At 57.9% G+C, this 115,343-nt stretch carries 103 protein-coding genes (2 of these 103 only partly in view); 58 read left to right on the forward strand and 45 right to left on the reverse strand.

Translation table 11 applies throughout. The annotated features are described in order from the left end of the window. The 6 genes from CFT68_RS05110 to xerD form a co-directional block, all read right to left on the reverse strand. A protein-coding gene (locus CFT68_RS05110) for a NeuD/PglB/VioB family sugar acetyltransferase (protein ID WP_088842323.1) crosses the window boundary here: on the reverse strand, nt 1–438 show its 5' portion. The gene continues 195 nt to the left of window position 1, outside the view; only the first 438 of its 633 coding nucleotides appear in the window; its start codon is at nt 436–438; its stop codon lies beyond the left edge, outside the window. A 71-nt stretch (nt 439–509) separates the two neighbouring features. Beyond that, the gene (locus CFT68_RS05115; RefSeq protein WP_088842324.1) at nt 510–1,799 is read right to left on the reverse strand and encodes a hypothetical protein; all 1,290 of its coding nucleotides are present in this window, start codon (nt 1,797–1,799) and stop codon (nt 510–512) included. Then, nucleotides 1,796–3,097, reverse strand: coding sequence for a DUF2851 family protein (locus CFT68_RS05120; protein WP_088842325.1), 1,302 nt, complete (start codon nt 3,095–3,097; stop codon nt 1,796–1,798). The genes CFT68_RS05115 and CFT68_RS05120 overlap by 4 nt, the downstream gene beginning before the upstream one ends. A gap of 128 nt (nt 3,098–3,225) precedes the next feature. After that, the gene (locus tag CFT68_RS05125; protein WP_088842326.1) at nt 3,226–3,870 is read right to left on the reverse strand and encodes a LolA family protein; all 645 of its coding nucleotides are present in this window, start codon (nt 3,868–3,870) and stop codon (nt 3,226–3,228) included. A 106-nt stretch (nt 3,871–3,976) separates the two neighbouring features. After that, entirely contained in the window at nt 3,977–6,988 is a 3,012-nt protein-coding gene (locus CFT68_RS05130) for an FtsK/SpoIIIE family DNA translocase (protein ID WP_088842327.1), read from the reverse strand. 300 nt (nt 6,989–7,288) lie between these two features. Then, nucleotides 7,289–8,191 carry a site-specific tyrosine recombinase XerD gene (gene xerD / locus CFT68_RS05135; RefSeq protein WP_088842328.1) on the reverse strand — a complete coding sequence of 301 codons (903 nt, stop codon included), beginning with the start codon at nt 8,189–8,191 and terminating at the stop codon, nt 7,289–7,291. Nucleotides 8,192–8,411: 220 nt separating this feature from the next. Here xerD and aroQ point away from each other — a divergent pair, with 220 nt between their 5' ends. The 6 genes from aroQ to CFT68_RS05165 all read left to right on the forward strand — a co-directional run bounded on the left by aroQ (nt 8,412) and on the right by CFT68_RS05165 (nt 13,177). After that, nucleotides 8,412–8,861, forward strand: coding sequence for a type II 3-dehydroquinate dehydratase (gene aroQ / locus CFT68_RS05140; RefSeq protein WP_088842329.1), 450 nt, complete (start codon nt 8,412–8,414; stop codon nt 8,859–8,861). Between the two features lie 155 nt (nt 8,862–9,016). Continuing rightward, the gene (locus tag CFT68_RS05145; RefSeq protein ID WP_088842330.1) at nt 9,017–10,084 is read left to right on the forward strand and encodes an aminotransferase class V-fold PLP-dependent enzyme; all 1,068 of its coding nucleotides are present in this window, start codon (nt 9,017–9,019) and stop codon (nt 10,082–10,084) included. A gap of 114 nt (nt 10,085–10,198) precedes the next feature. Continuing rightward, entirely contained in the window at nt 10,199–10,759 is a 561-nt protein-coding gene (locus CFT68_RS05150; protein WP_088842331.1) for a MarC family protein, read from the forward strand. 93 nt (nt 10,760–10,852) lie between these two features. Then, nucleotides 10,853–11,311, forward strand: coding sequence for a ribonuclease HI (gene rnhA / locus CFT68_RS05155; protein WP_088842332.1), 459 nt, complete (start codon nt 10,853–10,855; stop codon nt 11,309–11,311). Between the two features lie 37 nt (nt 11,312–11,348). Continuing rightward, nucleotides 11,349–12,410 (forward strand): acyltransferase family protein, encoded by a 1,062-nt coding sequence (locus CFT68_RS05160; protein WP_170934700.1) that lies wholly within the window; start codon nt 11,349–11,351, stop codon nt 12,408–12,410. Between the two features lie 44 nt (nt 12,411–12,454). Further along, nucleotides 12,455–13,177 carry a tRNA1(Val) (adenine(37)-N6)-methyltransferase gene (locus CFT68_RS05165; RefSeq protein WP_245815281.1) on the forward strand — a complete coding sequence of 241 codons (723 nt, stop codon included), beginning with the start codon at nt 12,455–12,457 and terminating at the stop codon, nt 13,175–13,177. 455 nt (nt 13,178–13,632) lie between these two features. On the opposite strand, the gene CFT68_RS05170 is transcribed toward CFT68_RS05165, so the two are convergent. Beyond that, nucleotides 13,633–15,006 (reverse strand): saccharopine dehydrogenase family protein, encoded by a 1,374-nt coding sequence (locus tag CFT68_RS05170; RefSeq protein ID WP_088842334.1) that lies wholly within the window; start codon nt 15,004–15,006, stop codon nt 13,633–13,635. A 227-nt stretch (nt 15,007–15,233) separates the two neighbouring features. Here CFT68_RS05170 and cdd point away from each other — a divergent pair, with 227 nt between their 5' ends. Both cdd and CFT68_RS05180 read left to right on the forward strand, forming a co-directional pair. Then, a complete protein-coding gene (cdd, locus tag CFT68_RS05175) occupies nt 15,234–15,725 on the forward strand; it encodes a cytidine deaminase (RefSeq protein WP_088843681.1) in 492 nt (163 codons plus the stop codon). Nucleotides 15,726–15,857: 132 nt separating this feature from the next. Next, on the forward strand, nt 15,858–16,520 hold the full coding sequence (locus CFT68_RS05180; RefSeq protein ID WP_088842335.1) for an alpha/beta hydrolase: 663 nt from the start codon (nt 15,858–15,860) through the stop codon (nt 16,518–16,520). Nucleotides 16,521–16,622: 102 nt separating this feature from the next. On the opposite strand, the gene CFT68_RS05185 is transcribed toward CFT68_RS05180, so the two are convergent. The 4 genes from CFT68_RS05185 to CFT68_RS05200 form a co-directional block, all read right to left on the reverse strand. Beyond that, nucleotides 16,623–17,378 (reverse strand): SDR family NAD(P)-dependent oxidoreductase, encoded by a 756-nt coding sequence (locus CFT68_RS05185; protein WP_088842336.1) that lies wholly within the window; start codon nt 17,376–17,378, stop codon nt 16,623–16,625. A gap of 10 nt (nt 17,379–17,388) precedes the next feature. Then, nucleotides 17,389–18,222, reverse strand: a complete 834-nt coding sequence (porT, locus tag CFT68_RS05190; RefSeq protein WP_088842337.1) for a type IX secretion/gliding motility protein PorT/SprT — start codon at nt 18,220–18,222, stop codon at nt 17,389–17,391. Beyond that, on the reverse strand, nt 18,171–18,899 hold the full coding sequence (gene ubiE / locus CFT68_RS05195; protein ID WP_088842338.1) for a bifunctional demethylmenaquinone methyltransferase/2-methoxy-6-polyprenyl-1,4-benzoquinol methylase UbiE: 729 nt from the start codon (nt 18,897–18,899) through the stop codon (nt 18,171–18,173). The genes porT and ubiE overlap by 52 nt, the downstream gene beginning before the upstream one ends. 129 nt (nt 18,900–19,028) lie before the next feature. Then, entirely contained in the window at nt 19,029–21,290 is a 2,262-nt protein-coding gene (locus CFT68_RS05200) for an OmpA family protein (protein WP_170934701.1), read from the reverse strand. Between the two features lie 442 nt (nt 21,291–21,732). Between CFT68_RS05200 and yihA the strand changes: the two genes are divergently transcribed. The 3 genes from yihA to CFT68_RS05215 all read left to right on the forward strand — a co-directional run bounded on the left by yihA (nt 21,733) and on the right by CFT68_RS05215 (nt 23,485). Continuing rightward, nucleotides 21,733–22,350, forward strand: a complete 618-nt coding sequence (gene yihA, locus CFT68_RS05205) for a ribosome biogenesis GTP-binding protein YihA/YsxC (RefSeq protein WP_088842339.1) — start codon at nt 21,733–21,735, stop codon at nt 22,348–22,350. Between the two features lie 69 nt (nt 22,351–22,419). Beyond that, nucleotides 22,420–22,845 carry an energy transducer TonB gene (locus tag CFT68_RS05210; RefSeq protein ID WP_088842340.1) on the forward strand — a complete coding sequence of 142 codons (426 nt, stop codon included), beginning with the start codon at nt 22,420–22,422 and terminating at the stop codon, nt 22,843–22,845. 28 nt (nt 22,846–22,873) lie between these two features. After that, nucleotides 22,874–23,485 carry a DUF5606 family protein gene (locus CFT68_RS05215; protein ID WP_088842341.1) on the forward strand — a complete coding sequence of 204 codons (612 nt, stop codon included), beginning with the start codon at nt 22,874–22,876 and terminating at the stop codon, nt 23,483–23,485. 85 nt (nt 23,486–23,570) lie between these two features. Here the strand turns inward: CFT68_RS05215 and fbp are convergent, their stop codons facing one another. Then, complete coding sequence (fbp, locus tag CFT68_RS05220; protein WP_088842342.1) at nt 23,571–24,599, reverse strand: class 1 fructose-bisphosphatase; 1,029 nt, start codon at nt 24,597–24,599, stop codon at nt 23,571–23,573. 229 nt (nt 24,600–24,828) lie between these two features. Here fbp and CFT68_RS05225 point away from each other — a divergent pair, with 229 nt between their 5' ends. From CFT68_RS05225 to CFT68_RS05255, 7 genes are all read left to right on the forward strand, one after another. Then, the gene (locus tag CFT68_RS05225; RefSeq protein ID WP_088842343.1) at nt 24,829–26,106 is read left to right on the forward strand and encodes an aspartate kinase; all 1,278 of its coding nucleotides are present in this window, start codon (nt 24,829–24,831) and stop codon (nt 26,104–26,106) included. Nucleotides 26,107–26,240: 134 nt separating this feature from the next. Beyond that, a complete protein-coding gene (locus CFT68_RS05230) occupies nt 26,241–26,702 on the forward strand; it encodes a Fur family transcriptional regulator (protein WP_170934702.1) in 462 nt (153 codons plus the stop codon). A gap of 95 nt (nt 26,703–26,797) precedes the next feature. Then, nucleotides 26,798–27,436, forward strand: a complete 639-nt coding sequence (locus tag CFT68_RS05235; RefSeq protein ID WP_088842345.1) for a peroxiredoxin — start codon at nt 26,798–26,800, stop codon at nt 27,434–27,436. A gap of 114 nt (nt 27,437–27,550) precedes the next feature. Further along, the gene (locus CFT68_RS05240) at nt 27,551–28,045 is read left to right on the forward strand and encodes a GNAT family N-acetyltransferase (protein WP_088842346.1); all 495 of its coding nucleotides are present in this window, start codon (nt 27,551–27,553) and stop codon (nt 28,043–28,045) included. 27 nt (nt 28,046–28,072) lie between these two features. Further along, nucleotides 28,073–29,299, forward strand: coding sequence for a 3-deoxy-D-manno-octulosonic acid transferase (locus CFT68_RS05245; RefSeq protein ID WP_245815282.1), 1,227 nt, complete (start codon nt 28,073–28,075; stop codon nt 29,297–29,299). A gap of 119 nt (nt 29,300–29,418) precedes the next feature. Next, nucleotides 29,419–30,345, forward strand: coding sequence for a ribosome small subunit-dependent GTPase A (rsgA, locus tag CFT68_RS05250; protein ID WP_088842348.1), 927 nt, complete (start codon nt 29,419–29,421; stop codon nt 30,343–30,345). Between the two features lie 219 nt (nt 30,346–30,564). After that, on the forward strand, nt 30,565–31,449 hold the full coding sequence (locus CFT68_RS05255; RefSeq protein WP_088842349.1) for an NAD(P)-dependent oxidoreductase: 885 nt from the start codon (nt 30,565–30,567) through the stop codon (nt 31,447–31,449). Nucleotides 31,450–31,696: 247 nt separating this feature from the next. Here the strand turns inward: CFT68_RS05255 and CFT68_RS05260 are convergent, their stop codons facing one another. Beyond that, a complete protein-coding gene (locus CFT68_RS05260; RefSeq protein WP_088842350.1) occupies nt 31,697–32,335 on the reverse strand; it encodes a fasciclin domain-containing protein in 639 nt (212 codons plus the stop codon). Between the two features lie 201 nt (nt 32,336–32,536). On the opposite strand from CFT68_RS05260, the gene CFT68_RS05265 reads away from it, so the two are divergent. Continuing rightward, complete coding sequence (locus CFT68_RS05265) at nt 32,537–32,998, forward strand: peptidylprolyl isomerase (RefSeq protein WP_088842351.1); 462 nt, start codon at nt 32,537–32,539, stop codon at nt 32,996–32,998. 163 nt (nt 32,999–33,161) lie between these two features. On the opposite strand, the gene CFT68_RS05270 is transcribed toward CFT68_RS05265, so the two are convergent. Continuing rightward, complete coding sequence (locus CFT68_RS05270) at nt 33,162–34,688, reverse strand: sigma 54-interacting transcriptional regulator (RefSeq protein ID WP_088842352.1); 1,527 nt, start codon at nt 34,686–34,688, stop codon at nt 33,162–33,164. Between the two features lie 190 nt (nt 34,689–34,878). On the opposite strand from CFT68_RS05270, the gene CFT68_RS05275 reads away from it, so the two are divergent. Continuing rightward, nucleotides 34,879–35,850 carry a c-type cytochrome gene (locus CFT68_RS05275; RefSeq protein WP_088842353.1) on the forward strand — a complete coding sequence of 324 codons (972 nt, stop codon included), beginning with the start codon at nt 34,879–34,881 and terminating at the stop codon, nt 35,848–35,850. A 66-nt stretch (nt 35,851–35,916) separates the two neighbouring features. Here CFT68_RS05275 and CFT68_RS05280 read toward each other — a convergent pair whose 3' ends face one another. Then, nucleotides 35,917–37,023, reverse strand: a complete 1,107-nt coding sequence (locus CFT68_RS05280) for a vWA domain-containing protein (protein WP_088842354.1) — start codon at nt 37,021–37,023, stop codon at nt 35,917–35,919. Between the two features lie 156 nt (nt 37,024–37,179). On the opposite strand from CFT68_RS05280, the gene CFT68_RS05285 reads away from it, so the two are divergent. The 3 genes from CFT68_RS05285 (at nt 37,180) to CFT68_RS05295 (ending at nt 39,165) form a co-directional block, all read left to right on the forward strand. Continuing rightward, the gene (locus CFT68_RS05285; protein WP_088842355.1) at nt 37,180–37,461 is read left to right on the forward strand and encodes a DUF427 domain-containing protein; all 282 of its coding nucleotides are present in this window, start codon (nt 37,180–37,182) and stop codon (nt 37,459–37,461) included. A 49-nt stretch (nt 37,462–37,510) separates the two neighbouring features. Beyond that, a complete protein-coding gene (locus CFT68_RS05290; RefSeq protein WP_088842356.1) occupies nt 37,511–38,155 on the forward strand; it encodes a hypothetical protein in 645 nt (214 codons plus the stop codon). A gap of 368 nt (nt 38,156–38,523) precedes the next feature. Then, entirely contained in the window at nt 38,524–39,165 is a 642-nt protein-coding gene (locus CFT68_RS05295; RefSeq protein WP_088842357.1) for a hypothetical protein, read from the forward strand. Between the two features lie 85 nt (nt 39,166–39,250). Here the strand turns inward: CFT68_RS05295 and CFT68_RS05300 are convergent, their stop codons facing one another. Continuing rightward, nucleotides 39,251–40,237 carry an acyl-ACP desaturase gene (locus CFT68_RS05300; RefSeq protein WP_088842358.1) on the reverse strand — a complete coding sequence of 329 codons (987 nt, stop codon included), beginning with the start codon at nt 40,235–40,237 and terminating at the stop codon, nt 39,251–39,253. Between the two features lie 110 nt (nt 40,238–40,347). Next, a complete protein-coding gene (locus tag CFT68_RS05305) occupies nt 40,348–41,967 on the reverse strand; it encodes a hypothetical protein (RefSeq protein ID WP_088842359.1) in 1,620 nt (539 codons plus the stop codon). 50 nt (nt 41,968–42,017) lie between these two features. On the opposite strand from CFT68_RS05305, the gene CFT68_RS05310 reads away from it, so the two are divergent. Next, nucleotides 42,018–43,652 carry an ArnT family glycosyltransferase gene (locus CFT68_RS05310; protein WP_088842360.1) on the forward strand — a complete coding sequence of 545 codons (1,635 nt, stop codon included), beginning with the start codon at nt 42,018–42,020 and terminating at the stop codon, nt 43,650–43,652. A 62-nt stretch (nt 43,653–43,714) separates the two neighbouring features. On the opposite strand, the gene CFT68_RS05315 is transcribed toward CFT68_RS05310, so the two are convergent. The 3 genes from CFT68_RS05315 to CFT68_RS05325 all read right to left on the reverse strand — a co-directional run bounded on the left by CFT68_RS05315 (nt 43,715) and on the right by CFT68_RS05325 (nt 47,131). Beyond that, nucleotides 43,715–44,626 (reverse strand): glycosyltransferase family 2 protein, encoded by a 912-nt coding sequence (locus CFT68_RS05315; RefSeq protein WP_088842361.1) that lies wholly within the window; start codon nt 44,624–44,626, stop codon nt 43,715–43,717. Nucleotides 44,627–44,773: 147 nt separating this feature from the next. Continuing rightward, complete coding sequence (locus CFT68_RS05320) at nt 44,774–46,066, reverse strand: MATE family efflux transporter (protein ID WP_088842362.1); 1,293 nt, start codon at nt 46,064–46,066, stop codon at nt 44,774–44,776. 57 nt (nt 46,067–46,123) lie between these two features. Continuing rightward, nucleotides 46,124–47,131, reverse strand: coding sequence for a GNAT family N-acetyltransferase (locus tag CFT68_RS05325; protein WP_088842363.1), 1,008 nt, complete (start codon nt 47,129–47,131; stop codon nt 46,124–46,126). A 267-nt stretch (nt 47,132–47,398) separates the two neighbouring features. On the opposite strand from CFT68_RS05325, the gene corA reads away from it, so the two are divergent. Beyond that, entirely contained in the window at nt 47,399–48,604 is a 1,206-nt protein-coding gene (corA, locus tag CFT68_RS05330; RefSeq protein ID WP_088842364.1) for a magnesium/cobalt transporter CorA, read from the forward strand. Between the two features lie 278 nt (nt 48,605–48,882). On the opposite strand, the gene CFT68_RS05335 is transcribed toward corA, so the two are convergent. Further along, nucleotides 48,883–51,612 carry a hypothetical protein gene (locus tag CFT68_RS05335; RefSeq protein ID WP_088842365.1) on the reverse strand — a complete coding sequence of 910 codons (2,730 nt, stop codon included), beginning with the start codon at nt 51,610–51,612 and terminating at the stop codon, nt 48,883–48,885. A gap of 212 nt (nt 51,613–51,824) precedes the next feature. Here CFT68_RS05335 and CFT68_RS05340 point away from each other — a divergent pair, with 212 nt between their 5' ends. Next, nucleotides 51,825–53,294, forward strand: coding sequence for an APC family permease (locus tag CFT68_RS05340; RefSeq protein WP_088842366.1), 1,470 nt, complete (start codon nt 51,825–51,827; stop codon nt 53,292–53,294). Between the two features lie 98 nt (nt 53,295–53,392). Here the strand turns inward: CFT68_RS05340 and CFT68_RS05345 are convergent, their stop codons facing one another. Further along, nucleotides 53,393–54,115, reverse strand: a complete 723-nt coding sequence (locus tag CFT68_RS05345; protein ID WP_088842367.1) for a carboxypeptidase-like regulatory domain-containing protein — start codon at nt 54,113–54,115, stop codon at nt 53,393–53,395. A gap of 245 nt (nt 54,116–54,360) precedes the next feature. After that, nucleotides 54,361–54,780: a hypothetical protein gene (locus CFT68_RS05350; protein ID WP_088842368.1), complete on the reverse strand. Its 420-nt coding sequence runs from the start codon at nt 54,778–54,780 to the stop codon at nt 54,361–54,363. 213 nt (nt 54,781–54,993) lie between these two features. On the opposite strand from CFT68_RS05350, the gene CFT68_RS05355 reads away from it, so the two are divergent. From CFT68_RS05355 to CFT68_RS05370, 4 genes are all read left to right on the forward strand, one after another. Next, the gene (locus tag CFT68_RS05355; protein ID WP_088843683.1) at nt 54,994–56,328 is read left to right on the forward strand and encodes an NAD(P)/FAD-dependent oxidoreductase; all 1,335 of its coding nucleotides are present in this window, start codon (nt 54,994–54,996) and stop codon (nt 56,326–56,328) included. A 98-nt stretch (nt 56,329–56,426) separates the two neighbouring features. Then, the gene (locus CFT68_RS05360) at nt 56,427–56,657 is read left to right on the forward strand and encodes a hypothetical protein (RefSeq protein ID WP_088842369.1); all 231 of its coding nucleotides are present in this window, start codon (nt 56,427–56,429) and stop codon (nt 56,655–56,657) included. 97 nt (nt 56,658–56,754) lie between these two features. Further along, nucleotides 56,755–58,170 (forward strand): 4Fe-4S binding protein, encoded by a 1,416-nt coding sequence (locus CFT68_RS05365; protein ID WP_088842370.1) that lies wholly within the window; start codon nt 56,755–56,757, stop codon nt 58,168–58,170. 208 nt (nt 58,171–58,378) lie between these two features. After that, nucleotides 58,379–59,290, forward strand: coding sequence for a formylglycine-generating enzyme family protein (locus tag CFT68_RS05370; RefSeq protein WP_170934703.1), 912 nt, complete (start codon nt 58,379–58,381; stop codon nt 59,288–59,290). Between the two features lies 1 nt (nt 59,291). Here CFT68_RS05370 and CFT68_RS05375 read toward each other — a convergent pair whose 3' ends face one another. From CFT68_RS05375 to CFT68_RS05385, 3 genes are all read right to left on the reverse strand, one after another. Continuing rightward, nucleotides 59,292–60,281, reverse strand: a complete 990-nt coding sequence (locus CFT68_RS05375) for an alpha/beta fold hydrolase (protein ID WP_088842372.1) — start codon at nt 60,279–60,281, stop codon at nt 59,292–59,294. An 89-nt stretch (nt 60,282–60,370) separates the two neighbouring features. Further along, entirely contained in the window at nt 60,371–60,931 is a 561-nt protein-coding gene (locus CFT68_RS05380) for a hypothetical protein (protein WP_141106458.1), read from the reverse strand. Between the two features lie 121 nt (nt 60,932–61,052). Beyond that, entirely contained in the window at nt 61,053–61,550 is a 498-nt protein-coding gene (locus tag CFT68_RS05385) for a peroxiredoxin (protein WP_317044096.1), read from the reverse strand. A 152-nt stretch (nt 61,551–61,702) separates the two neighbouring features. Here CFT68_RS05385 and CFT68_RS05390 point away from each other — a divergent pair, with 152 nt between their 5' ends. From CFT68_RS05390 to CFT68_RS05400, 3 genes are all read left to right on the forward strand, one after another. Continuing rightward, the gene (locus CFT68_RS05390; RefSeq protein ID WP_088842375.1) at nt 61,703–62,407 is read left to right on the forward strand and encodes a glycosyltransferase family 2 protein; all 705 of its coding nucleotides are present in this window, start codon (nt 61,703–61,705) and stop codon (nt 62,405–62,407) included. Nucleotides 62,408–62,485: 78 nt separating this feature from the next. Next, a complete protein-coding gene (locus CFT68_RS05395; protein ID WP_317044097.1) occupies nt 62,486–64,003 on the forward strand; it encodes a cellulose synthase family protein in 1,518 nt (505 codons plus the stop codon). A 12-nt stretch (nt 64,004–64,015) separates the two neighbouring features. Next, a complete protein-coding gene (locus CFT68_RS05400; protein WP_088842377.1) occupies nt 64,016–65,437 on the forward strand; it encodes a glycosyltransferase 87 family protein in 1,422 nt (473 codons plus the stop codon). Here CFT68_RS05400 and CFT68_RS05405 read toward each other — a convergent pair. From CFT68_RS05405 to CFT68_RS05435, 7 genes are all read right to left on the reverse strand, one after another. Next, nucleotides 65,406–66,353 (reverse strand): hypothetical protein, encoded by a 948-nt coding sequence (locus CFT68_RS05405; protein WP_141106459.1) that lies wholly within the window; start codon nt 66,351–66,353, stop codon nt 65,406–65,408. The genes CFT68_RS05400 and CFT68_RS05405 overlap by 32 nt on opposite strands. A gap of 55 nt (nt 66,354–66,408) precedes the next feature. Continuing rightward, nucleotides 66,409–67,032, reverse strand: a complete 624-nt coding sequence (locus tag CFT68_RS05410) for a TIGR04282 family arsenosugar biosynthesis glycosyltransferase (RefSeq protein ID WP_088842379.1) — start codon at nt 67,030–67,032, stop codon at nt 66,409–66,411. Between the two features lie 80 nt (nt 67,033–67,112). Beyond that, complete coding sequence (locus tag CFT68_RS05415) at nt 67,113–67,769, reverse strand: rhodanese-like domain-containing protein (RefSeq protein WP_088842380.1); 657 nt, start codon at nt 67,767–67,769, stop codon at nt 67,113–67,115. Nucleotides 67,770–67,897: 128 nt separating this feature from the next. After that, on the reverse strand, nt 67,898–68,236 hold the full coding sequence (locus CFT68_RS05420) for an arsenosugar biosynthesis-associated peroxidase-like protein (protein WP_088842381.1): 339 nt from the start codon (nt 68,234–68,236) through the stop codon (nt 67,898–67,900). 66 nt (nt 68,237–68,302) lie between these two features. Further along, entirely contained in the window at nt 68,303–68,848 is a 546-nt protein-coding gene (locus CFT68_RS05425; RefSeq protein WP_212590364.1) for a heme NO-binding domain-containing protein, read from the reverse strand. Between the two features lie 133 nt (nt 68,849–68,981). Beyond that, nucleotides 68,982–69,875, reverse strand: a complete 894-nt coding sequence (locus CFT68_RS05430) for an anti-sigma factor (RefSeq protein ID WP_088842383.1) — start codon at nt 69,873–69,875, stop codon at nt 68,982–68,984. Between the two features lie 2 nt (nt 69,876–69,877). Continuing rightward, nucleotides 69,878–70,435, reverse strand: coding sequence for an RNA polymerase sigma factor (locus CFT68_RS05435; RefSeq protein ID WP_245815283.1), 558 nt, complete (start codon nt 70,433–70,435; stop codon nt 69,878–69,880). Nucleotides 70,436–70,678: 243 nt separating this feature from the next. Between CFT68_RS05435 and CFT68_RS05440 the strand changes: the two genes are divergently transcribed. Further along, entirely contained in the window at nt 70,679–72,094 is a 1,416-nt protein-coding gene (locus CFT68_RS05440) for an NAD-dependent succinate-semialdehyde dehydrogenase (protein ID WP_088842384.1), read from the forward strand. Between the two features lie 84 nt (nt 72,095–72,178). Here the strand turns inward: CFT68_RS05440 and CFT68_RS05445 are convergent, their stop codons facing one another. Further along, on the reverse strand, nt 72,179–72,556 hold the full coding sequence (locus CFT68_RS05445) for a ribosomal maturation YjgA family protein (protein WP_088842385.1): 378 nt from the start codon (nt 72,554–72,556) through the stop codon (nt 72,179–72,181). A 225-nt stretch (nt 72,557–72,781) separates the two neighbouring features. On the opposite strand from CFT68_RS05445, the gene CFT68_RS05450 reads away from it, so the two are divergent. After that, nucleotides 72,782–73,561, forward strand: a complete 780-nt coding sequence (locus tag CFT68_RS05450) for an oxygenase MpaB family protein (protein ID WP_088842386.1) — start codon at nt 72,782–72,784, stop codon at nt 73,559–73,561. Between the two features lie 94 nt (nt 73,562–73,655). Here CFT68_RS05450 and CFT68_RS05455 read toward each other — a convergent pair whose 3' ends face one another. Beyond that, on the reverse strand, nt 73,656–74,702 hold the full coding sequence (locus CFT68_RS05455) for an LLM class flavin-dependent oxidoreductase (protein WP_088842387.1): 1,047 nt from the start codon (nt 74,700–74,702) through the stop codon (nt 73,656–73,658). 327 nt (nt 74,703–75,029) lie between these two features. Here CFT68_RS05455 and CFT68_RS05460 point away from each other — a divergent pair, with 327 nt between their 5' ends. From CFT68_RS05460 to CFT68_RS05470, 3 genes are all read left to right on the forward strand, one after another. Continuing rightward, nucleotides 75,030–75,671, forward strand: coding sequence for a sulfite oxidase-like oxidoreductase (locus tag CFT68_RS05460; protein WP_088842388.1), 642 nt, complete (start codon nt 75,030–75,032; stop codon nt 75,669–75,671). Continuing rightward, the gene (locus CFT68_RS05465; RefSeq protein ID WP_088842389.1) at nt 75,668–76,426 is read left to right on the forward strand and encodes a ferredoxin reductase; all 759 of its coding nucleotides are present in this window, start codon (nt 75,668–75,670) and stop codon (nt 76,424–76,426) included. Before CFT68_RS05460 ends, CFT68_RS05465 begins: the two co-directional genes overlap by 4 nt. An 87-nt stretch (nt 76,427–76,513) precedes the next feature. Then, the gene (locus CFT68_RS05470; RefSeq protein ID WP_088842390.1) at nt 76,514–76,696 is read left to right on the forward strand and encodes a hypothetical protein; all 183 of its coding nucleotides are present in this window, start codon (nt 76,514–76,516) and stop codon (nt 76,694–76,696) included. Nucleotides 76,697–76,766: 70 nt separating this feature from the next. Here CFT68_RS05470 and CFT68_RS05475 read toward each other — a convergent pair whose 3' ends face one another. The 3 genes from CFT68_RS05475 to CFT68_RS05485 form a co-directional block, all read right to left on the reverse strand. Continuing rightward, nucleotides 76,767–77,537, reverse strand: a complete 771-nt coding sequence (locus CFT68_RS05475) for a YdcF family protein (RefSeq protein WP_088842391.1) — start codon at nt 77,535–77,537, stop codon at nt 76,767–76,769. Between the two features lie 218 nt (nt 77,538–77,755). Then, nucleotides 77,756–78,097 carry a thioredoxin family protein gene (locus CFT68_RS05480; RefSeq protein WP_088842392.1) on the reverse strand — a complete coding sequence of 114 codons (342 nt, stop codon included), beginning with the start codon at nt 78,095–78,097 and terminating at the stop codon, nt 77,756–77,758. 232 nt (nt 78,098–78,329) lie between these two features. Then, nucleotides 78,330–80,114, reverse strand: coding sequence for a DUF885 domain-containing protein (locus tag CFT68_RS05485; protein ID WP_088842393.1), 1,785 nt, complete (start codon nt 80,112–80,114; stop codon nt 78,330–78,332). Between the two features lie 314 nt (nt 80,115–80,428). Here CFT68_RS05485 and CFT68_RS05490 point away from each other — a divergent pair, with 314 nt between their 5' ends. Further along, nucleotides 80,429–81,628, forward strand: a complete 1,200-nt coding sequence (locus CFT68_RS05490; RefSeq protein WP_088842394.1) for a lactonase family protein — start codon at nt 80,429–80,431, stop codon at nt 81,626–81,628. A 472-nt stretch (nt 81,629–82,100) separates the two neighbouring features. Continuing rightward, nucleotides 82,101–82,598: a hypothetical protein gene (locus CFT68_RS05495; protein ID WP_088842395.1), complete on the forward strand. Its 498-nt coding sequence runs from the start codon at nt 82,101–82,103 to the stop codon at nt 82,596–82,598. 127 nt (nt 82,599–82,725) lie between these two features. Here the strand turns inward: CFT68_RS05495 and CFT68_RS05500 are convergent, their stop codons facing one another. Further along, the gene (locus tag CFT68_RS05500) at nt 82,726–86,337 is read right to left on the reverse strand and encodes an ATP-dependent DNA helicase (RefSeq protein WP_088842396.1); all 3,612 of its coding nucleotides are present in this window, start codon (nt 86,335–86,337) and stop codon (nt 82,726–82,728) included. A gap of 251 nt (nt 86,338–86,588) precedes the next feature. Here CFT68_RS05500 and CFT68_RS22040 point away from each other — a divergent pair, with 251 nt between their 5' ends. After that, nucleotides 86,589–88,079 carry a DNA/RNA non-specific endonuclease gene (locus CFT68_RS22040; RefSeq protein ID WP_170934704.1) on the forward strand — a complete coding sequence of 497 codons (1,491 nt, stop codon included), beginning with the start codon at nt 86,589–86,591 and terminating at the stop codon, nt 88,077–88,079. 302 nt (nt 88,080–88,381) lie between these two features. Here CFT68_RS22040 and CFT68_RS05510 read toward each other — a convergent pair whose 3' ends face one another. After that, the gene (locus tag CFT68_RS05510; protein WP_088842398.1) at nt 88,382–89,173 is read right to left on the reverse strand and encodes an MBL fold metallo-hydrolase; all 792 of its coding nucleotides are present in this window, start codon (nt 89,171–89,173) and stop codon (nt 88,382–88,384) included. Nucleotides 89,174–89,736: 563 nt separating this feature from the next. Between CFT68_RS05510 and CFT68_RS05515 the strand changes: the two genes are divergently transcribed. Further along, on the forward strand, nt 89,737–90,900 hold the full coding sequence (locus tag CFT68_RS05515) for an MFS transporter (RefSeq protein ID WP_088842399.1): 1,164 nt from the start codon (nt 89,737–89,739) through the stop codon (nt 90,898–90,900). A 119-nt stretch (nt 90,901–91,019) separates the two neighbouring features. Continuing rightward, nucleotides 91,020–92,108, forward strand: coding sequence for an AI-2E family transporter (locus tag CFT68_RS05520; RefSeq protein WP_088842400.1), 1,089 nt, complete (start codon nt 91,020–91,022; stop codon nt 92,106–92,108). A 124-nt stretch (nt 92,109–92,232) separates the two neighbouring features. On the opposite strand, the gene CFT68_RS22315 is transcribed toward CFT68_RS05520, so the two are convergent. From CFT68_RS22315 to pucL, 3 genes are all read right to left on the reverse strand, one after another. After that, a complete protein-coding gene (locus tag CFT68_RS22315) occupies nt 92,233–93,120 on the reverse strand; it encodes a nuclease A inhibitor family protein (protein WP_141106460.1) in 888 nt (295 codons plus the stop codon). 179 nt (nt 93,121–93,299) lie between these two features. Further along, nucleotides 93,300–93,773: a transcription elongation factor GreA gene (gene greA / locus CFT68_RS05530; protein ID WP_088842402.1), complete on the reverse strand. Its 474-nt coding sequence runs from the start codon at nt 93,771–93,773 to the stop codon at nt 93,300–93,302. Between the two features lie 288 nt (nt 93,774–94,061). Then, entirely contained in the window at nt 94,062–94,901 is an 840-nt protein-coding gene (gene pucL, locus CFT68_RS05535) for a factor-independent urate hydroxylase (protein WP_088842403.1), read from the reverse strand. 59 nt (nt 94,902–94,960) lie between these two features. On the opposite strand from pucL, the gene allB reads away from it, so the two are divergent. The 8 genes from allB (at nt 94,961) to CFT68_RS05575 (ending at nt 107,393) form a co-directional block, all read left to right on the forward strand. Then, entirely contained in the window at nt 94,961–96,295 is a 1,335-nt protein-coding gene (gene allB, locus CFT68_RS05540) for an allantoinase AllB (RefSeq protein ID WP_088843685.1), read from the forward strand. Between the two features lie 4 nt (nt 96,296–96,299). Next, on the forward strand, nt 96,300–97,541 hold the full coding sequence (locus tag CFT68_RS05545) for an allantoate amidohydrolase (RefSeq protein WP_088842404.1): 1,242 nt from the start codon (nt 96,300–96,302) through the stop codon (nt 97,539–97,541). A gap of 105 nt (nt 97,542–97,646) precedes the next feature. Continuing rightward, nucleotides 97,647–98,393, forward strand: coding sequence for a (S)-ureidoglycine aminohydrolase (allE, locus tag CFT68_RS05550; protein WP_088842405.1), 747 nt, complete (start codon nt 97,647–97,649; stop codon nt 98,391–98,393). A gap of 21 nt (nt 98,394–98,414) precedes the next feature. After that, on the forward strand, nt 98,415–98,921 hold the full coding sequence (gene uraD / locus CFT68_RS05555; RefSeq protein WP_088842406.1) for a 2-oxo-4-hydroxy-4-carboxy-5-ureidoimidazoline decarboxylase: 507 nt from the start codon (nt 98,415–98,417) through the stop codon (nt 98,919–98,921). Beyond that, complete coding sequence (uraH, locus tag CFT68_RS05560) at nt 98,918–99,256, forward strand: hydroxyisourate hydrolase (RefSeq protein ID WP_088842407.1); 339 nt, start codon at nt 98,918–98,920, stop codon at nt 99,254–99,256. The genes uraD and uraH overlap by 4 nt, the downstream gene beginning before the upstream one ends. A gap of 71 nt (nt 99,257–99,327) precedes the next feature. Beyond that, the gene (locus CFT68_RS05565; RefSeq protein ID WP_088842408.1) at nt 99,328–100,764 is read left to right on the forward strand and encodes a DUF6986 family protein; all 1,437 of its coding nucleotides are present in this window, start codon (nt 99,328–99,330) and stop codon (nt 100,762–100,764) included. Between the two features lie 439 nt (nt 100,765–101,203). Further along, the gene (gene gltB, locus CFT68_RS05570) at nt 101,204–105,727 is read left to right on the forward strand and encodes a glutamate synthase large subunit (protein WP_088842409.1); all 4,524 of its coding nucleotides are present in this window, start codon (nt 101,204–101,206) and stop codon (nt 105,725–105,727) included. A 196-nt stretch (nt 105,728–105,923) separates the two neighbouring features. Next, nucleotides 105,924–107,393, forward strand: a complete 1,470-nt coding sequence (locus CFT68_RS05575) for a glutamate synthase subunit beta (RefSeq protein ID WP_088842410.1) — start codon at nt 105,924–105,926, stop codon at nt 107,391–107,393. Nucleotides 107,394–107,494: 101 nt separating this feature from the next. On the opposite strand, the gene CFT68_RS05580 is transcribed toward CFT68_RS05575, so the two are convergent. Further along, entirely contained in the window at nt 107,495–108,436 is a 942-nt protein-coding gene (locus tag CFT68_RS05580; protein ID WP_088842411.1) for an NAD(P)-dependent oxidoreductase, read from the reverse strand. A 401-nt stretch (nt 108,437–108,837) separates the two neighbouring features. Next, the gene (gene rsmA, locus CFT68_RS05585) at nt 108,838–109,626 is read right to left on the reverse strand and encodes a 16S rRNA (adenine(1518)-N(6)/adenine(1519)-N(6))-dimethyltransferase RsmA (RefSeq protein ID WP_088842412.1); all 789 of its coding nucleotides are present in this window, start codon (nt 109,624–109,626) and stop codon (nt 108,838–108,840) included. A gap of 254 nt (nt 109,627–109,880) precedes the next feature. On the opposite strand from rsmA, the gene CFT68_RS05590 reads away from it, so the two are divergent. The 7 genes from CFT68_RS05590 to CFT68_RS05620 all read left to right on the forward strand — a co-directional run. Then, entirely contained in the window at nt 109,881–111,335 is a 1,455-nt protein-coding gene (locus tag CFT68_RS05590) for a leucyl aminopeptidase family protein (protein ID WP_088842413.1), read from the forward strand. Nucleotides 111,336–111,446: 111 nt separating this feature from the next. Continuing rightward, the gene (gene pdxA, locus CFT68_RS05595; RefSeq protein ID WP_088842414.1) at nt 111,447–112,499 is read left to right on the forward strand and encodes a 4-hydroxythreonine-4-phosphate dehydrogenase PdxA; all 1,053 of its coding nucleotides are present in this window, start codon (nt 111,447–111,449) and stop codon (nt 112,497–112,499) included. A gap of 212 nt (nt 112,500–112,711) precedes the next feature. Then, complete coding sequence (locus tag CFT68_RS05600; protein ID WP_088842415.1) at nt 112,712–113,080, forward strand: helix-turn-helix domain-containing protein; 369 nt, start codon at nt 112,712–112,714, stop codon at nt 113,078–113,080. Nucleotides 113,081–113,157: 77 nt separating this feature from the next. Beyond that, nucleotides 113,158–113,691, forward strand: a complete 534-nt coding sequence (locus CFT68_RS05605) for a YceD family protein (protein WP_088842416.1) — start codon at nt 113,158–113,160, stop codon at nt 113,689–113,691. Between the two features lie 65 nt (nt 113,692–113,756). After that, nucleotides 113,757–113,981: a 50S ribosomal protein L32 gene (rpmF, locus tag CFT68_RS05610; RefSeq protein ID WP_088842417.1), complete on the forward strand. Its 225-nt coding sequence runs from the start codon at nt 113,757–113,759 to the stop codon at nt 113,979–113,981. 131 nt (nt 113,982–114,112) lie between these two features. Continuing rightward, entirely contained in the window at nt 114,113–115,057 is a 945-nt protein-coding gene (gene plsX, locus CFT68_RS05615) for a phosphate acyltransferase PlsX (protein WP_088842418.1), read from the forward strand. Nucleotides 115,058–115,115: 58 nt separating this feature from the next. Then, nucleotides 115,116–115,343, forward strand: partial view of a beta-ketoacyl-ACP synthase III gene (locus CFT68_RS05620; protein WP_088842419.1) — the start only. The gene runs 786 nt beyond the window's last position; only the first 228 of its 1,014 coding nucleotides appear in the window; its start codon is at nt 115,116–115,118; the stop codon falls past the right edge of the window.

The following is a 115,343-nucleotide window of genomic DNA, read 5'->3' on the forward strand; positions in this document are numbered from 1 at the left end:
GTCGCCTACTTCTACCTTCCCATCTACTACGGCATTAGCCCCAATGATGCAGCCGTCGCCTAGTTTGGCCGTGCTGGCTACCACCGCGTTTGGGCCCACCAGGATGCCGTGCCCCAACCACGCGTGAGGCGATACGCTGGCACGCTGATGAATGGAATTAACCGGGGCTACTTCATATTCCTCGCGCAGCATGTTGGTTAGGCTGCGGCGGCTAGCCGTATCCTCGGTGGCCACAAACACTTCGCACTTTTTGCCCAGGAGCTTGAGCAGTTCTTTATCGTCGGTGTTGCCCATCACGGGTACATCGTTCAGCTCGGTATTCTGCAGCTTGGCGTCATCGTCGAGCAGGCAGTAAATAACGACGTCGTTGCTTTGAAAGGCATCTAGTGCGGCCGTGCCAACGGCTTGCGCACCCAGAATGATTACGGGGTTTTCCATTAGAATCGAAAAACGGCCCCAAGCAGGCCGGCAGGTTATTTCAAAAAGCAAAGATACGCGTTGCCCGCTTGTTAGTGGCGGGTTGGCCAGGGTTTGTCGGGCGACAAGCGCTGCTGCAGCCGGGCCACGTAATGATTTTGCAACAGTAGCAACACCAGAAACGGCAGAAAGGACACCCGGTAGCGGCTCAGAGTTCCCAGATTGGGCGTAGTGAGGCCTAGTAAAGCGGCCAGCAGCAGGCAATACACCAGTACGCAGAGCACCACCGCAAACGGTAACGGACCGTTTCGCTGCTGCATGGCACTCAGCAAGGCTGAAACCAGAAGTACAAACAATACCACATTTTCCAGGCCGGCTACTATATACAGGAACCCTCCACCCTCCCACACCCGTGGGTAGGTGAGCACATTCACAACGGCCCCGGGAGCATTTTGCAGCACACTTTCGGTAGTGGGCGCCAGCGTAGGATATTCCAGATGGGGCCTGTTGAGGGAGGAACGAAGTAAGTCGGAGTAATTGCGTTGGAGCTGGCTGGTGAACTTGTTTAGCCGGAATGCCGGACTCACCTCACTTGCCGCCCAGGCGCCGCCGGCCAGCAGGCCTAGCAACAGCAGCACCTGCGGCAGCCAGCGTTTGGCGCCTCCCAAGTGTTGTATAACCCGAATCAGGCCTAGGCCACTCATCACCCCCAACAACAGGGCCGCTGAGAAGAAGCGCATTTTGAAATGCAGAACCGCCATGGGCAACAGCAACAGGAGCTGTGGTGCAACTCTTCGGCGCTGCCCATAGCAGAGCTCTAATACCGTGGCTACCACGGTCGCGCCACTGCCAACCAGCAGGCTTTCCTTGGTCAGTCCCGAGGTCCAATACACAACGGTAGGCCACAGCAAAAAGGCCCCAATGGCTCCCATGCCCGCCTGTTCCGACCACAAGCGCCGTAACGCCAGTACCAACTGCCAGCTACCCCAAAAGCTGAACAACGAGAAATACAGCGAATCCAGCCAAACCGAGCCTCCCGAAGCCAGATTCAGGACCGAGAGCACCTTCATGACAAAGAATGTATTTGAGAAGCCATGATACACCATTTCCCATTGCCCGAACTGGAAGCTATCCTGACCTAGCATATGCAGCCAGCTACCGGGGGCCTGCCACAATTGCGCCGTCATGCGCTGTGACCACAGCAGAAAAAGCTTTGAGTCGCCGCTGAGTAGCAGCACCGAAAGCAGCGTGGAAATGAGCTTCAGCCCGAAAGTGGGTAACAGCCAGCGGCCTACGTGCGGCTCCTGCCGTAGCCGTTGCAGCCACGGAATCAGTAGCCCTAGCAGAGCGGCATTCAGCAGAATTGCTACTAGCAGCTTCAACGGGCTACCCCGTTAGGATGCACCAAGCGGCTCCCAATGCTGCAGTGCAGGCAGCGGCGCGGCGTGCAGTAGCCCTTGCTCAGCGCCAGCAGCCCCTGCGAGTCGGCGGCGGAGCGGTGGCGAAAACCAAGGGTTTCGTAGAGGTCAGTCACGTGGTTATGTTCAGCAGGCAGGTGGTCCAGCAAAGCTACGGCAGCTTCCACCAATTCCGGATTGCCCAGGTGGCGGGCATAGGCCACCCGCAAGGGCACCACCACATTCGTAATGAGCACATGCATGCTACCGCGCCCCAGGGCGGGCACCTTGCTAGGCTTGCCAGGCCGATAATGGCTGCGCCAATACTCGGGCACGGGAGCCGCAAAGAACTGCTCCAGCGCAGGCACATCGGCGGCGGTCAGTAAGGCATCGAAGAGGGCCGGGCGCGCATGCAGGAGGCCTACGAGCTGGGCTAAGCGCACCGTCGGGAAATTGGCGGGTCGCAGCCGCAGGAAGTTCCAGTCGTGCGCTGCTAGGCCAGTACCGCCCAGGTTATACTTATGGCGCAGGAAGCTGAACTCCTGCTGCAGGCTTTGCACATAGAGGTCGTGAGCCGTATCCTCGTGCTCGGCCAAAAATCCTGCTTGGCCAAATACCAGGGCTTCCAATTGCCGGGTGTCATGGCGGTGCCGACGCAGTATGGTAAGCGGCAGACACTTCGCCAGCCGGCTTAGCGGCTCACTGTTTTTCTGGAAGCCATACGCAGCGGCCAAGGCATGCCAGGCCGTGGCCTCCCAATCCTGTCCCAGGTTTTCGTAAAGCGCAGCCAGGACATCGGCTTTTTGCTCTACCCGTTCCAGCAGCGCCCGCCCGGTCATGAGGGTAGGCAACAACTCGGGCACCTGGCCTAGCAGTGGGGCGCAGGGAACTGACTTATCCGCTGTCTGCTCCATTAGCTGTTCGTAGGCCACTAGCAGCCCCGCCGGCAGCCGTGCCGCCAACGCTAACACAGGCACTAGGGAGCCGTCTGTACGGTACACGGGCTCGTCGGCGGTGTGCACTACGTGCAGAATCACCTGGTCGTATTTTAAATCATGCTGGTGCTGATGGCGGTACCAGTCGGAGGCCTTCAGGTGAATTTCTACGGCCCCATTCCACTCTACCTCGCCAAGCTGCAGACGGGCATTCGGAAAATCCGGGCCGGCATCAGAATGGCGGAAGCCCGGCCGCAGCACGGTTACAGCTTGGCCGTCTTCGGTTTGGAGATTCGTCTTATCGAAATACTGATGCTGCCAGACATAGTGCAGAAAATCCTCTTTCATAGCAGATAAGCCACTCGTATAGAATCAATTTGCCGGTAAATATAGCCGACCAAAGCGGTCTAAACCTAGACCGGCCCGCCCCTGCAGATAGCAGAAGCGGGCCGGTAAAAAGAGCCTTATTGAGTGGCCTAGCGCAGGTCAATCACCTTTACACCTTTGTATTTTGCCTTATCGAAGGTGAAGGTGGTAGCATCAACCGGTACATTGGGCTGGAACTTGCTGATTTTGTAGGTGTAGCGGTTGCCGTTTTTCTTGAACATCTGCCAGCTTTTAACCGACTTATCGGCTTTGCTCACCTTCAAACGCACCTTGAAAACCGGATTCGAGCGGTCTTCGGGCGAGAGCTCAATGATGTCCACGGCCTCGCCACCTTCCTTAGCCTCCTGCACGTAGGAGTACTTATAGCCTTTCTTGTAAAGCGTATAAATCTGCGAAGGCGATATTTCCTGGTCCTCGGGGTCGTAGTCAGAGATGTTCACCTCGTTCTCGGCCTTCATGTATGTCCACATGGTCTGGCCATTGTTGATGACCTCCTGTCCGCTCATTTTCAGCCGGAACTTCTGGCCGCTCACCGTGATGTCGCCGCTCAGGTTTTCCTTCACCTTGGCAGCGTCATTCTCCAGCGTTTGCGTGAAAGAAGCCTTGAAGGCCTTCATGGTCTGGTATTTGGCACTCATCTGATCGAGAATCTTACCAGCTTTCGGGTCTTGTTGTGCCGAGGCAGCCGTCGAGACCGAAACCGATAATGCGAGCAGAGCGAGATAATTTTTCATCGTTGGGAGAGGTGTGATGGAGTAGTACGTGGTCAGACGTACGTCGGGATATGAGGTTTAAACAACCGGAACCCGAATAATGTCTCATTTTTCGTGCTACTACCGGCTATTTGGGCAGGCTATTCAACAACTGTTCCAAACTGTACTCGTCCGGAATTAATACTTCCCGGGCTTTGCTGCCCTCAAACGGCCCAACGATTCCGGCGTGTTCCAACTGGTCAATAAGGCGCCCGGCGCGGTTGTACCCCAGTTTCAGGCGGCGCTGCAACAGTGAAGTGCTGCCCTGCTGATGGGTGACAATTACGCGGGCGGCTTCCTCGAACATAGCGTCGCGGTTGCCGGGGTCCATGTCTTCCAGGTCGCCGTTGCCGCCGCCGCTTTCGCCCACCACTTCCGGCAGATGATATGCATCGGGGTAGCCCTGCTGCTCCCCTACGAAGTCGCAGAGGCGGTCAACCTCAGGCGTATCGATGAAGGCACACTGCACCCGAATCATGTCGGAACCCTGAGAAATAAGCATGTCGCCCTGGCCTACGAGCTGGTCGGCACCGCCCGCATCCAGAATCGTGCGCGAGTCAATTTTCGAGGTCACCTTAAAGGAGATGCGGCAGGGGAAGTTGGCCTTGATAATACCCGTAATCACGTTTACCGAGGGGCGCTGGGTGGCTACAATCAGGTGAATACCGATGGCGCGAGCCAGCTGAGCCAGACGTGCAATGGGCGTTTCCACCTCTTTGCCCGCGGTCATCATGAGGTCGGCGAGCTCGTCAATTACCAGCACGATGAAGGGCATGTAGCGGTGGCCTTTCTTGGGGTTGAGGCGGCGCTCCACAAACTTGCGGTTGTACTCTTTCAGGTTGCGGCAGCCGGCATCTTTCAGCAGATCGTAGCGCTTATCCATCTCCATACAGAGCGAGTTAAGCGTGTTTACTACTTTCTTGGTATCCGTGATGATGGGCTCCTCGGTATCGGGCAGCTTGGCCAGGAAGTGGCGCTCAATCTTGTTGAAGATGCTGAGTTCTACCTTTTTGGGGTCAACAAGCACAAACTTGAGCTGCGACGGGTGACGCTTATAAATCAGGGAAGCCAGAATGACGTTCAGGCCCACCGATTTACCCTGGCCCGTGGCACCGGCCATCAGCAAGTGAGGCATTTTGGCCAGATCGACCACAAATACCTCATTGGTAATAGTACGGCCGAAGGCAATGGGCAAGTCCATTTCGGTGTTGATGAACTTATCCGTATTGAACACCGAGCGGATGCTTACCATCTCCTTCTTGGTGTTTGGGACCTCAATACCAATGGTGCCTTTACCCGGAATTGGGGCGATAATACGGATACCCAAGGCCGCGAGGCTCAGAGCAATATCATCTTCCAGACTCTTGATTTTGGAGATACGGACACCGGCATCGGGCACAATCTCATAGAGCGTAACCGTGGGGCCAATGGTGGCCTTGATGCTGGCGATATTGATACCGTAGTGGCCTAGCGTCTCGACGATGCGGTCTTTGTTGGCCTCTAGTTCTTCCTTGGAAACCTGGGCTTTCGCTACGCCATAATCGTTGAGCAGCTCCAGCGTTGGATACTGATAACGAGGCAAATCCAGGGTTGGGTCGTATTCGCCGGTGGGCATTACTTCCGCTTCTTCCTCCTCTTCCGCAATTACGGCCATGTCGGGGCCGGCGGAGGGGTCCAGTTCATGAGAAGTGGTGTCTTCCACCTCAAACGACAGGCCCGATAAAGCGGCTGAAGGAGCCGGAGCGGCCACCACAGGTGTAGGCGGCGGCAGCGGTGTGCCGTCATCCACCAGATCAGAAAGAGAAAGTGGCGTGGGCACGCTCGAAACCAGTGCTGGTGGAGCAGGAGCAGCTTCGGCAGCTGGCGTCTCGAAGGAGAAGCTGGGGCCTGACGCTGCCGGAGCACTGGGGGCAGCAGTAGCCGCGGCAGCTACCGTCAGGGGCATAGTTACGGTCGAAACGGCTGCGCCAGCAGCGCCTAGGCCACCTGCGGCAACTGTAGCGGAAGCCGCGGCCAGCGGAGCAGCCACGGGGAAAGCGGGCCCGCCCGCGACCACTGGCCCGGTGCGTACTGGCTCCGGTTCGTAGGCCTCCTCCTCCTCTTCTTCCATTACTGGCTGAACAGGCTTGGGCGCCAGAGGACCTACTCGCTTGAGCGTGATTCCCAGCGGGTTTTCGTCTTCTACTTCTGGCTCATCATCCAGCACACCGGCTGCAGTAGTAGCAGCATAGTTGCCGTTTTGGCCGTTGCGGCCAAACGCGTTTTGGGAAGTTTCGGTAGCTAGTTCGTCGTCATCTTCCTCCTCACTACGGCGCAGATTGAGGTTGAGCGTGGTGACATTGAAGAAGAATACCACGAAGGAAATCAGGATGAACGCCAGCAGCAGCACCGTGCCCCAGCCAATGAGGCTATCCAGCCACAGGCCCGTTTCATAGCCGATGCCGCCGCACAGGAAGTCGAGGCGGTGGGCCAGCGTGGGGTCGGCGTCGGGACTTTGGATGGTCAGGACCACGTAGCCCAGCAGCACGCTCAGCCACAGCATCGTGAACAAGCTCAGGCTCAGCACATAGCTAAACGATACGCCGGCCCGTCGGAATACAATCTTGTAGCCGAGGAAAAAGACGATAGGCACTACGGCAAACGCCGCAATACCAAAGCCTTTATAAATCAGGGCCTGCGCAAACAGGGCCCCGATGAGGCCTAGCCAATTGCCGGTTTCCTGCCCTGCCTCCTTCACGGGCGTCGTGCTCACCGTTTCCACTACGCTCTGATCGGCGTGCCCCGTAAACAGGAACGACAGGAACGCAATGGTCAGATAGATAGACGAAAGCAGGAAAAAGAAGCCTAGGAAAAGCTGAAAACGCCGGTCGCGCACGAAGCCAAACAGGCCGCCCAGCTGAAAGCTAGGGAGCTTAATAGGCTTGCGCGGCGGTTTCGGGGCCGGAGCTCCTTTTGGCTCGTTCCGGCGCGCTTCGCGCACAGGCTCGGGAGCAGGCGCCGGCCGCGACTGATTACGTGGAGCACGTGCTTCAGTAGGCCGGGGCTCGTTGGTGCGGCCAGGGGCCGCGCTGGGTTGTTGCTTGTAGGTATTTTTAGCCATTCTAATGCACCAAAGCACCAAATCTAGGCAATTGCCATGAGTTATAGTTAGTGCCGAGGCTGACTAACTGAGTAACTGAGGAATAAGCCTAAAATAGGTTTATGGCTATGAATTATGTAGTTCTTCCGCGGCCCATCTGCCGGGCAATGCTTTGCGAAGAGCTGTACTGCTGTGCTTACCCGTACTCTCTAGGCCACTATGCTCCGCCTAACGCCTAAACTCACGGGCAACGTATTGTCAGCTGGGCACAAAAGGGCATTTTACCTGACGCTCCGCTCCTCCCCTATCTGCCTGACTGGGCTAGCTGCGCGGATGGAACTCCGTGATAACCTGGCGCAGGTAGTCCCTGTCGAGGTGGGTGTAGATTTCGGTGGTCGTGATGCTCTCATGGCCCAGCATTTCCTGCACGGCGCGTAAGTCGGCGCCGCCCTCAATGAGATGGGTAGCAAAGCTGTGCCGGAAAGTGTGGGGGCTAATGCTCTTTCGAATGCCGGCCAGCTCGGCAGCGGCTTTGATGACCGTAAACACCGTGATGCGGGAAAGCTTGGTGCCGCGTTTGTTCAGGAATACTACGTCCTCGTTGCCGGGCTTGATATCGAGGTGGGCCCGGATGCCCTGCAGGTAGAAGCCCAGGTGCTTCAGCGCGTCGCGGCCGATGGGCACGAGGCGCTCCTTGTTGCCCTTGCCCGTCACGCGCACGAAACCCTGGTCGGCGTAGAGGTTGGAGAGGCGCAGTTCCGTCAGCTCGCTCACGCGCAACCCGGAGCTGTAGAGCACCTCCAGAATGGCGCGGTTGCGGGTGCCTTCGGGCGTACTTAGGTCAATGGCGCTGAGGAGCTGTTCTATTTCGGGGTAGCTGAGCGTATCGGGGAGCTTGCGGCCGGTTTTGGGCGCTTCCAACGTGTCGGTGGGGTCCAGCGTCAGCATATCTTCCATAATCAGGAAGTTATAGAAAGCCTTTATGCCGGAAAGCGTGCGCGCCTGCGAGGTAGCCGACATACCCAGGCCACCCAGCCACGTCAGGAAGTCGCGCAAAATGCGGGTAGTCACCTGCTGCGGTGAGGCCGGCAGCTTTTCCAGCTCCAGGTACTGCCGCAGCTTGCCAATATCGCGCACGTATGCCTCTACGGAGTTGCCGGAAAGTGATTTTTCGAGTTGGAGGTATCCCTCAAACTGTTTGATGGCAACGGACCAGGTAGACATGAGCGCGCAGAATAGGTAGCCCGGTAAAGGTAGTAGTCGGCACACTCTATTCTCGCTTCGGCCAGCCCGCTACTGGTGTGCTGCCCCGCTTTTTCTGGTTTCTAGGCCAGTCTCTTCCGTACAAAGCTCCTTTGCTGGCTTTGCATACTATATATGCCGGCCTCAATCTTTACCTTTCCAACTTCCCTGACACCCGCTGCCTTAGCGCCTCCCCTTCTATATGCAAATCCTGCTGCTCAACGGTCCTAACTTAAACCTTCTAGGCCGGCGCGAGCCCGGCGTTTACGGCACCCGCTCATTCGAGGACTTTTTGCCGGAGCTGAAGGAAGCTTTTCCGCAGTTTGATTTGGTTTATTTCCAGAGCAACCACGAGGGCGAACTCCTGGATAAGCTGCACGAAGTGGGCTTCACGTATCACGGCATCGTGTTCAATGCCGGCGGCTACACGCACACCAGCGTGGCCCTCGCCGATGCCATTGCCGCCATTGGCACGCCCGTGGTGGAAGTTCACCTGAGCAATCTGCACGCCCGCGAAGAATTCCGTCAGAAAAGCCTGATTGGCAAGAATTGTGTTGGCAGCATCAGCGGCTTCAAACTAGATAGCTACCGCCTGGCACTCCATTATTTCGACGGACTTCGGCCCAAACGCGTAGGCTTTAAGGTATCGTAGCGGCGTTGGGAGAGAGTGGAAAATTGAGCGTAAAAGTGGCCTAGCCCGCACAAAATTCGGACTGACGGCCGTTAACTACTCTTTTCTCCTGTTATCTCCCCAGCACCGCGCTGCCTACCTTTGTCCTTCCGCCTTCCTCTAGCCTTTCCTTACCTATGTATACATTCAATCCCGGCCCTTCGCAGGTGTACCCAATGGTGCGCCAATACCTTCAGGATGCGTTTGATGAAGGGTGGCTTTCGGCCCAGCACCGCGGCGAGCGGTTTGTGCAGCTCATGCGCCAGACCATCGTCGAGATGAAAAATAAGCTCAACATTCCGCAGGACTATACCATTTTCTTCATGAGCTCGGCCACCGAGTGCTGGGAGGTGCTGGCCCAAAGCCTCACGCCCAACAAGAGCCTGCACCTCTACAACGGGGCGTTTGGCGAAAAGTGGTTTGAGTATGCCAAGGCCCTGCGCCCCGCCAGCACAGGCATCAAGTTTGGCCTTGATGAAGTGCCTGACGCCAGCAAGCTCACTGGCCTAGACGAGACAACGGACCTGGTTTGCATCACGCAAAACGAAACCAGCAACGCTACACAGTTGCGCGATGGCGTGATTCTGAACATTTATAACCGCCTGCCCGGCAACACGCTGCTCGCGGTGGATGCTACTTCCTCCTTGGCCGGTGTGCAGATGAAGTACATCAAAGCCGACATCTGGTACGCCTCTGTGCAGAAGTGCTTCGGGTTGCCAGCGGGCCTCTCCGTGATGCTGCTTTCGCCGAGGGCCGTGGAGCGCTTCCGCAAAATCAATGAGCGCAGCCACTACAATTCGCTCACGGCGCAGTACGAGAAGATGCTCAATTTCCAGACCACGCACACGCCCAACGTGCTGGGAATTTATCTCTTGAGCCGCACCATCCACGACCGGCCGCACATCAAGGTGACGCACCAGCATTTGCAGGACCGCGCCACCAAGCTCTACGACTACTTCGACCAGGCCACGCAGCTCAAGCCGCTGGTCCAGAATCCCGAAACCCGCTCGACCACCGTAATAGGCCTACAAGGCCCTGCCCCGCTTATCGATGAGGTGAAGCGCCGGGCTCTTGCTCAGGGCCTGCAGCTCGGCAGCGGCTACGGCAATTGGAAACCCACCACGCTCCGCATTGCCAACTTCCCTGCTATTCCGGACGCCGCTTTCGAGCAGTTAGTCCAGTTCTTCGCCAAAGAATTCGCCTAAGCGGTGAAATAGTGAACTGGTGGGTTGCCTGTTCCACTGGCCTAGACCGCGCCGTGTAGGCCAATCGAACAGGCAACTCACCAGTTCACCATCTCACTATTTCACTATTTGCCTATGTTCAGCCTCAAGGAAATAGCGTCCGTTACGCTCACCCTGTTTGCCATCATTGATATTCTGGGCTCTATCCCCATAATCATTCAGATTCGGCAGCGCGAAGGCAAGATTAAATCGGAGCAGGCTACGCTGGTAGCGGGTGTTCTGATGATAACCTTCCTGTTTCTAGGCCAGAGCATTCTGTCGTTGTTTGGGGTTGATTTTCAGTCGTTTGCTTTAGCTGGCGCCGTAATCATTTTCCTGATTGGGATGGAAATGATTCTGGGTGTGGAGCTATTTCGGCACAATCCACTGGCTTCTACCGGCTCTATTGTGCCGCTGGCGTTTCCCATCATTGTGGGCGCCGGCACCATGACGACGCTGCTCTCATTGCGGGCGGCCTACCAGCTGCCCAATATTCTGGCGGGTATCCTGGTAAACCTGGTATTTGTGTATCTGGTCCTGAAAAGCAGCGCCTGGATTGAGCGCAAGCTGGGCAAAGCCGGCGAAGACATTTTGCGCCGCGTGTTCGGCGTAATTCTGCTGGCCATTGCCATCAAGCTGTTTAAATCGAATTTCTGACTTCGCTAAACGTCTTGCTGGAGCCTCTTGCGCAATGGAATGTTGGCGTAAGAGGCCAACCAACATGACGCTTTAGGTATTCTCTTTCTTTCCTTGATTTACTTATTTACCGATGGCTCCTCGCGGGGCAACCCGGGTCCTGGCGGCTACGGCGCTATTTTGCGCTTCGGCCAGCACGAAAAAGAGCTAACCCAGGGCTTCCGCCTGACCACTAATAACCGTATGGAGCTGCTGGCCATCATCGTAGGCCTGGAAGCTATCAACCGCCCAGAGTTGCCCATCACCGTCGTCACCGACTCTAAATACGTGGTGGACTCCGTAGAAAAGAAGTGGGTTTTCGGCTGGCTCAACAAGCCCGACTTCGGCAAAAAAGCCAATGAGGACTTGTGGCGCCGCTTCGTGAAAGTGTACAAACAGCGTACGGTGCAGTTCCGCTGGGTGCGCGGCCACAACGGCCACCCGGAAAATGAGCGTTGCGACCAACTCGCTGTACGCAGCGCCCTAAACGGCCCCCTGCTGATTGATGAAGGTTATGAAAGCTTATGTAGCTAAGGATCATTCATCTACTTTTTTGCCTGCCCTGACAGGCATGCGTGCCTTAGCAGCCTTATTAATCTTTATTGCTCATTATCCTCCTGTATTATCGGCCCCCAATCCGTTACTGGAACGAGCAATTGATGTAGTGACGGCAGAGCTGCACATTGGCGTATCTATATTTTTTACACTGAGTGGTTATCTGCTCAGCCGACGTTATTTCAGCACCTTAGGGCGCCACAACGTTGGGGCATTTCTGTGGCGGCGGTTCGCCCGCATCTATCCGCTATATTTTCTGCTGTGCTCCATCAGCTTTCTGCGGGTATATGGGCGGCCGGGCTTCCCTGCCTCCAACTGGTGGCCAGAGTACTTACTTAATATCACGCTGCTGAAAGGGTTTTCGCAGCGCTGGTATCTTACTGGCATCCCCCCTGCCTGGTCGCTGGTGGTGGAGGAAAGCTTTTACTTGCTGTTGCCTGTTCTGGTGCTGCTGGCTCGTCGTTTTTCGCTGAAAGTATGGCTTGCAGTGCCCGTAATTCTGCTGGCCAGTGGCCTCCTGTTAAGTCTGGTTCTACGAGATACAGGCTGGATGGAATCCTACTTATTTGTGCTGCAGGCCACTTTTTTCGGAAGGGCTGGTGAATTTCTGATTGGAGCTGCCTTCGCGCAGATGTCGGCCACTCGCTTCCCGCATGCCACTAGCCTGGGGCTGGGTGGAATGCTGCTGGCCCTCGCCGCCCTCGTCGGAATACATGCCGGGTTTAATCTGTCCGTCAGCATTCATATTCTGCCAGGCCTGCTCGTGAACAACTGGGTGCTGCCACTTGCAACGGGGCTCTTCCTGCACGGACTGGCAGCGCACCAAAGTGGCCTACGCACTTTTTTGAGTAGCAAGCCCCTGCTGGTTGCGGGCTACTGCTCTTATGCTTTTTATTTGCTTCACCTAAGCTTCTTCTCCGAGTTTGTGCTGGCCCGCTTGCATAGGCATGCACCGTCGTGGCCGCCAACACCTGTTCTATTCCTGCTGACGATGGGAGCCTCCCTAGGCCTCTATTACCTCGTGGAAAAACCCATGAGACTGTGGCTACTGCATCTGTTCCCTCTTTCCGGGCGCTGAGCATTACTCTCTTCTGCTGACATCGTCTTCCTCCTACGCTTCCATTGGCAAACACCTACTTCCAGTTCAAACAGTTCCGCATAGAGCAAGGGCAGTGCGCCATGAAGGTGTGCACCGATGCCTGTGTGTTGGGTGCTGTAGCCGACATTGCCCAGGCACAGCGCATACTCGATATAGGCACAGGCACTGGCCTACTGGCGCTCATGGCGGCACAGCGCAACCCCAAGGCTCAGATTGAAGCCGTAGAGCTGGATGAGGCCGCGGCCCAGCAGGCAACAGCCAACTTTAGCACCAGCCCCTGGCCTACGCGGCTGCGGGTGCACGCACAGTCGCTAGGCCAGTACGCCTCCACGCAGCCTGAAGCTTTCGACCATATTATCTGCAATCCGCCCTTTTTCCGGCATTCGCTTCGCTCGCCCGATGCACAGCGTACTACCGCCCGGCATACGGCTGAAGACTCGCTCACTTTCGCGGAGCTCACCGAGTTCTCCGCTCAGTTCCTGACTGGCCTAGGCCAGCTCACGGTGCTGCTGCCGCCCCCCGAAATGCAGCACTTGGAGCGTGAAGCCGCCCGCGTAGGCCTGTATCCCTGCGCCCGCCTGATAATGCGCCACCGTCCCGGCAGTAAGCCCTTGCGGCATATCACTACTTTCTCCCGCCAGCCTCAGGCCCCTACCACAACAGATTTGCCCCTGCATGAAGCTACGTCGGAAGCCTATTCAACTGAGTTCAGAGAACTATTGAGGCCTTTCTATCTAGCCTTATAAGGACTTCCGGTATTACTCTGTGCCAGAAAAACCCCGTTTTAATGTCTAACCCTGTTATCAAGGTCCTTCTCCGTTGCGAAGCGCGGTGGACTTAGCAGGAGCTAACAAGAAAGAGCCGCGCCAAATGGTGCGGCTCTTATGCAATAGATGGTGAGGGCAGAATTCCTAAAAAACAGAAAAGTGGTGCTCAGAATGTATCTGCAGTAAGCGTGATGCAAACAGAGAAATCATTCAGCAAACCCGGGTTTCTGTTATGAAAGTAAAAACATTATCCGAGAACACAACTCATATTGAGAATAAACACCCTATTAAAATTCCATAATGGGAAACCAGTGTAGCTACAGTGGCACAGTGGCTCCAAATAAGCTAGTTTTCCTTGGCTAAGAGCGCAAAACCTCCCTGATTTTCATATTATATAGACTGCAATGCGCCAGCACGTCCGGAAGTGAGATTTGCTAACCTGCTAGCATGCTGCGAGTAGCCACCATTTCCTGCTCCTCGAACCGGATGCCGTAGTCAGACGCCAGCTCCGCCAAAATAGGCTCGTACAGGCTCTGGTGCGTTGGAATGACGACGCCACGTTGGACGAGCTGTCCGCTAATCAGTCGGCGTACGGCCATGCCCAGGGGCAGGCCTACCGTTTTGGCCATAGCTGTGTGCGTAGAATCATCGCCGAGTACCACTAACGAAGACGTTCGCTGATAGTGGGTTCCGTTTAGCTCGTATTCAAACAGATGCTGCATCACAATCATGTCGTGGTCGGTGGGTTCTAGCTGCCACTTCTCGGTGAGTAACCGCTCCAGCAGCTGGGCCGGGGTAGCATTGGGCAGTCCTACAGGCTTATCGGAGAACAGGCCCAGCCACACCAGCCGCTGCATTTCCGGCGAGTTGTAGGCCAGCTCCAGGTGCCGGGCGGTGAGCTCTGCAACTGACGAGCCGGGTTCGGGCACAGCTGGCAGATAAGAGCAAATCAGCTCTTTCCAGGTCATGGTGGCTGGGTTTCCGAGCGGTCCGGAATCGTCGGTTAGGCCCAGGCGCACCAGCGCCTGCCAGGCGGCGCAGTAGCCGGGGCGGCGCAAGGTACCCCGCAGAATAGTCGGAATATTCTCGAGGCCGTAGGGTACGCGGTAACTCAGGGAGTCCCGGTTGGCATAGCCCTCGAACAGGCCATATCCGGGCACCCGCAACTCCTCGGCACGAGCAAACAGCTGCTGATAGGGAATAAAGCGCAGATTTCCCTCTTCGAGGTATTTGGCCGTTCCCTGGCCAGCCAGCACCACATTGCGTGGGTTCCAGGTGAACTTGTATTTCCACGGATTTTCGCCCTCCGAGTCGGGAGCCATCAGGCCCCCACAGTACGATTTGAAGCTGCTGAGCTTGCCGCCCCGCTCCCGCACTTCGTCGATAACCTGCATGGCCGACATATGATCCAGGCCGGGGTCTAGGCCACATTCCATGAGGAGTGTAATGCCTGCCTGCTGGGCCTCGGCATCCAGCTCCCTAATGGCATCATTCACGTAGCTGGCCGTGGCCAGATGGCAGCCATTTCGCACGCACGCACGCGCTACCACCGCATGAAATAGGGCGGGCAGCATAGATATCACCGTGTCGGCCTGTGCCACCAGTTCCTCCAGTTGCTCCTCGTTCTGGATATCAAAAGCGATGGCCCGGGCATACTCGGTGTGAGCAGCCAGCACGGGAGCCAGATGGGCCGGGTTTACATCAGCTATGGTTAGCTGCCAGCCCTCCTGAGGCGCATATCGCAGTAAATACTGAATCAGGGAAGATGCCGAACGGCCGGCGCCAAGCAATAACAGACGATGAGACATGGTAAAGAATGGGTGGGTGGCAGGTGGACAAGGAGCCAGAGTGAAGGTAAAATGGCCCCCAATAATCGGAAAAACCCCGTAACCAATCTTAAAAACCCCGATGCAAGTCCCGGACACTGTCTCACCTTGCATTTAACTACTGAAACCCGAAGAATTTGTGGTACATTCACCGCCCCTTTCCACACTCCGGGGCCGCTATTCGGTACCGGAAAGCTTTCAGCCTATCGATGGCCCATCCCTTGCACCTGACCATCACCTTAGAAGTGGCTTCTGAAGCCGACCTCACCCCTGCCGAAACGGCTACCTGGCAGGCTGCCCGCGCTGCTACTGACCATGCCTACGCCCCCTATTCTCACTTTCATGTAGGAGCAGCGTTGTTGCTGGATGATGGCACCATTTTCCGGGGCACTAATCAGGAAAATGCCGCATTCCCGTCGGGTCTTTGCGCTGAGCGAACTGCTTTGTTCGGTCTAGCTTCTTCCCAGCCCGAGCGTAGGATTATCGGAATGGCGGTAGCGGCCCGTCCGGCGAATGGTGATTTTGTGGCCGTGTCGTCGTGCGGTGCCTGCCGGCAGGTAATGGCCGAGTATGAGCATCGGCAGAAACAAGCCATTCCACTGCTTCTGCCCGGTCCCGATGGCAGCATCTACCGCTTCCGCTCCCTCTCCGACCTGCTTCCGTTCGGCTTCAGCGCCGATGATCTGCCGGCGGCACAGTAGCAAAGCCTAAATCAGTGAAATGCCTCCTTGCACTGGCCTAGAGCTGGCACTTCTGCTGCTCTAGGCCAGTAAATACCGTGGTGGTGTATGCCTGCATCGGCTGACGCAGTGCTTTACTTTAGACAATTGCGAATGCCCGCGCAGGAACATCATTTGCCCGTGACGCGCACGGCGCGTTATTTCCAGTTGGGTACCCTCTCTGCGCATACTACCCAGGTGTGGATTGTCTGCCATGGCTACGGACAGCTGGCGGCCTACTTCATCCGCCACTTCGCGCACCTCACCGACGCTGATCCTACCCTTGTGGTTATTGCGCCCGAGGGCCTTTCCCGGTTCTATCTGCAGGGCACCAATGGCCGCATTGGCGCTACCTGGATGACGCGCGAAGACCGCCTAGCTGAGATTGAGGATTACGTGGCCTACCTCAACCAACTGGCTGAGTCGATTCTAGCCCATGTGCCGTCTGATGTTAGGCTGACGGTGCTCGGCTTTTCGCAGGGAGCGGCTACTGTCAGCCGGTGGTTGGCTCACTCTCCTTTTCGGCCGGCACACCTGATTCTGTGGGCAGGCGTATTCCCGCCGGATATGGACCTGACGGTGGCCAATAACCTATTGCAGCACCTACCCATTACGCTGGTCTGCGGCGATGAGGACGAGTTTATCAAGCCCACTGACCTGGCCTACCAGCGCACCTTGCTACAGCAAATGGGTGCAGAGCCCGAGGTTATCAGCTTTGCCGGTAAACACTCCCTTAATGCTGCTGTGCTGCGCCAGCTACACGGCCTAGGCCACTAAACAACCTGCGCTGTTCCGTATCAGCTGTCTTCTAACGCAACAAAGCCCAGCCTAATGGCTGGGCTTTGTTGCTTGTAAGTTGAATACCCAAAATTACACAGGCTATTTCGGATCTTTTTTGATGACAGTAGCCGCCCCTTGGGCAGCCGGCAAAATCAGGACCTCCGCAATGTTTACACGAGCCGGACGGGTAACCATGAACTGAATCACATCGGCAATGTCTTCGGCTTGCAACGGTTCAAACCCCTGATACACCGAAGCAGCGCGAGCAGTATCGCCCTTGAAGCGTACCTGCGAGAATTCTGTTTCCACTGCGCCGGGGTTTACCTCAGCCACCCGAATATTATGAGGCAATAGATCCAGGCGCATGCCTTTGCTCAAAGCAGCCACTGCGGCTTTAGAAGCGCAGTACACATTGCCATTCGCATAAGTCTCATGGCCCGCAATAGAGCCAATATTGACGATGTGGCCTACGTTTCGGCGGGTCATGCTGGGTAGCACTGCCCGGCTTACGTACAGCAAGCCTTTGACATTGCTATCCAGCATATCATCCCAGTCTTGTGGGTCGCCATCCTGAATAGAGGCCAAACCGTGGGCGTTGCCGGCATTATTGATGAGCACATCAATATCCTGGAAATCAGCCGGCAGGCTTTGCACAGCGGCTTCCACCGCTTGCCGGTCGCGTACATCAAACGTGAGCAAGTGGGTTTTTACCTGGCCTAGCTCCTGCGCCAGTTCCTCTAACCGCTCCCGACGGCGCCCGGTCAGTACCAATCGGAAACCATACTGGCCTAGCGCCAGCGCCGTAGCTCTCCCTATTCCGGAGGAAGCGCCGGTTATAAATGCAGTTTTAGTCATTTGAAGAAGGTTAGCGCCCCGACCAGATATTGAGGTATAGGGTCACTGTGTTGCTTTTCATGCTCTGCAAGCTCTGGCTGTATACATCGTTTCCTGGCTTGTGCAGGTTCGTTAAGCCATGAGAAAAGCGGAGTTCTGGAGAGAACTTGAAAAATGGATAGAACAGATCGAGGCCTACCCCATATTCCAGGGCAATGTCTTTGCTCTGAGCTTCCAGAAGGTCTACTTCAGCATCGGTTTTCCGTTTGCCAATAGTAAAGTTCGGTTTTACGCCTCCTACGATGTACACGCGGGTGTTGCGCCGCCGCTCCGATTTGAGCTTCAGCAGTACCGGCAGATCTACGTGCGTTGAGCCAATTTCCTGTGTTTGCTCCGATACCAAGCCTGTGTTGCCATCTACTTTGCCGGGCAGATTCCCGTTTCCGGTAAACTCTATGCGGCGCGTGATAAAGCTCACGCCAGGCGAAAAATTCAGGCTCAGATAATCCGTGAAGCGCACATCAGCCAGAAATCCAACCGACAAACCGGGGCTCACCAGTGAATTGGCCGATATCGACGGGTCTGGCAGGTTTGAACCCGACATAGGGGCCCGCTCAATTTTGTAACGCGAAATAAGCGGTGCTACATACAGGCCTAGGTGCAACGGCCGGCTATCGTAGCCGCGCAGGTTATCAACGGTTATGGATTTGACTTGTCCGTCGTTGCTCCGATTGGCACTGCTTCGGCTTCTTTTCTGCGCTTGAGCAGCAAAGGGAAGCGTGGCGGCAGCCAGAGCCAACACGGCCAGACGGCCTACTTTTGTGCGGTGTAAATGGAGCTGATGCCGAACGTGAGGGGTTGCCATGCAGGAGTAGTAAAGCCGACCTTACGTAGAATAGCCAAGAAATCGGGGCCATCCGGAAACGCCTGCACCGACTCGGGCAGGTAGGTATAGGCGGAGTTGTCTTTGGAAATCAGTTTGCCGAACACCGGCAGAATTTGCCGGAAATAGAAGTTGTAGGCCTGTTTTAGGGGGAAGGCCGTAGGCTTGGAGAATTCCAGCACTACCAGCTTACCACCTGGCCGCAGCACCCGCCGCATTTCCGAGAGGCCTTTTTCCAGGTTCTCGAAGTTGCGCACCCCAAACGAGGCCGTCACGGCATCGAAGTGATCGTCGGGGAACGGGAGGTTCTCCGAGTCGCCCAGTTCCAGCTGAATGCGGTTGGTGAGGCCTTTTTCCACCAGTTTGCGGCGGCCTACCTCCAGCATACCTTCCGAAATATCTACCCCAGTCACTTTAGCATCGGGTGTAGCGGCGCGTAGTGTTTCGATGGCGAAATCGGCGGTGCCGGTAGCAATGTCCAGAATGCGGGCGGGCCGCAACTGCTTGAGTTCGTTTACGGCTTTTCGCCGCCAGTAGATGTCCGTGCCCGCACTCAGGAAGTGGTTGAGGAAATCGTACTTACCAGCAATGCTGTTAAACATGTGCGCCACCTGCGACTTCTTGCCGGCGGTGTCGTCTTTGTAGGGTACTACGGCCATGGTGCTTGATGCGAAGAACGGCAAAACAAGGGCAAAATTGCCTCTTCATAACGCCAACTGCAGCATTATGTTAAAAAAAAGCGGGCCGGGCAAAGTGCCCGGCCCGCTTTCAGCTTGATTGGAAGACAATTAGTCGTTGTCGGTCTTCACTTTAGTCTTCGAACCATCGGCTTCTTTCACCTTCGAGTCGATTGTACCGTCCTTGGTTACGGTCTTGCTCTTCTCGTCGTTAGCGCCTTTGGTTTTCACTTTTACTTTGTCGCTGTCCTCGTCTACCTTGGTTTTCACCTTGGTGCCATCGGGCAACTTAGCCTTGCTCTTACCGGGAACCAGCGGAACCGTAGTACGGGTAGCGTCGCTGCTAGTGCCGGTAGTTGAGGTACCCGTTGAAGGAGTGCCTAAAGTTGCTCCGTTGTTGAGCTGCGGCATGGTCTCACCTTCTTTCACGATAACACGGAACTCTACACGACGGTTGAGTTGCATGTTATCTGGAGAATCGTTGGCAGCAGCCGGACGACGCTCGCCGTAGCTTACCGTTACCATGCGCGTCTCAGCAACACCCGACTTCTTCAGGTAGTTGTAAGCAGCATCTGCACGGTTCTGGCCCAGTACAATGTTGTACTCGTCGGTATTGCGCGAGTCGCAATGGCCTTCGATGGAGATGTTAACACCAGGATTCGCTTTCAGGATGTTGCTGATGTTGTTCAGCTCCTGAATCGACTCGGGGCGCAGCTTGTACTTATCGGTATCGAAGTAGATCTTCTTGAATTGCGCAGCCATCATCGACGTGGTGTCGATGTAGTCCACGTAGAAGTTCTTCTCTACAATCGTCGAGTCGTTGGTTGAAATCGGCACAGCAAATTCCTGCGTCTCGATGTTCTTACCATCTTTCGATACAGCTACCTGGTAAGTACGGCCCGAAAGCACGTTTACCGAGTAATCGCCGGTTTCGGGTTTGGTTACATCGCGGTAGCTCAAAGCCGTTTTATCGGCCTGGGTACCACTGAACACCAGCTCCACACCCGGAATTACCGTGCTGCTGTCGCGCTTGCTGAACACCTTACCACGAATGATGGCGTTCTTGATGTAGTTAATGGTGTAAATATCTTTCTCACCATAGCCACCAATGCGGTACGACGACAAGTAAGCATAGCTACCATCAGGGCTCAAACGATAATAGGTGTCATCGTCGGGCGTATTCACGGGGTAGCCCATGTTTTCGGCACGGCCCCACTTATTACCTACTGAATCCCAGTCAGACTTGAAGATATCGTAGCCACCCATGGTGTTGTGGCCACGCGAAGCAAAGTAAAGGCTTTTACCATCGCGGCTCAGGAAAGGACTATCGTCATCATACAGAGTATTGATAGCGCTGCCAATTGATTTGGCAGGGCCCCAGTCTCCACCCGGCTGGCGGGTAGCATAGTAGATATCCAGCGTACCATCTTCAGAATATTTACCAGTTGAGAAGTAAATAGTCTTACCATCTGGCGTGATGAAGGCGTCTGACTCAAACGCTTTGGAGTTGATGTTGCCATTCAACTTCTTCGGCTCGGTCCAGTCGCCACCTGAGCGCTCAGAATAGAAGATGTCACCGTTCTCGTCCTGACGATACATCAACATCTTAGTGTCGTTATCGAACACCTGGATGGAAGCATCGTGGCCTTTGCCGTTCAGGGCGCCGCTCAGTGAGCGTGGCTTCTCCCACTCTTCATCATTGATACGCTTGGCTTCAAAGATGTCCTCGTAGTACTCGCCGTCAGAAGCAACGTTGCCTTTGTCCTTAGAGCCCGTGCTGCCAGCACCCGTTACGTTTTCGCCACGCGAAGTGAACAGCAGGAGTTTGTCGTCGTTGGAGATAACAGGACTGTGCTCGGAGTACGGCGTGTTAATCGTCGGGCCCAGGTTTTTCACGAAGATATCCTTGGGGCTGTTGAACTGCACTTTAGCATTTTTGCTGTGCTGAATCAATTGCGCCAATTCCTTCTTGCGGGTATCCTTGCTCTTCAGGGTAGTGTTGTACGCCTGGAAGTGCGTGATGGCCTCGTCGAAGTTGTAGTTCAGGTGGTCCACACGGCCCAACCAGTACTCTACGTCCTTCGAAACCTTTGGCTTCAGCTTTTGGGCCTTATAGATATAGTCACTTGCTTTCTCCTTGTCAAAAGACATGTAAGCAATACCGGCCCGGAACAAAGCCAAAGCGTTGTTGGGGTCACTGGCTAAAACTTGCTCGTAGAAAGGGATAGAAGCCCTATAGTTCTCCTGATCAAAGTACTTATTGGCAGTCTTGAGCTGTTTGCGCGTGCTTTGGGCCAGGGCAGGTTGGGCCACAGCCACCGTCAGCGCGAGGGCGCACGAGGCTTTCAATAACCTTCTGACTAAGTTGTCCATTGGAGGAGGGGTTAGGGAAATAAGGAGTTGCAAGGGAGAAATGTAAGAATATCGGCCACTAATTCGTAGCAGCGATTTTCGTGAGTTGCCTCTTATACTGAAAATAGGTTCCAGGGTTAAGCACTCTACTGCAATTTTATGTCGGCAAACCAAGAATTCTTATGCTTGAAGCCTTCACTGACAAGAGTTACATAGCCACGGAGTAAGCCAATTTGCGGGCAAAGATAGAAATTTTATAATACGACCTTTGCCGTATCCTATTAATGCAGTCAAATCAATCGATAAAATTGAAATATTTAGACAGTTGTGCATTTACTGTTTTTGTCTTAGCAACTGCGCAAATATAGGCCTGCTTCTTAAATCACAATATTTTTCTTAAAAAATGATGCCTGGCCTATAGCCGGGTAATTGGCTACCTTTGCTTTTTCTTACGCCGACGCTTATGATTATCCGGGAAGCGAAATTTCTGATGAGTAACTCCCGAGTGGAGCAGTGCCCCGACCCTACCATGCCTGAGTATGCCTTTATTGGCCGCTCCAACGTGGGAAAGTCGTCTCTTATAAATATGCTTACTGGTCAGAAGGGATTAGCCAAAACCTCTTCTCTTCCTGGTAAAACTCAGCTTATCAACCACTTCGTAATTAATAACGAATGGTTTCTAGTGGATTTACCAGGTTATGGGTATGCAAAAGTCAGTAAGGATGCGCGGGTTCAATGGGGCCGTATGATTAATTATTATTTACATAAAAGAGAGAATTTAACATGCGTATTTGTACTGCTTGATTCGCGCCATACGCCACAAGCGGTGGACCTGGAATTTATGGAATCATTGGGCGCTGGGGGAATTCCTTTTGTTATGGTTTTCACAAAAGCCGACAAACTTTCTGGCTCCCGCGCGCACCAAAACGTAGTGGACTACCTGCGTAAGATGGAGGAAACATGGGACGAGCTGCCGCGTCATTTTGTGACTTCAGCTGAAGAAAAAACAGGGCGAGACGAAGTACTCAATTTCATTGAGGAGGTGAATCGCCAACTGGCCGAAGAGGCACAGAATGCCTAAATTGGCCCTGTAATTGCCTTACCTAGGCCAGGTCATTCTTTCTTGTATTTTCCTCTCTTTTAGCTCTTCATGAAAAAGCTTCCCCTTCTACTGGGTATAGGCCTAGCCGCTCTCACAGCTCCGGCCATGGCTCAAACCAAAGCCCCCGCTCCCGCACAGGAAGCTCCGGCACATGCGGCCAAAGTTATTCCGGTGGCCGAGTACTATCCTGGCGGCCAAGAGGCCATGTATGCCTTCATCGAAAAAGAACTGAAGTATCCGATTCTGGCTCGTCGTAACCGCATTCAGGGCCAATGCATTGTGAGCTTCACGCTCAATACCGATGGTACCATGTCGGGTATCAAGCTGGTGAAGCAAATTGGCGGTGGTTGTGGCGAAGAGGCCCTGCGGGTGGTGCGTTTGCTGAAATTCAACAAGCCTGACTATGCCGTGCTAACCAGCTTGCCTATTGTATTTAAACTGCCGGCTCCGGGCCAAGCAGCCGCTACTGAGTAACTTTGCACTTTCAACAACTGTTTTTCCTATGCCCTACGACCTGAAGGAAGTTGCCGCTATTAGCGGAATGCCCGGTCTGTACCGTCTTCTGAAGCCTACCCGTGCGGGTGTTATCATTGAAGCGCTTGACGAGCGGGGCACCCGCTCTGTGGCCTCGGCCCGCAACAAGGTATCACTGCTGCACGAAATCTCTATCTACACCCAGGATTACGACCAGACGGTTCCGCTGACGGAAGTGTTTGACCGTATTTACCAGAAGTACGGCACCGATCTGCCGTTGTCCAACAAATCGGACGACCGGGACCTGACGGCTTTCATGGGCGACATTATTCCGGATTATGACCGCGACCGGGTGTACATGTCCGATATCAAGAAGCTCGTGACCTGGTACCGCGCCGTAAGCACCCGCCTGGAGTATCAGGCTCCAACTGCGGAGGAAACGACTGAGGAAGCTTCTGCTGATACCGCTTCGGCTCCTGCCAAGGCAAAGAAAAAGGCCGGCAAGAAGGATGATGAGCCTGCCAAGGACGAGGCCATGAGCACGGCCGGCATCATTCCTGCCACCGAGGAAACCAACGCCGAAGGCAACCCGGAAGCAGCGACTTCCGCTAAGAAAAGCAGCAAGAAAAAAGCGGAGTAACGCTTTCTTCTTCCCAGAAAGAAATAAAAAGCCTCCCGAAGCATTTCGGGAGGCTTTTTATTTCTTGGGGTGGTTGGATAGTGGCCTAGCTGTTGGCTACCGCATCGTGGGAGTGTTCCTTGGCCAGCAGCTCTTCGGCTTTGTCTACCAGCTCGGGCGAGCCAATGAAAAGCGGGCACCGCTCGTGCATATCGCGGGGTTCAATTTCCATGGTGCGCTGGCGCCCGTTGCTGGCTTTTCCGCCGGCCTGTTCTACAATAAACGCCAATGGATTGCACTCATACATCAGGCGCAGCTTGCCGTTGGGAGCTTTTGCCGTGGGCGGATAAATATAGATGCCGCCTTTCAGCAGGTTCCGGTGGAAATCGGCTACAAGGGAGCCAATATAGCGCGCCGAGAAGCTGTTGTCCTTGCAGTAGGCCACAAACTCCGTTACGCCTTGTGAGAAAGACTCTGAGCTGCCTTCATTTACGGAATAAACAGCACCCGTTTTGGGAGTCAGGATATTCGGGTGCGAAAGGAAAAACTCACCCAGGGAAGGCTCATACGTGAAGCCGTTTACGCCATTGCCGGTGGTGTACACCATCATGGTGCTGGAGCCATAAATAACGTAGCCGGCAGCCACCTGGTGCGTGCCGGGCTGCAGGAAATCCTGGCTGTTGCCCTCACTGCCGGTGGGTGATACGCGGCGGTAAATGCTGAAGATTGTCCCGATGCTTACGTTAACATCAATGTTGGAGGAGCCATCTAGGGGGTCAATGGCCACTACATACTTGCCTTGGGTGTTGCCGGTCTGGATAACGTCCTCATCCTCTTCGGAGATGATGGTGCAGACTTCACCGCCATTGCGCAACGCCCTGATGAAGCGAATGTTAGCAATAACATCGAGCTTCTGCTGGTCTTCGCCCTGTACGTTCCGGTTGCCGTAGGCGCCGGCAATATCAATGAGGCCTGAACGGTTGATTTCGCGGTTCACGATTTTAGCGGCCAGCGCAATATCGCGCAGCAGCTGGGAAAGCTCGCCGGTGGCATAAGGAAAGTCCTCCTGCTTGCGCATGATGAAACGGTCCAGGGTGGTGCCAACGGGTAGCGCCAATTTGTCGTGGTGATTCATAAGAAAGTGGGATGTGCGGGTGGTGGGTGTCCAAAATTACATCTTTCTTCCGGGCTTTGAATAAGCTGAATAAGGCAGCTCCTGATCTGGTGGGCTATTTCACACCGAAGAAAAGTGGCCTAGGGAGGTTTCGGTCACCAGGAAAACGAAGTTCTGAAACAGGCCACTCCGCGTGCAAAAAGTCGCGCGTATATGGGCCCTTGTTGGTCTTCGCCCTACATTTGAGGCCATGCAAAACTCGCATCCTCTACACGTATATAAGTTTGGCGGTGCCTCGGTGAAAGATGCCGCCGCTATTCGTAACCTGCGCCACATTGTGCAAACGACGGGAGTTGGCCGGCAGTTGCTCATTGTGGTTTCGGCGATGGGCAAAACGACCAATGCGCTGGAAGATCTTTTTCAACTGGCCTACAGCGGGCAGGAATATGGTGAGAAACTAGCCCAGCTTACGGCTTTTCACCAGGGAGTAGCCCGTGAGCTGTTTGCCGGAGCTGATGACCCGCAGGTACAGGAACTGCTTGTGCAACTCCAGGACCGGCTCGCAACGCTTACGCCCCATGATGACTACGACAAACAGTACGACCAGATAGTCAGCTTCGGGGAATTGCTGGCTACGCGCATTGTGGCGCGGGCCCTGGATGCGAAGTGGCTTGATTGCCGTCCGCTGCTGCGCACCGACCATACTTGGCGGGAAGGCCGCCTCGACTGGCCTACGACGGAACGCAACCTCCGCGCGGCGCTGCCCTCCTTGTTGCAGCAGGGCTCCGTCGTGACGCAGGGTTTCCTGGGCGGTACACCCAGCGGCCATACTACCACACTCGGCCGGGAAGGATCTGACTACACTGCCGCCATACTGGCCTATTGTCTCGATGCCGCGGCGGTTACGATCTGGAAAGACGTGGCCGGGTTGCTCAATGCCGACCCTAAAGTGTTCCGCGATACTGTGCGCTACCCTGAGGTCAGCTACCAGGAAACCATTGAAATGGCTTATTACGGGGCTTCGGTTATTCACCCCAAAACCATTAAGCCGCTGGCCGTACGCCAGATTCCGCTGTTGGTAAAGTCGTTTCTGGACCCCACGGCCGAGGGCACCAAGATTCATAATTGCCGCCATAGCCTGCTGGTACCGGCCTACATCCGCAAAACCGGGCAGTGTCTGGTGTCTTTTGAGTCGAAAGACCTGACTTTTATCTCGGAGGAAAATCTGGAGGTGATTTTCGGCGCCCTAGCGCAAGTACGCCTCAAGATTCATCTGATGCAGAACTCCGCCATCAGTTTCTCCGTGTGCACCGACTTCTCGGCCTACCGACTGGAGAAATTGCTAGGCCTGTTGCGGGAGCAATTTTCCATTCATTACAACACGGGCCTCGATCTGTACACCATCAAAAACTACAACGCCGCCAGCATTCGTCGGCTTACCGAAGACCGGGAGCTTCTGCTGGAACAACGTACACGTCAGACGTTTCAGTTCGTATGTCGCACCGATACCCACGAGCACCTGCGCTGATAGGTCTAGGGCCAAAGGGCCTTTTACTGAGCAGCCGACTTTAGGCTGAAAAGCGCTTTTCTGACGCTTCTGCAAACATTACTTGCCCGCTTGAAGCGTATCTGCGTATCTTTGCGGAGAATCATTCTTATCTGGTGAGCCTTTCTTCTGATCCTGTTTTCTCGTCTGCTCTGCCCACGCATGGGCAGTTGCGTGGCCGTTTGACACAGGCAGGCCTTCGCGCCACCCGTCAGCGCCTCGTGATTCTGGAAAGCCTGCTGGTACTGCCGGGGCATCCTACAGCCGAGCAGGTTCATCGGCGGGTTGCGGCCCAGTCGCCGACTATTTCGCTGGGCACGGTGTACAAGGCGCTGGATTCCTTTGTGGCCGCCGGGCTCACGCGGCGAGTGGCTTCGGCCGAAGGCTCTTCTAGGCGCTACGATGCTGACTGCTCGGAACACCATCATTTGTTTTGCACCGCTACGCAGGAGATAATCGACTACTGCGACCCGCAGCTGGACCAGCTCATCCGGGAATTTTTCGCCGAGAGAGGCCTACAGAACTTCCAGCCCCACTCCTTTTCTCTCCACATCACGGGCGTGAAAAACCAAGGCTGAGCTTCAGCATCCAGCATCTTTCTCCTTGATGCAGCCGCGGCTCCTCTCCTTTTCAACTGACTTACTTTACCTTTTTTACTTAAAATCTGAGACTCATGGCAGTTCTTGTTGGCAAACGCGCTCCTTCTTTCAAAGCCACCGCTGTTATCGACAGCGAGTTTGAGGAGGAATTTTCTCTCGACCGTTACCTGGGCAAGAAGCACGTCATTTTCTACTTCTATCCCGCCGACTTCACGTTTGTGTGCCCAACTGAAATCATCGCGTTCCAGGATCGTCTGGCCGATTTCGAGGCAAAAGGGGTTGCTATTGTTGGCTGCTCCACTGACACGCACTTCTCGCACTTCGCCTGGCTGCAAACCGCCCGCGACAATGGCGGTATTGAAGGCGTAACGTACCCGCTGGTGGCTGATGCTACCAAGACCATTGCGGCTAACTACGACGTATTGGGCGGCCACTACGACTACAACGAGGCCGGCGAAATGACCTTCGTGGGTTCTCCCATGGCCTACCGTGGTCTGTTCCTGATCGACAAAGACGGCATTGTGCGCCACCAGGTAGTAAACGACGGTCCGCTGGGCCGCAGCATCGATGAAGCCATGCGCATGGTAGACGCGCTGCAGTACTTCGAGAAAAACGGCGAAGTATGCCCCGCAAACTGGGAAGAAGGCAAAGAGGCCATGGCCGCAACCCGCGAGGGCGTAGCCAACTACCTCGGCAAACAGGCCGCTCACTAAGCGCCCTCGGTCTTCTAGGCCACTTGTTGCTCCAGAAAAAAGCCTCAGCCTAAGCGGTTGGGGCTTTTTTGATGGGTATACCGGGAAGGAAGCAGAACCGCTTACTTTTGCACCATGATTCTTCGCCAAGCCACAGCTGCGGACGTTCCGCAGATTGGGCAGCTCTTTTACGATACCATCACGCAGGTAAACTCCCGCGACTACTCGCTGGCCCAGGTAGAGGCGTGGCGTGGAGGCTGGCAGAATACGGCCGGATGGGAAGAGAAAGTAGCGGCGCAGCATTTTCTGGTGGCCGAAGCACCTGATGGAAGCTTGTCGGGCTTTGGCTCCCTCTGCCCCACCACTGGCCTGCTCGACTTTCTGTTTGTGAGTGCCCACTGCCAGGGCCAAGGCATTGCCCGGCAGCTTGTGCAGGCATTGCTAGGCCACGCTACCGCGCTCGGCCTTACGGCCGTGCACACCGAGGCCAGCCTTACTGCACGGCCCTTTTTTGCGCACTGCGGCTTCCAGCAGGTGCAAGAGCAGCAGCCCATCATTCGGGGCGTTGCCTTAACCAATTTCCGTATGGTCAAGCCATTGGCCGTCCCTCCACTTTCTACGCCTCTATAACCGTTGCTTTTCCTTTATTCAGTTGGTGTGCGCGCCTATGCCTTGCTGCTGCAGCTAGTAGCTCCCTTTGTGCCGAAAGCAGCACGTTGGGTGGAAGGCCGGCGTGGGCTCCTAGGCTACATCCGGGAAGCGCTGCGCCACGAAACGGCGCCGCTGGCCTGGTTTCATTGCGCTTCTCTGGGCGAGTTTGAACAGGGCCGCCCCCTCATGGAGGCATACGCCGCCCAATATCCGCAGCACAAAATTGTGCTCACGTTCTTCTCGCCTTCCGGCTACGAGGTGCGCAAAAACTGGGCAGGTGCGGCTTACGTGTTCTATTTGCCTTTGGATACCGCTTACAATGCGCGCACCTTTCTGGATGCAGTGCAGCCCAGGCTGGCGGTATTCGTGAAGTATGAATTCTGGTATTACTTCCTGAGTGAGCTAAAACGCCGCCAGATCCCGACCATCAGCGTATCGGCTATTTTCCGGCCCGAGCAGAACTTCTTCAAGCCCTGGGGCGGCTTCTTCCGCCGGATTCTGGGCAATTTCACCCACATCTTCACCCAAAATGAAGAATCGGTACAGCTGCTGCGTGCGGTGGGCCTGAAACAAGCCAGCCGCGCCGGCGATACGCGCTTTGATACGGTAGTACGGACGGCTGAGGCGCAGCCCCGCTCCCTGCCCGTAGTAGAAGCATTCGTGCTGGATTTTGCGCCCGTGTTCATTATCGGCAGCAGCTGGCCCGAAGACCTGCCCACGCTCACGCCATTGCTGGAGCAATACCAGCAGCAGCTCCGCTTTATTGTGGCGCCCCACGAAATCAGCGAAACTAACCTGCGCCTTGTAGAGCAAGCGTTGCCCAACCAGGTGGTGCGCTACTCCCAGGCCGATCTGGCTACCGTAGGCCAGTTTCGGGTGCTGCTGATGGACAACGTAGGCCTGCTTAGCCAGCTCTACCGCTTTGGCGAGTACGCGTACATTGGCGGTGCCTTCGGCAAAGGCCTGCACAATACGCTTGAGGCGGCGGCCTTCGGCTTGCCCCTCTTCTTCGGACCTACCTTCGATAAATTTCAGGAAGCCAAAGACCTGGTAGAGCTCAACTGTGCTTTTCCCATCGAAAAGCCCGGCGACCTACTCCGTAGCTTCGGGTTTCTTTACAATGACGAATCGGCCAGGCTGCGGATTCTCGACGACAGCCTCGAATATGTTCACCACAGCAGCGGAGCCACGGCCCGCATCATGCGCTGGCTTGAAGGTGAAGTGGTGAGCTAGTGAAATAACGAGATGAATTTTCCATCTGTGCCACTTGCGCAGTCTAGGCCAGTAGAACCTAAATCTCACCCATTCACTAGCGCCCCATCTCACCACTTCACCATTTCACCACTTCCCTCATGACAGGTATTGTTGTTAAATCTACCGGCTCCTGGTACGTGGTGCGCGAGTTAGGAAACGGGCAGCTGCACCGCTGCCGACTGCGGGGCAAATTCAAGAACAAAGGTCTGAAAGTGAGCAATCCGCTGGCCGTTGGCGACCAGGTGGACTTCACAGTAGAAGAGCAAACCGAAGGCGCCGGCGTAATTCATCACATCGAGCCCCGCCGCAACTACATCATCCGCCGCTCGGTGCACAAGAGCGAGCACGCCCACATTGTGGCCGCCAATCTCGACGTAGCCATGCTGGTCGTGACACTGGCTTCGCCGGCTACGTCGTTTGGGTTTATTGACCGGTTTCTGGTGACGGCAGAGGCCTATCATATTCCCGTCACGCTCATCTTCAACAAAACCGACCTCTACGACGAGGACCTGACCGATTATCAGGAGCAGATTGCCAAGATGTACCTGCGCATCGGTTATCCCAGCGTGCGAAGCTCGGCTCAGACAGGCGAAGGCGTAGCGGATATCGATGCGCTGCTGGATGGAAAAGTGACGTTGCTTTCGGGCCATTCGGGCGTGGGCAAGAGCACCCTTATCAATGCACTGGTACCCGACCTCGACCTGAAAACCGCTGAAATCAGTCAGTTTTCTGATAAAGGCGTGCATACTACCACCTTCGCCGAGATGCTGGAAGTGCGCCCCGGCACTTATCTGATTGATACGCCCGGCATTAAGGAGCTAGGCCTGGTAGATGTGAAGCCGGGCGAGCTGGCGCACTATTTCCCCGAAATGCGCGCCTTACTCAACCAATGCCGCTACCACAATTGCCAGCACACCCACGAGCCTGGTTGCGCCGTGCGCGAAGCTGTAGACAACGGCAAAATTGCCCTGCCCCGCTACGACAGCTACGTGAGCATGCTACAAGGCGACGACAACCGGCGGTAATAGTGATACGCTGAGGTGGTGAGCCTGCCGTTCTGACTGCGCAGCTTAAACGAGTGGCCTACACGGCGTGGCAGTCTCGCTTTACTCCCTTTTTGCTAAAGCACGTATGCTAGGAAGTCCTTTTGGGCTGTGCTTCCCAACAACAAGGGAGCTTACAGGGCCCCAGGTATGGCAGCATAGTCCAACCCACTATTTCACCACCTCATTAGTTCACCTCAAATGTCGCATTCCGTTGCCTTTCTGGGCCTCGGCAGCATGGGCTTGGCTATGGCCACCAATCTGCTAAAAGCCGGACACCAGCTTACCGTTTATAACCGCACTGCCAGCAAGGCCGAGCCGCTGCAAAAGCTTGGCGCCACCGTAGCCCATACACCCGCCGAAGCAGTACAAGGTGCCGATTTCGTTTTCTCGATGGTGACCGATGATGCGGCCCTGGAGGAAATCTGCACTGGCGCTGAGGGCCTGCTCCCCGCCCTAAAACCCGGCGCTATTCATGCTTCCTGCAGCACGGTGGCCCCCGCCACCAACCGCCGCCTGGCCGAGGCACATGCCCAACACGGCACTCACCTCATTGCCACGCCGGTATTCGGTAAGCCCGATGTGGCCGCCGCCGGCAACCTGTGGCTAGCCTCGGCAGGCGCAACGGCCGAGGCGCGCGAGAAGCTTCGGCCCTTGCTGGATGCCGTAGGCCAAGGCACGCACGATTTTGGTGATGATGCCGGCGCGGCTAACACTGTAAAGCTCTGCGGAAACTTCTTACTAGGCGCGGCTATCGAGGCCATGGCCGAAGCATTCACACTGGCCCAGAAGAGTGGCCTAGAGCGCAAGCAGGTGTACGAATTTTTCACCAGCACCATCTTCAATACGCCCATTTATAAGAGCTACGGCAAGCTGATTGCCGAGCGCCATTACCACCCGGTCGGCGCCGCGCCTGCCATCATCCGCAAAGACCTGCGCCTCGTGCTGGATGAGTCGCGCGCGCAGGTAGCACCTATGCCGTTTGCCAACATCATCCACGACAACCTTTCCACCACCGTTGCCAAGCAGGAACAGGTAGACTGGGCCGGGTTTGCTGAACGAGCAGCCGAAAATGCTGGCCTCTAGGCCAGTCAGCAAGCATAGGAAGCACACAAACTGAATTCAAAAAAGCCTGGCATCCTGAGCTAGCAAAGGATCTTACCACGCGTGACCGACTGGCCTAGCGCCTCGGGCTGACGTGATAAGAGCCTTCGCCAGCTCAGGATGCCAGGCTTTTTTTGAGGATACCACAATTTTACTTACTGCCCCCAAACGCAAAAAAGCCCGACTGAAGCAGCCGGGCATTTTCAACCAATCAGGAAATCTAAAGGGGTTACTTGCCGCTTGGCAGCAGTACGTTGTCGATTACGTGCGTGACACCATTGCTGGAGATTACGTCGGCAATAGCCACGTTGGCGTTATTGATCATCACTTTGCCGTCTTTCACCGAGACTTTAATTTTCTCGCCGTTTACGGTAGTCAGCTCCTGGCCGTCTTTGAGGTCTTGCGCCAGCAAGCGACCCGCTACTACGTGGTACGTCAGCACACCTTTCAGCTTGTCTTTGCTTTCAGGCTTCAGCAGGCCATCGAGGGCACCTTTTGGCAGTTTGTCGAAGGCCTCGTTGGTGGGCGCGAAAACGGTGAAGGGACCCGTGCCGCTCAGCGTTTCAGCCAAACCAGCAGCCTGTACAGCTTTCACCAGCGTCGATACGCTTTTGGCCTGCACCGCATTCTGCACAATGTTCTTGTCGGGAGTCATGGCCACGCCATCTACCATTACACCTTCAGGCTTGGCCATCCGGGCCGAGTCCGTCATCATGGCCGCTGAGTCGACCGTGGTGGTGGTCATGTCCGTTTCGGTGGCAGTGGTAGTTGTTTCGGCGGTTTTGTTGTCGCCGCAGCTGGTGAGGCCTAAGGACAAAGTGCCAACTGCTAGCAGGGCGAGCGTGGTGGTACGCAGGGTCTTCTTCATAAGAAGCAGGAACAGGGTTTGGTAGTAAGATGAGAACAGTGCGAGGCCTGCCCGATGCGGAACAGAAACTCAACAGATGCTTACGAAACTCTATATAGCCTTGGATGTTTAGCCCTTGGCATTTTGGCTACCTTTGCGGCCGCTTTCCGCCAGCGCAGCCGCGCTTGCGTATAAACGCAACAACCATTTATTTCCCCATCCATGAAAACTGCCGAAATCCACACCAACAAGGGTGTAATGAAAGTGGAGTTCTACGAGCAGGACGCTCCGAACACCGTAAAAAACTTCACTGATCTGGCCAAAAAAGGCTTCTACGACGGCCTGAAGTTTCACCGCGTTATCCCGAATTTTGTGATTCAGGGTGGCTGCCCCAACTCGCGCGATGGTGCCAAAGGCACGCCCGGCACGGGTGGCCCCGGCTACAAAATCGACTGCGAGCTAACCGGCGACCATCAGTACCACGAGCGCGGCGCCCTGAGCATGGCCCACGCCGGCCGTAACACGGGTGGCTCGCAGTTCTTCATCGTGCACGACCGCCAGAACACCGCCCACCTCGACCGCAACCACACCGTATTTGGTAAAGTGGTAGAAGGCCTGGACATCATCGACCAGATCAAAGCCAACGACGAAATCCAAAAGATTGTAGTGAGCGAGCAGGCCTAGGCCAGTCCGTTAGCATAACACAAAAAGCCCCGCGCACCAATTGGTACGCGGGGCTTTTTTGTGTTACTCTGAACTCAGTTAAGGATCTGGATTACGCATAAGAAGCTAATCCAGATTCCTCACTACGCTCGGAATGACAGCTTAGGGTGTTATTCTGAGTGGCCTAGCGGCGGCGGCCGCGCTGGGGCTTCTCGTCTTCGTCCTCGTCATCATCCTCGCCGAAGCTGGGCATGGTGAACATGGAAGAGAGCAGATCCTTGAACTGCGCGCCGGCGGTGAGGCGATTTCTGGAAATCAGGCTGTACTCAGAGAGGCCGTGCAGCAGGAATTCCATCAGGAAATAGGTGGTTTCCGCGTCCTCGTTGGGGTGCAGCTCCTTCACGATGTCGCGTAGGCCAGGTACCTGATCGAGGGCGGCGCGGTAGTCCTTGCTGGAGGCGTCGTGCAGAATGTCCACGGTGTGGCCAGTGCCAAACCACTCCTGCACCGTTTTGTAGGGCGAGGGGCGGCCTTTCAGCTTCTTGGCCTTATCAGGGTCGGGGAAGTAATTCAGAAACAGCGTCCGGATGGCTTTGCCCATAAGCTTCTCGGCCACAATGCCCGCTCCCTCCTGCTCGCCTTCATACACCAGCTCTACCTTGCCTGTTACGGCAGGTACCGCCGAGATGAAGTCGGCGACACGCACGTAGGTTTTCTTCTCGCCATTGATGAGCGCCCGGCGCTCAGCCCCAGCCACCACTTGCTCGAAAGCCGAGATAGTCAGACGGGCCGATACACCCGATTTGGCATCCACGAACTCGGAGCCACGCGCCTCTACGGCCACCTGCTCCACCAAATCGTGCATGATTTCGTTGGTAGTCACCATGCCTTTCTGCGCTTCCTTGATGCGCGCTTCCTGCTTGGTGATGCGCTTGCCGATTTCAATCGACTTAGGATAGTGCGTGATGATCTGGGCGTCGATGCGGTCCTTCAGCGGCGTCACGATAGAACCCCGGTTGGTGTAGTCCTCGGGGTTGGCCGTGAACACAAACTGGATATCCAGCGGCAACCGCACCTTGAAGCCCCGAATCTGGATGTCGCCTTCCTGCAGAATGTTGAACAGCGATACCTGAATACGGGCTTGCAAATCGGGCAGCTCGTTTATCACGAAAATGCCGCGGTGTGCCCTCGGGATCAGGCCGAAGTGAATAACGCGCTCATCGGAATATGGCAGCTTCAGCGTAGCGGCCTTGATGGGGTCAGCATCGCCGATGAGGTCAGCTACCGATACGTCGGGCGTGGCGAGCTTTTCGGTGTAGCGCTCATCGCGGTGCAGCCATTGTACGGGCGTTTCGTCGCCTTTCTCCGCAATGAGGTTTTTGGCAAATACCGACAGCGGCTGCAAAGGGTCGTCGTTCAGCTCGGAGCCGGCCACTACGGGCACGTACTCGTCTAGGAGGCCTACCAAGAGGCGGGCAATCCGGGTTTTGGCCTGGCCGCGCAGGCCTAGCAGGTTGATGTGGTGGCCCGCCAGAATAGCGCGCTGGAGTTCCGGAATGACGGTTTCCTCGTAGCCAAAGATGCCGGGAAATACTTCTTCCTTGCTTTGGAGCTTAGTTATCAGATTATCGCGCAGCTCCTGCTTTACAGAACGCGGCTGGTACCCACTGGCCCGCAGTTGGCCCAGCGTACGAATAGATTCTTGTTTCATCGGGAGTTAGAAAGGGGAGTTAGGCCCCGGCACTGTTAACCGCCGAAGTACGGCAGAGGTTCAGGCCAGCCTTGTATGGCCTACGGAAAAGGCCATATGCTAGATGAGAAGAAGTTGATGTGTCAGAAGACCACCTTAAATAATCAGTTTTTATTATATTTAATTATCACACATTTTTCCTGAATTAATCATGGAGAAGGCCTTGCGTATCCTAGCTGTTGTGGTGGTGGTGCTTTTGCTGGCCGTAGGTGGCTTTGCGCTGTGGGTGCAAAACCGTGGCATTCCACATTATGCGGTTCCGAAGGCGCCCGCCGTGCAGGTAGCTGCTACTCCAGCCCTCACCGACCAGGGTCAGAAGCTGGTAATGGCCTCCTGTGCCGACTGCCACCTCAACCAACAAACCAGGTCCTTATCGGGCCAGAAGATGCGCGATTTGCCGCCGGAGTTCGGCACTATCTATTCGGCTAATATCACCCAGGACCCGCAACATGGCATTGGCCGCTGGACGGATGCCGAGCTGGTGACGCTGCTGCGAACCGGCATCGGGAAAGATGGCCGCTACCGCGTGATCATGCCCAGCTTCGTGCAGATGTCGGATGAGGATGTGCACAGCATTATTGCGTTTCTGCGCTCCAATAACCCAATGGTGCAGCCTGACGCTACGCCCACTCATGAGCAGGAGCCGTCCTTCATGCTCAAGGCTCTCTCCAACACCGTGATGAAACCAACGCCTATGCCCACGGCTAAAGTGGTTGCCCCTGAACCCACCGATGCACTGGCCTACGGGCGTTATCTGGTGGTGGGCCGCTACAAATGCTACGACTGCCACTCCAAAGACTTCAAAACGAATAACCCCATGGAGCCCGAGAAATCGGAGGGCTACTTAGGCGGCGGCAATGCCCTGCTGAACATGCAGGGTCAGCAGGTGCTTTCGCGCAATATCACGTTCGAGCCAGAAACCGGCATTGGCAACTGGACAGAGGCGCAATTCGCTCAAAGCCTGCGTTTTGGTATCACGCCCCAAGGCACGCTGGCTCCTCCCATGCCCAAATACTCGCAGCTCACTGACCAAGAAGTACACGCCATCTATGCGTATCTGCAATCTGTCCCGAAAATCAAGAACGCCACCCCCGAGGATAAAGGCGCAATAGCCAGCAGGTAGAAGCTGCACGCAATACCCAGAAAAAACCCACCTGCCTAGCTGGCGGGTGGGTTTCTTGCAAAGGCACTATACAGATTTGCGACGGTTGCGCTTGTAGTCCTCGAAGATGAGGTGGCCTAGGCCCTTCAGGCTGCTATAGTAGGCCTTGCCCTGGTTCACCTCCGTGAACTCCTCCACAAACTGCTGCAGATATGGGTCCGAGGCAATCATGAAGGTGGTGATGGGCACCTTGAGGCGGCGCGCGGCGGCGGCCAGGTTCAGGGTTTTGTTAACCACTTTCCGGTCGAGGCCAAAGGAGTTTTTGTAGTAGCCGTTGCCTTCTTTTAGGCAGGTAGGCTTGCCATCAGTAATCATGAAAATCTGCTTGTTGGGCGTTTTGCGCTTGCGCAGCAGATCCAGAGCCAGCTCCAGGCCAGCTACCGTATTGGTGTGGTACGGGCCTACCTGCAGGTAGGGCAGTTCCTTTACCTCAATCTGCCAGGCATCATTGCCGAACACGATGACGTCGAGGAAATCTTTGGGATACTTCTGCTTCACCAGTTCGGCCAGGGCCATGGCTACCTTCTTGGCGGGCGTAATGCGGTCTTCGCCGTACAGAATCATGGAGTGCGAGATGTCGATCATCAGCACCGTGCTGGTCTGCGACTTGTGCTCGTTCTCGCGCACTTCCAGGTCGCCTTCAGTCAGCATAAACTCGCCCGTGCCAAGGCCGTGGTTGAGCTGGGCATTCCGGATAGATTCCGTCATGGAAATCTGATCCAGCGAATCACCAAACCTAAATTCGCGCATGTCGGTGCTTTGCTCATCGCCCTGGCCGGTGTGGGGGGTGCGGTGGTTGCCCTGCCCCGACTTCTTCAGCTTGCCGAAAATTTCTTCCAGCGCGCTTTTGCGAATGTTCTGCTCGCTCTTGGCCGTGATGTTGAAGGCGCCCTTTTCCTGCGGGTCTTCATCGATGTAGCCCTTCTTTTTGAGGTCCTCAATGAAGTCGCCCATGCCGTAGCCGTCGTCGGTGAGGCCATACTGTTTATCCAGCTCATTGAGCCAGGAAAGCGTCTCACCTACATCACCGGCGGTGATGGTGATGAGCTGCATGAATATCTTGAAAAGGGAGTCAAAACCTTTGTCGGTAGACTCCTCGGGCACATAATCCCGGAAACGAAAACCTGATGCCATAAGAGGGGGAGTGAGCTTTCAGAACAACTACGTGGTCAGCAATGTTCGTTTTGCACCACAGGATTACGCCGGCCAGCCTTTGTAGGCCACCCAACTTGCCTACAAAGGGCCCGTAGTTTTCTGGCTCCAACCTCCCCTTAACAACTCACCTGTACCATGAAAGCTATTTGGAATGACACTGTAGTGGCCGAAAGCAACGACACCGTCGTAGTCGAAAATAACCACTATTTCCCGGCCGATGCTATCAAAAAGGAATACTTTGAAGACAGCATTGCCCAGACTACCTGCCCCTGGAAGGGCCGCGCCAGCTATTACTCTTTGCGCGTAAACGGCGAGCTGAACAAAGATGCAGCCTGGTACTACCCCGAGCCGAAAGATGCTGCCAAGCAAATTGAAGGGCGAGTTGCTTTCTGGAAGGGCGTTAAAATTCAGCCCTAACGGCAGACCAGCGGGCTACGTATACGGAGGACGCTCTTTTCTCCCTTCCATGAAGCCCCTGCTCTCCTCCTTTGGCCTGGCCACTGCAGCTGCCTTGCTTTTTACCAGCTGCGATACCACCCGCGAAACGGTATCTACTCCTCCAGCTTCGGGCACCCTGCGCTCCGAGGCCAGCGGAGTGGATACCGTTACTAGTTTCCGGCGCACTTTTACCCAAGGTGCCACCCTGTATCAGGTGCGTACAACCGGCGAAGGCAGCATGCGGCTGCTTAGCGTTGGGGCCACACAAAACGGCCAGCCCTTGGCTAGCCTCCGCGACACATTAGATGGCGAAGTACAGGATGCCGCCCTTATCCCGCCGGCCAGCGGCTCCGCTCCCGCCGAACTAATAGTTTTTGTGCAAGGTGCCGGCAGCGGTTCCTATGGGCAGGTATATGGATTTTCACTCTTAGGAAACCTGCTTCAGCGGCTGCCTCCTTTGCCAGAGCTAGTGGGCCCCGCCAGCAAGGGCTACCAAGGCCACGATACGTTCCGGGTAGTAGGCCATGAAGTGTGGCGCACCTTCCCTATTTATGCACCTGCCGATGCGAACTGCTGCCCCTCGGGCGGTCAGCGTACGGTGCGCTATACCCTGCAGAGCCCAAGCCAGGGTTTCCGGCAAGCCGGTTTCGAGCAAAGCCCCACGCGCTCGTAGGCCTGTAGGCAGGGCAAGCTGAAGCGGCTGCGTACAGCGTTCAGGGTTTGACAGCCAGTCGGTTACTGCCCTGGACCTAGTTGTATCCGTGCAATTGTCGAGCTTAAGCAATCAAAATTGGCTTCGTACAGCCTTCAGCTAAAACTCCTGTAGCACTTTGCAAAACCTGCTTTAAACAAGTATTTACTTGATTTTGGCGCTATTTATTAGTATATTTATCTACCTTCATACATCTATTAATCAATAGGTAACAGGAAAAATACAACTCAATTTCTCTCCTTACGTTTACACGTTTCAGTCTCTCCCTAGACTATAGATCTGGGCAGCACGTGCTGACTGGATTTTGGCCTTTCCTAACTTTTTTTCTTATGCGCACTTCTTCATTTTCCCTCATCTTGCTCGCTTCCGGCGTGTTTGCAGCCTTAACCAGCTGCGACTCTGCCCGGCCTGTTGCCAGCGAGAACTCCGATTCTTCGGTTACCAGCACGCCAACCGTTGAGGCCTCCGATGTTAGCTTCGACCGCGAGATAACCCAGGGCAACTACCGCTTCACGGTGAAAACGTATGGTTCGCAGGATCAGCGGGTAGCTAGCGTACGCTCCTACCGTGGTACGGCTCAGACCATTGATCCTCTGCGTCTCGATATCACGGGGGCTGTTACCAACGTGATGTCCGGCGACCTGAACGGCAACGGTAAGCCTGAGCTCTATATCTTCACTGACAGCAAAAAAGCCAACACAAGCCTGTACGCTTATGAGTTTGGCGAGCGGGGCTATACGCCTATTACGGCTCCCGGCAACCCAAGCGGCACGGCTGGCACGGGCTACAGCGGCCAGGATACCTACCAGATCAGCGGCAACAAACTGGTGCGCACGTTCCCGGTTTCGTCTACCACTGCTGCTGCCGATGGCACTACCCCCGCTTCGTCGTCTAGCCGCTCGGTAGAGTACACGCTTGATGCTAGCGGTAAGCTGGTTATGGGTCAGTCGATGGACGCACCTCGCCCCTAATTAACAGCACTTCGCTTTAAAGAAAAGCCCCTGCAACACAGCGTTGCAGGGGCTTTTTTATTGCTTCGGGAACAGGACTAGTGGCCTAGCGAACCTCGTCAATCCATTTGAATTTGTACTCCAGCTTGGGCACCGCCATGCGGTCGGCCACGCGGCGTAAGCGGCCGGGCAGGGCCATTACGTACTCGCGTGCTTTCTCGGCCGAGCTGTTGAGACCCGTCATCTGCTCAATCTTCCAGTCTTTCAGAAGCGTTTCGAGAATATCGGTGTAATCCTGGCTGGTGTACACGCCAAGGCGCTGGGCCGCATCGGTGAAGTGGCCGAAGGTTTTGCCCATCTCGATGCCTAACTCCCGCATGTAGTGGGCGGGCATCACAATTTTCTTGCGCATCATGTCCTCGAAGGCCAGCATCATTTCGGATGGATCTACTTCGAAAATCTTCTCCACAAAGGTTTTGTACACGCGGGCGTGGCGGTTTTCGTCGCCGGCAATCATGCCGCAGATGCGGGAAAGCTGGTCGTCGCCGGCTGTGCGGGCCAACTGGCCTACGCGGCGGTGCGAGATGTTCGTGGCCATCTCCTGGTAGCTGGTGTACACAAACGCCTTGTAAGGGTCGTGGGCAGTGCCCAAGTCGAAGCCATCGGAAATGAGGAACTGCGTGCTGGCCTCAAACTCGCGCATATTTACGCGGCCGCAGAGGTAGAGGTAGCGGTTGAGCAGGTCGCCGTGGCGGTTTTCCTCCGCCGTCCAGCCCCGGATCCATTGCCCCCAACCGTTGTTGTGCTCGCGTTTCAGATCATCCAGCTGATGAAACCAGGCTTCATAGTTAGGCAGCGCTTCCTCGGTAATCGTGTCGCCGATAAGCACTGCCAGCAGATCGTAGTTGAGGCCTTGCGCACGTTCGCGCAGCAGCTTTACTTCATCAAAGAAGTTATCCTTGCTGGAATCGGGCAGAAAATCGGAAGGCTGCCAGCTATCCTCCACACTTTTCAGGAAGGAACTCATGTTTTCCTTCAGAAAAGATTCGAGGTGCTGTAGTACTTCCCCACGGGAGGCGACGGTTGCAATCATGGCAGAGGCGGAAAGGGAGAAAACGAAACTGGCTCAAATGTATGTATTCAGTACTCCTTATTGCACCAAATAAGTCCTTTACACCCCTTATAAAATTTTGGCTTTTACCATTAATTCACCTCTGCTACATACAATTGGAACGGCTGAGATGCCTGAATAGCACCTTCTGAAGGCTGCCAACAAACAGCTTGCTCCCCTTGCTGCCGGCGCAAAGAGAAATGACGATTTAGTAATCGGGCTCCTTCCGGCGTGAGTACCCACGCCACATCGGGGCGCGTGGCCAGCCGACGCATGGCCTCCGTAAAATCGCGCGTGCCCGTCAGCTGCTGGCGCCAGCGCCCCTGCGACGGGTCCAGGGTAGGCCACCCCATCAGGGAAAGCAAGCGCACGGACTTAGGAAAAACCGGATCGGAGAAGGAGGAAACAGACTTATAGGTTTCCTCCAAGGCATCCGTCACCACCACCTTCGCTGTACCAGAGTGGCTGATAATAAGTTGGCGTTTGCTGTTGTTGGCGTGTTGTTCCTGTACTAGTACTTCCCTTCTGTGCGCCGTTTTGAGAGCGTAGGGCACAGCGGCCAAGGCCAGCACAATCAGCAGCAGCTTAATGGAGTGGCCTAGGGCAGGCGCGGGCAGGCGCGCTAGAAAAGCCAGCCCGGCCAGCAACCACACATCCAGGAGCGGCAGCGCCAGCCGGGGCGGAAGTTTCAGGCCCACGCCCAAACTTAGCAACAGGCCTACGAACCCTAGCTGCACGAGCCAGAATACCCACTGCTGCCGGGGCCGTACCCGCGCTACTTGGTAGGCCACTACGGCCAGCGCCAGCAGCAGAGGAAAATAGTCGCGGGCTAGTTGCTGGAGCACAGCCAGGAGCTTCGCAGGGGCTGTTTCGGCTAGAAAAACGGGCAGCCGCAAGGGCATCACGCGCTGAAACATAGCCTCGTTGATGAGGGTAGAATCGGCCAGCATCCAGTGGCGGGCTTCTGCCAGAGCCAGACTATCGGGGGCGGTGCGGGGTGTGGGATGGTAGTGCTGGTAGTCGTTGAGGTTGGACTTGAGAACATCGAGCCGCCGGTACGTGCTGGCCATTGGGCCCCAGGTTAGTTGAAGCACTACTGCGCCCACAATTGCCAAGCCTAGGCCACTGCCCAGGATGGGCAGCGCCCGGCGTCCGCCCAGCCACCAAGCGCCCGGCGCCGCCGCCAGCAACCCCAGCCCCGCTACGCTCGGCCTGATCAACCACGCTAGGCTAAATGCTACCACCCCCACCAGCAGTGCCCAGCGCGCAGGGGCCCGCTGGGCGGCAAACAGCACGCCTGTGCCTGCCAGCAGCAATGGCACCCGCACATAATTAAACCAGAAGCCGTGCTCCAGCCAGGCTACCGCAAAGAAGAGTAGCCCAAGGGCCAGCTGCTGCCACACCGGCACGTTGCCGCGCAGCAGCTTTTCCAGCACACAGAAAACCAGCACTGTAGCCGTGTAGAGCAGGCCATATAATGTGAGAGCATACCAGGGCACCGCAGGAAATGAGGTGTAGAGGCGGCTCCAAACTGCCGCATAGCCATGGAAATACAGATGCAAATCTGCTACCGGCGCGGCCGCCGAAAGGCCCCGCAGCAACGACACCATTGTGAGGTCGTCGTTGGTTTCGCTGAAGCACCCCAGGCCTAGGCCACTGGCCAATAGCAACAACAAGGGCAACAACAGCAAGACACAGCGGCGCAGAATCATGGGCGCAAGATACAGCCTCCCGCATACCGCGGCTGCGTAGCTTTGCGCCCATGAATTCACGCCGATTAGCCGACGCGACTCTACTGTTCGTTGCGCTGTTTACCGTTGCTTATTTTTTCCTGACACACGAGGGCCTGTATGCACTCGACGATTATTTCTATTCCCGCTACGCTCAGCAGCTACTCAGCGGCACGTTCCGGGTAGAGCCCGATCCGCTAGGCCTCCTCCACGACCCCCTGAAAGAGCGCCCCCTGATTTTTGGGCCGGTTGCACTCTGCTACCAGCTGCTGGGCATCAATATCATCAGCACCACGCTCTGGCCCCTGCTAGCCACGCTGGGGTGCTCTGTGCTTTTCTGGCGGCTATACCGGCGGCGCGAGCCCGTGGTAGCCGCCGCCGCCATGCTGCTCCTGGGCCTGCACTACTTCACCCTGAACCTTACCAATTACCTCTATCCCGATAACATCCTGATGTTCTGGTGCCTGGCGGGTGCGGCAGCCCTGCTATCAGGGCGCCGCGCTGGGGCACGAGAGCTGGCGTGGGGAGTGGCATTTGCGGGGTTGAGCTTCGCGGCCCTGTTGAGTAAAGAGACGATTGTGTATTACCTGCCCCTCTACCTGGCGGTGCTTACTCGCGACGCATGGCAGCGCCAGCACCTACGGTTTTGGGCGGCAGCTATTGGCACTGGGGCGGCTCTTCTGACTGCGTACTTCGCTTTCTATCATATTTATACCAACGATGCGCTGTACCGACTACACCTGATTGAGCACACGAATGAATATCTGAAGGAAGGCAACTTCCTGCTGGGAAACCGGGCCGCCCTCATCGGGCGCATCACGTGGCAGCCGTTGGCTTTCTTCGTGGGTTCGGGCCTGGGGGTACTGCTATTGCTGGTCGGAGCGGCGTTGTTTCAGCCCACCGAAAAGGATTCTGATAAGCGCTTCTGGCTGGCGCTGGGTTGTAGCACGCTGCTGTTTTACTGGGTGGGCAGCACTTCCCTGAGCCAGTACAACCCCATCACGCTGCTGCCCCGCATGACGACTCCGCTCCTGCCGCCGCTGGCGCTGGCGGCGGGGTTTGGCCTGCGCTACTTGCTGCGCACCGGCAAAGGACTATACTGGCTGGCGCTGGCGTTGCTGCTGTGCGCGGGCTGGTTGCACAATAGCCTTTCGGTGCTGTATGGTGGCCTAGGCCTGTTTTTTGGCGCCATGGCCCTAGCCCAGCACTGGCCCCATCGGCTTACGTTGTTGAAACCCGGTACCAGCCAACTCGCGTTGCTTACGCTGGGGGTGCTGGCGGGCTTTCTCGCCATCCGGCCGGCGTATTTTATGCTGAAGCCATCGGTATCATCCCACTTCGCGCAGGATCGGGTGATACGAAAGCACCTACAGGCGCCCGCGCAGGGCGTGGTGTTGGTTGATGACTATTTGATCAGCAATTACGATTTCTACTACGGTTTCCGGGTGCCACCGGGCCTGCAGTACCGCCGCTATTGGGCCCGCGACTCTGTGCAGCTCCAACCGGGCCAGCACGCCTGGCTCCTACTCAACCGCAGCACGCTCACCAACGACGAACTCACGCGCAAACTCATCCGCTACTCCCCCGATTCGGTGCTGAGCTGGTACCCGCAACGCCGCCTGGTGGCGGAGGATGGCAAGGTGTCATTGTATGAGGTGAAATGGTAAAGTGGTGAGTTTGACGTTTTACTGGCCTAGACCGCGCAGGTGGCGCAACTAGAACGTCAAACTCACCACTTCACCACTTGTCCCAGCATCCAGTCAAGGGTGCGGACGTGGCCTAGCTCCTGCAGCAGGCGGAATAAGTCACGGGCTTCGGGGAAGTTGCGCCAGCGCACGGCCTGGCGCAGCTCCCAGCGCACCCGAATGGCCAGGGCGGCACGCTCTTCGTCATTACGGCAGAGGGCCTGCGCTTTGCGGCAAACCCGGATGGTTGAGGCCAGGTACGGGTCATTTGGGCGGTACCCTTTGCGCGACATCGACTGGGGGTGCAGCCGTTTCTGGGTGGTTACTTCGTCAAGGAAATAGAACTGCCAGTCGCGGGCGGCGCGCACCCAGAAGTCGAAGTCCTCGTAGGCCAGGGCTTCATCGTAGCCGCCGAGTTGTTCCAGGGTGGCGCGTCGCATGGTCATAGTAGGCGTGCTGATGAAGTAGCGGGCCAGCACATCGGCAAACACCCAGCCCGAGGCGGGGCGCGGGTGTAGCCCTTGGGCATCGCGGCGGAAATGGCGGCGCACCAGATGGCCTTCTTCATCAATCAGCTCCGCATCAGAATACACCATACCACAGGCAGGACCGGCTCGGTGGAAGGCCGCTACATGGTGGGCAATACGGTGGGGCAGCAGCACATCATCGGTGGCAAAATCGACCAGAAATTCTCCTGATGATTGGTGCAGGGCCTGATTGAAGGCCCTGCAGTTGCCTACGTTTTCGGGCATCAGCAGCAGGCGCCATCCGGGGTGCTCGGCGGCATATTGGCGCAGTATGGTGGCGCTTTTGTCGGTGCTGGCATCGTCTACCAGCAGCACCTCCAGGTTGGGGTACGTCTGGTGCACAATGGAATCGAGGGCCTGACGAAGGAAGCGGGCGTGGTTGTAGCACAGGGCTACGATAGTGACGAGCGGCAACTCAGCGTGGGACATAGCAGAGCAAGATACAGGCCTACCAGGCAAAGAGTCAGCAGATGAGTTAAGCACTTCTTACGATATCTGATTTTTTATTTTTACTTAATTACAAATCAGCGTTTTAACCATCAATATATAAAGAATATATACAAATAATTATCACTATCAAATCAGCTCTTTCCGGAAGTACCACAGGCAGCCGGGCAGCAGCAAACCATAGCGCACAGCATGAGCCATCGGGGCGCCCAGCAGCCCGAAGCGAGGCAGCAACAAGCCTAGCAACGCAGTATATAGCACCGCCGATCCGGCCTGCACCGCTACGTAGCGTCCTACTCGGGCGCGCACCGTAAGCAGGAACAGCAGTGTCCAGGTGAGGAACTTGGCCCAGTCGCCGAGCAGCTGCGGGGCCAGCAACGGGCCTGCTGCCGAGAAGTGCTGATCGAACAAAAACGGCAGTAGCCAGGAGCGTGTCAGCCAGAGCAGACCAAAGCCCACCGCTAGCCCAGGCGCCAGCAGCGCCAGCACCGCCCGCAGCAGTTGGCGACGCTGCTGAGGCTGGGCAATAAGGGCCGCCAAACGCGGGTAGTACACGCTGCCCATCACGGCCGAAAAAACCATGGTATAGTTATCGGAGAGCTTGGCAACGGCCTGCCACAGGTCAGTTTGGGCGAGGCCTAGCTGCCGGATGAGCACCTCGCGCATGGCAAAATCGACGCTCTTTCCGAACAGCAGCACGCTCAGCGCCATCAACAGAAACCTGCTTAGCCCGCGCATGGCCGGCCGGCTCAGCGGCCCCGAGAGCGAAGGCAGCAACCCGGCCCGATAGGCCAGTAGCAGGGTAGGCAGCAGCGTAATTCCCTGGGCCAGCAGATAGGCCAGCAGCGCCGACTCAATGGTACCCCCGTAGGCCAGTACTGCCGCCACCGCTCCCACTCCCAGGCCACTGAGCAGCACCGTCAGGACCACGTAGGCGCGCAGCCGGCCCGCCGCCAGCAGCACCGACACCAGAAAAGCGTGTCCCGTGAGCAGCGTGATGCCCAGCATAAACAGCAATGTCCAGCCCAGCGTCGGCTCAAACACCCCAATCAAGCGGCCGGGGGCTACTGCCAGCACCAGAAACCCCAGCAGTAGCGCCGCCGCATTGAGGCCGAGGCCAGCGCCCAGCCATGCCCGGTAGCGCCCGGTGCCGGCCCGGAGCGGCGCCAGATACTTCACGAGGCCTACGTGCACCCCATCATTAGGCAGCGTGGTGAAAAGGGCCATCAGGTTCTGGAAGTGAGCTAGCAGCGTAAGTCCGCCCGCGCCGCCGTAAATGGCCAGCAGCTTATTGAGCACCAACGCTCCCGAGGCCCGCGCCAGCACCGCCACTCCGGAACCCAGCGACCCGCGCAAAAAGCGCCCCAGCACCGCCGACCGTTGCTCGGGCTGCGGAATGGCGGAAGTGGAATCAGGCTGCATCAGGGCAAAGTAACGGCATCTTTCCGTAGGCCAGTGGAGGCCCCGAATGGCCGGGCGCTATTTCTCAAACGTCAGCTTCAGGCTGAGCACGCCGCCCAGGTGGCGCTTGAACTGCAGCAACGAGTAGTTGGGACCTTCGGGCAGCATGGAAGTTCCCAGATCCAGCAACTGCATGCCGCTGGCCTTTCCGAAAGCGTGCAGGCCCGCATTGAGCATCACAACAGGGCTGAATGCATTGTAGGCCAGGGGGCTGGCTGGGTAGAAGTTGTAGAGTACCTGCTCGTTCACCCGAATAGCCACCGTGAGGGCAGCCCACTCACCGGCGGCGTCGCGCACCGAGAACAGGAAGTAGTTATTTGGGAACAGCCGAAACAACTCCTGCAAACGCTCCAGCGGCAGCGACAGGTGCTGGCCCTTTTCCTGGCGGCAGCGGCTCAGAAACTCGTAGGCCAGGGGCAGCAGCAAGGGCGGCTCCTGCTCAAACCGGAAGCCGTTTCGCTCACACTTGCGCAAGCGCCGCCGCTCCGAGGGGTGCAGGCGGGCTTCAAACTCCTGGTCCAACGGCAGGTGGTTATTCAGCTCGGTTTGGGTGATGCTAAAACCTTGCTGGGTAAGGGCCTGCGTGAGCAGGGCACTGCCAGCAGCATCGTAGCAGAAGGGGTAGCTCCGAATCTGGAACTGCTGCACACCCTGAAGCGCAAGCTGATCCTCTACCAAGTCTAGAAAGCAAGCTACCACATCGGCGGGCAGGCCGGGGGCCAGCTGGGCACTCCCGAAGGGCGCCTGCCAGGGGCTGTAGGCCACTGCGCCGGCTTCGCTGAGGAAGATGTGCAGCTGGCCTACCGTATGGTGGTGGCGTAGGTCTTCGAGGTAAAAATGCAGCCGCTCGCCGGGGGCCTGTTGCAGCGCCAGATGGGCCGGCGTGAGGTATAGAAACGGGTCGTAGGCCAGGGGCTGGGCCGGTAGCGCCTCCGGGCCGCGCAGGCATCGCACCACATAGCGGCCTTCCTCTACAGGCAGAGGCAGCAAATCGGAAGAAGAGGCGGCGGTGAAATCCAAGGGCAAACGGCGCGAAGAACTAGCGGACGGCGAAAGTACGAGAAAATAGCCGCGAACGGCTGTAAATTGCCCTTATTCGGCCGCCAGTGCTCGGCCCCTGCTTTTCGCAGGAACCCAACAAAGCTCCCCTTATAGGTCAGCGGCAAGCGGTGCTTACATCAGGTGCTGTAGGCCAGTAGGCAGTGGCCTATGGGTTCATGAGCCCTTCATCTGAGACAACAAACTTTCCGGTAAAACCCGTAAACTGCCCCAACGACCCGTTTTCCCTCGCTCATGACTGCTGATTCGTCTTCTTCGACTGCCACTTCTCCACCGCCCGTTTTGCCGGAGCCGGAGGAGGATTTACCAGAGAAATCGGGGCTATTGGCCGACCGTGATGCCATCCGTCAGGCCCATGAGCAAACCGTAGGGCAACGGCCCGGCACGCTGGTGGTCCGCGAAGATGCACTGCCGCCCCGGCTGTTTCTGATCAGCTACGCCGAAAACTTCTATCAGGAAAAGGAATACGCCGATTATACCGTGCTGCTGGCCTACTTCCGGGCCCACCCCGAGATAAAGCACTGGATTGATGTGCGCGGCTACAACAACCTGCCCCTGATGCAATTGCTGCAGGAGGACTTCCAGATTCACCCCCTGATGATGGAGGACGTGCTGGGCGACTATCAACGGGCCAAGGTAGAAGAAACAGAGCACGGCTTGTTCATGGTCTCGCGCATGACGGAATTCACCCGCCTGCTCGATATCGAGGACGACCAGCTTTCCATTTTCACCGGCGACAACTACGTGCTCACGTTTCAGGATGATTACGTGGACTGCCTCGACCCGGTGCGGCAGCGCCTGCGCTCCGGCCGCAGCTCCATCCGGCGGCGCCAGCCCCTGTACCTGGCCTACGCCCTCACCGACGTAGTGCTAGACCACTACTACCCTACCATGGCCGCTATCGGCGACTATATTGAGAAGCTGGAGGAGCGCATCTTCCTGGGCCGCTCCGACCGGCGCCTGCTTAACCGCATCCTGCACATCAAGAAGGACATTGTGCGGTTCCGGCGCCTCGTGTATCCGGAGCGGGAGAAGATTGCCGAGATTCTGCGGATGCCGGAGGAAGTGGTGCCCGAAGAAATCAAAACCTACTTTAAAGACTGCTACGACCACGCCATTCAGGCCATGGACCTGGCCGAGAGCTACCGCGAATCCGTCAGCAGCCTCGTGGATCTGTTCCTGTCGGACCAGAGCAACCGCATGAACGAGGTGATGAAAGTGCTGACCATCATCAGCAGCATCTTTATCCCGCTCAGCTTCGTGGTAGGCCTCTACGGCATGAACTTCCAGCGCGAAGCCCCCGACGGCAGCATCAACCACCTGAACATGCCGGAGCTCTACAGCCCCTGGGGCTACCCGGTTCTGCTCGCCATTCTGGGCATTATCGTCATGTTTCAGCTGATTTATTTCTACCGAAAAGGCTGGCTGACGAATCGGTGATGAAGGAATGAGGTGGCCTCGGCCTGTCATTGCGAGCGGAGCGAAGCAATTTTTCCTTGTCGTATGCAATACTTCTGCCGAAACTACAAAGCCCTTACTACCACGTGGTAGTAAAGGCTTTTGAACAAGCCAGCCGTAGGCGCGACTGGAAAGAAAGAATGCTTCGACACTGGCTTGATGCGCCACATGCTCGCAATGACAGCTCCAGGCCGCTCAGTGACAGGCCTAGGCCACTCGCACGTCGACCCCATCATTTCACCATCTTACTATCTCACCTTTTAATCCAGCTTGAGATCGGTGCGGCGCAGCTCAGAACCTACCACTCGGAACAGGTGGTAGGTGGCCGTGGGCAGGTTGTAGTCGAGTGCAATTTGCGGCACCGTGCTGTCGAAGGGCTGACCGCCTAGCAGGCGCAGCTTGGCATCGTAGAGGTACGCTTTGCTAGGGCCCTGCTCCGTAATGGCGTATACCTGCCGGCCAGCCCCAAAGTTGAAATACTGCACCTGTTTGGGGGCCGATGTGATGAAAGTCTGGCTGAGCAGCTGCCGGCCTGTGGCATCAAACAGCGCGAGGCGGCCTCCCTCCTCACGCACCACCACGTAGGTACGCTGCTCCTGATCAGGCACCAAATGAAACACAGAGTTGCGGCTCCAGGTAGCAATGCGGCCTCTTGCCACAATGTCGCCACTCAGGTTGAAGCTCACTCGCTCGCCGTGCTGCGTAACCACCGTCAGGCGGGTGCGGCGCAACGATGAGCCGGTTTCTACCAGTGCTTTGCTCTGCATGCGGGCGCCCACACTTATCGGGAAGCCCGGGTACACCCCACCCGCTTGGTTGTAGGCGTAGATGTAGCCGTTTTCCAGCAGCACCACAATTACATCGAGGCCGTTTACGGTGAGATAGTGCGGGGGCGCGGCCAGCCGGAACTCCAGTTGCCGGGGCTGCCAGCCAGTAAAAATCCGCCCCTGGGTGTTGTAGAGAAACAGATTGCTGCCACTGCCAGCCACCAACAAGCGCTGCGGCTGGTTTCCGCCCGGCGGCGATACGGTGAGAGAAGTGGCCTGCAAGGTATCGGGCAGGTTGAACGGGAAGTTTGGCAGCGGTTTTCCCTGGCTATTGTAGCCAAACAGCTGCGTTGCACTGGCCACCAGGAAGCCCGTGGCGCCTGGCATCCGGTACGGACTGCCCACTAACGGCCCCGGCAAGGTATCCGACCAGGCTACCACGTTATCGGGGGTGATGTAATGAAGGACGTGGGCGGTGTCCTGCACCAATACGCCGGGTAGCTTGGCTCCCCCCACCGTTACCAGTGTTGGCGAAGTTTGCAGAGGCGTTTTGAAGGTTAGTAAGCTGCCAGTTCCATCCTGGTTTTGCGGGCGCGCTACGGCCGGCCCCTCGGCGGGGTGGCGCAACACGAAGTGCGTGAAATATTGCGCGCCAGCCTCGGCCTCGTTGGCAGCAGGCACCCATTGCATGGCTACCTGCGGGAAGCGCTTAAACAGACTCTCGTTGCGCAGGAGGCCGGCCCGGCGCTCTTCCACCAGGCCACGCAGCAGCACGTTCCAGGCATTGCCCATATCCAGCAATATGCTCAGGCGGGCCATTGGCTGGGTATCCTGCAGAAAGGCCACCTGCGTGGGGGAGCGACTCCAGACCTCGCCGGCGGCTACACTTTGCAGCCATTGGCGTACCACTTCATCATTCTCGCCAAACGCCACGTAGTTACCGACCTGCGCCACTACCGGCTGCGGAAAATTCTGGAACAGCGGCCCTAGCAAGCGGTGCGGCAGTTCCGGCACCTGCATCTGATATTGCTGATAGGGTCCCACCCGCTCAAACGAAGGCGAAGTGCCCGTGGCACGCCGCAACTGGCCTAGCAGGATGCTCAGCCGGGCTGGGTCGGAGCACCAGGCCAGGGCGAGCTTTCCGGGGCGCTGCCGCGCCGATGATGTACCGAGATAGCAAAGTGCTACTTCCTGCCGCAATAGTGTGGCTATGCTATCCAGAAGCGGCCCGGTGGCAGCCGCCAGGGTATCGGGAGTGGCCGGCGCCTTGCCGCGCAGGGCGGTAGCCTGGCCTAGGCCAAAATGAACCAGCAGAGCCGTTTTCATCGGCACCACTTCCGCCATGCTCAGGCGTTGGGCGGGCTGCCCGCGCAAGCGCTGGTGCAGGCCATTGCGGGCCGTTTCTACGTTTGCGAAGCCATCAAATACTACTTTATTTCCGGCCAGCTTCATCTGCACCAGCTCGTTTTTGGCCAAGCTGGTGATTTCGGCGAGGTCGGCGCCCAGGTCTTGGCGGAAGAACACGCTCAGCAGCTGCGGTAAGCGGCGCTGGTTGAGCAGCAGCGTCGCATCTACATCCTTCAGGCGGAAATAGTCAGTACTCTGAAAGTCGGCGGCTACGGTTGGCTGGCCGGGGTGCTCCAGACGCAGCGCTACGGCTTCTACCAGCGCCGGATTGGCACTGATGAGCAGATGGTTGCGGTAATTCAGAACCGTGAGGCCTTCACCGGTACTGCGCTGCCGCACTTGGGTGAGCTGCTGATCATGAAACTCCCGGGTTGTGACCTCGAAACGTTTGTCGCGGCCCAGCCCTTCCACCAGATTGCGTATCAGCCGGTACTCGCGCACGCTGCTGATGGGCACCTGAAATAAAATATCGAACTGGCCGGGCCCCGTAACGTGTACTGAGGTAAACACGCGCTTACGGCCCAAAAAGCGCAATACTACCTCGCGGCCACCGACTACGCTGTCGGCCAGGGCCAGATTGTCTTCTACCTGCTGGAAATAGCGCACCGCCGTGAGGTTGTCCCAGAGCTGGGTTTCCTTGAGGTGACGCACTAGCGTCGGATGGTCGCGGGTGGCCGTTACCAGCACGGCATCGTCGGGTACCAGCGCCCACGGGTCCACGGGCACCTGCGCCTCGCGGTGGCGATAGTACACGTAGGAACCCAGTGCCGTAAGCAGCAGCAGACCTGTCAGAAACACCAGTACTCGTTGCGACATGCAGGATTCCGGGAAGTGCGGGGGGCAAAAATAGGGATTCGTGGCGTTTAGCAGGCATACATGGCTGCCAGCATCTATACGGCAGCGCCCCGCCCTGAGTATGTCCCGCTAGGCCACTCGCCTGTAGGCGGCCCGGCTACAGGCGCTGGCTGCACCTAAGAGGGCTTTTCTTTTCTATCTTCCGGCCCTGAAACACTCCCTACTCTTCCTGTATGTCTGAAAAACAAGGCCATTTCCAGCGGGCCATTACGCTGTTTGACGCCGTCATGATTGTAACCGGCAGCATGATTGGCTCCGGTATCTTCATTGTGTCGGCGGGCATTGCCAAGCTAGTCGGTTCGGCGGGCTGGCTGCTGGTAGTTTGGCTGATTACAGGCTTTATCACGCTGGCTGGCGCCGTGAGCTACGGCGAGCTATCCTCTATGTTTCCGAAGGTAGGAGGCCAGTACGTGTACCTGCGAGAGGCCTACAACAAGCTGGTGGCGTTTCTCTACGGCTGGACGCTGTTCCTTGTGATACAGACCGGCGTAATTGCGGCCGTAGCGGTGGCCTTCGCCCGTTTCACGGGGGTTTTGCTGCCGTGGTTCAGCGAAAAGAATGTGCTGTTTAGTGTGGGCTCGTTTGAGTTTAGCACGGTACAGCTTCTGGCTATTGCGCTGCTGGTGGTGCTCACCTACATCAACTCCCGGGGTGTGCGCAGCGGCAAGCTGATTTCCAACATCTTCGGCAGCACCAAACTGGTGGCATTGGGCCTGCTGATTTTGGGTGGTCTGGCACTGGGCATCAACCAGGAAGCTATGAGCCTAAACTTCCAGGACATGTGGCAAGCGGCCAGCTTCGATAAGCTAGGCCAGTCTACCCCCCTGAGCACCTCGGCGCTTATCACGGCCATTGGCCTGGCCATGACCGGCTCCCTGTTCAGCTCCGATGCCTGGAACAACATTGGCTTCTCCGGCGACGAAATTGTGAAGCCCGAGCGCACTATTGTGCTGAGCATGGCCCTGGGCACGGCCATCGTGACGGCGCTTTACATCCTCATTAACATTGTGTACCTGCTGGTATTGCCCCTGAAAGGCGACCCCGAGGCAACTACCGTCATGGGCCGCGGCATTATGTATGCCACCAATGAGCGGGTAGCTACAGCCGTAGCGGAAAGCATTCTAGGCCAGGTTGGTGCCTACGTAATGGCTATCCTGATCATGATCAGCACGTTCAGCGCCGACAATAGCATTCTGCTCTCCGGCGCGCGCGCCTACTACGCCATGGCCGCCGATGGCCTGTTTTTCCCCGGTATGGCCCGCCTTAACAAAGCTGGCGTGCCCGGCGTGGCCCTGTGGGCCCAGTGCGCGTGGGCCAGCCTGCTCTGTCTCTCCGGTTCCTACGGCGACCTGCTCAACTACGTCATGTTCTCCGTGATTCTGTTTTACGTCATCACTATCATCGGCATTTTTGTGCTGCGCCGCACCCGCCCCGATGCGCCGCGGCCCTACCGTGCGTTTGGCTACCCCATTATCCCGCTGCTGTACGTCATCCTGGCCTCGGCCTTCTGCTTCATTCTGCTCACTGACCCCGAGAACTCCAAGTTTGCCCTGCGTGGCCTAGGCCTAGTGGCTGTGGGTGTACCGGTGTACTACCTGTTCGGGAAGCGTTTTGCACCACGCCAGCCGGAGAAAGTAGCCTAGCACAGTTGCGCTTACCGCTTGAATTCAAACACAAAAAGCCCCGCCGAACTCATTCGGCGGGGCTTTTTGCTGATACTGCGCAACGCTAGGCCACTAGCTTAGCGCCGACGGCGCTTACCCGCATTTTCGTCGGGTATCAGCGTTACGTTGAGGGGCTGCGCACCGCGGGCGCGCATTTCCTGGTCCTGATATCCACCGTAGCCATACACCAGCGTGTTGTCGCCGGCAGGTACTTCCATCGTGTAGTTACCGTTGGCATCCGTTCCGACGGCTTTCTTGGATCCTTTCAGGAGCACGGTAGCACCAGCCATGGGGCGGCCATTTTCGTTGAGAATGCGGCCGGATATGGTGACGGTGGTAGGGGCAGCAGGCTCCGCAACCACGGCGGCCGGTACTGGCTCCACTTCCACTTCACTGGTCGCTATTTCGGGGGCTACCGGCGCTACGGTGCGCTTGGCGGCTTCGCGCGCGGCGGCAGCTTTGGCTGCGGCGGCGACTTTCAGCTCAGCAGCCGTTTTGGGAGCTTCTTTCTCCTCCTCCACTTCTTCCTCGGCCACTACGGTGGCGGCCTGCGGCGCTTCGTCGGTTGGCCTAGAGGCCGTTACGGTGGCAGAGCCTAGCTCCATACTGGGCATTACATTGATAATCTGCTCCGTAGCCTTGGCCGGCAGCAGCGCGTAGCCCATGCCTACTACCAGCACAATAGTGCCCACAATGATACCCAGACGACGATTTCCGGAGGAGAGGTTTTCTTCCTCCTCCTGCATCAGCTCGGGGGTTAGTTCTTCGTTTTCAACTGGGGTAGTAGTGTTCTCATTCATACAGGGTTGCAGTAAAGAAGGGGGAATTAGGCAGAAAAGAGGCGGGGCCAAAAGAGGCGAGAAACAGCACTGAAACCGCAAAATGACCGGTAGGCCCTTCTGCGGTTCCTAAAGATATATAGCAACGTTCCTAAAATCCTAATCTGGCTTTGCATCCTACCGTAGGCCACCCTCTTTCCGTATTTGAGAACATAAAAAAGCCCCGTTCTTTCCAGAACGGGGCGCATTTCTCAGGCAGAGAAAACTTAGTCTTCTACCGGCTTAGCGGGCCCACTGGGTGCAGATTCGCCAAACTTCTGGTCGCGGGTACGCAACTGATGGTCGAGCTCTACGCTGCCTTCGGTGCCGAAGCCAGGGCCGCTGTTCTGCTCGCCGGCATCGTCGTGCTCATTACCTCCCTGGGGCACGCCTTCACCTCCGTTTATGTGCAGGTTTTCGAGCTGATCTTTCTGATCGGAGCGCTGGGTGAAGCCGCCCGCACCCTGGTTGCGGTGCGCCGATGAGTCGTCGCTTTGTTTGCCGTTGCTGAGCAGCTCTTTGTATTCCTGCTCTTTCTTCAACTGCTCGTTTTGAGGCACAGCATCCTGGTCGTGTACCGCTGATTTATCGGCGTTCTTATCGTCATTAGCCATAGTGGCGGGGTTTTGGGGTGTGAAGTTCTGCATACAGGTGTACGTGCGGCAGCTTGGTTAGTTGGGCATAAATGCCCAACCAGATCGGTATGTCAACACCAGAATTCTGTCATTTTCAGGTTAAAAAAGCGCTCAGCCTGCGCATCCTACTGTGGCGCTTTGTGCGTAGGTGCTGTGGCGGTAGGCCTCGCCGGTCAGATGCTTTTTTCTTTCACCTTTGTGCCGTGGCTTTTCCACGCTCTTTCTATGCACCTGGTCATTATCGGCAATGGCATCACGGGCGTTACGTGCGCCCTCACGGTGCGCCGCCTCCACCCCGACGCCCGCATTACGCTCGTTTCCGACGAAAGCCCCTACCATATTTCGCGGCCCGCCCTGATGTATACCTACATGGGCCACATACGCCCCCAGGACCTGAAACCCTACGGCGACTGGTTCTGGCCAGAAAACAGCCTGGAACTGGTGCAGGCCACCGCCACGCACATAGAGGCCGAGCACCATCTGGTACACCTGAGCACCGGCGCCCCCCTAGCCTACGACAAGCTGCTGGTGGCTACCGGCTCCGTAAGCCGCTTCGAGAGATGGCCCGGCCAGGAGCTGCAGGGCGTGCAGGGTTTATATGGTCTACAGGACCTGGAACGCATGCACCGCGAAACTCACGGCGTAGGCCAGGCAGTAGTAGTGGGTGGCGGCCTGATTGGCGTGGAGCTGGCCGAGATGCTGCACTCCCGCGGCATTGCCGTCACCATGCTCGTGCGCGACACGCACTATTGGGGCTCGGTACTGCCGCCCGAAGAAGCAGCACTCGTGAACCGCCAGCTACAGGCCCATCACATACACATGCACTACAGCACAGAGTTGGCTGAAATACTCGGCGACTCTGCAGGCCGCGTGCGGGCCGTGCGCACCACCGATGGCCGGGAAATCGCCTGCCAGTGGGTAGGCTTGGCCACGGGCGTAACCCCCAACCTTTCACTGGCTCAGGCCTCGGGCCTGGAAACGGCACGCGGCATTCTGGTGAACGAGCATCTGCAAACCAATCAGCCCGATGTATACGCCGCCGGCGACTGCGCCCAACACCGCCAGACTGGCCTAGGCCAGGTACCCGTAGAGCAATTGTGGTATACCGGACGGCAGCAGGGTGAGACAGTGGCCTACGCCATTTGCGGGCAGCCCCAGGCTTACCAGCGTGGGGTGTGGTTCAACTCGGCCAAGTTCTTTCAGCTCGAATACCAAACCTACGGCCAGGTGCCTGCGCGCACGCCCTCAGGAACACACTCTTTCTGCTGGCAGCACCCCAACGGGCAACTCCTGCTGCGCATAAACTTCTGGGCTGATGACAACCACGCGGTTACGGGCATGAATACGCTGGGCATCCGGCAGCGCCACGATGTCTGGGACCAGTGGCTGCGCCAGGGTACGCCCGTCACGCAGGTACTGGCCGAGCTGGGCGCTGCCAACTTCGACCCGGAGTTTTTCCAACAGCATGAGGCCGCTATTGTAGGCCAGTTCAACGAGCAGTTTCCGCAGCACCCGGTGGCCCTCAAGCGCCGGAAAGGGCTGTTTTCATTCGGCGCGTAAGGTCTCTGCCACAAAAATCTGTTTCGCCAGGCAGCTTACCAGCAACTTCCGCTCGTATCTTCTGCTTTTCTACATCCCGATTCTTTCTTCCGAAGCACATGGATTTTTCCAAACTATATCGTCTCAACGCCCTCAACAGCTTTCAATACATTGCCTTGGTGGGCGTGGTCATGAGTGCTGGTGCTCAACTGGTTATCAACCTACTCAACCAACCAGAGCCGAAGGGCTATAACTGGCTGTACCTGTGCTGGTTTGTGCTGTATGTGCTGGGCTCATTGCTGAATCTGTTTGGCAAGCCTAATGATGGGCATCACCACCATCATCACTAAGCTGGCAGTGGCCTACAGCTGGCCACCTGCCTCATTTATTGCACGTTGCTGGCGCTAGGCCAGTGCCGCCCCTACTTGGTTTGCTCCTTCGTCAGCTATGCTTCCTTCGCTTTCCCTGCCCACTCCACCGCTGCCCACGGTATCTGCCACCGAAAAGCTCCTGCTGACGATCATCGGGCTGGGACTTTTGGCACTGCTGCCCGCCACCTTCGCCGCCGATGCCTGGCTGGCCCAAATGAGCCTCTACGCGGCTATGACCTTGGTAAGCATGGGCACCTTGTTGTGGGCAGCGCGCAAATTTGCGGGCAAGCCTGCCGGGGTGCAGCAGGATAATCTGTGGCTGCGCAGTAGCACCAGCCGGGGTGCCGTGGCCTGGCTCACGGCGGTGGTGCTCACGGGCTTTTATGTGCTGCTGTACTGGTTCAGCAGCCCCGATGAACAGGGAAATTTTGGGTTTCTCAATAGCCTGGTGCATTCCCTCGATCCGCTCAGCCAGGCCATTCGGCAGCGTCCCTCCGACCAGTGGTTTCTCTACGGCACGTTCTATACGCTGGCCATTCTGCTGATGGGCGGCCGCGCCCTCTGGAAGTACCGGCACTCACCGTATCAACGCATCCGGACGGCCTCGGTCATGTTCTTTCAGTTGGGGTTTGCCTGGCTATTGCCGGGTGTGCTGCTGGCTTTTCAGCGGCCCGAGTATTACTTCAGCTACTTCTGGCCCCTGAAATACGACTACCTGTTTCCGGGTACCGTGGGCTATCTGCTGAAGGATGGGGGCCCTGGCCTGGGCGTGTTTATGGTGTTCTGGGGCGCGGTCATGTCGTTTGTCGGCACGCCCATTCTCACCTATTTCTTCGGGAAGCGCTGGTACTGCTCCTGGGTGTGTGGCTGCGGTGGCTTGGCCGAAACCGCCGGCGACCCCTACCGCCACCTCTCCGACAAAAGCCGCGAAGCCTGGCGCTGGGAGGTTCGCATCATCTACCCCATCCTGGCCTTTATCGTGCTCGTAACGGTGCTGTTGTGGCTGGGGGTAGCCGGGACGTTGCCGGCCTGGTTCACCACGGTCCAACCTTCCTCCATCACCCTGTTCAGCAACCTGAGCCCGGTAGACGCGCTCAGCAAGTTCTACGGGTTTGCCATTGGGGCCGTGTTTTCGGGCGTAGTTGGGGTGGGCTTCTACCCCCTGATGGGCAGCCGCGTGTGGTGCCGCTTCGGGTGCCCGATGGCCGCTTACCTAGGCATCTTGCAGAAATATCTCTCGCGCTTCCGCATCACCACCAACGGCGCCCAATGCATCAGCTGCGGCAATTGCTCCAACGTCTGCGAGATGGGTATTGATGTAAAGCAGTACGCCCAGCGCGGCGAGCCCATCATTCGGGCCTCCTGCGTGGGCTGCGGGATGTGCTCCACAGTATGCCCCCGCGGCGTGCTCAACCTAGAAAACGGCCCGCGTGATGGCCGCTACCAAGGCTCCCAGCTGATTACGGCCGAAAGCCTGCGGATATTGAGCTAGTGGAAACGACTAGTTGGCAAGTACATTCACGCCACCAGGCTAAAGCTTGGTGGTACATTATAAAACAGTTTTTATGTCGTTTTCATCAGCCAGGCTGATTCTAAGCTCTATATGTTTATCTACTCTGGGTGCTTGTGCTGTTGGGCACACACCTAGCAGCAGTTTGCCGGGGAGCTATTCAGCCACCACGGGCCTCTCTACTAATGGCTTGCCGAATTGGGATCCCATACCGGGCCTCAACGATTGGGACGTCATCTATTTTCGGCAATCGGCTAACAGCTGCAAGGACACCTTTCTGCTCCCTCCGCTCAGCAAGTGGTCAGACCTGCGCTTGGGTCCTGGTATCGTTCCACTTAATAACTCTGGATTTGGCATCGATGAAGCAGAAATCTCCAATTTGGAATGGAAGTTTTTTCAGCAACAGACTACGCCCGATACAGGGCTAAATGAAGCCATGCAGCCATTGGCAGCTGCGCTACCAGTTCCCGAGTATTATGCCGACAGGTTTTACCACCGATACCCAGTCGTAGGAATCAGCTGGGAGCAAGCAGATGCGTTTTGCCGCTGGCGTAGCCGAGTTGTAACGGCAGAATATAATAAACTGTACAGCCACGCTGATTCGTTGAGCCAAGGGTATGTCCGCATACTATATCGGCTGCCTACGGAAGCGGAATGGGAAATTGCTGCCCAAGGACAAAGTGGCTTACCCTACGGCTCGAGTTGCTTAAACCAGCCTGTTCAGATTAACCCAAAGGCGGCCGATTACCTAAAGCGGCGCTCTGGTAGCCAGGAAACCAGCCAGCAGATTCGTGCTGATATTGAAAGCTACAACCGCAGCCAGCCGAGTCGGGTAATGATAAACTACGCTCAGAAGGAACCTTATTTTCTTCGTCAGACAACGCCAGGCTACGTTTGGCAGGGCCCGCCGAATGCCTTTGGCCTATACCAGGCACTCGGCAACGCCGCCGAAATGGTGCAGGAACAGGGCATCACGAAAGGCGGCAGCTACCTCGACCCACTGGAAGCCTGTACTATCAAAGCGCGCGGCTCCTACAGTGGGCCGGCGCCGCACATCGGGTTCCGGTGCGCGTCAGAGGTATCCTACCCCAACCGCAAATAGCCTACTTCACAAACGCCAGCAGCGCCTCCAGGAATCGAGGTGTAGCTTCGAGGTGCGGAATATGGCCTACGCCGACTAGTGGCACCAGTTTGGCGCCTTTTATTTGGGCGGCGTTGCGGCGGCCCAGCTCCGGATACTGGCCTAGCGTGGCCAGCACCTTCGGGTCTTTCACTAGGCCCTTGCCTACTACGGTGCGGTCGTCCTGCCCTATGATGAGCAGGGTGGGCACCGTTATGCGGCTGAACTCGTAGCTCACGGGCTGCTGATAAATCATGTGGAAGGTGAGGGCATTGGCGCGGGCCACCTGCGGAAAATCGGGGTGGCGGGTTTGGGCCGCCAGGGGCAGCAGCCACTCGTCGTGGGCTTTGGGGTAGCCGTGGGGGTAGTAGGTGGCGTGGTACTTCCGGATGCTTTCCTCGGTGCTTTTGCGCTCCGAAGCTTCGGCCTGATCAATGGTTTGGAAGGGCACGCCCACCCGGTAGTCTTCGAGGCCAATGGGGTTTTCGAGCACGAGCTTCTCCGTAGCCGTCGGGTACATCAGGGCAAAGCGCGTGGCCAGCATACCGCCTATGGAGTGGCCTACGATGACTGCCCGTTGGATTCCCAGGGTATCGAGCAGGTGCTTGGTGTTGTGGGCCAGCTGATGAAACGAGTAGTGGATATCGGGTTTGCTGGATTTGCCGAACCCGATTTGGTCGGGCACCACCACCCGGAAACCGGCCGCCGTGAGAGCCTTCACCGTTTCGCGCCAATAGGCCCCGAAGAAGTTTTTGCCGTGCAGCAGCAGCACGGTCCTGCTGTTGGCTTTGGCTGATGCGGGCACATCCATGTAGGCCATGCGCAGGGCTTGGCCCTCCAGCCGCAGCGGTAGGTACTTTACTGGAAATGGGTATTCGTAGCCATCGAGTGTGGCATTCAGGGGAGCCGGAGCAGTTTGGGCAGTGGCGGCGATGGTGCCGCACAAGGCCAGCAGCAGGAACAGAAATTTCATCAGGAAACGGGAGTAAACGAGGTAGAGCATACGCAATCCTCTGCCAACCGTTTATTCCTCCTGAACTGGCCTAGGCCACTCCCGCGAGCCTACTTCCCTTCCTTTTCGCGTTGCTGCCGGATGATAAGCTCAATGGTGCGGGTATCCTCATCACTCCAGATGACGCTGCGCACACTGTCCAGATCCAGCACGGTGTGGCCGTCGGGCTCGCCAAACTGCGTGTACACTTCCACCAGCAGCTCATCTTCCGCAACGCGCTCAATGTAGCCGTACAGGTCGTTATCGGCGTGGGTTTCCAGCTGCACCAGCTGGCGCACTTCCTTGGCCCGCTGGAGCAGCGCTGGCACCGTGAGATACTGGTTTTCGAGGCCATCGGGGGCGGCAGGCAGGGCGTACACTATCTCCGGGTTGTGCTCCTTGAACTCAATGAGGCGCACGTACTTGTCATCAAAGTGCACCTGCGAGATGCTGCCCACGCTGAGCGTCCGCACGCCCGTGAGCAACCCTTGCCGCGTGATGGTGCGCAACACCAGCATCTCGGGATTGTGGCTGAGCACGTAGCCCAGAAACATGCCGCCGCTAGATTGGATGGACACTACGCGCCGGCTGCGCTGCGCCCGTTGTAACATGTCGGTTAATAAGGCACCCATAAACTGCTAGAGAGGTAAAAAGACGCCTGACTTACCTAAAAGTCAGGCGGCAAATATACACCCGGCCTGCACCTGGCAAACACCTCGGCTAGGCCAGGCAAACGGCGCCAGAGAGGCCCAGCTAGGCCTCTGAGGCGGCACGAAGCTGCATCAGTACCTGCTTGGCTTCGGCTACGTGGTCGGTGGCACGGTCCAAGGAGTCGAAAATGTATTGAATGCGTCCTTCCTGATCAATAACAAACGTAACGCGGCCCGGCAACAGGCCTAGCAGCGCGCGCGGCACCTGGTAGTGCTTGCGCACCCGCGCGCCGGTGTCGGCTAGCAGCGGGAACGGCAAGCGGTGCCTCTGCGTGAATTGCTGGTGGGAAGTTTCGCTATCGGAACTTACCCCTACCACCTCGGCGCCCAGCTCCCGGAAGTCTTCGTACTGGTCGCGGAACGAGCAGGCCTGGGCGGTGCAGCCTGGCGTATCGTCTTTGGGATAGAAATACAGCACAATGCTCCGCTGCCCCCGCTGTTCGCTCAGCCGGAATGTATCGCCCGTGGTAGTTTTCAGGGTGAAATCAGGAGCAAAGTCGCCAATCTGGAGCATGGGGTGTAACGCAGGAAACAGGTACAAACAAGGCTGCAAACGGCTGCACGAACTAATTGTTCGGGTGTGCCGCCGCTGGCAAGGGCACAACGAACTCAACAGTGCATCTTTGCAGTGGTATACTGCCCCGCCGGGCTTCCTGTTCAGCGCCTGAATGGTAGGCCGGTGCCCCGCTTCGCATGACTTCTACCCTGCCCCTGATCGACGTTATCATTCCCGCTTTCAACGAAGAGCAGTCCATTGCCAAAGTGCTGGCTGAGATTCCGAAGGAGCTGGTCCGGGAGGTGCTGGTGGTTGATAACAACTCCTCTGACCGCACGGGTGCCGTAGCCGCTGCTGCTGGTGCTACCGTGTTGCGGGAGCCGCGGCCGGGCTACGGCTACGCCTGCCTGGCCGGCATGGCACGCTGCTTTGGTCGGCCCACGGCAGAGCAACCCGACATCATCGTGTTTCTGGATGGCGACTACTCCGATTTCCCGGCCGATATGACCGCGCTGGTAGCGCCTATTCTGCGGGGCGAGGCCGACATGGTGATTGGGTCCCGCGCTTTGGGCGAGCGGGAAGCAGGCTCGATGCTGCCCCAACAGATTTTCGGAAACTGGCTGGCCACTACCCTCCTGCGCTGGTTCTATGGCGCCCGATTCACGGACCTGGGGCCTTTTCGGGCCATCCGGAGAGAGGCGCTGGAACAGATAGGCATGCAGGATACCACCTATGGCTGGACGGTAGAAATGCAGCTGAAAGCCGCCCGCCTCAAGCTGCGCCATGTGGAGGTGCCGGTGCGGTACCGCCGCCGCATCGGGACCTCCAAAGTATCGGGCACCGTGCAAGGCACCCTGGGCGCCGGCTACAAAATCTTATGGACGATTTTCCGGTATTTGTAAGGCACGCGGCGGTCTGCTCCGCCTGATAGCGCGCCCCTACTTCAGCATTCATTCTCTCTGCTCATCTCGCCGTTTTTTGTGCCCACTACTTTCGTCTTGCTGCTTGTTGCTTCTCCTTTGATGCTCGGTCTGGAACTGCTGCTGGTAGCGCTTTACGGCCTGTGTCTGGTGTTCATTCTGAGCTTCAGCCTCACGCAGTTTCAGCTTACCCGCTTGGCACGCCGGGCCTACGGGCAGCCCCCCGCGCCCCTGCCGCCAGCCCCTGCCGAGTGGCCCCTCGTGACGGTGCAATTACCCATCTACAATGAACTATATGTAGTTGAACGTGTGATTGATGCCTGTGCCCGCCTACAGTATCCCCTCAACAAGCTTCACCTACAGATTCTCGACGACTCTACCGACGAAACGGTAGCCTTGGCGGCCGCGCGAGTGGCCTACCACCGGGGCCGGGGCCTGCGCATCGACCACGTGCGGCGCCCCACTCGCGAAGGGTTCAAGGCCGGCGCCCTGCGCCACGGTCTGGAGCTAACGGATGGAGAGTTCATTGCAATTTTCGATGCCGACTTCGTGCCGGAACCCGACTTTCTGGAGCGCACCATTCCGCATTTCCGGGAGCCCCAAACAGGCGTAGTGCAGACCCGCTGGGGTCACCTCAACGAGGAGTATTCGCTGCTCACGGAACTACAGGCGTTCGGTCTGAATGCCCACTTCTATGTAGAGCAGGTGGGCCGCACGGCGGGTGGCTACTTCATCAACTTTAATGGCACGGGCGGCGTGTGGCGGCGCACCTGCATTGAGGATGCAGGCGGCTGGCAATCCGATACGCTTACCGAAGACCTGGACCTGAGCTACCGGGCCCAGATGCGGGGCTGGCGCTTCAAGTATCTGCCGCGCGTGGTGGCTCCGGCCGAGCTGCCTGCCGCTATGGATGCTCTTAAGTCGCAGCAATTCCGCTGGACCAAGGGCGCCGCCGAAACGGCCCGCAAGCACCTGGGCCAGATGCTGCGCTCCTCTGAGTCGGTGGGCATCAAGATTCACGCTACGTTTCACTTGCTCAACAGCTCCGTTTTTGGGGCTATTCTGCTGATGGCCGTGCTGAGTGTGCCGCTGGTATATGTGCGCGCCGATCTGCCGGCACTGCAGCCCGCTTTCCAGATGGCCTCGGTGTTTCTGCTGGCCTTCGTGCCCCTCACTTACTATTACTACACCTCCTGGCAACTGGCCGCCCAAGACCGAAAGCCTACCGGCCCGGCGTTTCTGCCGCGCTTACTGCTGTTTTTGTCCGTGATGATGGGGCTGTCGTTGCACAACGCCCGCGCGGTGGCGCTAGGCCTGTGGGGTAAGCAGTCGGCCTTTATTCGCACACCCAAGCTCGGGCTGGTGCGGCGCCAAGGCACCTGGCAGGGCCGGCGGTACCGTACGGGCGGGCTGGATGGCCTCACGCTGCTGGAAGGCCTACTGGCCCTGTATTTCTTCTCGGGCTTGGTGGCGGGCGTGTATTTCCACGATTTTGGCCTGTTTCCGTTTCACCTCATGCTGACGGTGGGCTACAGCTTGGTGTTCTATTACTCCCTGCGTCACAATTCCCGGCAGTAGCCGGCGCCCCCCATGATACGCCCCGCTACTGGCCTACGCCCCGTTCATTGGTTGCTGCTGCTGTTGAGCTCGGGGGCCTATATGGTGCTGGCTTACGGAGTGCCACGCCAGGAGTTTGGGCTATTGCTAGGCCTGTTAGGAGTGGCCTTTCTGGCCTACGCGGGGCTGTGGCGCACGCGCCTGCCGTTGCGCGCCGGCCTGGGCGCCGCGCTGGTGCTGCGGCTGCTCTGGCTGCCCGCCCTGCCGGCCCTCTCCGACGATTACCACCGCTTCCGGTGGGATGGCCTGCTGGTGGCGGCTGGCATCAACCCATACCAATACCGGCCCGATGCCTTCGAGCTGCCAGGTAGCCCACCTCAAACCAGCACCAAGACTGGCCTACCAGATTCTTCCGCGCCACTGCAGCGCCATCCCTATCACCTGTTGTCTGTCCAGATACTGGAGCAGCTGGCCGCAGAATACCCACATCTGAACTCGCCCCATTACTACTCCGTCTATCCGCCGGTGTGCCAGGCAGTATTTGGAGCTACGGCCACGCTATTCCCCACTAATGCGCGAGCGGCGGTGCTCCTGATGAGGCTGATTCTGCTGGCCGCCGAAATAGCCACGGCCTGGCTGCTGGTGCGCTTGCTGCAGGCGTTTGGGCAAGAGCCGCGGGCTGCCCTGCTCTATTTACTGAACCCGTTGGTAGTGGTCGAGCTAATCGGTAACCTCCATTTCGAGGCCCTCGTGATTTGCCTACTTCTTCTGATGCTGTGGTGCCTCCGCCGCGGGCTGGTAGCCACGGCGGGCATGGCGCTGGGCCTGGCCGTGGCCACCAAATTCCTGCCCTTGCTGGTGCTCCCGCTGCTGCTTCAGCGGCTAGAGTGGCGGCGTTTTCTGCTGCTGGCAGGCACGCTGGGCGCTACACTGGCCGTGGTCTTTATGCCTTTCATCTCGCAGGAACTGTTCGTCAATATTGGTCAGAGCCTGAACCTATATTTCCGCAGCTTCGAGTTCAATGCCAGCATATATTATCTACTGCGGGCTCTAGGCCAGTGGTGGACCGGCTACAACGAAATTGCCTTCATTGGCCCCTCCCTAGCGCTAACTACAGCCGTGGGAGGCTTGCTAATGGCGGCCTTCGAAAGACACCTCACCTGGCCTACGCTGCCCCGCTGGCTGCTGCTGCTGCTCACGCTATACTTTCTGCTGGCTACCACGGTGCATCCCTGGTACCTCACGCCACTGGTAGCCCTAAGCGTGTTTACGCCCTACCGCTATGCGCTGGTGTGGTCGGGCATGGGCGTACTCTCCTATGCGGCCTACCAGACCTCAGCCTACACCGAAAACCTGTGGCTGTTAGGCCTGGAATACGGTGTTGTTATTAGCTTCCTGTTATGGGAGCTGCTGCAGCATAAGGCTACATCCGGGGCTGAGTTGCAGCAGCCGTAGTATCGGAGGGGGCGGGCTTTTTGGGCCAATAGGCATAGCGGCGCACTTCTTTCAGCAGTAGAGTGCGGCCATCCCAGGTGGTTTGCCGAAGTAACGTATTGGGATAGCGCTTGGCAAACCAATACACGTTTTTCTTTTGCGCATCCAGCGCTACTGTCACGCGCCAGGCTGGCTCCGAAGTAGTTTCCGTTTGGGCATCCTCGGTCTGGAACAGCGCTTGGTAGAGCGTAGGCGCCTTGGCCTGGCTGGTTTGCTGCAGCTCATACACGGGCACTACAAAGTTCGGTTTTCGCTCGAAGCGCAGGCTGCGCAAGGTGTAGGGCAGCGCATCTTCGAACAGCACCTCCCGCCGCAGCTGCCGGTGCCCGGCTCCCTGCCCATCCCAGTACGAATTATAGATCTGGGCGTACTGTAGCCCGTCATCGGTGATGGCCTTGAACGTGTTGCCGCACCACTCCTGCGAGGAAGTGGTCATCTTGTGGAGTATGGTGGGCTGGTCGCGACGGAAAAACAGCGAGGTCAGGAAATGGTACGGATAGTTCTCCGTAGAAATGGCGCAGAACTCGTTCACCTTCATCACCGGAAACAGGTCGCGGCGCTGGTAGTCATCAGTCTTGACGTTGAACTGCTGATTGAACTCTTCCTTAACCGTAATCAGCGTGTACTCAAATTTGCGGGCCTCCCCGTACACCACGCGCTCGGCCGCATAGGTGGCTACTTCGGCCAGGCCATCTTCCCACAGCGTATCCATTGCCCACTGCTGATTGAAAAAGCTTCCCCGGCGCGTTAGCACATTGTCGGTAGGCGCTTTGGGGGTGGGCTTGGGCTTTTGCGCACTATCAGAAGTACAGGCTGCCCCTAGGCCACTCAGGGCCACCAACAACATCCCAATGGGCACAATACTACTTCGACGCATGAGTGGAAAACAGTAAGAAGACGCGCTAGCATACGCGCAAACCACCCGAAAGTGTTTAGCTCGACTGTTTTTCTGATTCCTGCCAGGCCCACAGGTCCTCGGCGGTGTCTACATCGCGCAGCTCCGGGAGCAGGTGCACCTGCAGTCCCACGAGCTTGGCTGCCGCTAGTGTTTCGCTCAGCACTGCGCTGGTACTCCAGGGCTTATTCTCAAACAGCGTAGGCCATACCACTTTCATTCCCAACAGATAATAGCCGCCATCGGTAGCAGGGCCCAGCACTACATCATGGGTGTGCAGGGCGGTGTAGGCCTGTTCCAGATGTGCGGTAGTCAGGCCCGGGCAGTCGGTACCGATGATGACTGCGGCCGCGGCGCCTTTGGCAAAAGAATGCGCAAAAGCCGTTTGCATGCGGTGGCCCAGGTCGCCGGCTGGCTGCGGCAGGGGCTGGTAGCCAGCCCACGTATCAGATCGGTCGGCGGCGGGGCCGGCTTCGGCCAGCCATAGCCATTTGCGAACCGCCAAAGGGGCTGCAACTGCTTGGGTATGGGCCAGCAGCTCGCGGTAGACTTGCAACGCCTGCTCCGGGCCTATACCGGCTGCCAAGCGGGTCTTTACTTTGCCCAGCTCGGGATACCGTGCAAAAACCAATAAATCTTCTTTTTGGGCAGTATAATCCAAGGTGTTTGGGTTGTGGGTGGTGGGCAACGCCAGTGATAAAAGGTATGAGTGGTCTAGGCCTGCCGGCACTGGTAGTACGGCTACTTATAGGCGGCTTCGCCGCGCCGGAGCCAGGGCCGCCACAGCGCGGAGTACGGATGCACCTGAGCCGTAGGGCCTGCCTGGTTGTACACCGCGTGTCCCTCATTCACCCACTGGAAAATGCCGCCGTACAGGTTGCGCACATCTTTGTAGCCCAGGGCCTTGAGCCGCTCTCCCACCTTCTCGCTCCGCGCCCCCACTGTGCAATACACCACCACCGGCAGGTTGTGGGGCAGCGCCTGCAAATTGGCTGTTTCCAGGGCATCGTAGGGCACAAAACGCGCACCCTGCAAATGACTTACCTTGAATTCATCGGGGTTGCGCGTATCCAGGAGCACCACGCCTTGGGGGTTTTTGCGCAGCTGTTCGGCCAGCTCGGCGGGCTGAATGAGGGGCACAGTCTGTTTGTAGAGCAGGCCTAGCATACGGTCGTAGGCCGTCATGGAATGGTCGGCTGCGTTGGTGGAAGTCGTCTGGCTGCAGGCGCTGCTGGTTGCTAGCAACCCCAGCAGCAACAGGCCTAGCATCCGGCGCCGGACAGTAGGGCGTTGCGTAGCACCCAGCGCATGCGCTCCTGCAGCGGGTGCCTGGGCAAAAGCAGACTGCAGAAAGCCATTCTCAGCCAATGCCTTAGGCCCTGCGTGGAGAAACTTCATGATATAGTACAGATGAGAAAAGGCTTCGCGGATTTTTTTGGTAGGCCAGCGTCGGGCAGTAGCCAGGTCACGTTTTCATTTGTAGCTGACGTTGCTGTCAGCAGCCGGCCTACCTGCAAACCCCGGAATTACATGGAAAGCTCCTTGGCCTTGTTCATCATCTGCACTCCATGGACCAATGCGGCACCGCCTTTGATGGCCGCTGCTACGTGTACGGCTTCCATCATCTGGGCTTCATCGGCCCCTTTCTGTAGGGAATCAGTGGTGTAGGCATCAATGCAGTATGGGCACTGCACGGCGTGTGCAACGGCAAGCGCAATGAGGGCTTTTTCGCGCTCCGTAAGGGCGCCTTCCTTGAATACCTCGGCGTAATAGGCAAAGAACTTGTTGCCCATCTCTGGCTGCCATTCCGTGATGTTGCCAAATTTAGCCAGGTCGGCGGGGTTGTAATACGTGCTTTTTTCCATGGGCTGCGGTAGGCCACTTTTTGGAGTGGCCTGGTAAATGGTGTAAAGGGAAATGGTCAGAAAGACTTACGCTGGCTGTTGCAGCACCCGAATCCGGACTCGTTCGCCGTTTTCGCTGGTGGTCGGTTCCACGCTTATCTGGTCGGCCTCATCAAAGTAAGTGGCCAGGCCGCGCACAATGCCTACGGCCAGGGCGCCCATGCGGCGTTTCGAGACGTAATCGATGTACAGCTCATGGGGGGAAATGCGCGTGACATCCAGCACCGGCGGGGCATTTTCGGCGTGCTCACTGCGAACCTGCGCGTGCATCGTCAGCTCGGTGTGCTCAATCATGTCCAGGGTTTTCCACTCCGGCTGCACCAGGCGGCCATACATGTACATGAGGTCAGGCACCAGATATTCGCCGAATTTCTCATGCAGCTCATCAGCCGACACGCCGGTCATCTCGGCGGCCTGGCCTACCAGCGCATACATGTGCTCATCGGGATACACACTTTTGTGGTCGAAATCAACGGCCGACAGGTTGGCGGCTTCCAGCAGTCGGACCCAGGTACTATGGTCGTACTGGGTTTGCACGTAGCGCTTTAGAAGAGTGAAGATGGTTCCGTGCACGGCATCAGGCAAAAGCAATCGAGAAACGAGGAGCTAAGAAAGGCTTTTTGTGTCTTTTCCGCCCCTAGTCCAGAAAATAAGAAGAGCGGACCCGTTTACGGAGCCCGCTCTCTTATTCAACTGCTAAAAGGCCTTACATGTTGCCGATTACCGTCATTGTAGCCATCGTAGGATTCTCGCTGCCACCTGCGGGCTCTACCGTCATGGCAAAGGCCTGGGCGCTGGCAATGTCCTTCATCTGCTGGATGCTGTCGCCGGAAGCGGTAGCCGTAGCCAGCATGCCGGCATCTACGGGTTTGCCATTGTCGAGGGCCCACAGCTGATACTGCTTGCCTTCGGGCGGAGCCGGCAGATTCCGTACATCCACGTACACGTCCTTCGTTTTGGGGTTGTAGTACACGCGGGCCAGGGCATCAGGTGCTTTGGGTGTGCCTTTGAGCTCTACTGCCCGGAAGGCCGCATTGCGGAGCACTGAAAGCTGCTGGTCACGCTCGTTGAGGGCCGCGTTCTGGGTAGCTGCATACCGGGACTGCTCAGTTTGAGCAATTTCCAGGTTGGCTTCAGTTTGCTGTAGCTTATTGTACAGCAGAAAGTTGCCGATAGCACTTAGTACCAACAACGCTACGGATGCCGCAATCAGCAGCCGGGTACGGCCACTGCCAGATTCTGCCTGGGGCATTTGTCGCACAACGGCTTCGGCAGGGTCTGCTACCACCGGGACTGCTGGCTCAGTGGCCACCGCCTGCATACGGGGGGTGGCCGCTGGTTGCACAGGCGCCGCCGGAGCAGAGGTTTCCCGGATGGCGTTCTGCCAGCCGCTCAGTACCCGCTCACGCATCCCTTCTGGGGGCGTGATGGCGTGAGCTGCGGCATACACATCCAGACCGCGCACAATGTCGTCCAGCTCCCGGCGTATTTCCTGGTGCTGGGCTGCCAAGCGCTCCACCTCGGAGCGCTCCGACTCGTTCAGCACGCCCAGGGCGTACTCCTCGAGAATTCCGGATTCGATGTATTCCTGAATGTCCACAGCTATCGAATCAATTTGGAAAGTACTTTGATTGCCGCCCGCGCACGGGTTTTCACCGTACCCAGGGGAAGACTGAGTTCTTCTGCCACTTCGCTTTGCGTAAATCCGCCGAAATAAAGCAGGTCGACGATTTGCTGCTGCTCCGGATTCAGCTTGCGTGTCATCTCCTGCAGACCAATGTGCTCCGGCCGGAACGTAGGTTCAGCGGCCTGGCGCAGCGCTGCACTATCTTCTATGGGCTGCGTACGACTACCTACGCGGTACTGTCGGGAGCGGATTTTGTCGATGGCTAAATTTCGGCAAACATTCATCACCCACGTGAACAAACGCCCTTTACTGGCATCGTAGGAGGCAAAGGAATGCCATATTTTTACCATGGCTTCCTGCAGCACGTCTTCCGCAATCTCCTCTTTCTTCACGATGCGAAAAATCACACCGTAGAGAGCAGCAGCGTACTTATCATAGAAGATGGTCATGGCCGCCTCATCTCGGTCGCGCAGTCGTTGCACGAGCAGCGCTTCAGTTTCGAGGGCAATGGACTCTGGAGTAGTAGCAGACACAGGGCAGCAACTAAGGGAAGGGGAACGGCGTAGGAATGCCGGTCCCGCGAATGGGACGAAAGTACAGGATTCGCCTTTATTCCAAGCGTTGGTCTACAAATAGTAGCGTGTACTTGGATGGCTCATGTGCTACGCACGCGTTAGGGGCGTAGTTGCAAGCCAGGCGCTGCAGCCAACCACAAGCCCCCCAGGCTTGTTTACAAGTTTGGTAGCTCAACCGTATTTTACCCTTCTTCCTTACTTATGGCAATTGAGTCATTCAACCCCTATACCGGCCGCGTAGAGCGACGCTTCCGGGCGTTTAGCTGGGCCCAGACCGAGCGCATTGTAGGCCAGGCCTACCGGGCCGCCGCCGAGTGGCGTACCACTTCCTTTGCCCACCGGGCCCGCCTCATGCACCGGGCGGCCGATCTGCTGCGGGAGCGGCAAGATGAGCTGGCCCGCCTGATGGCCATAGAAATGGGCAAGCCCGTGGTAGATGGCCGCGCCGAAGTGGTAAAGTGCGCCCTCACCTGCGACTACTACGCCGACAATGCGGAGGCCTTTCTGGCCGATGAAGAAGTGAAAACGGAGGCGCAGCACAGCTTTATTTCTCACGAGCCCATTGGAATTGTACTGGCCGTGATGCCCTGGAATTTTCCGTTCTGGCAAGTAGTGCGCTTTGCTGCGCCGGCTCTGATGGCCGGCAATGTAGGCCTGCTCAAACATGCCTCCAACGTACCGCAGTGCGCCCTGGCCCTGGAGAAAATCTTTCATGATGCCGGCTTCCCTCCTGCCACCTTCCGCACGCTCCTCATTGGCTCCGATCTGGTGAGCCAGCTGATTGCCGACGACCGGGTGCGGGCCGTAACGCTCACGGGTTCAGAGCCCGCCGGGGCTCAGGTAGCCGCCACCGCGGGCCGCGAAATCAAGAAAACTGTGCTGGAGCTGGGCGGTTCCGATGCGTTTATTGTGCTGGCTGATGCCGACCTAGAAGTAGCGGCTAAAACCGCGGCCCAGGCCCGCATGATCAACGCGGGGCAGAGCTGCATTGCGGCCAAGCGCTTCATCGTGGAGAAGCCCATTCTCAAGGAGTTCATCTCGAAGATGAAAACTCACTTACTGGCCTACCGCACCGGCGACCCGCTCGACGAGGCCACGCAATACGGGCCCCTCGCCCGCCCCGACCTGGCCGATGAGCTGACCCAGCAGGTAGAAGACTCCGTGAAGCAAGGCGCGAAAGTGGAGCTGTATGGGGGCCAGAGCAAGCCCGGCACTGCCCTGTTTCGGCCAACTATGCTCAGCCAGGTGAAGCCCGGACAGCGCGCGTACAGCGAAGAGTTTTTCGGCCCCGTTGCCATCATTCTGGAAGCCAAGGACGCCGACGATGCCATTCGGCTGGCTAATGACTCGCGCTTTGGGCTGGGCGCATCTATCTGGACCCAGAATGCCCAACGCGGTGAAGAGCTGGCCCGGCGCGTGGAGGCCGGGGCGGTATTCGTGAATAGCCTGGTGAAATCGGCGCCCGAAATGCCCTTTGGCGGCGTAAAGAAATCAGGCTATGGCCGCGAGCTTTCCCATTTGGGCATCAAGGAGTTCGTTAATCAAAAGTCTGTGTGGGTAGCGAAACCGACCACGCCCGAAGCCAAGAAGAGTGACTCCCGGAAGAAGGTAGAGTAAACCCACTGCCCCCAGAATACTCAACACGCCCCGCTTTCACCTAGGAAGCGGGGCGTGTTTGCGTTGTAGTGGCCTAGCCGCACTCTAGTTTCGCCGAAGGTGCTCCACGCCTACGCCCACTCCTACTCCTACCGTGTAGCATACCAGGTCGCTCCACAGAAACCCGTGACCCAGCACCAAACTTCCGAGGGTGGTGGCGCGCACGGCATTCAGACATGCGGGTTGGTAGAGCTGGCTGATTTCTATCGCAAAAGAAAACCCTAGTGCCAGCCAAGCAGTCTGCGCGGCAGGCCACTTAGGCCACCAGAACCGTAGCAACCAGAACACCAGCAGCGCCCAGAGGACGTCGCCGACGTAGGCAACTACCCACGGGTGCAGCCCCGCACCGTAGCGCCTGGAGGCTAGGCCTAGCAGCATAGTGATGCCTATACAAAGCGCATAGGGCCAGCGGCTTCTGTTCATGTAGTCAGGGGAAAAAGGCTGATTGGCGGGGGCCGTCTGGGCTGCTGCACGCGCAGGTTAAGTGGTAAGCCGGCCTTCAGCAAAAGATTGTGGGAACTGATAGGGATTGAGCAAAGCTACTACTTACTTTGCAATACAAAGTTCTTTTAAAACAATATTGACTCAATGTGCCGATTTTATCGGTGCGCTAGGCCACTGTTTTCACCAGTTAGGGGTTTCTACATCATGGAATATTTCGTTGCGCAAGGCTCCGTAGTGCGCACTATCTGGAGCAAGGCCGATACGGTGCTGTTAATCTTTGCGGGCTCAGCGGCGGAGTTTGCCCTGAATAAAGCTGTTGACTGGCTTTACTTTACAGGAAAGCTCCCATCTGACCCGCTGGCCCGGTTATTTTCTACCGTGGAGTACGCTCGTCAGATTGTGTTTGCCGACCGGGCCGGGGCCGAGCGCGCCATCGATACCATTGCTGCTATTCATGGGGCCGTGGAGGCAAAGCGCGGCATGTCTATACCGGAATGGGCCTACCGCGACGTGCTTTTCATGCTCATTGCCTACTCTGTTCAGGCATTTGAGCTGCTGGAGCGCCCCCTCACGCCCACCGAAAAGGGGGAGATTGTGGACGTGTTCTGTCGCGTAGGCCAGCGCATGGGCCTTACAGGACTACCAACCAGCTTTATAGAGTGGCAGGCGGCCCGCGAGGCGCATCTGTCTGATAACCTGGCCTACAGCGCCTTCACCACTGATTTGTACCAGCAGTACCGCAAGCATTTGGGGCCGGTACGCTACCGCCTGCTCCTGGAGGCGCAACGCCTGGTGGCTCCCCAGCAAGTGCGCGGGTTGTTGGGGCTAGGCCACCTTTCCTGGCTTCGGCCGGTGCTGCCGGTTTATCGGCGTACCCAGCACCTGGCCCTGAGCCAGTGGCTGCGTACCTCACTTTTGCCCACGGCCTACAAAGACCAGATTCTGGCCCTCGACCGGCAGCCTCCGGTTCGGCAGGCGGCCTAGGCTGCTTGGATAGTGTTTACTTTCTCCCAAAACACAAGCAGCTCCAACCTGTAGGTCGGAGCTGCTTGTGTTTTGTTTACATGATCCAGGCGCGCTAGGCCAGTTGGACGTTGGCTACTTCTGCGGAGGTCTGCAGGCTGCCTTTCAGCTCGGCCAGAATCTCGTAGGAACGCAGGCGGGCCGCAGGGTCGTAGATATGGGATACCACCATCAGTTCCTTCACCTGGGTTTTGTCGGCGAAGGCGGCCAACTGACGGGCTATCTTCTCGGGGCCGCCGATGAACACGTAAGTCATCATCTGACGCACGGCCGCTTCCTCCATGTCGCTCCAGCGGCCATTCATGCTCTCCACGGGCGGCTGCAGCGGCGCCGAAGTGCCCCGGATAATACCCAGCGCAAATGTGTAGAAGGAAGTGGCCAACTGTTCGGCTTGCGCATCGGTATCCGCCGCAATTACATTGATACAGGCCATAGGGTACGGCTCCTGAAGCTGCTCTGAAGGGCGGAAACTGCTCCGGTACAGGCGCAGGGCTTCGTGCAGATAGGTGGGCGCAAAGTGGCTCGCAAACGCAAAAGGCAGGCCTAGCATACCGGCCAGTTGGGCACTGTACGTGCTGGAGCCCAGCAGCCAGATCGGGATGTCTAGGCCTTCGCCGGGCACGGCGCGCACACGGCCGGTACGGTTTTCGGCGGAGAGGTAAAGCTGCAGCTCCTGCACGTTTTCGGGGAAGTCATTGGCCGATCCGCGGGCGTCGCGCCGGAGCGCCATGGCCGTTACCTGGTCGGTGCCGGGGGCGCGGCCCAGGCCTAGGTCTATACGGTCCGGAAACAGCGTGGCCAGCGTCCCGAACTGCTCGGCAATAACCAGCGGGGCATGGTTGGGCAGCATAATACCGCCCGAGCCTACCCGAATGCTTTTGGTACCACTGGCAATATGCCCGATCAGGATAGATGTAGCCGAGCTAGCAATGCTGGCCATGTTGTGGTGCTCAGCCAGCCAAAAACGCTTGTATCCCCACTGCTCCGCGTGCTGGGCGAGGTCTAGGCTGTTGCGAAAAGTATCGGCGGGCGTGTGGCCCGCCAAAATCGGGGCCAGATCCAGCACCGAAAGCGGTAGGCCCGCGAGTGACGTAGTTGTCATGGTTAGAAATTTCGATATTGATGAGCTGCTTCTCCTTGCTTAGCGCCAGAAACCACCGGCGGTAGCGTAGGCCAGTCATCAGGGAGGTGCGGGCATTGCCTGTAGCGCCTACCCCAGAAACGGCCTGCTGTGCCACTTTTGTTCAGGCGGCCCCGGAGAGGTTGTTTTCGGCAGGAGATGGGAAGAGAAGCAGAAGATGCTAAAACCCACTCCCTGCCCGAAAGGTTTATCAACCGCTACCCTATCGCCCTGCGCCTTCGCTTCTTGGGCAGCCAAGTGAGAAGGCGGCGGCCAATACACTCTAGTTCGTGCTTCCTATCTACTGCCATGCAAAACTCCTTTTTCAACCGCGGCTTTCAACGCAAGCGGCCCGCCGATACGGGCCATGTGCTGCCACCCGGCCAATACGAAACCCAGGATTTCCCAGTCCTCAGCGCTGGTCCTACCCCCAAGATTGCCACGGCTCGTTGGGAATTCGGGCTCGATGGTTTGGTAGAAACGCCCCAGAAATGGAGCTGGTCGGAGTTCAATGCCTTGCCCCAACAGGACCTCACGGTAGATATTCATTGCGTCACGCAGTGGTCGAAGTTCGGCACCAAGTGGCAGGGCGTGAGCCTCGATACGCTGCTGGCCCTGGCCAAGCCCCGGCCGGAAGCCCGCTACCTGATGGCGCACTGCTACGGCGGCTATACCACCAACCTGCCCCTCGCCGATGTACTTAATGGCAAGGCGTTTATCGGGCTGCAATATGATGGCCAGCCCCTTGCCCCCGAGCATGGCGGCCCGGCCCGGCTGGTGGTGCCACACCTGTACTTCTGGAAAAGCGCCAAGTGGATTCAGCGCCTGGAGCTGCTCTCCGAGGATGCGCCGGGTTTCTGGGAGCGAGCCGGCTACAGCATGTACGGCGACCCATGGAAGGAACAACGCTACCTCGACGATGATGAGGACTTAGCTAATTCTGCCTCATGAGTGGCCTAGAGTGGCAGCTGGCCGTTGTGGAGACTGTGCTGCAGGAAACCCCGCGCGTAAAAACGTTTCGGTTGCGCCTCCCGCACTGGCGGCCCCATCGGGCCGGGCAGCACTACAGCCTGCGCCTCACGGCTCCCGATGGCTACCAGGCCCAGCGGAGCTATTCCGTGGCCTCCGCTCCTGAGCAAACCGGCCACATTGATCTGACCGTGGAGCTGCTAGAGGATGGAGAAGTTTCCGGCTACCTGTTTGAGGGTGTGCTTCCCGGCGACCAGCTGGAGGTGCGCGGGCCCATTGGCGGCTACTTTGTGTGGGAAGCCACCTCTGCTGCCTCGCCGCTGCTGCTCATTGCGGGCGGCTCGGGCGTGGTGCCGCTCATGGCCATGCTCCGGCACCGCCAAAATACTGGCCTACAGAACCCGACGGTGCTGCTGTACAGTGTCCGGAACCCGGCGGAAGTGATATACCGGCAGGAACTAGAGGCCCTGGCCCGCGCCGATAGTTCGTTTACGCTGCTGCTCACCTACACCCGCCAGGCCCCGCCGCAGTGGTCTGGTTACCAGCGCCGCCCCGATAGTGCTATGCTGGCCGAGGTGGTAGGCCGGTTTATAACATCGCCGCACTGTTTTATCTGTGGGCCTAACGGACTGGTAGAAAGCGCCGCCAACGAGCTCGTGGCGCTCGGCCTGCCCGCCAGCACTATTCGCACAGAGCGGTTTGGGCCCGCTGCTGCCGGAGCTATTGCAGTCAATTGAGAAGCTTCCCGGATTTTATCAGCATTTCGCAAACCATGTAGCTACTTATATCCGTAGAGAGGCTGCCCTGATTACCTACCAACACCTATGCAGCCCCCATCCCCCGACCAGCCTTCTGCCATCAGGCAGCTGTTCAAAGACGACCCCTATCTTCACCAATTGCTTCAGCACCAAGCAGAACAGCTGGCCGGCACCCCTGGCTGGCCCGATACCGCGGCGGATGTATATGAGAAACTGTTGCGCCAGATTGAAGCCGACGTGTCTGGCTAACGCATAGCCTGCCCCTTGTTTCCTGCTTGGCTACCGCTAACTCCTATGCTCCTACAAGGCGGGCAGTGGCCTAGCGCACATAGCCCAGCACCCGGTACACGGCGTAGCCCACCATTTCGTGCAGTAGCACGCTCCACAGGCGGGGGGCTTCGTCGCTGGGCACCAGCCAGTAGGTGAGAGTGGTTTGCCGGTCGCTGGAGTAATAAGAAGCCGGAAACACGGCCGGCTGTAGGCCTACGGCCCGGAAACAACCCAGCGCCCGGCGCTCATGAAAAGCCGATGTTATTAGTACCAACGACTTAATATCGGGGTGCCGGGCCAAAAGCGCTTTGGTATTTAGGGCATTTTCGCGGGTATTGCGGCTGTTTTTTTCCAGAAGAATATCCTGTTGCGGCACGCCGGCCAACCGGAGCAAAGTGGTCAGCTCCTGCGCTTCGGCCCGGACTTTGGCGCCGGCCAAATCGCCGGAGCCGCCCGACACGATGATTTTGCGGATGCGCCCGGCCCGGTACAGCCACAACGTATGCAGCAGCCGGTCGGCGCCCTGGGCCACGTACACCCTATCGTGCGGCGACTTTCGGGTGGCAGTAATACCCGTCAGCAGAATGCCCGCATCATGGTGGCCTAGCGAGGTTAGGCGCACGGGCGGTACCTCCCAGGCCAGCAGTGCCTCATTCACGAGGGCCGCATTGGTGAGCAGCAGGGCCAGCCCCACGGCCGCTACCAGCAGCCGATTGCGCCATTTGGTGTGGCGCAACAGCAGCGCCAGCAGCAGCAGGCCAATAAACCACAGCATGGGGGAAATCAGGAAATCCAGAATCTTAGACAGCACGAAGAACATGGCGCAAAGCTACGTGCTGGTTCTGGAGTCTGCGGCCACGCAGTGGCCCGGCTGCCATTCTAGTCAGTGAGCATCCGGCCCCAAGCAGCTAAGCCACCAGGCCTGTAAGCTACGCCGCGCAGGTGGCCTAGCGGAAAAACAGCCACAGCAAAACGAGGGTAGCCAGGAAGCCGAGCAGCGCAATCAGGTCTTTGTGCACCCGGATGCGCATACGGCACTTAGAGGCTTGTTTCTTGCGGACACTGCTGCAAGCGCTCCAGCATAGTCTGCACTTCCTGCTCGCTGCGGAGGGTGTCGCACTCCAGCAGGCGGCCCCGGCAATACGCCACAAAAAAGGGAGCTACCCGTTCATTCATCATCTGTTTGGCCACCGGGTTCTCATCCGAATCCAGCCGCAAAAAGGCCGTATGCTGGAAACGTACATCCACAGAGAACTTCTCGAAAGGCGGCGCCAGAAGCTCACAAACGTCACAATTGGCCGACGTGAATTTCGCCAACACCCACGGAAAATCGTGAATCAAGGTGCGGAGGCCAGTGTCGTTGGTGTCGAGTACTTTCATGTGAGTGTGCTTTTTGCGCAGTTTAGATAACCAGGCCGCAACCGACTATGCGGCAGTTGTCGGGTTTCGGAGTAGACCACCGAGCCTACGGACTTCCTGCGCAGACAAAAAATCCGCTCCGGAAGATTCCCTCCCGAAGCGGATTATAATTATTACGCTACGTGCTGTCGTCACAAGTAGCTTGCGCCCAAGCTGCTAGAAGCATTCTTCGGCCGGACAGGCCGTCGCGCAACTACTCGCTTTTTTCTGTCATCATCTGACGTATGTATTTCACGGGGGCGCTGCCGTAGCTCAGGAACTTCTCGTGGAAGGTTTTGAGGTCGAAGGCAGAGGCATCGCGCTTTTTCAGCTCCTCACGCAGATCGTAGATTTCCGTCGAGCCGGTGAAGTAGCTGCTGAGCTGCACCTGGCTTAGGGTAGCGCGGCGCCACTTGTTGCGGGCCTCGGCTTCCTCCTGAAATCCATCGCGCAGCAGCATAGCCACCGCGGCCTGCTCCGAGATGTTGTTCACGTGTACCTCGTGGTCGAGGATGGTGTTCAGGGTCACGCGCATGTTCCACTTGTCCCACATCAGCCAGATTTCGTCGGTGTTGCCGCCGTAACCACTTTCCAGCATCATGCGCTCGGCGTACACGGCCCAGCCCTCAATCATGGCGCCATTCCCAAAGATGGCCTTCACCAAAGAAGGGCTGCGGTTGGCGTATACCAGTTGCGTGTAGTGGCCCGGAATGGCCTCATGAATGTTCAGAATCTGGAGTGTGTATTGGTTGTACTCGCGCAAATAGCTCTCGGCCTGGGCCATAGGCCACCCCGTGAGGGGCTCTACGTTGTAGTAGGTGTCGGCGGTTTTATCGTAGGGGCCGGGGGCCGAGATGCTGGCGCCCGCGCCGCTGCCCCGCATGTACAGCGGTGTTTCGCGTACTACCAGCGGCTTGGTGGGGTCCTGGGTCAGGAGCTTATGCTCATCCACCCAGCGTACCAGCGTGGGCATCTGGTCTTTCACGGCCTGCACAAAGCCGGCCGGGGTGGCGTGCTTCTCCGAGAGCTTCGTAATTACTTGCTTGATGAGCTGCACCGAGTCGGTGGGCTGGGGCTGGCCGGGGAAGTACTTGGGCCACAGGCGCGCTGCGCGCTTGCCCATGTCGTGCAGCAGCTCCTGACGGTGCTGCTGGGCCTTTTTATACACCTCATCTGCGGAGTAGCTCGACTGGATATCCAGCGCGAATTTCCGGTCGAAGAGCGGCTTGCTGAGGCGGAACGAGCGGAACTTGCCGGCCGGCAGCACCTCCTGCTGCAGGAAACGCACATACTCATCCATCACGAGGCGAGTGGTAGCAATGCGGTCAGTGATGTCTTTTTTCTCGGCGGCCGAGAGGCCCGACCGGGCAATGGAATCCTGGAGGGCTTTCCCGAACACATCTAGGCCACCCTGGGTCTGCTGAATGGCCAGGTTGGTATGCTCGCGGGTAGGCTGCTTGATGTTGGTTTTGGCGGCCTCGTAGTAATCGGCGGCGCGGCTGATTTTGAGGCTAATGGAGCGCAGGCGCCGGTCCAGGGGTTGGTAGCGGCCATTAAGAATTTCGGCCACCGAGCCGCCTAGGTTGTAGTTGGCGGGGTTCCACTGCCAGTCGCGCAGGGTATCGGCATAGAAGCGCGCCGACTCCAGGTAGTTCTGCAGCAGGCGGTAGTCGGTCTGGTTGTTTACCGAGAGGTCTTCCACCTTGAATATTGCCATCTCTTTGGCGCGGCGCTTGAGGGCAGCGGCTTCGGTCTGGCGGCGGCCGGCGTTGGGCACTACCAGCAGGGAGTCGTAGCGGTGGTAGCCCTGGCCGCTGGCCCACTCGGGGTTATAGTACCACAACGAGTCGATGAAGCGCTGCTTGTAGCGGTCGAAGTCGGCATCAACGGTTTCGGAAGTGCCGGAAGTGGGTTTGGTATCGGAGGAACAGGCACCGAGCGCCGCTAGGCCACTTAGGGCCGCCGCCAGCACCGGCCGGAAGAAGTAGTTTTTGTGCATCTAATGCGAAGTGAGAACGAGGGAAATGCCAAGATAGCGGACAAGGACTCCGTTTGGTGCTGCGGGTTGCGGCAGCGGCATTCTGTTCCACGCCTTCTAAGCGTTCTAGTTAAAGTATCAATAGCTGTTCATCATATCAGCGGAGCGGCAGGTGCTGGTTGCCAAAGTATCCTCTGCCCATTTCAAAACGTTAAGCCTATAAACAGCAGCCAGATTCACTGGTCCTCACGCCCAAAAAACCACCTTGCTCACGACCTAGGCCACTTGTGTGCTGCCGCTTGGTATCTTGCCCCTTCCTATTTACACCTATCCACATGCGTCATCCCTCTTCCCTGAATCGTCGCCGTTTTCTGCTCTCGCTGGGTGCGGGTCTTGCCGGCGGGGCCGTGCTGGCCGCCTGTGCCCGCGCGGGCCTAGGCTCATCGGAGGCGGCCTCCTGCCTGGTGTATGTGGGCTCCTACGGCCCTGCCGATCAGGAAAACATTGTCCTGTACCGCCTCACGCCTGCCACGGGTGCCCTCACGCGGGTGATTGGGGCGAAAGGTGGCGCCAGTCCGTCGTTCCTGACCGCGGATGGCCGCCACCGCTTCCTCTACGCCGTAAATGAGGTAGATAACTACCAGGGCACCCCCAACGGCGGCGTCAGCGCATTCGCCATTGATTCCACCACCGGAGGCCTCACGCTGCTCAACCAGCAGGCTTCGGGGGGCACCATCCCGTGCTACATCAGCCTCGATGCGGCGGGCCGACATGCCTTGGTGGCCAACTACGGCTCCGGCTCCGTGGCGGCCCTGCCCATAGGTCCCGGCGGCCAGCTGCAGGCGGCCACTTCCATTGATCAGCACCAGGGCCACGGCCCACATAAGAACCAGGCAAACGCCCGTGCCCACTGCCTGCTGCCCGCCCCAGGTGGCCGGCATTTCTTCGCCGTTGATTTGGGCAACGACACCGTGTACGGCTACACTCTGGAGGCCGCCACGGGCAAGCTCCTAGGCCACCCTGAGCCGGCCTTCAAGGCCAAACCAGGCGCGGGGCCGCGCATACTCACCTTCCACCCCAGCAAGCCCTTGGCCTACCTCATCAACGAGCTCGACTCCACGATGACAGCCCTAGCCTACGACGCCCGCCAGGGCACCCTCACCGAAATCCAGACGGTGCCCACGCTGCCACCATCTTTCACGGAGTGGAACGCCTGCGCCGACGTGCATGTGTCGCCGAACGGCCGGTTCCTGTACGGCTCCAACCGCGGCCACAACAGTCTCGTGGTCTTTGCCATTGATGAGAAAAGCGGCCGCCTCACGCTGCTGGAGCACGTGATGCTGCCCGGCAAAACGCCCCGCAGCTTCGCCTTCGAGCCCTCGGGCCGCGTGGTGCTGGTGGCGCATCAGCAGTCCAATACCATCGTCACGTACTTCGCCGATGCCAACACGGGCCGCCTTACCCCCACCGGCATCAGCGTAGAGCTACCTGCGCCCGTGTGCCTGCAAGTCTACCCCGACTTCCTGCGGGGGTAGCCCCTCGCCAGCTAGTGCAGTCTAGCCAAGCCGTTAGCCCCACGCCAGGAGAAGAAGCTAGTCTAGTTCCCCTCTATGGAGAGAGGTTAAGGATGGTTGATGAGGCCTAGAACGACCAAACCAGAACGTCATCCTGAGCTTGCCGAAGGATCTCGCGTGCTGACGTTGCAATGCTAATTCAACGAATCGGTAGGGATGCTTCGACTCCGCTCAGCCTAATGGTTACTGTGGCAACGTCAGCACGCGAGATCCTTCGGCAAGCTCAGGATGACGTTCTAGGTAGACCGTCATTATGTGGTCGTACTACAGTATCGTTCTAGGCCAGTCAACCACCCCTAACCCCTCCTCAGCTGAGGAGGGGAACTAGATTAGCTTCTTCTCCTGGCTTGGGACTTGGATGAAACACCTCGCACTTTTCCGGATTGGTCTGTCGTTTGCGTAGCAGCTCCATACGCTTCCTCTTCCCTACTCTATGAAACTGCTCGGTACGCTGCTGTTGCTGCTAGGCCTCTCCACCTCCCTTTGGGCCCAGCAATCGGGCTCCGTGCGCCGCCTCGATGAAAGCAACGGGTTCCGGGGCCTGCCGTTTGGGGCGCCCCTCACCGAGGGGCTGCACCTGAAGCTCATCCAGGACAGCGGCGACGAGAAAATATATGAGCGCACCGACGAGGATCTGCGGTTGGGTTCGTTCTCGGCCACCCGCATTCACTACAAGTTTTTCCAGGGCCAGTTTGCCGCCGTCACCATCATCGTGAAAGGCGCCGACCAGGCCCAGCGGGTGCTGCCCGCCTTCCAGAGCATCTATGGCCCGGGTCGCATGGAAGGCTTCAGCTGCAAGTGGCAGGGTGAGCAGGTGGGCCTCTCCTTCGCCTCCTGGAGTGCTGACAACGCCATCTTGGCCATGTCCAGCCTCCCCCTGACTGTGAAGATGAAGCAGGCGAAGTCAGCCGGCAAGGGGCCGAGGAAGTAAGGAACTGTGAACTGTCTATTCGACCATACACAGCCCGTCATGCTTCGACTGCGCTCAGCATGACGGGCTGTGTATGGTTCTAGGCCAGTTCAATTACCTCTACCCTATTCGCTCGTCTCTCACTATTTCACCAGTTCACTTCCAACAGCTTCTCCAGCGTTAGGCCGCGGCGCTGGAACTCGGCGCCCAGGCGGAGCATGCCCAGCAGCGGGCCGGTCAGGCGGGTGAGGGCGGCGTGGGCGGTGGCATCGTGCACCATCGGGATTTCCAGCTCCGCCAATACATCGGCGTAGAACTGCTTGGCGGCGCGGGCATCGAGCACCACGAAGGCGCCCCGGTCCTTTTCGCGGCGGACGAGGCGGCCGAAGCCCTGCCGCAACTTCAGGCGGGCGGCAGGGCGGTAGAACTGCTGCCAGAACACCTGCTCCGACTCGTAACGCTTTCGGTGGCTAATGAGCGGGTCGCCAAGCGAAGGCATAGGCAAGCGCCACACCACTACCTGCGAAAGCGTAGGCCCGGCGAAATCCACGCCAGTCCACATGCGGTCTACGCCCAGCAGCACGGACTGCGCCACGCGCCGGAACCGCCTTATTTCCCATTGGCTGGCTCCTCGCTGACAAATCAACTCAATATCCTGCTCAGCCAGCGGCGCGGCCAACCACTCGGCAGCAAAGCGCATATCCTCGGTGCTGGTGAACAGCACCAGCGTGCGGCCTTCCAGGCCTATCAGTAAGGGAAGTAACGCCCGCAGCTGGGCCACACGCCACGCCGTAATGGCATCGGGTAACAGGCCCGCCCGGAACTCCGGCAAGTAGGCCGGAATGCTGGCCAGCACCGGCTCCCGCTCGGGGTCAACGAAATCAAACACGGACGCAATGCGCTCCTGCGCCGCAAAGGGTACGCGTTGGTCGAGCTGACGCTGGAAGTAGTCGAGCTTGTCTTCTACATAGAGCGTAGCGGAGGTAAACAGCACCGTATGGAACAGATCGAACAGCGGTGTGGCTGCTTCGGAGGGCAGGCGTTGGGCGGGGCGGTTGCCGGCTACTTCTTCCAGAATTTCTTCCACGGCCAGCTCGCCCGAGGAAAGACGAAGTGGGGCATCGGGTTCGGTGGCGCAGAGGTAGGGCCACAGCTCGTAGGGCTTACGCACGAGGGCCCAGCCCAGCTCATCGTCATCGCGCAGGCGTTCGAGCACGGGCACTGAGGCTTTGCTCGGAAACTCTTCGAGCAAGCGCATAAGCACTTCGGTCTGGCCGTTGGCCAGTTCTGTGAGGCGCACGAGGCGCTGCCGGAGCCGTTCGTCGTAGTCGGGCGCGGGGGCGTCTGCGTCCTCGGCGTCGCTGGGGTCGAGGGGTGTGCCCAGGTTCAGGGCCACGCCTAGCTGGCTGGCTACCAGCGCCAGGCGCTTTGCTACTACCGGCATAGGCCTAGTGAGCGGTTTCAGCGTGAGGCGCAGTTCATCGGCATAGGCGCGAGAGAAAGGCCGCTGACCCTGGGGGCGCACCCACACGTTGTCCTGCCAGTGGGTTTCGCCCAGCGGAAAGGGCAACACCGGAACGGAGCGGCCCTGCGGCAAAAAATGACGGCCTACCTGGCCTAGCTCCTCGCGGGCCATTACCAGTGGCTCGCGCACCTCGTGCAGCGCCTGCCGCACGGTGCGCACGGCCCTGCGGCGGCGAAACGGCTCGGCCACGGCTAGTGCGGCGGCGCCGGCTTCATTGGCCGAGGTCAGGGCATCGGCGGCGGCGGGCGTGTCGCGCATGGCTTCGGCTACCTGGCCTAGCAGATCGGCATGGGCTACTAACTCGTGCAGGCGGGCTTCGTCCCAGGCCTCGTATGCCGCTTGCTCCACGTCATTGAAGCCAGGGCGCTCATCGGCGGGTACTTTGCTCCAGAGCAGCATCTCTTCCTCGCCCAGGCGGCTATCCAGCTCCCGCAGCAGGCCCTGCGCCTCCCGGCGGGAAGTTCTTTCGCGCGGACTTTCCTCCGTGCCAGGGCGGGCCGTGGAGGATGGGCCACCCAGCAGGGGCTCAATCAGCTCATCTACCAGCTCCCGGGCACTGAACCGGCGGGCCAGGGCCGAGCGGAAATTGTCGGGGAAACGGTCGGCCTCATCCACAATGCACACTTTGGCGCGCTCCAGCAACTGCGGCGGCAATAAGGCCAGTTTATGATGATTGACAATGATTAAGTGCGCCTGCTCGGCCCGCTGCCGATGGGCCGGATACACGCACACGCTGCGGTCGGGCAGTTTGCCGTGGCGGCAGGCGCGGTCTGCCGTTACGGCGCGCAGTAGCCCGAATAGTGCGCCCCCGAGCCGGTCGGCTACCTGAGGTGCAATATTCTCAACCTCGCCTTGCGTATCGCGCAGCCGCAGAGCCAGATAGAACCACGCCAGCCGCGCAGCCCAGTCGTGGCCCCGCTCGAAGCTATTTTCAAATGCGCGGCCCAGCGCCTCGGCGCACAAGTAGCAGTTTTTACCCTTCAGCAAGGCCGTGCGGATGGCCGCGTAGCGGGGCACACGCTTGCCATCGGGTTGGCGGAGAAGGGCCGGCAGTTCGCCGTGCTGCATCTGCTCCTGCAGATTTTTGGTGGAGGTGGCCACTATCACGGCCGCGCCGGGTGCCAGCCGCAGATACTCCAGCGCCGGAATCAGATAGCCGAATGTTTTGCCCGTACCGGTGCCAGCTTCCAGGGCATAAGAACCCCGTTCGCCGGCCATTGCGCGGGCTACAAACCGGGCGTAGCGCAACTGCGGCTCCCTGATCTTCAGCTCCTCTGCTCCTACTTTCTTGCGCAGCTCAGCAAAGGCCTCATCCACTTGCTTTTCGCTGATGGAGTGGCCTAGGGGAAGGCCCGGCGTGGCGGCATCGTCGGACTGGTCGCGCCAGCGGGCCAGCCACTCCAGCAACAGCTGTTGGGCCTGCTGGGGCTGCGGGCGCTCGGGGTGCGCAGGCGGCTTGGGCAGGCGGCGCTTCTGGGCTTCCCGGGTAGTTTCAACTACCTCAGTGGGAGCGGTATCGTCGCAGCAGTCGGGCATTTGGGCGAGGGCACGCAGGAGCCGGAAGCCGCGCAGAGCGCGCGGTGAGCCGGTGGCTTCGCGCACAATGGTGTGCAGAAGCGCATAGGCCGGCAGCCACTGTCCGGAGCCAGCTCCTTGGGGCCGCAGCAGGCTTTCCAGCACCCAGCGCACCGAGCGGCGCATGGCGTGCAGCACAAACGGCAGCTGAGGCTTGCTCTTCTCGTAGCCCAACTGCTCGGCCCACACTTTGTCAGAAAGCAGACGTTCTTTCAGGTCGTCGGCATCGTCGAGCACTTCTTTGGGCAGGAAGAAAGCCAGCAGTTCGTCAAGGGAAACGCTGGCGGGCGGGCGCTTCATACCGGCCAGCACCACCTGCTCCAGCCAGTCGCGCTCCGGGGAGGGCTGGCCGGCGCGGTCCAGGAGCAGCACGGCATCCAGCTGGGCAAACGCCGCCTGAATTTCCTCGCGGGCGTCTTCCCACGTCGGCGCTTCGGCGGCCATCTGGTTGCTGATGCGGCTGGCCTGGAACACGGCGGCAGAATGGTCGCGGCCGGGGTTGAGCACCCACTCGCGCACCTGCGCATCGGGCGTGAGCGGCAAAAGGCCTACGTGTAGCAGGCCGTGGTTGGTGCCGGCATGCAGCGGCCCGGTGGCATACACATGCACCACCGCAGCCCGCACTACCAGCTTTTTCTCCGCATCAAATAAGCTTTCCATTCTTCCCTGGCCTACCGGATTCTGCCACTGGGGCAGACTAATCCGGTAGTAAAAGTACGCCGCCGCGGGCGGATACTAGGCATAGATAAGACAAGCGTAGGCCTATCATTCCGACGAAGGAGAAATCTGGGTTTACCAGCTAACACCTTGCCCCAGATTCCGCCTTCGTCGGAATGACAGCGCGGCGGCCTGATTTTCCGGCGTTCCTGCGGCGCTTCTACTACATTCGCCAGATAATAGATATTTCGATTATGCGCCGCCTCTCTCCACTCCTGCTTTCCGGCCTGCTGCTTAGCCTGACCACATTCGGCTGCTCGCAGAATGCTCCCGAAACCGCCAACAGAACGTCTCCCATCGATAACAGGCCGCCGGCTATTCCGGTGGAATCGGGCGCCACAAGGCAGCAGAGCCCCGGCCGCTTCCCCGAAACGTTTGAAGGGGCAGAAAAAGGCGCCTACAGCACCGCCGACGAGAGCCTTACTTCCGGCTCCTGGCATTTTGAGGATGCCCTGATTGGGTCTTCCGACCAGGACCACAAGAACGGCCAGCACGCGGCCCGCCTGCGCGGCCAGGGCCGATTACGCATGAATTTTGATGCGCCCAGCGGCGTGAGCACCATCCGGGTAACCAGCGCCAGCTACGGCGACGACCCGGCCAGCACCTGGGAACTGTGGGGCAGCCTAGATGGCGGGCGCACCTACCGGCGCATCGGGCAGCCCGTGAGAGCGCAAGGTCCCAGGCTAACCGTCACGACGTTTCAGGGCGGCGCGGCTGGCACACTGCGCCTCGAAATCCGGAAAACCGATGGCGGTAAGGGCCGGCTGAACATTGATGACATCGCCCTGCTGGCAGCCAATGGGGCAGCCATTTCGGGCGGCTCGGTGGCTTCGGGTTCCAGCAGTACCGCGGGCTCCGGCTCCGCTCCTTCCGCTTCCAGTCTGCCCCCGGCTACCACGGCACAGGCCGAGGCCATTGTGTCGGGACGCGATGATAACATGGCGCTTGGCAACCCCAGCGGCGCCACTGCTGATGTCAACAACGCCACCAACTATCTGCTGGTGAAGCCGCAGTTTACCATTGGTTACAATGCCCAGCGCGGCACGCCTACCTGGGTGAGCTGGCACCTCAACCGGGCCTGGATGGGCTCAGCACCTCGCCAGGATGATTTTCGTCCTGATCCGGCCCTGCCTCGTCAGTTCTATCAGGTAACGCGTAACTCCTACTCGGGCTCCGGCTTCGATAAAGGCCACAACTGCCCTAGCGCCGACCGCACCACCGACCTCGACGATAACTCGGCTACCTTCCTGATGACCAACATGATTCCGCAGGCCGGCAACAACAACCAGCGCACCTGGAGTGGCCTAGAGGAATGGACGCGCGCTCAGGTGAAGCAGGGCCAGGAAGTGTACGTGCTCATGGGCAGCTACGGCAAAGGCGGCACCGGCCAGAACGGCCGCTTCACCACCATCGACCAGGGCCGCGTGACCGTGCCAGCCCGCGTCTGGAAGGTGCTCGTGATTCTGCCAGAAGGCTCCAACGACCTCCAGCGCATTGCCGCCGGCCAGGCCCGCATCATCGCCGTAGACACGCCCAATGACCAGTCCGTAAGCCCCAACTGGAGCCAGTACCGCGTAAGCATAGATGCCATTGAGGCGGCAAGTGGCCTAGACCTGCTCAGCAAGCTCCCGCTGCCTGTGCAAGACAAGCTTGAGCCCTTGATAGACGCTGGCCCGGTACGCTAGGCCAGGAGGGCAGTAGTAAAAAAGCTCAGGCCTGTGCATACTGCTAAACCGACAATCTGCACAGGCCTAGAGCATGCGGACAATCACGCTAAAGTGTCTTTTTGAAACCAAAGAAGCACTCATGATAAGTTCATCGAAACATCTCTACCGCTCCGTAAACCAGTCGACTAGTCAGAGGTAGAGATGCTTCGGCTGCGCTCAGCATGACCGTTTCTTTGATTAATTGCCCATACACCCTAGGCATAAAAAGGTCCTGCCACGTAGCTTACGTAGCAGGACCTTTTTTTTATGTCTAGGCCACCTTACTTAGCCTCTGCTGGATACCAGTTGCGCAGCCGTACGTCGATTTTCTTGTTGGTCGCGTTTACGGACTTCTTAAAGGCAGTTACATCGCTTAGGCCATTTTGCCCGCGGTAATGGTAAGGGTACACAATGCCCGGCTTGAAGGCCAGCACGCCCTGCGCGGCCTGCTGCACATCCATGGTGTAGGGCAGATTCATGCATACGAAGGCCACATCAATGTTCTTCAGGGCGCGCATCTCCGCAATATCTTCGGTGTCGCCGGATAGGTACACGTTTTTGCCGCCTAGCGTCAGCACGTAGCCGTTGCCGCGGCCTTTGGTGTGCATGGCGTCAGGGGCTTCGGGCAGGTTGTACATCGGAATGGCCGAAACGCGCATTCCCAGCGTGTCAAGCTGCTGGCCGTTGCCCAGCACGCGTACCTGCGACTTATATTCTGCCGGCAGCTTCTCTGCAACGGCTTTGGGCACTATCATCAAGGACTTGCTCACGGAAAGGCCCGCCAGCGTTTTCGGGTCGAGGTGGTCGCCGTGTATATCGGTAATCAGGATTACATCGGGGGCCGCTAGCCCGGCGTAGGCCTCGGCGCCGCCGTAGGGGTCCACGTAAATGGTCTTGCCGTTCCAGGTAAATACCACGCTGCCGTGCGTGATGGGCTGCACCGTGAGCGGACCGTTTTTGGTCGTAATCTGGTCGGCGGCCACCCGTGGCGAGGTAGCGGGGGCAGCGGTTTGGGCTTGCGTCTGAACCGCAAATGTCACAAGCGCGGCCGTAAGCATCAGAGTAGATTTCATCCTTTTGTAGAGGTGGAGTAAGCGTAAAAATCTGACTTCTCGGGAAGCAGAGCGCCACCAGGATGCCCTGGCAACGCCGTGACCATAACCCAGTCGCCGGATATAAGTTTATGCCAGCAGCCAACCACATAGCGGAGCGAAAGACACTATGTGAGCTGAGTTTATCGAAAAATTGCTTGTTGAGGTTACTCCCCATCACGGCCCGCTGGTTTCAATCCGCAGCGTCAACCATCCGGCTCAGTTGAGGATCATGCAGACCAAGCAGATTCATTGCCTAGCATGTGGCGGGCCGGCCTCCGGGGCCAGCCTTTCCGACTGTATATTCCAATTCAACGAGCCCTCTGCACCTTACACGTTGCTAAGGTGAACTTCTATCCTACCTTGGCGTAAAAACCTCAGGCCAAATAACTTCGGAAAAGCTGTTCCAACTTTTTTTCCGGATCTTTGTGGTCAGCGCGCCCCACCGCGTATCAACTTCCTGCCTTGAATCCCACCCATCTTGCCCTTCCACGGGGCGGGCTGGGTGTTTTTTTGACCATCCGATTTCCTTTACAGCGCATTATATGCTGACATATTCTCCTTCTGTGCCCCTGCTTCGGCCGCGCGGCACGCACCGACTGGCCGTGAGCGCCGCGTTTCTGCTGCAAGGCTTGTGCTTCTCTACCTGGGCGGCCCGCATCCCAACGGTGCAGCAGCAGCTAGGCCTCTCCGATACCGAACTGGGCGGGGTGTTGCTGGCCGTGCCGGTGGGCTCTATGGCGTCGTTGCCGCTTAGCGGCTGGCTGGTGGCCCGCTACGGCAGCCGCCAGCTTACACTGCTAGGCCTGTTTTTGTACGCAGCGTTTCTGCCGCTGCTGGGCCTGGCCACTACCACTCCGCAGCTGATGGGCGCGCTGGTATTGTTCGGGCTGGCCAGCAACATGGCCAATATCAGCATCAATACCCAGGCCGTGGGTGTGGAGGCGCTGTATGGCAAGTCCATCATGGCGAGCTTCCACGGGCTGTGGAGTCTGGCGGGTTTTGCCGGCGCCGCCATCGGTACTTTCATGATTGCCAACGGCATTGCGCCGCTGCCGCACTTTCTATTGATGGCAGGCTTCGTGCTGCTAGGCCTGTTTCTGGCCCGGCCTTTCCTGCTGCCCGCCGATGCCCCACGCGAGGCCGATGCGCCCATCTTTGTGCTGCCCGATAAATCGTTGCTATTGCTCGGCCTGTTGGCGTTTTGCTCACTGCTCTGCGAAGGCACCATGTTCGACTGGAGCGGGGTGTATTTCCGCAAAGTCATTCAGGCCGATAAGGATATGGTGGGTGTGGGCTTCGCGGCCTTCATGAGCACCATGGCCGCCGGCCGCTTCATCGCCGACTGGTTCGCGGACCGATTTGGGCGCCAACGCACACTTATAATCAGCGGCTTGCTGGAAGCAGTCGGGCTGCTACTGGCCGTGGGTTTCCCAAGCATTGTGCCGGCTACCATTGGTTTTATGCTGGTAGGCCTGGGAGTTTCATCAGTAGTGCCGCTAGTGTACGGGGCGGCGGGGCGCTCCAAAACGATGTCGCCGGGAGTGGCGTTGGCGGCTGTATCTACGGTGGGGTTTGCGGGATTTCTGCTTGGTCCGCCCGTTATTGGGCTGGTGGCGGGTGCTACCAGCCTGCGCGTTTCCTTCTCCCTGATTGCCCTGATGGGGCTGGCCGTAGCAGCCCTAGCCAGGCGCGCCGGGGTAGAGTAGCTGGCGGTAGCGCCGTAAGCTGTTTATCTGATTCCCTGTCTTCGTGTGGAGGCAGGGAATTCGCGTTTATATAGTTTACCTTATATGTACTTTGCTGTGCTTACTTAGCTCCTATTCCTATGGCCGAAATCTCCGAAAACATCTACACTACCCGCCAGCAATACGTGCTGCTGATTGTGTGTCTGGTAGGGTTGGCCGCGCTTATTCTGCTGGGCCTTGGCAGCTACACCACGGCATTTCTGGGCGCGGGCATTCTGTATGTGGTGTTGCGGCCGTGGTTTGCGGCCATGGTGCACCAGCGCGGCTGGAACCGGCAGCTCGTGACGGCGGGGCTGCTTACGTTTGCTTTCGTCGTGATTATCATGCCGTTCTCGGCGCTCAGCCTGATGCTGGTAGACCGCATCCGGCTCTACAGCCAGGACACCAGCCAGATTATGGCCGTGCTGCACACCATTGAGCGCAAGACGGGCTACACCTTCACAACCGAGCAGAATGTTCGCTCTTTGCTGCAGCAAAGTGTCAGCTGGCTCAGCCAACGGCTGCCCTCGCTGGCCAGCGGCGTCCTGCACTTCACCGTGGTTATTGGCCTGATGCTGTTCACATTATACTTCATGTTCACGCAGGAAGAAGGCTTCCTGCGCGGCCTGCGCCGCTACCTGCCCTTCCGCCACGATACCATGCACGAGCTGGGCGATTCGCTGAAAAACAACGTGAATGCGAACGTGCTAGGCCAGGCCCTTATTTCCCTGGTACAGGCTATCCTGACGGGCCTCACCCTCTGGATTTTCAAGGTACCCGATGCTACATTCTGGGGTGTAGTGGCCTTTTTTATGGCCTTTATTCCGGTGCTGGGCACGCCGCTGGTGTGGGGGCCCGCTGCCATCCTGAAGCTCACCCAAGGCCACACGGGTCAGGGCGTGGGAATTTTGCTGGTGGGTGTCATCCTCGTGATGAACATCGATAACCTGCTGCGCATTGTGCTGGCCAAGCGCATCGGCGACATTCACCCGCTTATCACGCTGGCGGGCGTCGTGCTGGGCGTGGAGATTTTCGGGATTCTAGGCTTGGTGCTTGGGCCGCTGCTCCTTTCCTATTTCATGGTACTGATGCAGGTATTCGAGCGAGAAAACCGACTGCGCCCCCTTATTATCCGTAGCCGAACCGATGAACCCGCCGGCCCGGACGACACTAGCCAGCTCAACTTCTAGGCAAAATCTCAATACACTGGCCTAAAGTGATTTACAACAAAAAACTGAGCGGTAAGTGAGAGACATTTCCTCCACTTACCGCTCAGTTTCATTTACCAGATTTACCTGCCGCCTTATAAGTGGCCTAGGTTTCCGTCAGCACGGTCTTGAAGCCGGCCAGTTGACCATCGTCGGTTTTGCCGAGGGCCAGCACCGGCACTTGTGGGCCGCTGCCAAAGCGGTACACCTGCACATCCTGCAGCTCCTGCTTCAAAAACATCTGGAGGGCTTTGAAGCGGTTGGCTAAGGTCGGGTTGCCGAGCACGCCGTTATCGGCGGTATGGTTGCGCAGGAAGTAGGTCAGCTCCTGCTTTTCTACTTTCCTGTCGGCGGGGGCACCGGCCAGCTTCGCCAGAGCCTCATCGGTGAGTGAGCCGCCGGGCGCCGCAAACTGCACCGGCTCCAGCGGCGCATCCGATTCGCTCATGTAAAACAGGTCCTTCGTGAGCTGCTGTAACTGGCCTAGCACGGCGTTCTGGCCCGGCCCAGCAGTTGCAGCGGCTGTAGGCTCGTTGGTAGGCTGAGTTTCGCGGCTGCCTTTGCTTTCCAGTGGTTTCACCTCGGGAGCAGCAGTACCGCCGGGCACCTGGGCGCTAATGGCAGCGGCTAGTTCCTTCATGCGCGTTTCGGCTACTTTAATCTTGGGGTTGGCGAAGTTCATGTCTGAGACATTATTCATCGGAATAAGATGAATATGCGCGTGCGGCACCTCTAGGCCTATCACGGCCACTCCAATGCGCTTGCACGTTACGGCCGCTTTCACGCCCTTGGCTACGCGCTGGGCAAACTGGTGCAGGGCGGCCAGCTCCGCCGGGGGCAAATCAAAAATGTAGTCAACTTCCTTCCTCGGAATCACTAGCGTGTGGCCTTCTACCAGCGGCGTGATGTCGAGAAAAGCCAAATGGTGCTCGTCTTCCGCCACTTTAAAGGCGGGCAGCTCGCCGGAAACGATGCGGGAGAAGATAGATGGCATGAGGTGAAGTGGTGAGATGGTGAGTTCGACGTGCTGCTTGCGCTGTCTGCGCACGCTGCGTGGGCGCTCCAAAGTACGAGGCAAAACGCAAAAGGGCGAAGCCGCCGGCTTCGCCCTTTCATAGAAAAGAAGTCCAGTGAAACGATCAACTCATCATTTCACACTTCAAAAGTTCGCCTCTACCGGCTGATTTCCAGGATTTCGAACTGCAGCTTGCCGGCCGGAACGGTAATTTCGGCGGTGTCGCCGGCCGATAAGCCCAACAGACCCTTGCCAATCGGCGACTTCACCGAGATTTTGCCGGCGGCCAGATTGGCTTCCTCTTCTGCCACCAGGGTGTAGTCGAGGATCATATTATTCTTTAGGTTTTTCAACTTCACCTTGCTCATAATGAGCACCTTGGTGAGGTCTAGGTTCGTCTCGTCGAGCACGCGGGCATTCCCCACGATTTCTTCCAGTTTAGAAATCTTGAGTTCGAGCAACCCCTGGGCTTCCTTGGCCGCGTCGTACTCCGCATTTTCGCTCAGGTCGCCTTTATCGCGGGCTTCGCGCAGATCCTCGGCAGCCTTGGCGCGGCCGCGGATTTTGAGGTCCTGCAGCTCATCCTTCAGCTTCTGAAGACCTTCCGGAGTGTAGTAGTTGATAGTAGACATGGTGGGGTGATGGTAAGCTCAAAAAACAAGGAGAACGGCCAGCATGGCTGGCCGTTCTCCCCGAACAGGTTTAGGCAAATATACGAAACGTGGTTGGATTTGTCTAGGCTTGCTGGTGTAGCTTCCAGTGGGCAACACCCAAAATTCCGGCTTTTTTCGCCGTATTTCGGATTTTCGCCATCCAAACGGCTGCTTGCCCTGTCCGTGAAGTACTCACCTGGCCTAGGCTGGCAAATGAGTTGACATTCAGGTGGCCGGAAGCGGAAAACTGCCCTCTAGGCCACTGGCTTAATCGCGCACCACGGTACCCGTAATGTAGCCGAAAGGCGCGTCCGTGGCCACAAATATTTCGTTCTTGTTCTCCAACCCAAACTGCTCCAGATTGAAGGGAATATGGTGCTTGTTGGGCATGATGAGGCTGACTTCTTTTACGACCTCCTGCTCCTGCAAAATCTTCTCGCCGATGGAATAGAGCGTGTGCTGCACCGAGAGGCTCTTGTGCTCAGAAAACGTGCGCAGCAACGAGGTCCGGATTTGCTGAAACAGCGCCTCAAAATCCAGCGCCGTGGCCGTGTACTCCCACGTGGCCTCGCACTGCGTGGCCAGAATCCGGTCGGCGGTTTCCTTGAGCACCGTGTACTCATCCTGGATAAAGTTCTCGAAGCCGGAATCAGTGGTTTTGAGTAGCAGCAGGTCTTTGAGGCCAGATAGCACCACGGGGCCCTCAGCGTTTTGGGTGACTACGGTGGTACGCTTTTCGGTGCTGCCGCCCGTGAAGGCGTGCGTGTGTGCCTGCCCATCAAACTGCATGCGCTGCCAGCTGTGCTCTTCAATACTGATGCGGGCCTGGCTGATCTGGGGGTTGCGGGTCACGAAAAAGTGCGCCAGATGCAGCCCAAACTCCTCAATAGTGCCCGTGAAATGCTCCTTGGCCAGGGCATACACGGTGTTCTTCTGCGTATCGGTCGGCAGTACGGTAGAGTTGTCGCCGTGGGTATGCACCGCGTCGAAGTCGCCGGTGAGCTGCACGCTCACGGATATCTGCCGGAACTCGTGGTGGTCGGCGTGCCGGATGATTTTGGATAGATTGATCGCATTTTTGCCGTATGTATTGATTCCTAATTTCATACTAATTCGCTTGGTTCTTTGTGAAATATGTTGAATTTGGAGAAAAATACCGGCGGCAAATGCTCGATTTAGCGATAAAAAGTGAAAATATCATAACCGGAGAAATCAGCCGCAACGGGCTGGTTTTGCTACAGGCTGGGTGCATCGTGGATGTAGTAGCCGCCGATGTTTCCGTGGATTGTCTGGTGATAGATGTGCAGGACCGCGCAGTGCTGCCCGGCGTTATCGACCCGCACGTGCACATCAACGAGCCCGGCCGCACCGAGTGGGAAGGCTTCAATACGGCCACGCGCGCGGCGCTTTCGGGTGGCCTCACCACCCTGGTAGATATGCCCCTGAACTCCTCTCCCGTCACAACAACAGTGGCGAATTTCGAGCAGAAGCTCCGGGCCACCGAAGGACAGCTGCACACGAATTGCGGCTTCTGGGGCGGCATCGTGCCGGGCAACTTAAGCGAAGTAGAAGGACTGATTGCCCGCGGCGTGCTGGGCTTCAAAGCCTTCCTGACCCACTCCGGCATTGATGATTTTCCGAATGCCACGGAAGCCGATTTACGCCAGATAATGCCCATTCTGGCCCTACACGGCCTACCTCTGCTGGTGCATTGCGAGCTTTCACAGGAAAACGACACCTGGAAGCAGCACGACAAACACTCCTACCAAAACTACCTGGCCTCTCGCCCCAAAAGCTGGGAAGATGAAGCCATTGCCCTCATGATTCGGTTGTGCGAGGAAACCGGCTGCCGCACGCACATCGTGCATTTGTCATCTGCTGACTCTCTGCCGCAGATTACGGCGGCTAAGCAGCGCGGCCTACCTCTTACGGTAGAAACCGGGCAGCACTATCTGTATTTCTCAGCCGAAGACATTGCTGATGGCCAAACCCAGTTCAAATGCGCGCCACCTATTCGGGAGCGGGCCAACCAGGAACAGCTTTGGGAGGCGCTACAAACCGGCATCATCGACTTTGTAGCTACCGACCATTCTCCTGCCCCGCCCCGCCTCAAGCAAATAGAAACCGGCGACTTCACCACTGCCTGGGGCGGCATTGCCTCGCTGCAACTAGCCCTGCCCGTTCTCTGGACCGCCGCCCACCGGCGCGGCGCCTCCCTGCCCGACCTCGTGCGCTGGCTGAGCACCAACCCGGCCAAGCTGATAGGCCTAGGCCACCGCAAAGGCAAAATCGAGAAAGGCTATGATGCCGATTTGCTGGTGCTGGATGCCGAAAACACGTTTCGGGTGACGGAGAGTGGCCTACACCACCGCCACAAGGTGTCGCCGTACGTGGGGCTGGAGCTGCGCGGTGTGGTGGAGCAGACGTATCTGACGGGCCAGCTCGTGTACCAGCGCCCCGATTTTCTGCAGTTCAATCAAGGCAAACTTTTAACCCGCTAACAGGGTGGAACATTATACAGAACGCGCCGCCCGCATCATGAGGCGCATCGAAGAACTGGCCGCCATCAGCGAAGATGCGCAAGGCATCACGCGCAGGTTTGGCACGCCCGCGTTTCTGCAAGGCAGCGCTTTGGTGCGCTCCTGGATGGAAGCGAGTGGCCTAGCGACGCGCATAGACAGCATCGGCAACGTGCGCGGGCGGCTGGTGAGCCAGAACCCCGTCGCGAAAACCTTCGTGCTGGCCTCGCACATTGATACGGTGGTGAATGCCGGCAAATACGATGGCCCCCTGGGCGTACTGCTGGGGCTTGATATGCTGGAGCACTTGATGGCTCAGCAGGTTGCGCTGCCCTTTCACATCGAGCTGATTGCGTTCAGCGACGAAGAAGGCGTGCGGTTTCATACTACCTATCTGGGCAGCAAAGTGGTAGCCGGCTCCTTCGACGCTGGCTTGTTAAACAGGCTAGATGCCCATGACATTTCCCTGGCTGATGCTATTACCACAATCGGCGGCCACCCAGGCCACCTCACCACCGACGCCATTCCGGCCGAAGACTGGCTGGGCTATTTTGAGGTGCACATTGAGCAGGGCCCCGTACTCTGGGAGCGGCAGATTCCGGTGGCCTTGGTCGCGGCCATTGCCGGGCAGCAGCGTGTGGAGCTGACGTGGCGCGGCATGGCCGGGCACGCCGGCACCGTGCCCATGGAGTTGCGCCAGGATGCCCTGGCCGGCGCCGCCGAGTTTCTTCTGGCCGTGGAACAGTTCGGCCAAACATATAAACACGTGCTGGTAGCCACCGTGGGCAAGCTGGAAGTACGCAATGCGGCCAGCAACGTCATTCCCGGCGAAGTGGTCTGCAGCCTGGACATGCGCAGTGCCGATGCTGCGCGCCTGCAGGTGGCCTACGAGGAGCTGCGGAACCTGACAGCAGCCGTGGCCGCCCGTCGTGGCCTAGAGCTAGACTGGAACCTGATTCAGTACACCGCACCGGTTTCCTGCGACGCTAAATTGAATAACCTGCTCGCCCAGGCTATTACGGAAACGGGTCATGAAGTCGTGAGCCTGGTGAGCGGCGCCGGCCACGATGCCGTTCCCATATCGGCGGTGGCACCGGCTACTATGCTGTTTGTGCGCTGCTACAAGGGCATCAGCCACAACCCGCTGGAACGGGTGGAGCTACCAGACCTGGCCGCCACATTGCCGGTAACTGACCGGTTTCTTTCGTTACTTATCGCCTCCTACTAAAAGTGTTATTCCGACCGTAGGGAGGAACCTGGGAAACAGGCCTAGAACCTCATCCAGATTTCTTCCTTTGGTCGGAATGACAACTACATCTTTACTACTCCCTGCATGGAAATATCTGCCCTTACCCGCTCTGTTGTCAAGCATAACCACGCCATCATCGCCCCCGATGGGTACATCAACAGCAATGTACCGGGCTGGACGAACTGCACTGTCAACGTCATCATCAATGAGCAAATGGGCGCCCGCCTGTGCCAGACCATCATTACGCTGCGCGAAGGCGGGCGCCTCGAAGGGCAGACGCAGGCTTCGCAGATTTTCTTCTATGTGGTAGAAGGCCAGGTGCAAACAACTGTGGGCGGCGAAACCCGAACCCTCACCACCGGACAGTTTGTGTATGTGCCCATCGAGCAGGCCTACCTGTTTGAGCAGCCTACCGAAGGCACCCAGCTCCTGACGTTTCATAAGGTGTATGAGCCGCTGGCTGGCTATACTGTGCCCGGCGTACTGTTCGGCGAAAAGGACGACAGCAAGGCGCCCATATACATGAACGATGAGGCCCTACGCATTCAGGAGCTGCTGCCCAATGCGCTGGGCTTCGATATGGCCGTGAACATTTTCACCTATGCCCCCGGCGGGCACCTGCCCATGGTGGAAACCCACATCATGGAGCACGGCCTGCTCTACCTGCAAGGCCAGGCCATTTATATGCTCGATCAGCAGTGGTATCCCGTCAAGAAAGGCGACTCCATCTGGATGGCGCCCTACTGCCAGCAGTGGGCCACCACCATGGGCAAGGAGCCTTCGGTGTACATCTACTACAAGAACGTGAACCGCTTCCCGACGGTGATTTAATTTCCTGCTTAAACGCAGCATATGACCTTATCTGAGCTCAATCACCTCTCCCGGACTGGCCTAGCCGATGCCTTACGCAAGTGCTGCGGCTCATCGGCTTGGGTAGAAGCCATGCGCAGCATTTTTCCGGTGGCTGATGTGGAAACGCTGCTGCAAAAAGCCACTACCATCTGGCACGGCCTTTCCGAAGCCGACTGGCGCGAGGCTTTCACACATCATCCTAAAATCGGTGATATCAAATCTCTGAAGGAGAAGTTTGCCAGCACCAGCACCTGGGCCGCCGGTGAGCAAGGCGCTGTGAAACAGGCGCCTCAACAGGTTCTGGAAGAGCTGGCTGCTGGCAATGAGGCCTACGAGCAGAAATTCGGCTACATCTTCATTGTGTGCGCCACTGGCAAATCGGCCGAGAAAATGCTGGCGCTGCTGCAGGCCCGCTTGCCAAACCCGCCACAGGAAGAAATCTTACTAGCCGCGGCGGAGCAAGACAAAATCACTCGTATTCGCCTGGAAAAGCTTTTAGCCGCATGAGTCAGCTTACTACCCATATTCTGGATACTACATTGGGCAAGCCGGCTGCTGGCATCACCATCACACTGTATGCGCAGCAAGGCGAAACCTGGCAGGCACTGGCCTACGGACAAACCAACCAGGACGGACGCGTTGCGGACTTACTGCCCAACGACGAAACGCTACCCGTAGGCACGTATAAGATGAAGTTCCTGACGCAGGAATATTTCGATCAGCAGGGCGTGACCACGTTTTACCCCTTCGTGGAAATCATATTTGCTGTTACTTCTACTGAGCATTACCACGTGCCGCTGCTGCTGAATCCGTTCGGCTACTCCACCTACCGCGGCTCTTAAACAGTACATGCGTATTTTGACCGTCATGCTAAGATTGCCGATCAATTATAACCTACCTCCCCCTCCTTCCCATGAAGCTCAGCATCCAGGATACCGATAAAGCACAGCTCTTAGACCAACTCGGCGAAGCCAACCGCCGCTTCCAGCACACTTACCCCGGCGACAAGCCCGACCGCCAGCCGGTGCACACGGTATATGGCGGCGCCAACCTGTTTAAGGCCGATACCTGCGTGCGCATGGGCGACATTGCCCTGAACAACCTGCACACCTACGCCCCAAATTTCGCGGAGCTGGCCCGCATGCTGCAACTCAAAGGCCATGAGCACCTGCCGAAACTGGCCCAGGATGTGGCGGCGTTGACTGCGCGCCTAGATGCTATGCAGCCCGAGGAGCGCAAGCATGAGCAAGCGTGGCTAGCCTACTCGGTGTACAACAAGATTGTGCGTAAGCTCCAGACCGAAGCTGTGGAGGATTTCCGCATCGATTTTGAGGATGGCTTTGGCAACCGGCCCGATGCGGAGGAAGACGCCACCGCTGTGCAGGCCGCTACTGAGCTGGCACTGGGCATGCAAAAGGGCACCGTATCGCCGTTTATTGGCATCCGCATCAAGCCATTCACGGAAGATATGAAGGCCCGCGGCATCCGTACGCTGGATATTTTCCTGACAACGCTGCTGGAGAAAACCGGCGGTAAGCTGCCCGAGAACTTCGTGGTGATGCTGCCCAAAGTGACCATTCCGGAGCAGATGAGCACGATGGTACGCTTCTTCGAGCTGCTGGAAAAAGCCAATGGCCTAGAGCCCGGCACGCTGAAGATGGAAACGATGGTGGAGGCTACCCAGATCATCATGGATGAGGAAGGCCGCAACCCACTCATGCGCATCATTCGGGCCAGCGAAGGGCGTTGCGTGGCGGCCCACTTCGGCACCTACGACTACACCGCTTCGGCGGGTATCACGGCCAGGTACCAGACCATGGCCCACCCCGTCTGCGACTTTGCCCACCACATGACCAAAGTAGCGTTGGGCGGCACCGGCATTTTCCTGTCCGATGGGGCTACCAACGTAATGCCCATCGGCCCGCACCGCGGCGAAAACCTTTCATATGAGCAACTGCGCGAAAACCGCGAATCGGTGCACAACGCCTGGCGGCAGGGGTTCCACCACACCACGCACTCCCTCATCAATGGCCTTTATCAGGGCTGGGATTTGAACCCGGCCCAGCTGCCCATGCGCTACGCGGCCACCTATAACTTTTTCCTCAGCAGCTATGACGACGCGGTCCACCGTCTGAAAACCTTTGTGGAGCGCGCCGCCATTTCCACGCTTACGGGCGACATCTTCGACGATGCCGCCACCGGCCAAGGCTTGCTCAACTTCTTCCTGAAAGCCCTGAACTGCGGCGCCATCACGGAAGAGGAAATTAAGGCCACCGGCCTCACCACCGCCGAAATCCAGACCCGCTCCTTCTTCCGCATCCTGGAAGGCCGCCGCGCCCAGAAGGCCTAGGCCACTTCAGTTCCATCCAGCCCGTCAGTCTACTGAACGTCATGCTTGATCTGGCGTCCGCTTGTCGAAGCATCTCGCGTGCTGACGTTCTGGTGGTAACTCAACTAGCCGACACTACACTCGCACGTCATCCTGAGCATTCCGCGCATTAAGCGGCGACGAAGGATGACGTGCGAGTGTGTTAGGTAAGTGCGATACCGTTGACAAGTGCTACTTACTTATATCTGGTTCTCTCTGACACCGTATATGCAGGCCTTGCCCTAACCATGCTAGGCCTGTCAAATACAAGTATTTATCTTTTCAGACGTATACTTTATCCTTTGTTAGAAATCGTAGAAGTGACCTAGCGCAGCGTGGAGGCCTTGTGGGGAAGAATATCTTGCTAATTCGGCCTAGTGCGCCGAGTCGCAATCCTTCCTAACCACGACGCCACTCTCCGATGACACCTGACAACCCGCAGGGCCTGTACCGCCCCGAGTTCGAGCACGATGCCTGTGGTACGGGGTTTATAGCCTACCTCAACGGCCGCAAGTCGCACCAGATTATCACGGATGCGCTGACCATGCTGGAAAATATGGAGCACCGCGGCGCCTGTGGCTGCGACTCCGATTCCGGCGATGGGGCCGGTCTGTTGCTCCAACTCCCGCACTGGTTTTTTCTGGAAGAATGCACGGCCCTGAGCATCCGGCTGCCCGAGCCCGGCCACTACGGCGTGGGCATGTTGTTTCTGCCTAAAGATTCCACCACGCAAGCTGCCTGCCGGGCCGTCATTCAGGCCGCTGGCGACAAGCTAGGCCTAGCAGTGCTGGGCTACCGGCCAGTGCCGGTGAACCCCGCCGGTATTGGGCCTACGGCGCTGGCCGCTGAACCCAGCATGGAGCAGGTATTTGTAGCGCGCCCGACTGGCCTAGCCACCACCGAGGATTTCGAGCGGAAGCTGTATGTACTGCGGCGCTATATCACCAAACTGGTGCAGGAGCAGGTGCCAGCAGCGGCCGAGGATTTCTACTTCGCTTCGCTTTCCTGCAAGATCATCGTGTACAAGGGCCAGCTGACCACCTACCAGGTCCGCGGCTACTTTCCCGATTTGTCGGATGAGCGCGTGACGTCGGCGTTTGGGATGGTGCACTCGCGTTTTTCCACGAACACGTTTCCGTCGTGGAGGCTGGCCCAGCCGTTCCGGCTGCTGGCCCACAATGGCGAGATTAACACACTGCGCGGCAACCTGAATTGGTTTTACGCGGGCGTGCGCAGCTATGTGTCGCCGTATTTCTCGGAGGAGGAGATGGAAATGCTGCTACCGGTCATTGACAGCCACCAGTCCGATTCCGCCTGCCTCGACAACATTGTGGAGATTCTGCTGCACTCGGGCCGCTCCCTGCCGCACGTGATGATGATGCTGGTGCCCGAAGCCTGGGACGGAAACACCCAGATGGACCCGCTCAAAAAGGCCTTCTATGAGTTTCATGCCACCTTTATGGCTCCCTGGGATGGCCCGGCGGCGTTGCTGTTCACTGATGGCCACATGCTGGGCGCCATGCTCGACCGCAATGGCCTACGCCCCCTGCGCTACAGTGTAACCAACGACGGCCGGGTGGTGGTAGCATCCGAAACCGGCGTATTGACCATCCCCGATTCCATCGTAGAAAAGAAAGGCCGCCTGCAGCCTGGCAAGATGCTGCTCATTGATACCGTAGCCGGCCAGATCATCACCGATGAGGAGCTAAAGGCCCAGGCCGCGGCCCGCCAGCCCTATGGGCAGTGGCTCGATGAATACCAGATTCGGCTGGAAGAGTTGCCCGAGCCGCGCCAAGTATTCTCCGACCTCGCCGCCGACGCTGTGTTCAAGTACCATCAGGTTTTTGGTTACACCCGCGAGGATATTGACACGCTCATCACCCCGATGGCGCTGGAAGGCAAGGAGCCCATCGGCTCCATGGGTGTAGATATTCCGCTGGCCGTGCTTTCCGACCAGCCCCAGCACCTGAGCAGCTACTTCAAGCAGTTCTTCGCGCAGGTCACGAATCCGCCCATCGACCCCATCCGGGAGCGGCTGGTGATGAGCCTGGCAACCTTTCTGGGTAACAATGGCAACATCCTCGACGAGGACAAAATGCACTGCCATTGCGTGGCCTTGCGCCAGCCGGTGCTCACCAACCACGAGCTGGAAAAGCTGCGCAGCATCGATACGGGCATGTTCAATGCCAAAACCCTGCTCTCCTACTTCAAGGCCGACGATAAGCCCGGCTCCCTGGAAGCTGGCCTGGCGCGCCTCTGCCGGTACGCCGAGGACGCCGTGAACGACGGGTTTGAGGTGTTGATTTTGTCGGACCGCGGCCTGGATTCTAAGCACGCGCCCATTCCGTCGTTGCTGGCGGTGTCGGCCGTGCATCACCACCTGATCCGGAAGGGCTACCGCGGCTCCGTAGGCCTGGTAGTAGAGGCCGGCGACGTGTGGGAAGTCCATCATTTTGCCTGTCTGCTGGCATTTGGTGCCACGGCTATCAATCCCTATCTGGCGCTTTCTACGGTGCAAACCATGCACGCGCTAGGCCAGTTCAATACCGCTCAGGACTACGCGCAGCTCGCCAAAAACTATATCAAGGCAGTGTGTGATGGGTTGCTGAAGATTTTCTCCAAGATGGGCATCAGCACGCTGCAGTCGTACCACGGGGCGCAGGTGTTCGAGATTCTGGGTATCAATCAGGAGGTGGTAGACCAGTATTTCACAGGTGCCGTGACGCGCATAGGTGGCCTAGGCCTCGATGAAATAGCCCGAGAGACTCTCTATAAGCAGTTTCAGGGTTTTAAGAGCAGCACGCTGGAAGAGCAGCAACTGCTGCCGGAGGGCGGGGTGTACCAGTGGCGGCGCCGCGGCGAGGCCCACATGTTCAACCCCGAAACCGTGCACCTGCTTCAGCACGCCACCCGTACCGGCAACTACGAGGTGTACCGGCGCTATGCCCGCCTGCTGAACGACCAGCCGGAACGCTTATTTACCCTGCGCGGCCTCCTAGATTTTGCCCACCACCGGCCGGCTATTGCGCTAGAGGAAGTAGAACCGGCCGAAAGCATTATGAAGCGGTTTGCTACCGGCGCTATGTCGTTTGGCTCGATTTCGCACGAGGCGCACAGCACCCTGGCCATTGCCATGAACCGCATCGGGGGCAAGAGCAACACCGGCGAGGGCGGCGAGGACCCTATGCGCTACGAGCACCTGCCCAACGGCGACTCCATGCGCTCGGCCATCAAGCAAATTGCCTCGGCCCGCTTCGGCGTGACGGCCCATTACCTCACCAACGCCGACGAGCTCCAGATCAAGATGGCCCAGGGTGCCAAGCCCGGCGAAGGCGGCCAGCTACCGGGTCACAAGGTAGATGAGTGGATTGCGCGGGTGCGCCACGCCACGCCCGGGGTAGGCCTCATCTCGCCCCCGCCCCACCACGATATCTATTCTATTGAAGACCTGGCCCAGCTCATTTTCGACCTGAAAAACGCCAACCGCGCCGCCCGCATCAACGTGAAGCTGGTGAGCAAGGCCGGCGTGGGCACCATTGCCGCCGGAGTTGCCAAGGCCCACGCCGATGTTATCCTGATTGCGGGGTACGACGGCGGAACCGGTGCTTCGCCCATGAGCTCGATAAAGCACGCGGGCCTGCCCTGGGAGCTAGGCCTATCGGAAGCCCACCAAACGCTGGTGCGCAACCAGCTCCGCAGCCGCGTAGTGCTACAAGCCGATGGTCAGATCAAAACTGGTCGTGATTTAGCCGTAGCCGCTTTGCTGGGCGCTGAGGAATGGGGTGTAGCCACGGCGGCGCTCATTGCCGGCGGCTGCATCCTGATGCGCAAGTGCCACCTGAATACCTGTCCGGTAGGAGTGGCTACACAGGACCCGGAGCTACGAAAGCTGTTCACGGGCCAGCCCGAGCACATCGTGAACCTGTTCCGCTTTCTGGCCGAGGAGCTGCGCGAAATCATGGCTGAGCTGGGCTTCCGGACGGTAAACGAGATGGTAGGCCGCACGCAGTTTCTGAAGGTGCGGGAAGGTATCACCCACTGGAAAGCCCGCACCCTAGATCTATCGGATTTGCTACAGGCCGTGGCCAACCCCTCCAAGGGCACCCTCTACAACAGCGAGCAGCAGGATCATGGCCTAGACAACATTCTGGACTGGCAACTGCTGCAGTATGCCCAACCCGCGCTGGAGGACCGCATTCCGGTGTTTGCTTCTTTTGAAGTGCACAACACCGACCGCACTATTGGCACGTTGCTTTCCAACGAGATTTCCAAACGCTACCACGGCCTAGGCCTGCCGGATAACACCATCAACTATGCCTTCCACGGCTCGGCGGGCCAGAGCTTCGGGGCTTTCTGCGCCAAAGGGTTGTCGTTTGCGCTGGAAGGTGAGGCAAACGACTACGTGGGCAAGGGCCTTTCGGGCGCGCAGTTGGCTATTTACCCATCACCTGAGGGCCATTTTTTGCCGGAGCAGAACATCATCATCGGCAACGTAGCCCTGTATGGCGCTACTTCTGGTGAGATGTTCGTGCGCGGGCAGGCCGGGGAGCGGTTTGCGGTGCGCAACTCTGGCGCCACGGCCGTGGTGGAAGGCGTTGGTGACCACGGCTGCGAGTACATGACCGGAGGCCGCGCCCTGATTCTGGGTAAAACCGGCCGAAACTTCGCGGCGGGCATGAGCGGCGGCATTGCCTGGGTCTATGACCCCGAAGGCACCTTCCCGGGCAATTGCAACACCGAAATGGTGGACCTCGACCCGCTGGACATCGACGATGAGGCGCAGATTCAAACGCTCCTTCACAAGCACCAACAGCTCACCGGTAGCCAACTGGCAGCCTACCTGCTCGGCAATTGGCAGGAGGAAGCCAGCCGCTTCGTGAAGGTCTTCCCTTCCGAATACAAGAAGGTGCTGCAGGCAGCGCAATATGAGCCAGCCGAACGGTAGGCAGTCTAGAACAACCAAACCGGACAGTCATACTGAGCTTGTCGAAGCATCCATACCGCTGGCTATTCACTGGCCTAAAAGAGCAACCGCTTGCTTCATAGCCCAGGGTTTAAACCCTGGGCTAGTAAACTGCAACGAAGCGGAAGAGATGCTTCGTCAAGCTCAGCATGCCCCCCACTAGAAGAGACAATTACACATGGGACATATCACAGGATTCAAAGAGTTTGACCGCGAGATGCCTCCCAAGGCAGCGCCGCAGGAGCGCGTGGCACACAACCGCGAGTTCGTAGGCCTGTATTCCGAAGACCAGCTTACCAAGCAGGCCGCCCGATGTATGGACTGCGGCATTCCGTTCTGCCACTCGGGATGCCCACTGGGCAATATCATCCCGGAGTTTAATGACGCCGTGTTTAAGCAGGACTGGGAAGAGGCCTACCAGATTCTGTCTTCGACCAACAACTTCCCCGAATTTACGGGCCGCATTTGTCCGGCGCCCTGTGAGTCGGCGTGCGTGCTGAGCATTAACCGGGCGCCGGTGGCCATTGAGGAAATCGAGAAGCACATTATTGAAATTGCCTTCTCCAAAGGCTACGTGCAGCCCACGGCGCCGGTGCTCAAGTCGGGCAAAACGGTGGCCGTAGTGGGCTCAGGGCCGGCCGGCCTGGCAGCGGCGGCACAGCTAACGAAAGCCGGCCATACGGTTACCGTATTTGAGCGCGACGACCTGCCGGGTGGCCTCCTGCGCTACGGCGTACCCGATTTTAAGCTGGAAAAGTGGGTAATTGACCGGCGCATTCAGCTGCTGGAAGAAGATGGCGTGGTGTTTCGCTGCAACACGGAAGTCGGCAAAAACATACTGGCGGATGAGCTGACGCGCACGTTTGATGCAGTAGTGCTTTGCGGCGGCGCCACCGTACCGCGCGACTTGCCTATTCCGGGCCGGAAACTGCAGGGCATACACTTCGCCATGCCCTACCTCACGCAGCATAACCGCCGCGTAAGCAACCTGCCGCTCTCCGACGAGGAAGTGCTGGCGACTGGCCTAGACGTGGTGGTGATTGGGAGTGGCGACACGGGCTCCGACTGCGTAGGCACGGCCAACCGCCAGCAGGCGCGCTCCGTCAAGCAGTTTGCCCTGATGCACCAGCCCAGCCCCGAGCGGCCCGCCCATACGCCCTGGCCCCAGGAACCGGCCATCTTCCGCACCAGCACCTCTCACGAAGAAGGCTGCCACCGCTATTGGGGCATCCACACCAAAGCCTTCCTCAGCGACGAGCTAGGCCAGGTGCGTGCCCTACTGGTAACCGACGTAACCTGGGAAACCGACGTACTAGGCCGCCGCATTCGGTTTGAGGAACTAGAAGAATCGGAGCGTGAAATTCCGTGCCAGCTGGTGCTGCTGGCTGTAGGCTTCACCTCGCCCCAATATGCGGGCTTACTGGAGCAACTGGGGGTGGCCCTGGATGAGCGTGGCAACGTCCGGGCTTCCGAACATTCCTACCAAACCACTGTGCCCAACGTGTTTGTGGCTGGCGACATGCGCCGTGGGCAGTCGTTGGTGGTATGGGCTATTTCCGAAGGCCGAGAAGCCGCCCGGAAAGTAGATGTTTACCTGACTGGCAAGACCGCGCTGCCCAGTAAGAACGCTGTTGGTATGTTCCATTAGGTTTTATAGGTACCAAGAACGGCGGCCCCAATGACCGTCATGCTTCGACAAGCTCAGCATGACGTTCGATGGAAGACCAAAAACAAATGCTAGGCCACAGCTTACACCCCTAAAAAGACCTTCAGCTTTCGGGCCAGCACCTCATTTATCCGCTGGTACGACTGAAAGCTCCAGCCGCCAATATGCGGCGACATAATGACGTTGGGCGCGGCCGTCAGATACTCGAAACGTGCTTGCTGCTCAGGGCTCAGGGTGGCTAGCTTCTCGTTTTCCAGCACATCCAGCGCGGCCCCTTTAATCTGCCCTTCGCGCAAGACTTGCACCAAGGCGGCATGGTCGAGCACTTCACCGCGGGCCGTGTTGAGCAGCCACAGCGGGCTCTGAAAACCCTGCAGAAATGCGTCGTTTACGAAGTGATGATTGGCGGATGAATAAGGAATATGTAGGCTCAGCACCTCGGCCCGCGCCTGCAGCTCCGGCAGGCTCACCAGCGTGGCATGGTGGTTGGCTTCGCAGTTCGGGTCGTGGTCGTAGGCCAGTACGGTGCAGTCGAAAGCCTGCAGCCGGCGGGCGAATGCCTTGCCCATGTGGCCATAGCCCAGCAGGCCAATAGTCTTCCCGCCTATTTCCTCGCCCCGGTTAGCTTCACGGCGCCACAGGCCTGCACGTACCTCGTTATCGGCCCGCACGATGTTGCGAAACAGTGCCAGCAACAGGCCTACTGCATACTCTCCCACTGCGTCACGGTTGCCCTCGGGCGCGTTCAGCAGCGTTACACCGGCGGCAGTCAGTGCTTCTTCGTCAATATTGTCAACCCCAGCTCCGGCCCGGCACACGTAGCGTAGCTGCGGTCCGTAGGCCAGTAGCTCGGCCGTCACCCGCAGCTTGGAGCGCACCATTAGGCCATCATACGGGTGTGCGGCCAGCGCAGCGGCTACCTCCGTGGCTTTCAGATCGGGACGGTAGTGAAGCTGCACCCCGATTTTCTCCATCAAATCGGGCAGGCTCGGGTGCATTTCGTCGATGACGAGGCAGAGTGACATGGTAGAATCAGGGAAGGGAAGTTAGGACCAAGCTTGAATCACCCACTGCTTGATAAAGTTTTACTTGGCACTGCTGCCGCGTCAGTGGGCCCTGCGATGATGCTTGAGCGGCTGCAAAGTTGGTGGCAGTCTTATTAAGTAAAAAACACTTGTTGAACTCAGAATCGCAAAAAATCAAGTAGCTCCCCACTGCGGCATATGAGTCTACATGGCCAATATCCATTGCCTTGGTGGAAGTAAACCAGTGGTTTTGGTAGCCGACACTGGTGAAGCCTTCATAATCTGTTCTTGACTGATAGCCTTTTAGCCTTGGTATTGGCTCCCAAGAACCCTCGTCCGGGTTACAGCTTACTAGCAGTACGACAGAACAGCCTAATAGCAAGGTCTGACGCATGACTAGGCTACGCCACTTGATGCTGCTCCACATGCTTTGTCAGCCCCACAAAGTCAGCCACGCTTAGTTGTTCGGCGCGCTTATCGAAAATAGGGTCCGTAGTAGTTTCAGCAGGCATCCCGAAGGGCTTCAGAGCGTTGCGTAGAGTTTTGCGGCGGGTCTGGAAGGCTTGTTTCACCACCTTGAAGAAAAGCTTCTCGTCACAGTCCAGCTGCTGAGTAGTGTTGCGGGTCAGGCGAATAACGGCCGACTGCACTTTGGGCGGCGGGTTGAACACGTGCGGCGGCACCGTGAACAGGTACTCGATGGTATAAAACGCCTGCAGCAGCACGCTCAGAATGCCGTAGGTCTTACTGCCTGGTCCTTCGGCGAGGCGGTCGGCTACTTCCTTCTGAATCATGCCCACGCACTCGCGCACCTGATGGCGGTGGGCCAGCACCTGGAAGTAGATCTGGCTGCTGATGTTGTAAGGAAAGTTTCCGATGATGGCAATGGGCTGATTATTGTACAGCTTCCCCAAGTCCATTTTCAGAAAGTCCTGGGAGTAAATTCGGTCTTCCAGCGCAGGAAAATGCTTGTGTAGGTACGCCACTGAATCCCGGTCGATTTCTACCACGGAGGTGCGGTATTCCTTGTGCTGCAGCAGCGTGCCCGTGAGCACGCCCATGCCCGGCCCTATTTCCAGAACCTCCGTCACGCCATCGGGCAGGCGCAGGGCTTCCACAATGTTGCGGGCAATGTTCGGATCGGCCAGAAAGTGCTGCCCGAGGTGTTTTTTGGCTTTAACGGAATCCATACTACTGGAAGTAAGTGCAAGAAGAGTAGGTAGGCCACCAGATTGCGCTGTAGAAGCTCCACCGTAGGCCAGTCGCTGGAACAAAAGGCTCCAGCTTCTGCCACTGCGGTCGGAACGAATGGCGAACTTATCCGTTCGCTGTATTCGGTTCTACAAAAGGGCTACCTTCACGCCCAAAGATACGCCGGTGGCTGCCGTTTCTCCGCGCCTCGAGCTCGGAGTAGAGGCAGCAGCTGGCTTTACCTCCCCGCCCTATGCCCTTATCTCTCGCCTACGCTGCCGATTTTCCTTCTTTTGCAGACACCGTATTTATTCTGCCGGCCGGCACTACGGAGCTCCCCATCAATGCCGCCGCCGATCTGCCGGAGCCCGTTCGGGCGTACGTGGCCAGCCAGCTGGCCGCCGATGAAAAACTCATCAGCATCAACCAATACACGCACCACCACTACTATGTGGTAGCAGAAGCGAAGAAAACGGCAGATCTGACGGCCGAGGCGCTTCGCAAAGCCGGTAACAAACTGCACGCCCTGCTGAAAACCGACAAGATTCCGGAGCTGTTCATCAACGACTTGACTCCGGATGGCGCACTGGCGCTGGCAGAAGGCATTGCTCTTAGCGCTTATCAGTTTGAGGGCTATAAAACCGACGAGAAGTCGAAGAAGACTCCCGATTTGCAGCTCATTACGCTGGTAGGCCCTCAGCTGAGCACCGAAAAAGTACAGGAGCTGGATGGTGTGCTGCAAGGCGTGTACCTGGCCCGCGACCTGGTGAACATGCCCTACAGCCACCTCAACGCAACCCAGCTGGCCAACCGCATGCAAGCCGCCGGAGATGATGCTGGCTTCCAGACGGAAATTCTGGACTTTGTGCGCATTGAGGCCCTTCGTATGGGTGGCCTACTAGCCGTGAACCAGGGTAGTCCCGAGCCGCCCACCTTCACCATTATGGAGTACAAGCCCGAAGGCGCCACCAATGAAAAGCCTTATGTGCTGGTAGGCAAAGGCGTAGTATTTGACACCGGCGGACTCAGCCTGAAGCCCACGCCCAACAGCATGGACCTGATGAAGTGCGACATGGCCGGCGCGGCTGTAGTTACCGGCGTGCTCACGGCACTGGCCAAAAACAAGGTTAAGCTGCACGTAATAGGCCTGGTGCCCGCTACCGATAACCGCCCCGGCGGCCCCGCCCTGGCCCCCAGCGATGTAATTACTATGTACAGCGGCCTGACGGTGGAGGTAATGAACACCGATGCCGAAGGCCGCCTGATTCTGGCCGATGCACTGGCGTTTGCCAAGAAATATAACCCCGAGCTGGTGCTGGATTATGCTACCCTTACTGGCTCCGCCGTTCGCGCCATCGGCACTGAGGGTATCGTGTACATGGGCACCGCCGAAGAGCAAACCATGCTGGAGCTGAAGCAGTCCGGCAACCGCACGCATGAGCGCCTGGTGGAGTTTCCGATGTGGGACGAATACGATGACCACATCAAGAGCAGCGTAGCCGACCTTTCCAACATGGGCAAAGCCGAAGCCGGCGCTATTTCGGCCGGTAAGTTCCTGGAGCGCTTCATCGAGGGTTGCCCATGGGTGCACTTTGATATTGCTGGCCCTGCCTTCCTCACCGCTCCCGATTCGTACCGGGGCAAAGGGGGCACCGGCTCTGCCGTACGCCTCACCTACGACTTCCTGAAGCGGAAAGCTACGGTATAGCATCCTTCCCGCAGGGGAGTGGCCTAGCGCCGCACCGGGTACTCAGTTCCTGCGTTACGCTAGGCCACTCCCCTGCCAGTTGCTCCTTTTCATTCAACAGCACTTACCAGAATGCTTCCACGCATAGGCATATCCGTCGGCGACTTAGCCGGTATTGGCCCGGAAATTATCTATAAGACCTTTTTAGATCAGCGGCTGCTTAAGTTCTGCACGCCGGTTGTGTACGGCACCGCCACCGTCCTTTTCGACGACTTTCCCGTTGATCCGCAGGCGGAGCCCCTCACCTTCCGCCAGGTGCGCGAGGCCGCCGATATTGCGCCCGGTAAGCACAACGCCGTCACGTGCTGGGACGAGGACTATCACCTTACTCCCGGTCAGCCCAGCGCGGCCAGCGGCGCAGCAGCGCGCCAGAGTCTGCTAGCCGCCGCCCGCGACCTGAAAGCCGGCCTGCTCGACGCCCTCGTGACAGCACCCATCAGCAAGGAAAACACGCAGGCCGACGATTTCCGCTACCCTGGCCACACGGAGTTTCTGACCACCTTCTTTGAAGCGCCCGAAAGCCTCATGCTGCTCGCCACCGATGAGTTGCGGGTAGCTACCGTCACGGGCCATATTCCGCTCAAAGACGTGCCCAGCCGCCTCACCAAGGAGCTTCTGACAACCAAGCTGCGTATTCTCATCAACTCCCTGAAGCAGGATTTCGGCATTGAAAAACCGCGCGTTGCTGTGCTGGGGCTCAACCCCCACGCCGGCGAAAACGGCCTGTTAGGCACCGAGGAAATAGAAACCGTAACGCCCGTTCTCAAGCAGTTTCAGGAGGAAGGCCACCTGGCCTACGGGCCTTTCCCCGCCGATGGCTACTTCGGCACCGGCCAGTTCCGCCAGTTCGATGCCACGCTTTCCTTGTATCACGACCAGGGCCTGATCCCGTTTAAAACTATTGCGTTTGAGCGCGGCGTCAACTTCACGGCGGGCCTTCCCGTCATCCGCACCTCACCCGACCATGGCACCGCTTACGGCTTAGCGGGCCAGTTTAAAGCCGATCCTACCTCCTTCCGGGAAGCCTTATACATGGCCTGCGACTTGGTGCGCCAGCGCAAGGCCTTAGCAGAAATCAAACCCCTGATTCCGGGACCAGCGCCGCGCGGGGGCCGTTACGAGTAACCCCGCTGTATTCTGAGCTGGCTAACGGCCACCATCTCATTATCAGGATGGTGGCCGTTGCATTTTGGGCGAAAACCAACTCCTTATTGGCCCATCAAAAGCAGAATTTTATTTCCAAAAACGAAATTTTGTTTGTGCTTTCAGAACTAGACTGTAGATTTGCAGCTCCAAAACCGTAGCCATGCGCTGCTCTCTCCTGTTTATCTGCTGGTATGCTGCTTCAAACCCCTACCGATTACCGAACTGCCCTGCGCCGTCTTGACGCCTTGGTAGCTGCCGGAGTAGAGGGCAATGCCGCGCTAGAAACGGAATTGCGGGAGCTGATTGCGGCCCTTGACACGTACGAGGACAAGCTAGGCCTACTACCTATTCCTAACCTGCCTACCTCGCTGGCTGAAATGATTGAGCTGAAGCGCCAACAGATGCGCCTCAAGCAAAAAGAACTGGCCCAGCTACTGGAGGTGCCGGCCGGGCGCCTCTCCCAGATCCTGAGCGGCAAACGCCGCGTGACTCTGGACCTGGCGAAACGCTTGTACGAACGGTTAGGCATACCGCCCGACTTCATTCTGAAAAACGCGTAGCCGACTGGCCCAGACCGTATCTACTTTTAAAAAACGGGGAAATCTTTCTACTTTTGCCCCCTGCTATAAATACCCCTGTGAAAAAGGACACTCAATACGACCTCAACATCGCCCGTCTGGCCGATAAAACGCACCATTTTGCGTTTGAGCTCGACCGCGCCTTTTTTGAGCAGTTTGATCAGGAGCTCATCCCCGATGGCAACATTCATGCGGATGTTACCCTGATCAAAACAGACCGTTTGCTGACCCTGGACTTTGACCTGCACGGCACCGTACGCCAGATCTGCGACCGGAGCCTGGATGAGTACGACCAGCAGGTAGACGCGCACGAGCAGCTGCTGGTGCGCTTCGGCGACCAGAACCTGGAACTGGACGACAATGTGCTGCAAATCACGCCCGACACCCAGACGCTGCCTCTGGCTCAGCACCTGTTCGACTACATCGGTCTGGCGCTGCCCATGAAAAAGCTGCACCCGCGCTTCCAGGATGAGCCCGATGATAACCCCGATGCCGACGCCAAGCTCATCTTCACCACTCGCCAGGAAGGCGATGATGACGATGACAGCGACGACACCGATCCGCGCTGGAACGCGCTGCGCAACCTCAACTAGTAAGCGTGCTGGGTCGCTTGAACCCTTTCAATAGATACACTTCAACATTCAACATTTCCTGACTCATGGCTCATCCTAAGCGCCGAACCTCCAAAACCCGCCGCGACAAACGTCGTACCCACGATAAGCTGCACCCAAAAGCTATCAGCATCTGCACGAACACCGGCGAAACGCACCTGCGTCATAAAGCGTACGTAGTAGACGGCGACTTGTACCTGCACGGTAAAGTAGCTATCAAGAATTATGCTCCTGTAGCGGCTCCTGCTGCTACCGACAGCGACGAAGAATAGTAGCATCCGCCGCTTTTCTGCCTTTAGGTAGCCTTTAGTGAGCTCTCCGGCCGCTGCAGCCCACGCTGCCGGTGGCCGGAGAGCCAGGGTGGCCTAGGGCATCTCTCCCGGACCTCTTTGATACCTCGTTCATGAAGATAGCCCTGGACGCAATGGGGGGCGATTTTGCCCCTCAGGCAGCCGTCGATGGTGCAGTGCTGGCTGCGAAAGCGCTGGCCGGCAAGGCACAGATAGTGCTCATCGGCCAGGAAGACGCTGTACGCCCTCTGCTTCAGCAATATGGCTCCGATGCCGAAAATCTCATTCTGGTACCTGCTTCGCAGATTATCGAAATGGGTGAGCATCCGGCCAAAGCCTACCAGCAAAAGCAGGACTCCAGCATTGCCGTGGGTTACCGCATGCTACACGCTGGCGAAGTAGAAGCCTTTTGCTCGGCCGGCAACACCGGTGCTATGCTCGTAGGGGCAATGTTCAGTGTAAAGTCAGTGCCCGGCGTAATTCGCCCCGCCATTGCGAGCTTCGTTCCGAAGCAGCATGGTGGCCTAGGCATTATGCTGGATGTAGGAGTCAATGCTGAATGTAAGCCCGAAATGCTAGAGCAGTTTGGAGAGCTTGGCTCTTTGTACGCCCAGTATGTTTTAGGTATCGCGAAGCCGAAAGTAGGCCTCATGAACCTGGGTGAGGAAGAAGGTAAAGGCACTGCCACTACGCAGGCAGCTCATCAACTACTGAAAGTGAATCCCCATATTCGCTTCATTGGTAATATTGAAGGACGCGACCTGTTCAATGACAAAGCTGATGTAATTGTCTGTGATGGTTATACGGGCAATGTCCTGCTGAAAATGGCCGAATCTATTTATGAGATTCTGGTCGAGAAGCAAATGCATCAGGACCCATTCTTCGACAAATTCAACTATGAAGCCGTGGGTGGTTCTCCCATCCTAGGCATCAACGATAACGCGATTATCGGGCACGGAGTAAGCACACCCATTGCTATCAGCAATATGCTGCAACAAGGCTACCAAATGGCCAGCTCTGGCATCTCCGACCAGATAAAAAGCACCTTCAAGTCTTAGCGACAAAGTCCGGCCGAGAGCCGGACTTTTCTTTGCCGCGTTTTCCGTCTCTTTTATAATGAAGATTACCGCTGCCATAACCGGAGTGGGCGCCTATGTGCCCGACTACGTGCTCACGAACCAGGAACTCGAAACGATGGTCGATACGACCGACGAGTGGATCATGAGCCGAACGGGAATTAAGGAGCGACACATTCTAAAGGGCGAAAACCAGGGCACCTCGGTCATGGGCATCAAGGCCGTAGAGCAGCTTCTGGCTAAGACTGGCCTAGCTGCCGCCGATATC

The organism is Hymenobacter gelipurpurascens, assembly GCF_900187375.1.
Classification (GTDB): domain Bacteria; phylum Bacteroidota; class Bacteroidia; order Cytophagales; family Hymenobacteraceae; genus Hymenobacter; species Hymenobacter gelipurpurascens.

Bases quoted from the DNA above. Each gene is read 5' to 3' on its own strand.
- CFT68_RS05120 (WP_088842325.1), bottom strand. From the start codon at position 3,097: ATGAAAGAGGATTTTCTGCACTATGTCTGGCAGCATCAGTATTTCGAT.
- CFT68_RS05125 (WP_088842326.1), bottom strand. From the start codon at position 3,870: ATGAAAAATTATCTCGCTCTGCTCGCATTATCGGTTTCGGTCTCGACG.
- CFT68_RS05130 (WP_088842327.1), bottom strand. From the start codon at position 6,988: ATGGCTAAAAATACCTACAAGCAACAACCCAGCGCGGCCCCTGGCCGC.
- xerD (WP_088842328.1), bottom strand. From the start codon at position 8,191: ATGTCTACCTGGTCCGTTGCCATCAAACAGTTTGAGGGATACCTCCAA.
- aroQ (WP_088842329.1), top strand. From the start codon at position 8,412: ATGCAAATCCTGCTGCTCAACGGTCCTAACTTAAACCTTCTAGGCCGG.
- CFT68_RS05145 (WP_088842330.1), top strand. From the start codon at position 9,017: ATGTATACATTCAATCCCGGCCCTTCGCAGGTGTACCCAATGGTGCGC.
- CFT68_RS05150 (WP_088842331.1), top strand. From the start codon at position 10,199: ATGTTCAGCCTCAAGGAAATAGCGTCCGTTACGCTCACCCTGTTTGCC.
- CFT68_RS05160 (WP_170934700.1), top strand. From the start codon at position 11,349: ATGCGTGCCTTAGCAGCCTTATTAATCTTTATTGCTCATTATCCTCCT.
- CFT68_RS05170 (WP_088842334.1), bottom strand. From the start codon at position 15,006: ATGTCTCATCGTCTGTTATTGCTTGGCGCCGGCCGTTCGGCATCTTCC.
- cdd (WP_088843681.1), top strand. From the start codon at position 15,234: ATGGCCCATCCCTTGCACCTGACCATCACCTTAGAAGTGGCTTCTGAA.
- CFT68_RS05180 (WP_088842335.1), top strand. From the start codon at position 15,858: ATGCCCGCGCAGGAACATCATTTGCCCGTGACGCGCACGGCGCGTTAT.
- CFT68_RS05185 (WP_088842336.1), bottom strand. From the start codon at position 17,378: ATGACTAAAACTGCATTTATAACCGGCGCTTCCTCCGGAATAGGGAGA.
- porT (WP_088842337.1), bottom strand. From the start codon at position 18,222: ATGGCAACCCCTCACGTTCGGCATCAGCTCCATTTACACCGCACAAAA.
- ubiE (WP_088842338.1), bottom strand. From the start codon at position 18,899: ATGGCCGTAGTACCCTACAAAGACGACACCGCCGGCAAGAAGTCGCAG.
- CFT68_RS05200 (WP_170934701.1), bottom strand. From the start codon at position 21,290: ATGGACAACTTAGTCAGAAGGTTATTGAAAGCCTCGTGCGCCCTCGCG.
- yihA (WP_088842339.1), top strand. From the start codon at position 21,733: ATGATTATCCGGGAAGCGAAATTTCTGATGAGTAACTCCCGAGTGGAG.
- CFT68_RS05210 (WP_088842340.1), top strand. From the start codon at position 22,420: ATGAAAAAGCTTCCCCTTCTACTGGGTATAGGCCTAGCCGCTCTCACA.
- CFT68_RS05215 (WP_088842341.1), top strand. From the start codon at position 22,874: ATGCCCTACGACCTGAAGGAAGTTGCCGCTATTAGCGGAATGCCCGGT.
- fbp (WP_088842342.1), bottom strand. From the start codon at position 24,599: ATGAATCACCACGACAAATTGGCGCTACCCGTTGGCACCACCCTGGAC.
- CFT68_RS05225 (WP_088842343.1), top strand. From the start codon at position 24,829: ATGCAAAACTCGCATCCTCTACACGTATATAAGTTTGGCGGTGCCTCG.
- CFT68_RS05235 (WP_088842345.1), top strand. From the start codon at position 26,798: ATGGCAGTTCTTGTTGGCAAACGCGCTCCTTCTTTCAAAGCCACCGCT.
- CFT68_RS05240 (WP_088842346.1), top strand. From the start codon at position 27,551: ATGATTCTTCGCCAAGCCACAGCTGCGGACGTTCCGCAGATTGGGCAG.
- rsgA (WP_088842348.1), top strand. From the start codon at position 29,419: ATGACAGGTATTGTTGTTAAATCTACCGGCTCCTGGTACGTGGTGCGC.
- CFT68_RS05255 (WP_088842349.1), top strand. From the start codon at position 30,565: ATGTCGCATTCCGTTGCCTTTCTGGGCCTCGGCAGCATGGGCTTGGCT.
- CFT68_RS05260 (WP_088842350.1), bottom strand. From the start codon at position 32,335: ATGAAGAAGACCCTGCGTACCACCACGCTCGCCCTGCTAGCAGTTGGC.
- CFT68_RS05265 (WP_088842351.1), top strand. From the start codon at position 32,537: ATGAAAACTGCCGAAATCCACACCAACAAGGGTGTAATGAAAGTGGAG.
- CFT68_RS05270 (WP_088842352.1), bottom strand. From the start codon at position 34,688: ATGAAACAAGAATCTATTCGTACGCTGGGCCAACTGCGGGCCAGTGGG.
- CFT68_RS05275 (WP_088842353.1), top strand. From the start codon at position 34,879: ATGGAGAAGGCCTTGCGTATCCTAGCTGTTGTGGTGGTGGTGCTTTTG.
- CFT68_RS05280 (WP_088842354.1), bottom strand. From the start codon at position 37,023: ATGGCATCAGGTTTTCGTTTCCGGGATTATGTGCCCGAGGAGTCTACC.
- CFT68_RS05285 (WP_088842355.1), top strand. From the start codon at position 37,180: ATGAAAGCTATTTGGAATGACACTGTAGTGGCCGAAAGCAACGACACC.
- CFT68_RS05290 (WP_088842356.1), top strand. From the start codon at position 37,511: ATGAAGCCCCTGCTCTCCTCCTTTGGCCTGGCCACTGCAGCTGCCTTG.
- CFT68_RS05295 (WP_088842357.1), top strand. From the start codon at position 38,524: ATGCGCACTTCTTCATTTTCCCTCATCTTGCTCGCTTCCGGCGTGTTT.
- CFT68_RS05300 (WP_088842358.1), bottom strand. From the start codon at position 40,237: ATGATTGCAACCGTCGCCTCCCGTGGGGAAGTACTACAGCACCTCGAA.
- CFT68_RS05305 (WP_088842359.1), bottom strand. From the start codon at position 41,967: ATGATTCTGCGCCGCTGTGTCTTGCTGTTGTTGCCCTTGTTGTTGCTA.
- CFT68_RS05310 (WP_088842360.1), top strand. From the start codon at position 42,018: ATGAATTCACGCCGATTAGCCGACGCGACTCTACTGTTCGTTGCGCTG.
- CFT68_RS05315 (WP_088842361.1), bottom strand. From the start codon at position 44,626: ATGTCCCACGCTGAGTTGCCGCTCGTCACTATCGTAGCCCTGTGCTAC.
- CFT68_RS05320 (WP_088842362.1), bottom strand. From the start codon at position 46,066: ATGCAGCCTGATTCCACTTCCGCCATTCCGCAGCCCGAGCAACGGTCG.
- corA (WP_088842364.1), top strand. From the start codon at position 47,399: ATGACTGCTGATTCGTCTTCTTCGACTGCCACTTCTCCACCGCCCGTT.
- CFT68_RS05335 (WP_088842365.1), bottom strand. From the start codon at position 51,612: ATGTCGCAACGAGTACTGGTGTTTCTGACAGGTCTGCTGCTGCTTACG.
- CFT68_RS05340 (WP_088842366.1), top strand. From the start codon at position 51,825: ATGTCTGAAAAACAAGGCCATTTCCAGCGGGCCATTACGCTGTTTGAC.
- CFT68_RS05345 (WP_088842367.1), bottom strand. From the start codon at position 54,115: ATGAATGAGAACACTACTACCCCAGTTGAAAACGAAGAACTAACCCCC.
- CFT68_RS05350 (WP_088842368.1), bottom strand. From the start codon at position 54,780: ATGCAGAACTTCACACCCCAAAACCCCGCCACTATGGCTAATGACGAT.
- CFT68_RS05355 (WP_088843683.1), top strand. From the start codon at position 54,994: ATGCACCTGGTCATTATCGGCAATGGCATCACGGGCGTTACGTGCGCC.
- CFT68_RS05360 (WP_088842369.1), top strand. From the start codon at position 56,427: ATGGATTTTTCCAAACTATATCGTCTCAACGCCCTCAACAGCTTTCAA.
- CFT68_RS05365 (WP_088842370.1), top strand. From the start codon at position 56,755: ATGCTTCCTTCGCTTTCCCTGCCCACTCCACCGCTGCCCACGGTATCT.
- CFT68_RS05375 (WP_088842372.1), bottom strand. From the start codon at position 60,281: ATGAAATTTCTGTTCCTGCTGCTGGCCTTGTGCGGCACCATCGCCGCC.
- CFT68_RS05380 (WP_141106458.1), bottom strand. From the start codon at position 60,931: ATGGGTGCCTTATTAACCGACATGTTACAACGGGCGCAGCGCAGCCGG.
- CFT68_RS05390 (WP_088842375.1), top strand. From the start codon at position 61,703: ATGACTTCTACCCTGCCCCTGATCGACGTTATCATTCCCGCTTTCAAC.
- CFT68_RS05400 (WP_088842377.1), top strand. From the start codon at position 64,016: ATGATACGCCCCGCTACTGGCCTACGCCCCGTTCATTGGTTGCTGCTG.
- CFT68_RS05405 (WP_141106459.1), bottom strand. From the start codon at position 66,353: ATGCGTCGAAGTAGTATTGTGCCCATTGGGATGTTGTTGGTGGCCCTG.
- CFT68_RS05415 (WP_088842380.1), bottom strand. From the start codon at position 67,769: ATGAAGTTTCTCCACGCAGGGCCTAAGGCATTGGCTGAGAATGGCTTT.
- CFT68_RS05420 (WP_088842381.1), bottom strand. From the start codon at position 68,236: ATGGAAAAAAGCACGTATTACAACCCCGCCGACCTGGCTAAATTTGGC.
- CFT68_RS05440 (WP_088842384.1), top strand. From the start codon at position 70,679: ATGGCAATTGAGTCATTCAACCCCTATACCGGCCGCGTAGAGCGACGC.
- CFT68_RS05445 (WP_088842385.1), bottom strand. From the start codon at position 72,556: ATGAACAGAAGCCGCTGGCCCTATGCGCTTTGTATAGGCATCACTATG.
- CFT68_RS05450 (WP_088842386.1), top strand. From the start codon at position 72,782: ATGGAATATTTCGTTGCGCAAGGCTCCGTAGTGCGCACTATCTGGAGC.
- CFT68_RS05455 (WP_088842387.1), bottom strand. From the start codon at position 74,702: ATGACAACTACGTCACTCGCGGGCCTACCGCTTTCGGTGCTGGATCTG.
- CFT68_RS05460 (WP_088842388.1), top strand. From the start codon at position 75,030: ATGCAAAACTCCTTTTTCAACCGCGGCTTTCAACGCAAGCGGCCCGCC.
- CFT68_RS05465 (WP_088842389.1), top strand. From the start codon at position 75,668: ATGAGTGGCCTAGAGTGGCAGCTGGCCGTTGTGGAGACTGTGCTGCAG.
- CFT68_RS05470 (WP_088842390.1), top strand. From the start codon at position 76,514: ATGCAGCCCCCATCCCCCGACCAGCCTTCTGCCATCAGGCAGCTGTTC.
- CFT68_RS05475 (WP_088842391.1), bottom strand. From the start codon at position 77,537: ATGTTCTTCGTGCTGTCTAAGATTCTGGATTTCCTGATTTCCCCCATG.
- CFT68_RS05480 (WP_088842392.1), bottom strand. From the start codon at position 78,097: ATGAAAGTACTCGACACCAACGACACTGGCCTCCGCACCTTGATTCAC.
- CFT68_RS05485 (WP_088842393.1), bottom strand. From the start codon at position 80,114: ATGCACAAAAACTACTTCTTCCGGCCGGTGCTGGCGGCGGCCCTAAGT.
- CFT68_RS05490 (WP_088842394.1), top strand. From the start codon at position 80,429: ATGCGTCATCCCTCTTCCCTGAATCGTCGCCGTTTTCTGCTCTCGCTG.
- CFT68_RS05495 (WP_088842395.1), top strand. From the start codon at position 82,101: ATGAAACTGCTCGGTACGCTGCTGTTGCTGCTAGGCCTCTCCACCTCC.
- CFT68_RS05500 (WP_088842396.1), bottom strand. From the start codon at position 86,337: ATGGAAAGCTTATTTGATGCGGAGAAAAAGCTGGTAGTGCGGGCTGCG.
- CFT68_RS22040 (WP_170934704.1), top strand. From the start codon at position 86,589: ATGCGCCGCCTCTCTCCACTCCTGCTTTCCGGCCTGCTGCTTAGCCTG.
- CFT68_RS05510 (WP_088842398.1), bottom strand. From the start codon at position 89,173: ATGAAATCTACTCTGATGCTTACGGCCGCGCTTGTGACATTTGCGGTT.
- CFT68_RS05515 (WP_088842399.1), top strand. From the start codon at position 89,737: ATGCTGACATATTCTCCTTCTGTGCCCCTGCTTCGGCCGCGCGGCACG.
- CFT68_RS05520 (WP_088842400.1), top strand. From the start codon at position 91,020: ATGGCCGAAATCTCCGAAAACATCTACACTACCCGCCAGCAATACGTG.
- CFT68_RS22315 (WP_141106460.1), bottom strand. From the start codon at position 93,120: ATGCCATCTATCTTCTCCCGCATCGTTTCCGGCGAGCTGCCCGCCTTT.
- greA (WP_088842402.1), bottom strand. From the start codon at position 93,773: ATGTCTACTATCAACTACTACACTCCGGAAGGTCTTCAGAAGCTGAAG.
- pucL (WP_088842403.1), bottom strand. From the start codon at position 94,901: ATGAAATTAGGAATCAATACATACGGCAAAAATGCGATCAATCTATCC.
- allB (WP_088843685.1), top strand. From the start codon at position 94,961: ATGCTCGATTTAGCGATAAAAAGTGAAAATATCATAACCGGAGAAATC.
- allE (WP_088842405.1), top strand. From the start codon at position 97,647: ATGGAAATATCTGCCCTTACCCGCTCTGTTGTCAAGCATAACCACGCC.
- uraD (WP_088842406.1), top strand. From the start codon at position 98,415: ATGACCTTATCTGAGCTCAATCACCTCTCCCGGACTGGCCTAGCCGAT.
- uraH (WP_088842407.1), top strand. From the start codon at position 98,918: ATGAGTCAGCTTACTACCCATATTCTGGATACTACATTGGGCAAGCCG.
- CFT68_RS05565 (WP_088842408.1), top strand. From the start codon at position 99,328: ATGAAGCTCAGCATCCAGGATACCGATAAAGCACAGCTCTTAGACCAA.
- gltB (WP_088842409.1), top strand. From the start codon at position 101,204: ATGACACCTGACAACCCGCAGGGCCTGTACCGCCCCGAGTTCGAGCAC.
- CFT68_RS05575 (WP_088842410.1), top strand. From the start codon at position 105,924: ATGGGACATATCACAGGATTCAAAGAGTTTGACCGCGAGATGCCTCCC.
- CFT68_RS05580 (WP_088842411.1), bottom strand. From the start codon at position 108,436: ATGTCACTCTGCCTCGTCATCGACGAAATGCACCCGAGCCTGCCCGAT.
- rsmA (WP_088842412.1), bottom strand. From the start codon at position 109,626: ATGGATTCCGTTAAAGCCAAAAAACACCTCGGGCAGCACTTTCTGGCC.
- CFT68_RS05590 (WP_088842413.1), top strand. From the start codon at position 109,881: ATGCCCTTATCTCTCGCCTACGCTGCCGATTTTCCTTCTTTTGCAGAC.
- pdxA (WP_088842414.1), top strand. From the start codon at position 111,447: ATGCTTCCACGCATAGGCATATCCGTCGGCGACTTAGCCGGTATTGGC.
- CFT68_RS05600 (WP_088842415.1), top strand. From the start codon at position 112,712: ATGCTGCTTCAAACCCCTACCGATTACCGAACTGCCCTGCGCCGTCTT.
- rpmF (WP_088842417.1), top strand. From the start codon at position 113,757: ATGGCTCATCCTAAGCGCCGAACCTCCAAAACCCGCCGCGACAAACGT.
- plsX (WP_088842418.1), top strand. From the start codon at position 114,113: ATGAAGATAGCCCTGGACGCAATGGGGGGCGATTTTGCCCCTCAGGCA.